At 62.0% G+C, this 108,209-nt stretch carries 112 protein-coding genes, 1 tRNA gene and 1 pseudogene; 54 read left to right on the plus strand and 60 right to left on the minus strand.

What is annotated here, in order from left to right:
- The coding region (locus AC2FM5_RS02875; RefSeq protein WP_496733907.1) for an aldehyde dehydrogenase family protein at positions 1-833 on the minus strand (833 nt) is incomplete at its 3' end.
- Between the two features lie 151 nt (positions 834-984).
- Here AC2FM5_RS02875 and AC2FM5_RS02880 point away from each other — a divergent pair.
- The gene (locus AC2FM5_RS02880; protein WP_496733909.1) at positions 985-1,839 is read left to right on the plus strand and encodes a LysR family transcriptional regulator; all 855 of its coding nucleotides are present in this window, start codon (positions 985-987) and stop codon (positions 1,837-1,839) included.
- 138 nt (positions 1,840-1,977) lie between these two features.
- On the opposite strand, the gene AC2FM5_RS02885 is transcribed toward AC2FM5_RS02880, so the two are convergent.
- A tRNA-Thr gene (locus AC2FM5_RS02885) sits at positions 1,978-2,053 on the minus strand.
- Between the two features lie 434 nt (positions 2,054-2,487).
- Between AC2FM5_RS02885 and AC2FM5_RS02890 the strand changes: the two genes are divergently transcribed.
- Positions 2,488-3,363, plus strand: a complete 876-nt coding sequence (locus AC2FM5_RS02890; RefSeq protein WP_496733800.1) for a hypothetical protein — start codon at positions 2,488-2,490, stop codon at positions 3,361-3,363.
- A 24-nt stretch (positions 3,364-3,387) separates the two neighbouring features.
- Here AC2FM5_RS02890 and AC2FM5_RS02895 read toward each other — a convergent pair whose 3' ends face one another.
- Entirely contained in the window at positions 3,388-3,654 is a 267-nt protein-coding gene (locus AC2FM5_RS02895) for a DUF2312 domain-containing protein (RefSeq protein ID WP_093962669.1), read from the minus strand.
- Between the two features lie 165 nt (positions 3,655-3,819).
- Between AC2FM5_RS02895 and AC2FM5_RS02900 the strand changes: the two genes are divergently transcribed.
- A complete protein-coding gene (locus AC2FM5_RS02900; RefSeq protein ID WP_496733911.1) occupies positions 3,820-4,038 on the plus strand; it encodes a hypothetical protein in 219 nt (72 codons plus the stop codon).
- A gap of 9 nt (positions 4,039-4,047) precedes the next feature.
- Here AC2FM5_RS02900 and AC2FM5_RS02905 read toward each other — a convergent pair whose 3' ends face one another.
- The gene (locus AC2FM5_RS02905) at positions 4,048-4,263 is read right to left on the minus strand and encodes a hypothetical protein (RefSeq protein WP_170337604.1); all 216 of its coding nucleotides are present in this window, start codon (positions 4,261-4,263) and stop codon (positions 4,048-4,050) included.
- Between the two features lie 252 nt (positions 4,264-4,515).
- Between AC2FM5_RS02905 and AC2FM5_RS02910 the strand changes: the two genes are divergently transcribed.
- Entirely contained in the window at positions 4,516-4,947 is a 432-nt protein-coding gene (locus AC2FM5_RS02910) for a protein tyrosine phosphatase family protein (protein ID WP_170338056.1), read from the plus strand.
- Between the two features lie 9 nt (positions 4,948-4,956).
- Here the strand turns inward: AC2FM5_RS02910 and AC2FM5_RS02915 are convergent, their stop codons facing one another.
- The 5 genes from AC2FM5_RS02915 to AC2FM5_RS02935 all read right to left on the minus strand — a co-directional run bounded on the left by AC2FM5_RS02915 (position 4,957) and on the right by AC2FM5_RS02935 (position 10,869).
- Positions 4,957-6,054 (minus strand): FliM/FliN family flagellar motor C-terminal domain-containing protein, encoded by a 1,098-nt coding sequence (locus AC2FM5_RS02915; RefSeq protein ID WP_496733803.1) that lies wholly within the window; start codon positions 6,052-6,054, stop codon positions 4,957-4,959.
- 77 nt (positions 6,055-6,131) lie between these two features.
- A complete protein-coding gene (locus tag AC2FM5_RS02920; RefSeq protein ID WP_170358315.1) occupies positions 6,132-8,810 on the minus strand; it encodes a sensor histidine kinase in 2,679 nt (892 codons plus the stop codon).
- Complete coding sequence (locus AC2FM5_RS02925; protein ID WP_170337599.1) at positions 8,798-9,118, minus strand: hypothetical protein; 321 nt, start codon at positions 9,116-9,118, stop codon at positions 8,798-8,800. The genes AC2FM5_RS02920 and AC2FM5_RS02925 overlap by 13 nt, the downstream gene beginning before the upstream one ends.
- Positions 9,115-9,495, minus strand: coding sequence for a response regulator transcription factor (locus tag AC2FM5_RS02930; protein ID WP_093962675.1), 381 nt, complete (start codon positions 9,493-9,495; stop codon positions 9,115-9,117). The genes AC2FM5_RS02925 and AC2FM5_RS02930 overlap by 4 nt, the downstream gene beginning before the upstream one ends.
- A 78-nt stretch (positions 9,496-9,573) precedes the next feature.
- A complete protein-coding gene (locus AC2FM5_RS02935; RefSeq protein ID WP_496733806.1) occupies positions 9,574-10,869 on the minus strand; it encodes a helix-turn-helix domain-containing protein in 1,296 nt (431 codons plus the stop codon).
- A 220-nt stretch (positions 10,870-11,089) separates the two neighbouring features.
- Here AC2FM5_RS02935 and AC2FM5_RS02940 point away from each other — a divergent pair, with 220 nt between their 5' ends.
- The 4 genes from AC2FM5_RS02940 to aat all read left to right on the plus strand — a co-directional run bounded on the left by AC2FM5_RS02940 (position 11,090) and on the right by aat (position 14,317).
- Positions 11,090-11,626 carry a LuxR C-terminal-related transcriptional regulator gene (locus AC2FM5_RS02940; RefSeq protein ID WP_093962677.1) on the plus strand — a complete coding sequence of 179 codons (537 nt, stop codon included), beginning with the start codon at positions 11,090-11,092 and terminating at the stop codon, positions 11,624-11,626.
- Between the two features lie 149 nt (positions 11,627-11,775).
- Positions 11,776-12,273 (plus strand): acetyl-CoA carboxylase biotin carboxyl carrier protein, encoded by a 498-nt coding sequence (gene accB, locus AC2FM5_RS02945; protein ID WP_496733808.1) that lies wholly within the window; start codon positions 11,776-11,778, stop codon positions 12,271-12,273.
- A 9-nt stretch (positions 12,274-12,282) separates the two neighbouring features.
- The gene (gene accC, locus AC2FM5_RS02950) at positions 12,283-13,629 is read left to right on the plus strand and encodes an acetyl-CoA carboxylase biotin carboxylase subunit (protein WP_170358311.1); all 1,347 of its coding nucleotides are present in this window, start codon (positions 12,283-12,285) and stop codon (positions 13,627-13,629) included.
- Between the two features lie 55 nt (positions 13,630-13,684).
- Entirely contained in the window at positions 13,685-14,317 is a 633-nt protein-coding gene (aat, locus tag AC2FM5_RS02955; RefSeq protein WP_496733810.1) for a leucyl/phenylalanyl-tRNA--protein transferase, read from the plus strand.
- On the opposite strand, the gene AC2FM5_RS02960 is transcribed toward aat, so the two are convergent.
- From AC2FM5_RS02960 to AC2FM5_RS02985, 6 genes are all read right to left on the minus strand, one after another.
- On the minus strand, positions 14,281-14,640 hold the full coding sequence (locus AC2FM5_RS02960; RefSeq protein WP_170358308.1) for a DUF2155 domain-containing protein: 360 nt from the start codon (positions 14,638-14,640) through the stop codon (positions 14,281-14,283). The genes aat and AC2FM5_RS02960 overlap by 37 nt on opposite strands.
- Positions 14,637-15,089, minus strand: a complete 453-nt coding sequence (mlaD, locus tag AC2FM5_RS02965; protein WP_093962682.1) for an outer membrane lipid asymmetry maintenance protein MlaD — start codon at positions 15,087-15,089, stop codon at positions 14,637-14,639. The genes AC2FM5_RS02960 and mlaD overlap by 4 nt, the downstream gene beginning before the upstream one ends.
- A gap of 11 nt (positions 15,090-15,100) precedes the next feature.
- Entirely contained in the window at positions 15,101-15,484 is a 384-nt protein-coding gene (locus tag AC2FM5_RS02970) for an NADH:ubiquinone oxidoreductase subunit NDUFA12 (protein WP_093962683.1), read from the minus strand.
- A gap of 79 nt (positions 15,485-15,563) precedes the next feature.
- Positions 15,564-15,926, minus strand: coding sequence for a RidA family protein (locus AC2FM5_RS02975; RefSeq protein ID WP_496733812.1), 363 nt, complete (start codon positions 15,924-15,926; stop codon positions 15,564-15,566).
- 64 nt (positions 15,927-15,990) lie between these two features.
- Positions 15,991-17,259 (minus strand): ATP-dependent Clp protease ATP-binding subunit ClpX, encoded by a 1,269-nt coding sequence (clpX, locus tag AC2FM5_RS02980; RefSeq protein WP_093962685.1) that lies wholly within the window; start codon positions 17,257-17,259, stop codon positions 15,991-15,993.
- A gap of 136 nt (positions 17,260-17,395) precedes the next feature.
- Positions 17,396-18,028: an ATP-dependent Clp protease proteolytic subunit gene (locus AC2FM5_RS02985; protein WP_093962686.1), complete on the minus strand. Its 633-nt coding sequence runs from the start codon at positions 18,026-18,028 to the stop codon at positions 17,396-17,398.
- A gap of 353 nt (positions 18,029-18,381) precedes the next feature.
- On the opposite strand from AC2FM5_RS02985, the gene AC2FM5_RS02990 reads away from it, so the two are divergent.
- Positions 18,382-18,717: an ArsR/SmtB family transcription factor gene (locus AC2FM5_RS02990; RefSeq protein ID WP_093962687.1), complete on the plus strand. Its 336-nt coding sequence runs from the start codon at positions 18,382-18,384 to the stop codon at positions 18,715-18,717.
- A gap of 56 nt (positions 18,718-18,773) precedes the next feature.
- Here the strand turns inward: AC2FM5_RS02990 and AC2FM5_RS02995 are convergent, their stop codons facing one another.
- The gene (locus AC2FM5_RS02995; protein ID WP_496733813.1) at positions 18,774-19,835 is read right to left on the minus strand and encodes a zinc ABC transporter substrate-binding protein; all 1,062 of its coding nucleotides are present in this window, start codon (positions 19,833-19,835) and stop codon (positions 18,774-18,776) included.
- Between the two features lie 91 nt (positions 19,836-19,926).
- Here AC2FM5_RS02995 and AC2FM5_RS03000 point away from each other — a divergent pair, with 91 nt between their 5' ends.
- From AC2FM5_RS03000 to AC2FM5_RS03015, 4 genes are all read left to right on the plus strand, one after another.
- Positions 19,927-20,406, plus strand: a complete 480-nt coding sequence (locus AC2FM5_RS03000) for a Fur family transcriptional regulator (RefSeq protein WP_170368787.1) — start codon at positions 19,927-19,929, stop codon at positions 20,404-20,406.
- Positions 20,403-21,146 carry a metal ABC transporter ATP-binding protein gene (locus tag AC2FM5_RS03005; RefSeq protein WP_170337588.1) on the plus strand — a complete coding sequence of 248 codons (744 nt, stop codon included), beginning with the start codon at positions 20,403-20,405 and terminating at the stop codon, positions 21,144-21,146. The genes AC2FM5_RS03000 and AC2FM5_RS03005 overlap by 4 nt, the downstream gene beginning before the upstream one ends.
- A complete protein-coding gene (locus tag AC2FM5_RS03010) occupies positions 21,146-21,940 on the plus strand; it encodes an iron chelate uptake ABC transporter family permease subunit (protein ID WP_496733814.1) in 795 nt (264 codons plus the stop codon). Before AC2FM5_RS03005 ends, AC2FM5_RS03010 begins: the two co-directional genes overlap by 1 nt.
- A gap of 73 nt (positions 21,941-22,013) precedes the next feature.
- Positions 22,014-22,151 (plus strand): entericidin A/B family lipoprotein, encoded by a 138-nt coding sequence (locus AC2FM5_RS03015; protein WP_093962692.1) that lies wholly within the window; start codon positions 22,014-22,016, stop codon positions 22,149-22,151.
- A gap of 954 nt (positions 22,152-23,105) precedes the next feature.
- Here AC2FM5_RS03015 and AC2FM5_RS03020 read toward each other — a convergent pair.
- Positions 23,106-23,558 (minus strand): hypothetical protein, encoded by a 453-nt coding sequence (locus AC2FM5_RS03020; protein WP_170358302.1) that lies wholly within the window; start codon positions 23,556-23,558, stop codon positions 23,106-23,108.
- Positions 23,559-23,681: 123 nt separating this feature from the next.
- Positions 23,682-23,996, minus strand: a complete 315-nt coding sequence (locus AC2FM5_RS03025; protein ID WP_110644555.1) for a hypothetical protein — start codon at positions 23,994-23,996, stop codon at positions 23,682-23,684.
- Between the two features lie 323 nt (positions 23,997-24,319).
- Here AC2FM5_RS03025 and AC2FM5_RS03030 point away from each other — a divergent pair, with 323 nt between their 5' ends.
- Positions 24,320-25,033: a class I SAM-dependent methyltransferase gene (locus tag AC2FM5_RS03030; RefSeq protein ID WP_170338030.1), complete on the plus strand. Its 714-nt coding sequence runs from the start codon at positions 24,320-24,322 to the stop codon at positions 25,031-25,033.
- Between the two features lie 67 nt (positions 25,034-25,100).
- Here AC2FM5_RS03030 and lepA read toward each other — a convergent pair whose 3' ends face one another.
- A complete protein-coding gene (gene lepA / locus AC2FM5_RS03035; RefSeq protein ID WP_170443450.1) occupies positions 25,101-26,900 on the minus strand; it encodes a translation elongation factor 4 in 1,800 nt (599 codons plus the stop codon).
- Between the two features lie 345 nt (positions 26,901-27,245).
- Between lepA and AC2FM5_RS03040 the strand changes: the two genes are divergently transcribed.
- Together AC2FM5_RS03040 and AC2FM5_RS03045 are read left to right on the plus strand one after the other, a co-directional pair.
- A complete protein-coding gene (locus AC2FM5_RS03040; protein WP_170358294.1) occupies positions 27,246-27,557 on the plus strand; it encodes a hypothetical protein in 312 nt (103 codons plus the stop codon).
- Positions 27,558-27,624: 67 nt separating this feature from the next.
- Positions 27,625-28,587, plus strand: coding sequence for a LysR family transcriptional regulator (locus AC2FM5_RS03045; protein WP_170362997.1), 963 nt, complete (start codon positions 27,625-27,627; stop codon positions 28,585-28,587).
- On the opposite strand, the gene AC2FM5_RS03050 is transcribed toward AC2FM5_RS03045, so the two are convergent.
- Positions 28,584-29,027 (minus strand): low molecular weight protein-tyrosine-phosphatase, encoded by a 444-nt coding sequence (locus tag AC2FM5_RS03050; protein ID WP_496733817.1) that lies wholly within the window; start codon positions 29,025-29,027, stop codon positions 28,584-28,586. The genes AC2FM5_RS03045 and AC2FM5_RS03050 overlap by 4 nt on opposite strands.
- Before the next feature lie 27 nt (positions 29,028-29,054).
- Between AC2FM5_RS03050 and AC2FM5_RS03055 the strand changes: the two genes are divergently transcribed.
- Together AC2FM5_RS03055 and AC2FM5_RS03060 are read left to right on the plus strand one after the other, a co-directional pair.
- Positions 29,055-29,750 carry an NAD-dependent deacylase gene (locus tag AC2FM5_RS03055; RefSeq protein WP_170358291.1) on the plus strand — a complete coding sequence of 232 codons (696 nt, stop codon included), beginning with the start codon at positions 29,055-29,057 and terminating at the stop codon, positions 29,748-29,750.
- 52 nt (positions 29,751-29,802) lie between these two features.
- A complete protein-coding gene (locus AC2FM5_RS03060; protein WP_496733819.1) occupies positions 29,803-30,411 on the plus strand; it encodes an HdeD family acid-resistance protein in 609 nt (202 codons plus the stop codon).
- 101 nt (positions 30,412-30,512) lie between these two features.
- On the opposite strand, the gene AC2FM5_RS03065 is transcribed toward AC2FM5_RS03060, so the two are convergent.
- Positions 30,513-30,986, minus strand: a complete 474-nt coding sequence (locus AC2FM5_RS03065; RefSeq protein WP_170370850.1) for a copper chaperone PCu(A)C — start codon at positions 30,984-30,986, stop codon at positions 30,513-30,515.
- Positions 30,987-31,029: 43 nt separating this feature from the next.
- Positions 31,030-31,380, minus strand: a complete 351-nt coding sequence (locus AC2FM5_RS03070) for a hypothetical protein (protein WP_496733822.1) — start codon at positions 31,378-31,380, stop codon at positions 31,030-31,032.
- Positions 31,381-31,836: 456 nt separating this feature from the next.
- Here AC2FM5_RS03070 and AC2FM5_RS03075 point away from each other — a divergent pair, with 456 nt between their 5' ends.
- The gene (locus tag AC2FM5_RS03075) at positions 31,837-32,322 is read left to right on the plus strand and encodes a GNAT family N-acetyltransferase (protein WP_170358285.1); all 486 of its coding nucleotides are present in this window, start codon (positions 31,837-31,839) and stop codon (positions 32,320-32,322) included.
- A gap of 69 nt (positions 32,323-32,391) precedes the next feature.
- On the opposite strand, the gene rpmB is transcribed toward AC2FM5_RS03075, so the two are convergent.
- The 3 genes from rpmB to meaB form a co-directional block, all read right to left on the minus strand.
- Positions 32,392-32,679 (minus strand): 50S ribosomal protein L28, encoded by a 288-nt coding sequence (rpmB, locus tag AC2FM5_RS03080; protein ID WP_039532366.1) that lies wholly within the window; start codon positions 32,677-32,679, stop codon positions 32,392-32,394.
- Between the two features lie 218 nt (positions 32,680-32,897).
- Positions 32,898-33,986 (minus strand): Hint domain-containing protein, encoded by a 1,089-nt coding sequence (locus tag AC2FM5_RS03085; protein ID WP_496733825.1) that lies wholly within the window; start codon positions 33,984-33,986, stop codon positions 32,898-32,900.
- A gap of 156 nt (positions 33,987-34,142) precedes the next feature.
- Complete coding sequence (gene meaB / locus AC2FM5_RS03090; RefSeq protein ID WP_170449253.1) at positions 34,143-35,120, minus strand: methylmalonyl Co-A mutase-associated GTPase MeaB; 978 nt, start codon at positions 35,118-35,120, stop codon at positions 34,143-34,145.
- Positions 35,121-35,246: 126 nt separating this feature from the next.
- On the opposite strand from meaB, the gene hrpB reads away from it, so the two are divergent.
- Both hrpB and AC2FM5_RS03100 read left to right on the plus strand, forming a co-directional pair.
- A complete protein-coding gene (gene hrpB / locus AC2FM5_RS03095) occupies positions 35,247-37,697 on the plus strand; it encodes an ATP-dependent helicase HrpB (RefSeq protein WP_496733827.1) in 2,451 nt (816 codons plus the stop codon).
- A gap of 70 nt (positions 37,698-37,767) precedes the next feature.
- On the plus strand, positions 37,768-38,223 hold the full coding sequence (locus AC2FM5_RS03100) for an NUDIX hydrolase (protein WP_496733829.1): 456 nt from the start codon (positions 37,768-37,770) through the stop codon (positions 38,221-38,223).
- Here the strand turns inward: AC2FM5_RS03100 and AC2FM5_RS03105 are convergent.
- The 3 genes from AC2FM5_RS03105 to AC2FM5_RS03115 all read right to left on the minus strand — a co-directional run bounded on the left by AC2FM5_RS03105 (position 38,220) and on the right by AC2FM5_RS03115 (position 41,201).
- Complete coding sequence (locus tag AC2FM5_RS03105) at positions 38,220-39,215, minus strand: 2-dehydropantoate 2-reductase (protein WP_496733831.1); 996 nt, start codon at positions 39,213-39,215, stop codon at positions 38,220-38,222. The two genes, AC2FM5_RS03100 and AC2FM5_RS03105, sit on opposite strands and share 4 nt — an antisense overlap.
- Before the next feature lie 78 nt (positions 39,216-39,293).
- Positions 39,294-40,256 (minus strand): pirin family protein, encoded by a 963-nt coding sequence (locus tag AC2FM5_RS03110; protein ID WP_170599199.1) that lies wholly within the window; start codon positions 40,254-40,256, stop codon positions 39,294-39,296.
- Positions 40,257-40,358: 102 nt separating this feature from the next.
- Positions 40,359-41,201, minus strand: coding sequence for a phytanoyl-CoA dioxygenase family protein (locus tag AC2FM5_RS03115; RefSeq protein ID WP_496733833.1), 843 nt, complete (start codon positions 41,199-41,201; stop codon positions 40,359-40,361).
- A 205-nt stretch (positions 41,202-41,406) separates the two neighbouring features.
- Here AC2FM5_RS03115 and AC2FM5_RS03120 point away from each other — a divergent pair, with 205 nt between their 5' ends.
- Positions 41,407-41,895 carry a peptidase associated/transthyretin-like domain-containing protein gene (locus AC2FM5_RS03120; protein WP_005977668.1) on the plus strand — a complete coding sequence of 163 codons (489 nt, stop codon included), beginning with the start codon at positions 41,407-41,409 and terminating at the stop codon, positions 41,893-41,895.
- A gap of 5 nt (positions 41,896-41,900) precedes the next feature.
- Complete coding sequence (locus AC2FM5_RS03125) at positions 41,901-42,506, plus strand: ferric reductase-like transmembrane domain-containing protein (protein ID WP_496733835.1); 606 nt, start codon at positions 41,901-41,903, stop codon at positions 42,504-42,506.
- Positions 42,507-42,520: 14 nt separating this feature from the next.
- Here AC2FM5_RS03125 and AC2FM5_RS03130 read toward each other — a convergent pair whose 3' ends face one another.
- The 3 genes from AC2FM5_RS03130 to AC2FM5_RS03140 all read right to left on the minus strand — a co-directional run bounded on the left by AC2FM5_RS03130 (position 42,521) and on the right by AC2FM5_RS03140 (position 45,105).
- Positions 42,521-42,865, minus strand: a complete 345-nt coding sequence (locus AC2FM5_RS03130; RefSeq protein WP_480633413.1) for a 5-carboxymethyl-2-hydroxymuconate Delta-isomerase — start codon at positions 42,863-42,865, stop codon at positions 42,521-42,523.
- Positions 42,866-42,922: 57 nt separating this feature from the next.
- The gene (gene argF / locus AC2FM5_RS03135; RefSeq protein ID WP_149775691.1) at positions 42,923-43,849 is read right to left on the minus strand and encodes an ornithine carbamoyltransferase; all 927 of its coding nucleotides are present in this window, start codon (positions 43,847-43,849) and stop codon (positions 42,923-42,925) included.
- 68 nt (positions 43,850-43,917) lie between these two features.
- Complete coding sequence (locus AC2FM5_RS03140; RefSeq protein WP_480633415.1) at positions 43,918-45,105, minus strand: aspartate aminotransferase family protein; 1,188 nt, start codon at positions 45,103-45,105, stop codon at positions 43,918-43,920.
- Positions 45,106-45,411: 306 nt separating this feature from the next.
- Here AC2FM5_RS03140 and AC2FM5_RS03145 point away from each other — a divergent pair, with 306 nt between their 5' ends.
- A complete protein-coding gene (locus tag AC2FM5_RS03145; protein WP_170337989.1) occupies positions 45,412-46,296 on the plus strand; it encodes a DMT family transporter in 885 nt (294 codons plus the stop codon).
- A 106-nt stretch (positions 46,297-46,402) separates the two neighbouring features.
- Complete coding sequence (locus tag AC2FM5_RS03150; RefSeq protein WP_496733839.1) at positions 46,403-47,638, plus strand: MFS transporter; 1,236 nt, start codon at positions 46,403-46,405, stop codon at positions 47,636-47,638.
- On the opposite strand, the gene AC2FM5_RS03155 is transcribed toward AC2FM5_RS03150, so the two are convergent.
- Positions 47,635-48,438, minus strand: coding sequence for an ABC transporter permease (locus AC2FM5_RS03155; protein WP_093962716.1), 804 nt, complete (start codon positions 48,436-48,438; stop codon positions 47,635-47,637). The two genes, AC2FM5_RS03150 and AC2FM5_RS03155, sit on opposite strands and share 4 nt — an antisense overlap.
- 126 nt (positions 48,439-48,564) lie before the next feature.
- Between AC2FM5_RS03155 and AC2FM5_RS03160 the strand changes: the two genes are divergently transcribed.
- The gene (locus AC2FM5_RS03160) at positions 48,565-49,143 is read left to right on the plus strand and encodes a GcrA family cell cycle regulator (protein WP_005977688.1); all 579 of its coding nucleotides are present in this window, start codon (positions 48,565-48,567) and stop codon (positions 49,141-49,143) included.
- A 5-nt stretch (positions 49,144-49,148) separates the two neighbouring features.
- Positions 49,149-49,793, plus strand: coding sequence for an NUDIX hydrolase (locus tag AC2FM5_RS03165; protein ID WP_496733842.1), 645 nt, complete (start codon positions 49,149-49,151; stop codon positions 49,791-49,793).
- Positions 49,794-49,796: 3 nt separating this feature from the next.
- Here the strand turns inward: AC2FM5_RS03165 and AC2FM5_RS03170 are convergent, their stop codons facing one another.
- Together AC2FM5_RS03170 and AC2FM5_RS03175 are read right to left on the minus strand one after the other, a co-directional pair.
- Complete coding sequence (locus AC2FM5_RS03170; protein WP_496733844.1) at positions 49,797-50,876, minus strand: T6SS phospholipase effector Tle1-like catalytic domain-containing protein; 1,080 nt, start codon at positions 50,874-50,876, stop codon at positions 49,797-49,799.
- Positions 50,854-53,145, minus strand: a complete 2,292-nt coding sequence (locus AC2FM5_RS03175) for a xanthine dehydrogenase family protein molybdopterin-binding subunit (protein ID WP_496733846.1) — start codon at positions 53,143-53,145, stop codon at positions 50,854-50,856. The genes AC2FM5_RS03170 and AC2FM5_RS03175 overlap by 23 nt, the downstream gene beginning before the upstream one ends.
- 145 nt (positions 53,146-53,290) lie before the next feature.
- Here AC2FM5_RS03175 and AC2FM5_RS03180 point away from each other — a divergent pair, with 145 nt between their 5' ends.
- Both AC2FM5_RS03180 and AC2FM5_RS03185 read left to right on the plus strand, forming a co-directional pair.
- Positions 53,291-56,452 (plus strand): valine--tRNA ligase, encoded by a 3,162-nt coding sequence (locus tag AC2FM5_RS03180; RefSeq protein ID WP_496733848.1) that lies wholly within the window; start codon positions 53,291-53,293, stop codon positions 56,450-56,452.
- Between the two features lie 125 nt (positions 56,453-56,577).
- Positions 56,578-57,744 (plus strand): benzoate/H(+) symporter BenE family transporter, encoded by a 1,167-nt coding sequence (locus AC2FM5_RS03185; protein ID WP_496733850.1) that lies wholly within the window; start codon positions 56,578-56,580, stop codon positions 57,742-57,744.
- 26 nt (positions 57,745-57,770) lie between these two features.
- Here the strand turns inward: AC2FM5_RS03185 and AC2FM5_RS03190 are convergent, their stop codons facing one another.
- Positions 57,771-58,553, minus strand: coding sequence for a crotonase/enoyl-CoA hydratase family protein (locus AC2FM5_RS03190; RefSeq protein WP_170358246.1), 783 nt, complete (start codon positions 58,551-58,553; stop codon positions 57,771-57,773).
- A 144-nt stretch (positions 58,554-58,697) separates the two neighbouring features.
- Here AC2FM5_RS03190 and AC2FM5_RS03195 point away from each other — a divergent pair, with 144 nt between their 5' ends.
- The gene (locus AC2FM5_RS03195) at positions 58,698-59,807 is read left to right on the plus strand and encodes a pyridoxal phosphate-dependent aminotransferase (protein ID WP_496733852.1); all 1,110 of its coding nucleotides are present in this window, start codon (positions 58,698-58,700) and stop codon (positions 59,805-59,807) included.
- Here AC2FM5_RS03195 and AC2FM5_RS03200 read toward each other — a convergent pair.
- The 6 genes from AC2FM5_RS03200 to AC2FM5_RS03225 all read right to left on the minus strand — a co-directional run bounded on the left by AC2FM5_RS03200 (position 59,804) and on the right by AC2FM5_RS03225 (position 68,614).
- On the minus strand, positions 59,804-60,994 hold the full coding sequence (locus AC2FM5_RS03200; RefSeq protein ID WP_496733854.1) for a pyridoxal-phosphate-dependent aminotransferase family protein: 1,191 nt from the start codon (positions 60,992-60,994) through the stop codon (positions 59,804-59,806). The genes AC2FM5_RS03195 and AC2FM5_RS03200 overlap by 4 nt on opposite strands.
- Positions 60,995-61,046: 52 nt before the next feature.
- Positions 61,047-61,682, minus strand: coding sequence for a bifunctional 4-hydroxy-2-oxoglutarate aldolase/2-dehydro-3-deoxy-phosphogluconate aldolase (eda, locus tag AC2FM5_RS03205; RefSeq protein ID WP_496733856.1), 636 nt, complete (start codon positions 61,680-61,682; stop codon positions 61,047-61,049).
- A 4-nt stretch (positions 61,683-61,686) separates the two neighbouring features.
- Positions 61,687-63,492, minus strand: a complete 1,806-nt coding sequence (edd, locus tag AC2FM5_RS03210) for a phosphogluconate dehydratase (protein ID WP_480753756.1) — start codon at positions 63,490-63,492, stop codon at positions 61,687-61,689.
- A gap of 1 nt (position 63,493) precedes the next feature.
- Positions 63,494-64,939, minus strand: coding sequence for a glucose-6-phosphate dehydrogenase (gene zwf / locus AC2FM5_RS03215; RefSeq protein ID WP_496733859.1), 1,446 nt, complete (start codon positions 64,937-64,939; stop codon positions 63,494-63,496).
- A 146-nt stretch (positions 64,940-65,085) separates the two neighbouring features.
- On the minus strand, positions 65,086-67,329 hold the full coding sequence (gene ptsP, locus AC2FM5_RS03220; RefSeq protein WP_093962727.1) for a phosphoenolpyruvate--protein phosphotransferase: 2,244 nt from the start codon (positions 67,327-67,329) through the stop codon (positions 65,086-65,088).
- A gap of 46 nt (positions 67,330-67,375) precedes the next feature.
- On the minus strand, positions 67,376-68,614 hold the full coding sequence (locus AC2FM5_RS03225; RefSeq protein ID WP_170337962.1) for an aspartate kinase: 1,239 nt from the start codon (positions 68,612-68,614) through the stop codon (positions 67,376-67,378).
- 166 nt (positions 68,615-68,780) lie between these two features.
- Between AC2FM5_RS03225 and AC2FM5_RS03230 the strand changes: the two genes are divergently transcribed.
- On the plus strand, positions 68,781-69,137 hold the full coding sequence (locus tag AC2FM5_RS03230) for a hypothetical protein (protein ID WP_170337960.1): 357 nt from the start codon (positions 68,781-68,783) through the stop codon (positions 69,135-69,137).
- Here AC2FM5_RS03230 and AC2FM5_RS03235 read toward each other — a convergent pair.
- The 5 genes from AC2FM5_RS03235 to AC2FM5_RS03255 form a co-directional block, all read right to left on the minus strand.
- The gene (locus AC2FM5_RS03235) at positions 69,131-69,769 is read right to left on the minus strand and encodes an SDR family oxidoreductase (protein WP_496733862.1); all 639 of its coding nucleotides are present in this window, start codon (positions 69,767-69,769) and stop codon (positions 69,131-69,133) included. The genes AC2FM5_RS03230 and AC2FM5_RS03235 overlap by 7 nt on opposite strands.
- 3 nt (positions 69,770-69,772) lie before the next feature.
- Positions 69,773-70,228, minus strand: a complete 456-nt coding sequence (locus AC2FM5_RS03240) for a DUF1178 family protein (protein ID WP_480635321.1) — start codon at positions 70,226-70,228, stop codon at positions 69,773-69,775.
- Positions 70,229-70,300: 72 nt separating this feature from the next.
- Positions 70,301-70,765 (minus strand): NUDIX hydrolase, encoded by a 465-nt coding sequence (locus tag AC2FM5_RS03245; RefSeq protein ID WP_496733868.1) that lies wholly within the window; start codon positions 70,763-70,765, stop codon positions 70,301-70,303.
- Between the two features lie 113 nt (positions 70,766-70,878).
- A complete protein-coding gene (locus tag AC2FM5_RS03250) occupies positions 70,879-71,628 on the minus strand; it encodes an EcsC family protein (RefSeq protein WP_170337952.1) in 750 nt (249 codons plus the stop codon).
- 54 nt (positions 71,629-71,682) lie between these two features.
- Positions 71,683-72,177: a GNAT family N-acetyltransferase gene (locus tag AC2FM5_RS03255; protein WP_170390634.1), complete on the minus strand. Its 495-nt coding sequence runs from the start codon at positions 72,175-72,177 to the stop codon at positions 71,683-71,685.
- Between the two features lie 72 nt (positions 72,178-72,249).
- Here AC2FM5_RS03255 and AC2FM5_RS03260 point away from each other — a divergent pair, with 72 nt between their 5' ends.
- On the plus strand, positions 72,250-72,855 hold the full coding sequence (locus tag AC2FM5_RS03260) for a flavin reductase family protein (RefSeq protein ID WP_170358218.1): 606 nt from the start codon (positions 72,250-72,252) through the stop codon (positions 72,853-72,855).
- Between the two features lie 57 nt (positions 72,856-72,912).
- Here the strand turns inward: AC2FM5_RS03260 and AC2FM5_RS03265 are convergent, their stop codons facing one another.
- Positions 72,913-74,547, minus strand: a complete 1,635-nt coding sequence (locus tag AC2FM5_RS03265; RefSeq protein ID WP_170358217.1) for a SulP family inorganic anion transporter — start codon at positions 74,545-74,547, stop codon at positions 72,913-72,915.
- A 216-nt stretch (positions 74,548-74,763) separates the two neighbouring features.
- On the opposite strand from AC2FM5_RS03265, the gene AC2FM5_RS03270 reads away from it, so the two are divergent.
- A complete protein-coding gene (locus AC2FM5_RS03270) occupies positions 74,764-75,636 on the plus strand; it encodes an S-methyl-5'-thioadenosine phosphorylase (RefSeq protein WP_496733876.1) in 873 nt (290 codons plus the stop codon).
- A gap of 61 nt (positions 75,637-75,697) precedes the next feature.
- The gene (locus tag AC2FM5_RS03275; protein WP_170362961.1) at positions 75,698-76,327 is read left to right on the plus strand and encodes a LysE family translocator; all 630 of its coding nucleotides are present in this window, start codon (positions 75,698-75,700) and stop codon (positions 76,325-76,327) included.
- A gap of 6 nt (positions 76,328-76,333) precedes the next feature.
- Here the strand turns inward: AC2FM5_RS03275 and AC2FM5_RS03280 are convergent, their stop codons facing one another.
- Positions 76,334-76,507 carry a hypothetical protein gene (locus AC2FM5_RS03280; protein ID WP_222457049.1) on the minus strand — a complete coding sequence of 58 codons (174 nt, stop codon included), beginning with the start codon at positions 76,505-76,507 and terminating at the stop codon, positions 76,334-76,336.
- A 209-nt stretch (positions 76,508-76,716) separates the two neighbouring features.
- On the opposite strand from AC2FM5_RS03280, the gene AC2FM5_RS03285 reads away from it, so the two are divergent.
- Both AC2FM5_RS03285 and AC2FM5_RS03290 read left to right on the plus strand, forming a co-directional pair.
- Positions 76,717-77,256: an adenine phosphoribosyltransferase gene (locus AC2FM5_RS03285; RefSeq protein WP_170337941.1), complete on the plus strand. Its 540-nt coding sequence runs from the start codon at positions 76,717-76,719 to the stop codon at positions 77,254-77,256.
- A 169-nt stretch (positions 77,257-77,425) separates the two neighbouring features.
- Positions 77,426-77,908: a fasciclin domain-containing protein gene (locus AC2FM5_RS03290; RefSeq protein WP_170337939.1), complete on the plus strand. Its 483-nt coding sequence runs from the start codon at positions 77,426-77,428 to the stop codon at positions 77,906-77,908.
- Positions 77,909-77,946: 38 nt separating this feature from the next.
- Here the strand turns inward: AC2FM5_RS03290 and AC2FM5_RS03295 are convergent, their stop codons facing one another.
- The 11 genes from AC2FM5_RS03295 to coxB form a co-directional block, all read right to left on the minus strand.
- The gene (locus tag AC2FM5_RS03295; RefSeq protein ID WP_496733880.1) at positions 77,947-79,365 is read right to left on the minus strand and encodes an FAD-binding oxidoreductase; all 1,419 of its coding nucleotides are present in this window, start codon (positions 79,363-79,365) and stop codon (positions 77,947-77,949) included.
- A gap of 38 nt (positions 79,366-79,403) precedes the next feature.
- Entirely contained in the window at positions 79,404-80,222 is an 819-nt protein-coding gene (locus AC2FM5_RS03300) for an MBL fold metallo-hydrolase (RefSeq protein ID WP_496733883.1), read from the minus strand.
- Positions 80,223-80,314: 92 nt separating this feature from the next.
- Complete coding sequence (locus AC2FM5_RS03305; RefSeq protein ID WP_093962743.1) at positions 80,315-80,899, minus strand: GNAT family N-acetyltransferase; 585 nt, start codon at positions 80,897-80,899, stop codon at positions 80,315-80,317.
- The gene (locus AC2FM5_RS03310; RefSeq protein WP_170599168.1) at positions 80,899-82,161 is read right to left on the minus strand and encodes a M16 family metallopeptidase; all 1,263 of its coding nucleotides are present in this window, start codon (positions 82,159-82,161) and stop codon (positions 80,899-80,901) included. Before AC2FM5_RS03310 ends, AC2FM5_RS03305 begins: the two co-directional genes overlap by 1 nt.
- The gene (thrC, locus tag AC2FM5_RS03315; RefSeq protein WP_496733886.1) at positions 82,158-83,546 is read right to left on the minus strand and encodes a threonine synthase; all 1,389 of its coding nucleotides are present in this window, start codon (positions 83,544-83,546) and stop codon (positions 82,158-82,160) included. Before thrC ends, AC2FM5_RS03310 begins: the two co-directional genes overlap by 4 nt.
- Positions 83,543-84,220, minus strand: a complete 678-nt coding sequence (locus AC2FM5_RS03320) for an SURF1 family protein (protein ID WP_496733913.1) — start codon at positions 84,218-84,220, stop codon at positions 83,543-83,545. The genes thrC and AC2FM5_RS03320 overlap by 4 nt, the downstream gene beginning before the upstream one ends.
- 173 nt (positions 84,221-84,393) lie before the next feature.
- Complete coding sequence (locus AC2FM5_RS03325; RefSeq protein ID WP_093962747.1) at positions 84,394-85,209, minus strand: cytochrome c oxidase subunit 3; 816 nt, start codon at positions 85,207-85,209, stop codon at positions 84,394-84,396.
- Positions 85,210-85,231: 22 nt separating this feature from the next.
- A complete protein-coding gene (locus AC2FM5_RS03330) occupies positions 85,232-85,807 on the minus strand; it encodes a cytochrome c oxidase assembly protein (protein WP_093962748.1) in 576 nt (191 codons plus the stop codon).
- Positions 85,807-85,968, minus strand: a complete 162-nt coding sequence (locus AC2FM5_RS03335) for a cytochrome c oxidase system small membrane protein (protein WP_170337538.1) — start codon at positions 85,966-85,968, stop codon at positions 85,807-85,809. The genes AC2FM5_RS03330 and AC2FM5_RS03335 overlap by 1 nt, the downstream gene beginning before the upstream one ends.
- Positions 85,965-86,921: a heme o synthase gene (gene cyoE, locus AC2FM5_RS03340; RefSeq protein WP_496733890.1), complete on the minus strand. Its 957-nt coding sequence runs from the start codon at positions 86,919-86,921 to the stop codon at positions 85,965-85,967. The genes AC2FM5_RS03335 and cyoE overlap by 4 nt, the downstream gene beginning before the upstream one ends.
- Before the next feature lie 82 nt (positions 86,922-87,003).
- Entirely contained in the window at positions 87,004-87,915 is a 912-nt protein-coding gene (gene coxB, locus AC2FM5_RS03345; protein WP_170358200.1) for a cytochrome c oxidase subunit II, read from the minus strand.
- Positions 87,916-88,091: 176 nt separating this feature from the next.
- Here coxB and tldD point away from each other — a divergent pair, with 176 nt between their 5' ends.
- From tldD to AC2FM5_RS03370, 5 genes are all read left to right on the plus strand, one after another.
- Positions 88,092-89,513 carry a metalloprotease TldD gene (gene tldD / locus AC2FM5_RS03350; RefSeq protein ID WP_170443515.1) on the plus strand — a complete coding sequence of 474 codons (1,422 nt, stop codon included), beginning with the start codon at positions 88,092-88,094 and terminating at the stop codon, positions 89,511-89,513.
- 228 nt (positions 89,514-89,741) lie between these two features.
- The gene (dprA, locus tag AC2FM5_RS03355; RefSeq protein ID WP_496733894.1) at positions 89,742-90,872 is read left to right on the plus strand and encodes a DNA-processing protein DprA; all 1,131 of its coding nucleotides are present in this window, start codon (positions 89,742-89,744) and stop codon (positions 90,870-90,872) included.
- Positions 90,873-91,021: 149 nt separating this feature from the next.
- Positions 91,022-93,637 carry a type I DNA topoisomerase gene (gene topA, locus AC2FM5_RS03360; protein WP_496733896.1) on the plus strand — a complete coding sequence of 872 codons (2,616 nt, stop codon included), beginning with the start codon at positions 91,022-91,024 and terminating at the stop codon, positions 93,635-93,637.
- Between the two features lie 114 nt (positions 93,638-93,751).
- Positions 93,752-94,456, plus strand: coding sequence for a CoA transferase subunit A (locus tag AC2FM5_RS03365; RefSeq protein WP_496733899.1), 705 nt, complete (start codon positions 93,752-93,754; stop codon positions 94,454-94,456).
- On the plus strand, positions 94,456-95,082 hold the full coding sequence (locus AC2FM5_RS03370; RefSeq protein ID WP_170358191.1) for a CoA transferase subunit B: 627 nt from the start codon (positions 94,456-94,458) through the stop codon (positions 95,080-95,082). Before AC2FM5_RS03365 ends, AC2FM5_RS03370 begins: the two co-directional genes overlap by 1 nt.
- 50 nt (positions 95,083-95,132) lie before the next feature.
- On the opposite strand, the gene AC2FM5_RS03375 is transcribed toward AC2FM5_RS03370, so the two are convergent.
- Complete coding sequence (locus AC2FM5_RS03375) at positions 95,133-95,999, minus strand: lytic transglycosylase domain-containing protein (protein ID WP_496733915.1); 867 nt, start codon at positions 95,997-95,999, stop codon at positions 95,133-95,135.
- Positions 96,000-96,352: 353 nt separating this feature from the next.
- On the opposite strand from AC2FM5_RS03375, the gene AC2FM5_RS03380 reads away from it, so the two are divergent.
- The 13 genes and pseudogenes from AC2FM5_RS03380 to AC2FM5_RS03440 form a co-directional block, all read left to right on the plus strand.
- Positions 96,353-96,580, plus strand: coding sequence for a Flp family type IVb pilin (locus tag AC2FM5_RS03380; protein ID WP_170358189.1), 228 nt, complete (start codon positions 96,353-96,355; stop codon positions 96,578-96,580).
- A gap of 244 nt (positions 96,581-96,824) precedes the next feature.
- Positions 96,825-97,076 (plus strand): hypothetical protein, encoded by a 252-nt coding sequence (locus tag AC2FM5_RS03385; RefSeq protein WP_170337531.1) that lies wholly within the window; start codon positions 96,825-96,827, stop codon positions 97,074-97,076.
- Positions 97,077-97,353: 277 nt separating this feature from the next.
- Entirely contained in the window at positions 97,354-98,235 is an 882-nt protein-coding gene (gene cpaB, locus AC2FM5_RS03390) for a Flp pilus assembly protein CpaB (RefSeq protein ID WP_170337530.1), read from the plus strand.
- Between the two features lie 196 nt (positions 98,236-98,431).
- Entirely contained in the window at positions 98,432-99,838 is a 1,407-nt protein-coding gene (locus AC2FM5_RS03395) for a type II and III secretion system protein family protein (RefSeq protein WP_093963039.1), read from the plus strand.
- Between the two features lie 16 nt (positions 99,839-99,854).
- Positions 99,855-100,484: an OmpA family protein gene (locus AC2FM5_RS03400; RefSeq protein WP_170358185.1), complete on the plus strand. Its 630-nt coding sequence runs from the start codon at positions 99,855-99,857 to the stop codon at positions 100,482-100,484.
- Positions 100,485-100,681: 197 nt separating this feature from the next.
- Positions 100,682-101,917 (plus strand): CpaE/TadZ family protein, encoded by a 1,236-nt coding sequence (locus AC2FM5_RS03405; protein ID WP_496733903.1) that lies wholly within the window; start codon positions 100,682-100,684, stop codon positions 101,915-101,917.
- A 27-nt stretch (positions 101,918-101,944) separates the two neighbouring features.
- Positions 101,945-103,396 carry a TadA family conjugal transfer-associated ATPase gene (locus tag AC2FM5_RS03410; RefSeq protein ID WP_170337913.1) on the plus strand — a complete coding sequence of 484 codons (1,452 nt, stop codon included), beginning with the start codon at positions 101,945-101,947 and terminating at the stop codon, positions 103,394-103,396.
- Positions 103,397-103,407: 11 nt separating this feature from the next.
- A complete protein-coding gene (locus AC2FM5_RS03415; RefSeq protein ID WP_170362931.1) occupies positions 103,408-104,376 on the plus strand; it encodes a type II secretion system F family protein in 969 nt (322 codons plus the stop codon).
- A gap of 10 nt (positions 104,377-104,386) precedes the next feature.
- Positions 104,387-105,370 carry a type II secretion system F family protein gene (locus AC2FM5_RS03420; RefSeq protein ID WP_093962760.1) on the plus strand — a complete coding sequence of 328 codons (984 nt, stop codon included), beginning with the start codon at positions 104,387-104,389 and terminating at the stop codon, positions 105,368-105,370.
- A 4-nt stretch (positions 105,371-105,374) separates the two neighbouring features.
- Positions 105,375-105,956, plus strand: a complete 582-nt coding sequence (locus AC2FM5_RS03425) for a tetratricopeptide repeat protein (protein WP_170337528.1) — start codon at positions 105,375-105,377, stop codon at positions 105,954-105,956.
- A 29-nt stretch (positions 105,957-105,985) separates the two neighbouring features.
- Entirely contained in the window at positions 105,986-106,837 is an 852-nt protein-coding gene (locus AC2FM5_RS03430) for a tetratricopeptide repeat protein (RefSeq protein ID WP_170358176.1), read from the plus strand.
- A gap of 3 nt (positions 106,838-106,840) precedes the next feature.
- The gene (locus tag AC2FM5_RS03435) at positions 106,841-107,386 is read left to right on the plus strand and encodes a prepilin peptidase (protein ID WP_170368829.1); all 546 of its coding nucleotides are present in this window, start codon (positions 106,841-106,843) and stop codon (positions 107,384-107,386) included.
- Between the two features lie 117 nt (positions 107,387-107,503).
- A pseudogene (locus tag AC2FM5_RS03440) lies at positions 107,504-108,209 on the plus strand (ATPase); the annotation flags it as partial.

The raw sequence follows: 108,209 nt of genomic DNA on the forward strand, positions 1-108,209 counted from the left end.
TGGACCACCAACCGCGAAGAGGCGGTGCATTTCTGCCCGGTGCCGCCAAAAGCTCCGCCCAGCGCAAGTGACACCGCCAGATCCAGATCCGCGTCATCCATCACGGCCAACGCGTTTTTGGAGCCCATCTCCATCTGCACCTTGGTCAGGTTCTGGATGGCTGCTGCGGCAATGCCCTTGCCGACGGGCACCGATCCGGTGAACGAAATCGCATCCACCTGAGGGCTCTCAACCAGTCTTTGTCCGATTGCGCCGCCTGATCCCATGACCAAACTGAAAAGACCCTTGGGAATGTCCTGACGCTCAATGATCTCAGTCAACGCCACGGCTGAGGCCGGGGTCAGGTTGGCCGGCTTCCACACTACGGCGTTCCCATAACACAAGGCCGGTGCGATCTTCCATGCGGCCGTAGCTGTCGGGAAATTCCAAGGAGAGATTACCGCGACAACCCCGACCGGTTCGCGGCGCACGTCGATTTCGACGCCCTCACGTACGCTGTCCGCGTTTTCACCGATCTGGCGCAGGCATTCCGCCGCATAATACGTAAAGAACTGCCCCGCGCGGTAAACCTCGCCCTTGCCCTCGGCAAACGGCTTCCCCTCTTCTCGCGACAACAACCGCCCCAACTCTTCGGCGCGGGACATCAACTCGGTCCCGATACTCATCAGAACCGCCTGCTTGCGTTCCAACCCATAGGCCGCCCATTCCAGCTGCGCGATACGTGCCCGATCGAGGGTCGCGGACAGCTGATCAGCGCTTGCCTGGGCGAACAGGCCAATCACATCCGTCAGATCAGAAGGGTTGCGGTTCTCGATCGCGGTGTCGCCGGCCATCCACTCGCCGGCAATCAGGTTCAATTTTGTCACAGGGGGCCTCGGGTCCGGTACGTTTCACGAACAGAATAGACCTCTGCCCGGACATCAGGCAAACTCAAACAAATTAAATTAACTTTAGGAAATCTGAAATTTGTCACTGAAACTGGAAATGCTCCGCTGCTATTGCACAGTCGCCCAGTCCGGAAATCTTGCTGAAGCCGCAAGCCGTCTGGGTCGCACTCAGTCTGCAGTCTCGATGACCCTGAAACAGTTTGAAGAACATCTCGGCAAACGCTTGTTCCTGGGTGAGCGAAAGAACCAGCTGTCGCCTCTGGGGGCGGAAGTCTTTGTCCTCGCCCAAAATCAGGTGCGCCAATTTGACGACACGGTCCAAAGCATTGAAGCCCTGGCCAAAGCGTCCCAAGGGCTGATCCGGATCGTTTCCGTCCCTTCGGTGGCAGCACTGCTGTTTCCATCGCTGCTTGACCACCTGTCCAGCGCCTTTCCCGGCCTGAAGATCGAGCTGAGGGACACCGACACCCGACAGGTTTTGGACAGCCTCACCGAAGGGCGGGCGGATGTGGGGATTGCCTCGGGCCATCACCCCTTGAACGGAATACGGGCCGAGCCGCTGTTTCAAGACAGGTTTGGGCTTGTGGCCGCCGCTGATCACGCCCTGATCACTGCGCACGAGCCACCAACGCTGAACCAAGTCGCGGCGAAGGGATTCGTGCACAACTCGCTGTGCCAACTCATTGAAAATCCGGGTTTCGAAGACGTAATCGCAGGGTCCGCGATCACGGTGCACAACACTCACTCGTTGATCGCCATGGTCGCAACCGGGCGGTGGGTGACCATACTGCCTGAAACGGTCGCACGGTTTTTGCCGGAAAACACTGCCTTCCGTCCGATCGAGGATTTGTCGGACGTTCGTGATGTTTATCTGTACACCCGCGAGCGAACACAGTTCCCAAAAGTGGCAGAAGAATGTCGCAGCCATATCCTGAATTGGCCTCGCGATTGAGACCCCAGAGAACAACCCTGCCAAGCGCATCCAAGCGAGCGGGATGCGTTAAATAAATACGATGGATAGAAAACAACGTACCGCACCGCCGGAAAGCCGTTCAGACAAGTACAAACTTTCTTGAGTTTTCGGAGAAGATGGTGCCCCCACACGGACTCGAACCGCGGACCTACTGATTACAAATCAGTTGCTCTACCAGCTGAGCTATAGGGGCAAGCATTACGCTTTCAGATACCTTTGCAGGCAAAGGCAAGAACGGGCAACCACTCCCACCTTTTCAACCCTCTGTGATTACATGCCTATCGAAACACATGTAATTTCATTGAGCCGATGGCGCTGTGATTAGGTGAAAGCCTCAACAAAGGCAAGCGGGTTTGCGACGGAATTGTGCAACAACATGCGGAAAATCAGCGCCACATAAAATCGCCTCGATTATCTGCAACACAGACGCCACAGATGGTTACGCGGCAACGACGGTTGCGAAGCAATTCGACCCAGTCGTTTCTGGCGCTGTCCTGTTGACCACAATCAAGTTTCGACGTTCTCAGGCAATCTTTATCATGGCGAAAGAATGGCAGGTTTGACTGTCTATCGTTCAACCTGTAACCCCGAAACGTATTCAATCGAAGGGCAAGGACAGCGGTCGGCATGCATGTGGCCATTCACTCCGGTGTGGTTTTTTCAGACGGGGGGCTCCTGCTCAAATCGCTTCAGGCGAATGCCAGTGTATTGCAGGAAAACGGCATTGTGCTGTTTGGTCCGCGTCGGTTCCGGAAGGCATTCAAGACGCCGCTGAATGCGCTGGACGAAGGCAAGCTGACCCCAGATGCCTTCGAGCGTTTGAGAGCCCAAATTCCTGATGATCCGGAAACCGGCCGAGTGGTCATGAGCACTGTGGACTTCATCGGAGAACTGAACAGCGCCATAAAGGACGGCCAATTCTATCCCCATGCAGGTCGTCGGCTGGCCTTGCTGGATCAGGCTTTCGAAGGACACGAGGTCGAATTGTTTATCGGGCTGCAAAATCCGGGCAGCTTCATACCCAAGGTATTGATGGCATTGCCGGACGAAACCCGCGAGAGCATTCTGGCGTCAACGGACCTGAGCTGCCTGAGTTGGCTGACCCTTATCGAGGATATTCACGATCTTGCCCCCGCCGTTTCCATTACGGTCTGGGCCAATGAGGAGTGCCCGCTGATCTGGGGGGACATTATCCGCAGCCTGTGCGGTCTGAGCGCCGACATACCGCTGACCGAGGAGTTCTCGCTGCTATCCTCGCTGGTTGACGCAGACGGCAAGCGGGAGATTGAAGCGATCCAACAGCAAGTCGGGCACACGGACCCGGCCCTCCTGCACGACCGCCTCGCTGCCGTTTTTTCGCAGCACGCCTTGCCGGACAGAATCGAGGAGGAACTGGACTTCCCTGGGTGGAGCGCCGAAATCCACGCGGCGTTTTCCGAGCTTTACACACAGGATCTGGAACGACTCAAGAAGTTGCCGGGAGTGCGGTTTCTGAGTCGCTGACCGAAGCCTCCGAAGGCCCGAGGCTTACATGCCCAGGGCTTCCTTGTACATTTCCAACACCGCTTCTTCTTCGGCGATATCGTCTTTGTCACGCTTGCGCAGCGCGATAACCTTGCGCATCACCTTGGTGTCGTAGCCACGTGCCTTGGCCTCAGCCATCACTTCCTTCTGCTGGTCAGCGATGTCTTTCTTTTCGGCCTCCAGACGTTCGAACCGTTCGATGAACTGGCGCAGCTCGCCTGCTGTCACGCGGTAGTTCGCAGCGGCCTGGTCTTCGGTCATGTCTTCCATATGCGTCTCTCCCAAGTGGAATTCTCTATAGCCGGGGTCACGGGCAACATGTCGGATACCGTGCCGGCGGGTCCGCCGCAAGCGAACAATGGGGCTGGTTGCCTTGTGCCGCCGGCAACGATCCGCTAAGCGCATCGGCAGCGAAACAGAACGATGCGGGGCGCAATGTTCGAGGTGTTCATCTGGGGAGGCGCCAGCCTGTCACTGGCCGGGCTGACAGGATTGGTCTGGTGCATTCTGCGCGTGATGAAGGCTCGTCGGTCAGGCTTGACTGACGACGAATTGCGGGCTGCCGTTCAGCGGGTTCTGCCTTGGAACATGGGCGCGCTGTTTTTGTCCGTCATAGGACTGATGCTGGTTATCCTTGGCATATCGTTCGGCTGACCGCCGGTGTCAGATCGGCATGTTGTCGAACTGGGCTTCAACCGCATCTTCGATCAACGCAGCGTCCAGCCGTCGGAAGCGCGATGGCACGCTCATGCCTTGAGCGCGCATGCGTTCAATTACCTTGGTGACGCTGGGCTGCAGTGCCAGCCGGGTCTCGAGATTTGCCCCGTGCAGTTTCCGCTCCAGCCGCTCGGCTTCGAAATAAAGCTCGTTCGTGGTCATGGCCATCCTCCCAAATGCTGCCATCCTGCCTGATATAGGTAACAGGATTGAGACCAACACAGGACCCGCCCAAACCCAGCAAAAAATCGCCCGCGCGCTATCCGGCGGCCGGCGCTGGGCCGCGAGTCGATCGAATATTAACCTGATTTCGACCGAACTGCCTTGACAGACATCAATCCGCAAAAGCCGCAGCGCAAGAACGGTCACGCCGTGGAACTGGACAGGGCTGACTCTGCGACCTAAGAAATCGGCATGGAGATTCGACAGATCACGCCCCGCTATTTCGTCTCGCCGCAGATCACGGTCGAGGATGTGCCCGCCATCGTTGCCGCCGGCTTCGTCAAGGTAATCTGCAACCGTCCGAATGTTGAAGTGCCTGCCACCATGCAATCCGAGGTAATCGGCCAGGCCGTGCGGGATGCGGGTCTCGAGTTTGAGGTGCTTGAACTGACGCACCAAACCATGACGCCCGAGAACGTGGCACGGCAGCGCGACCTTGCCGAGTCTTGCGAAGGCCCGGTTCTTGCCTACTGTGCCTCGGGCACCCGCTGTTCTGTCGTTTGGGCCCTTGGGCAGTGCGACAAGATGAGCCCCGATGAAATTCTCGAAGCCACGGCAAAGGCGGGCTACGCGCTGGACGGTTTGCGCCCGGCATTGCTGCAGATGCGGGCGGCGAACACCTGATTTCATACGTCAGTCGTTGGGTCGTTCCGCAGGAGCAGGTAGACCCGCCAATTCGGATATTTCGGACGCGAGGCGGTCGGTGCTTGCTTGCGCGAAGTCTTCATCCACTGCGGATTGCGCATGCGATCGGTCTTGGGCAACGGCGTCCTGACGCGACAAATCAACATCTGCTGTTTCAGCCGGCGCGTCCCTTCGCTTGTGCTCGACAAAGCTCTGCGCTTCGGGTCGTGTTGGGGCGGGCGGCTGCAGAAACTCGTTGATCCGCACTGCCCGTTGACCGCCACATTGGCCCAGACGTCCCGTAGTGGCCTGGGTCCGATCAATCGCGGCAATGTCGATCCGATCAAGTCGCGCTCCCGCAAGTGGCAGCAGATCCCCGATGCCCAGCTCCGACAGCGTTGTCAGCGGGAGATGCATCCGACAAATCACCGCGTTGAGTTCGGCCCGAACCACGCCTGCGGCTTGCGACAGCGTCTTCAGCGGTTCCAAATCTGCGTGCCCGTCCTGCCCCTCGGCCACTGAAATTTCCGGCAGCAGGATGAGGACCGTTCCCTGCCGTACACCGCCCTCGAGTTCAACCTTGAACTCGAACGCATCATACCCGTCCTCGACCAGTGCCAAAGAAAGCGTCCGCCGATCGACCGCCCGTGAAGCGAACTCATATCCGTTCAGGCGGGCTGCATCGCTTTGATCATCGACCAGTTTCCGGGCCCGTTCCAGCATGTCCTCGACCAACGGGACCACCATTGCCGCATCGGTGTCGGTGAGGGCGCGAGGCTGGGGCAGGTCCGGGAATACTTCGCCCATTGTCTGCTTCTGGATGACCGCCGAGACCAAACCGACGTCCAAGACAACACTGGCTACCCTGCCCTCTTTGGTCGCGAACAGCAGAAACAACTGACCATCTTCCAGCCCGCTCGTGACGACTTCCTGGCATCTTCTGGCCTGTTTCGCGCCAATGACGGATGCTGATAGCTTGAAACGTTCGACCGCGGCGCGGGCAATCGCAAGGCGCAATGCCCGCAGCAGCGCCCGGGATTTGCTACCCGCCCCCTCTTGTCCTGCCGACAATTTGCGCGCCAAGGCCGCGCTGACAGTCTTTGACATCGCAACGGTCCGCCAGTTTCGATTCTGCTCGCTACTGGTCTAGCCCATTGTTCGTTACGAATACCTTTACTTGCCCGCTACTGAGCCGCCTGCCGGTGAGGCAATGGCAGGCTCACGCGGAACGCTGCGCCGCCCTGCCCGGGCAGATAGGTGATTTCTCCCCCAAGCCGGTGCATGATCTCACGGCAAATAGCCAGTCCAAGACCTGCACCGCCCGCCTTGTCAAATCCGACCCGCGCGAATTTCTCAAAGACCATCGACTGGGCGTCCGGCGGGATACCGCTGCCGTTGTCGACAAAGTCGATCACCGCCTGGCCGCCGACATCATGGGCTGAAATCGTCAGGACCGGCTCGGGCGCGTCACAGTACTTCTGTGCGTTCGAAATCAGATTGATGAAGACCTGCCCCAGGCGATCCAGATCGGAATGCAACGCGATGCGCTCGGCAGACAGATTGCGGAGAATGGTCAAAGGGCTGTCTGCCCCTGCCATAGTCGTTGACACGGCCCGATCCAGAACCGTCCGCAAGCTGGCATCACCCATATTCAAGCTGACCTGACCGTTTTCCAGAACGCTCAGGTCCAACAGGTCATCCAGCAGCCGCGTCAGGCGCAGCGCTTCGTCATGGATGATTGTCGCATAACGCCGAGATTCCTCAGCGCTCAGCCCGTCAGTGTCCCGCATGATCTCCGAAAAGGCACGAATGGACGTCATCGGAGTGCGCAACTCGTGGCTGACCTGCCCCAGGAAGGCATCTTTCTGACGCGAGATCTGGGTCAGTTTTTCGTTGGCCTCGCGCAGTTTGCGGGCCGTACGGCTCAGTTCGGCCGACTTCGCCTCAAGCTGGCTGGAGTATTCCAGCAATTGCGCGGATTCGTCGGCCACCGCCAACAGATCCTCGACCGAAACGGACGAACCTCCGACGATCTGCCCGATCATGGCATGAGCCGTGGCCGCACCGACCGAGCCGCTCAATTCGCGTTCCAGCCGTTCCAGAAAACCCGGCGTAGGTTCTGGCCAGCGCCCGCGCACGCCCTGCTTTTCCGCCTCGGCCTGAAAGAAATCCTGAGCGGGACCGGCCCCGAGGATCCGTTGGGTCATGATCATCAGGTCTTCACTCTGGGCAACGGATCCCGTCCACCCCCCGGGCGCGACAGAATGATCAAAGACGTTGACGAACTGCGCCCCCTGCAACCGTTCAAGCGGGCTGGGAAAGCTCAGAAGTGACGCTAGGCAAAAGGCCAACGTGTTCAGTGACAGCGACCAAAGCACCGTGTGGGTCATCGGGTCCAAACCATCAAGGCCGAACAACGCCTGCGGACGCAGCCACCCCAGACCGAAAGGACCGTTTTCAATGACCGAGGCGGACATGACATTACCGCCCATTCCCGGCAGTAACAGCGTGTAGATCCAAAGGAAGAACCCCACGCTCAGCCCAACAAGGGCACCTGTCCGTGTCGCCCCGCGCCAGAACAGGCCGCCAACCAGAGCCGGCAGAATCTGCGACACACCTGCAAACGCCACCAGGCCGATCGAGGCCAGCGCGGCGCCGCCACCGGACATACGATAGTAGAAGAACCCCAAGGCCATGATGGCGGCAATCGAAACCCGGCGCGCCATCAGCACCACGTTTCGCACATCGCCTGACATGGAACTGGCGTTCTCGCGCGTATTCAGCCAGATCGGCATCACGACGTGGTTCGAGACCATGGTCGACAGGGCCATCGCCGTCACGATGACCATCGACGTGGCCGACGAAAAACCGCCGATGAAGGACAGCATCGCCAGCCAGTCATTCCCCTGTGACAGAGGAACCGTCAGCACGAAAAGGTCCGGATTTGACCCGGCCGGCAGCAGATCCAGCCCGACGACCGCAATGGGAACCACGAAAAGGCTCATCAAAAGAAGGTAGAGCGGGAAAGCCCAGGCCGCCGTTCTCAGGTGGCTTTCGTCGTCATTCTCGACGACCATGACCTGAAACATCCGCGGCAAGCACACAAATGCAGCCGCCGACAGGAAGGTAATGGCCATCCAGCGTCCGGTATCGACGTTCCAACGCCCTATTTCCGATGCGTCGATCCGCTCCATCATGGGCGTGACGCCTCCGGCCACCCCCCAGACGACAAAGATGCCCACCGCCAACAAAGCGAACAGTTTGACGACGGATTCCAACGCGATGGCGGTCACCACGCCATGGTGCCGTTCATTGGCATCCAGGTTCCGGGTGCCGAACAGAATGGCAAACACGGCCAGACCCGCGGCCACCCAGAATACGCTGGCGCCCTCGCGGTAAAGGCCCGAAGGGTCGGCTTCGGCGAAAATCGAGAACGACAGCGTTATCGACTGGAGTTGCAGCGCGATATAGGGTGTGCCCCCCAGCACGGCGAGGATCGTAACACAGATGGCCAAGGTGTTCGACTTGCCATAGCGCGATGAGATCAAGTCGGCGACCGAAGTCACCCTCTGGCTACGGCCCACACGCACTAGCTTGCGCAGCCCCCACCACCAGCTGATCATCACCAAGGTCGGCCCGAGGTAGATCGTCACGAATTCCAGACCGGACCGGGCCGCATTGCCAACCGCGCCATAGAAGGTCCAGGCGGTGCAGTAGATCGACAAAGACAGCGTGTAGATCAACGGTGACCGCAGCCATTTGCCTCTCCCCGCGGCGGCCATTCGATCGGCTGCAAACGCAACGCCGAACAAAAGCACGACGTAGCCCAGGCAAACAAGGATCAGGACGTTCAGCGTGGCCATTGCTCACTCTCTGCCGCGGACCCCTCCGAGGACGACATCCGCCGGGCGGCAAAGCCGAACAGGAGGCTGACCACAATCAGGGCGGCCCAGCATGAAAAGACATAAAGAATGGCCGACGACAACGGGACGCCAGAGTTTTCCGGCCCCGGATCCGGCCACAGCAGCGGGATGCAGATCAGACCCGCGCCGACAAAGGGCAGCATTCGGGCCGCATCGGCCAGCCTGCGGCGGCGGTAACTCTGCCGTTCCAAAAACACCGACGGACGCGGGCCTGTCGGGCGGGCTGGCTCGTTTTCCGGTGTGGTCATGACTGTGACGCCTGCGCGTGCAAATCACGCACAGCCGTCAGCACTTCGGTATTCGAGAACGGTTTCGTCATGAACCGGCTGACGCCTGCCTTTTCAGCCATCTCGCGGTCTCGCGACTGACCGCGAGCGGTCAGCATCAGAACAGGCAAGGCGCGCATCTCCTCGTGCTCGCGCAATTCGCGCAGAACATCCATACCGCTCTTGCCGGGCAGCATCACATCCAGAATGACCAGATCAGGCTGCGCAGACAATATCGTTTGAACCGCGTTTTCACCTTCGGCATGGGTTTCGACCTGCCACCCTTCGCGGGTCAGCAGAAACCTGATTGCCTCCGTGATGTTCGGTTCATCCTCGATCAACAGAACCTTGCGGCTCATATGTTCACTTCCTCCCCAAGACCGGTCGCACCTCCAGCCACCTGCCAAGTGCAGATTAATCGCTGTGTCAGGAAACTGTCAAAAACCTTCACTCAAAATCGACGGCTCCCGCCGCGAGTCGCACGGCTTTCGGGGACAGATCCTGCAGCTCGTGCCGACCTGTAGCGGCAAGTCGGTGGCCACGCCGGGCTCTTCGACCGGCAGCACCAGCATCGCCGATCTGTACACAGGTTCCTGACCGAAGGCGCTGACGGGTTGAGGCCAGGCGATTGCAAAGCAGTCGAAATCCGCCGGCGTCCGGCCCAACAGGGTCACGCGTTTTCGGATCGGCACAAGGGGCCGGTTCAGCGCGCTGAAGACCGGCCACAAAGGACAGGCTTCGCCGTGGCGCGGCATTGCGAAACCGGGGACCGGCTTGAACAGCAAAATGCTTCCTGATGAATCGCATATGACCAACCCGGCCGGACGCGGCATGACATCCTCGGGCAGAAACGCAAGCCGTCGCAGGACTGTCGGCAGGTCAACCGAAAACCGCGCGGCAAGACGCAGAGGATCAACGCCTTCGACCTCCAGTGCCTCCGAAACCGCTTCCAGCGGCATGGCCCGGGCATCCGCCGCATAGGCGTCGAGCACCTGACGCGCGACAGATCTTGAGGCGGAAGAGGCCATCTCGGCCTGCGCGAGGGATACCGGGTCCTGTCCTGTCTCAAGTTCCGGCAAATGAAACCCGCGCTTCTCCAGAAATGCCTCGACCTCCTCCATCGGCAACCCGCGCCGTTCGCCGGTGTCCTCGCTTTCGTCCAAAAAGGCGACCAGAGCTTTTGAGCTTTCAGCCAGACGTTCGGCATCCTGGTGCAAGTTTCGGTGGAATCTGTCGCGCCACTCGGCCTCGATCTCGCCCGGTTCGGCCAGGATGGCGGCTGTCGACCGAATCGCTGCTGCGGCGGACAGGACTTCGTGCATGGATGCCGCAAGGTGCGGGTCATGGGTCAGCCGGTCTGACAGGGTTTCCACGGTACGTTCCAGCGAAACCACCCGACGATGCATCTGTGCCAGCACAGCGGCCCAGCCGGGAAACCGGCCGGCGAATTCATCCAGCGCCTCAACTTCGGCCTTTTGGCCGACCGCATCCGCCGCCGCCTCACGAAGAGCCGCGATCAGCGTCGCCTCGACCCCCTGTGTCAAAACCGAAGGCTCAACGGACAAAGCCGAAGCGATATCGACCAGCAGTTTGCCCCCGATGCGCCGCCGATTGTGCTCGATCAAGTTCAGATATGACGCTGAAATGCCGACCTGACGCGCCAGCTGGGCCTGACGCAAGCCCGAGATTTGCCGCCTTTCGCGGATACGGCTGCCCGTCAATGAATCACGCATGATGCCCCCGCCGAAACGTGTTCGAGTTGCCCTCGAAACAACCCCGTATTTTCTGAATACTTCATGTATTTATATGATTTACGCCGCCCTTTTCAAAGCAGTTTTACAACATTGACAATGTCGTGGCTTTCACCGGGCTCTGATCGCTTTCGGACGCCAAAGCAATCCTGTGCTGCAATGCCCTCTTCAATTCCGGCCGAATTGGCGGCACGATAGGCAAATGAGTGATCCGGCCTTCGAATACGCACCTATCGGGCTTGTCGAGCTTGAAAACCGCATCATCCGGCGGTGCAATTTGCAGTTTGCCCGGACATTCGGGGGCAACGAATCCGACTACCGCAACCTGCCTTTGCTGCACCTGTACCCATCCGTTGCCGATTGGGAGAGAATTGGCGCACGAAGTCTTCAGGTCATGCGGGACACCGGCTACTACACGGACGAGCGGGTCATGCGCCGCCGCAACGGCGACTTGTTCTGGTGTCGCGCGCGCGGCCGGTCGCTGACACCCGATGACCCATTCCGCCATGGAATCTGGAGCTTCTCCGACATTTCCGAGGAACGCCCACTGGTCGAATTGACCAAACGCGAACGTGAAGTCGCGATCCTGTCCTGTCGCGGCCTGTCGGCCAAGGAAATAGGCGTCGAACTGGGGCTCAGCTACCGGACCATCGAAGCCTACCGCGCCCGGTTGCTCGAGAAATTCGGAGCGCGCAAGCTGCCGGAACTGGTCGCCAAACTGTCCGGCACGCCGCTCTGACCGTCGTGGACCCTGCCGATAACGCAGAAACCGGGGCAGGACGGCCCCAGTCGGCGCTTTTCATGGCCGCGCGGTTGCCTTATAACGCAGCGTAATTGACCAGAGCCCGCGCAGACAGACGGGCCAAAGGGGAACCTTCGAGGACACTCATGACAGACAACAGACACGAAGCGGATGTGACGTTCATCAAGGCACTGGCCGAACTCTTGCGCGAAAACGACCTGACTGAGTTGCAGGTGAAACGGGAATATGGCGAAGAAGACAGCCTGAACGTCCGGGTCAGCCGAGTAAGCCCGACACCCGCGCCTGTGCAAGTTGCCGTCCCGGCACCCGCTGCCGCACCGGCACCTGTCGCAGCCCCCGCTGCTGCCCCCGCCGAAGCACCCGCTGCCGTCGAGGACCCGGCGAGCCACCCCGGCGCGGTGACCTCACCCATGGTTGGTACCGTCTATATGCAGCCGGAACCCGGCGCGTCTCCGTTCATTGCCGTCGGCGCATCTGTTTCCGAAGGCGATACGCTGCTGATCGTCGAAGCGATGAAGACCATGAACCACATCCACGCCCCCAAATCCGGCACCGTCAAGCGGATCCTGGTCGGGGATGGCGACGCTGTCGAATTCGGCACTCCTCTGGTCATTATCGAGTAAGGCGGGCCCATGTTCGACAAGATCCTGATTGCCAACCGAGGCGAGATCGCCCTGCGTGTGATCCGCGCCGCGCGCGAGATGGGGATTGCGACGGTTGCCGTGCACTCGACCGCTGACAGTGACGCCATGCACGTGCGCATGGCTGACGAGTCCGTGTGTATCGGACCGGCACCCGGCCCCCAGAGCTATCTCTCGATGCCCGCGATCATCTCGGCCTGTGAAATCACCGGCGCCCAGGCGATCCACCCCGGCTATGGCTTTCTGTCCGAAAATGCCGAGTTCGTTCAGATCGTCGAAGACCACGGCATCACGTTCATCGGCCCCACCGCCGAACACATCCGCATCATGGGCGACAAGATCACCGCCAAAGACACCATGAAAGAGCTGGGCGTTCCCTGCGTACCGGGCTCGGACGGCGGCGTTCCGGATCTTGAGTCGGCCAAGCGCATCGGTGAAGAGATCGGCTATCCGGTCATCATCAAGGCCACCGCAGGTGGTGGTGGACGCGGCATGAAAGTCGCGCAGACCGCGGCCGAAATGGAAAGCGCCTTCATGACTGCGCGGGCCGAGGGCAAAGCCGCGTTCGGCAATGACGAAGTCTATATCGAGAAATACCTGACCACGCCCCGCCACATCGAGATTCAGGTCTTCGGCGACGGCAAGGGCAATGCGGTCCACCTGGCTGAGCGCGACTGTTCGCTGCAGCGCCGTCACCAGAAAGTATTCGAAGAGGCTCCGGGCCCCTGCATCACTCCTGAGGAACGCGCCCAAATCGGCAAGGTCTGCGCGGATGCGGTCGCCAAGATCAACTATATCGGCGCGGGCACGATCGAGTTCCTGTATGAAAATGGCGAGTTCTATTTCATTGAGATGAACACCCGCCTGCAGGTCGAACACCCTGTGACCGAAGGCATTTTCGGCGTCGACCTTGTTCGCGAGCAGATCCTCGTTGCGGCCGGAGAACCGATGTCGTTCGGCCAGGATGATCTGGAGATCAACGGCCACGCGATCGAAGTTCGGATCAATGCCGAAAAGCTGCCGAATTTCGCGCCCTGCCCGGGCAAGATCACGGCGTATCACGCACCGGGCGGCCTGGGTGTCCGGATGGATTCGGCGCTGTACAACGGGTATTCGATCCCACCCTACTACGACTCGTTGATCGGCAAGCTGATCGTGCACGGGCGCGACCGCCCCGAAGCGCTGGCGCGGTTGAATCGGGCCTTGGGTGAATTGATCGTGGACGGTGTGGACACGACGGTTCCCCTGTTTCATGCACTTCTGCAGGAACCCGACATCCACAGCGGCGATTACAACATCCACTGGCTGGAGCACTGGCTTGCGGAGAACATGGCCTAGTATCGACCAAGCCGCGAGAGCACGCGCTCTCGGGCTTGTCGCCGCGGTGTGAGCCATGGGCCTGACGCCTGATCTGCTGTTGCACGGCTATTCCATCGGAATCTTCCCGATGGCCGAACACAGGAACGACCCGAATCTTTTCTGGGTCGATCCAAAGCTGCGGGGTGTATTCCCGTTGGACGGGTTTCACATCTCCCGCAGCCTTGCGCGACGCATCCGGAACTGCGGGTTCTCCGTGACCATAAACCGGGATTTTGCAGCCGTCGTGGACGGATGCGCGGACCGGGCGGACACCTGGATCAATGACGAACTGCGCAGACTCTATGCCCAACTGCACCACTCGGGCCGCGCCCATTCACTTGAGGTTTGGGAGGGCGAGGAGCTTGTCGGTGGCGTCTATGGAGTTGCCTTGGGTGCGGCATTTTTCGGGGAAAGCATGTTTTCGCGCCGTACCGATGCGTCAAAAATTGCGCTCGCCTATCTGGTCGACCGATTGCGCCAGACAGGTTTTCAACTGTTCGACACACAATTTCTGACGGCACATTTGGCTTCGTTGGGGGCGATCGAAATCCCCAGACAGCAATACCGCCAACTTCTGGATCAGGCCACTGCTGCCAGCGCAGATTTCACCGCCGAGGTGTGTCAGACCCCTCAGGGGGTGATACAACGGATTACCCAGACATCGTAGCGCGAGTGATCCAGGGCGTTGAGCGCCGGGGACGTGGCGATCATCCAGCCGTCGAACAGCTGGTCGGCCTTTCCCTTTTCCCAAATCGTAAGATAGGCAAACGCGTCACCGGTCGGGTTTTCAGACGGATACCGGCAATCACCCAAGGCGACATCCAAGCCAAAAACTTCGACCGTATCACCGGTCGGCACCTGCACGTCCACCGTCTGACCGCTGACCTTGTCCAGCCCGCGCAGCATGGCCCCCGGTCCCGAGGAAACCTTCTGCTGCGCGCCGGCCGTCGTCGCGGCCAACAGCAGCGCCATCAGGGCGGCACGCATCATTCGCTGCCATCCCCGGCCACAAACTTGACCAGCAACGAGATCAGGCTGACGGCTCCTTGCGTGTCTTCAATCTGATCGCCCGGCTCAAAATAGAACGGAGAGCCGCCGGGCATGACCTCGACGAAGTTGCCCCCCAGAAGGCCTTCGGACGAGATCACGATCGCGCTGTCATCCGGAATCTGGATGTTTTCGGCAACCGAAATCGTCGTATCGGCACGGTAGGTTTCAGGGTTCAACTCGACATCGGTCACGGTGCCGATCTTTACACCCGCGAGGCGCACATCCGTGCCCACCGCCACACCCTCAAGCGACCGAAAGGACGCCTCAAGGTGATAGCCCCCGTTTTCGCGCGACCAGCCCGTGGACTGGCTGGCATACACGCCAAACGCCAATGCACTGGCCAGCACGACACCGCCGACAAGAACTTCGGTCATGTTGTGGGTCGACATGTGGATCTCGCTTATTCCGGGCTCCAGGCTTCGTAGTCCTTGCGCTCGATCGGATCGGGACGGCGCAGGGACCCCGCCGGCACATAGGCCATCGCGGTGCCCGTCAGATTTTCCTGATGCGGCTTTTCCCACGCCTTGTGTGGCAGTGGCTTGTCGGTCGGCGGCTCATCCCAGGTGCGGTGCAACCAGCCGTGCCATTCCGGGTCGATCCGGCTCGCCTCGGCCTCTCCATTGAAAATCACCCACCGTTTACTGTCATCGGCGTTGCGATAAAACACGTTGCCCTGATCGTCCTCGCCCACCTTGATACCTTTGCGCGCAGTGTAGATCTGCGTGTTCAGAGTGGCCCCGTTCCACCAGGTCACGGCCCGCAAAAGAGTGTTCAGGATTCCCATCGGCTGCCTCCGGCATTTCTGTCCATGCAGATATGGACCAAAGCCGAGCAGAGGTCCAGAGCCACAAATACCGCACCCACTACTTGGGCAAGAATGCGGTGACCTCGATTTCGATCCGGTATTTTGGATCAATCAACCCGCATTCGATCATCGTCGCAACAGGCGGGTTGGCACCGAACGTCTCAGCCAGGACCGGCCAGCACGCTTCAAATTCGCGGCGATCGGGCAGCATGTAAGTCACGCGCACCACGTCGGCAAAAGTGGCGCCCGCCTCTGCCAAGGCGTTGCCTATGATCGTCAGCGCCGAGCGGCATTGGTCGACGATGCCTTCGCCCTGCCCGACCGTTCCGGCAACATGGACCCAGCCACCCGCGACAACGGCTCGGCAGTAGCCGACCTTGGCTTCGAACTCACCGCCCGAGGAAATACGTTGGATCGTCATGGCACCCTCATATGAAAACGGCGCGGACTATGCCGCGCCGTATCTGCATTAAATTTCAAACAGTTCAGCCGGCAGATGCCGATTCCGGCGCAGCATCCGCATAGATGATCAGCGGCTGCGCCTCCGACGTCACGGCCTCTTCGTTCACGACCACCTTGGTCACGTTCTTCATGCCCGGCAGTTCGAACATCGTGTCCAAAAGAATGTCTTCCAGGATGGAACGCAGGCCGCGGGCACCGGTCTTGCGTTCGATCGCCTTTTTGGCAATCGCGGCAAGCGCGTCGTCGGTAAAGTCCAGTTCGACGTTCTCCAACTCGAACAAACGCTGGTATTGCTTGACCAGCGCATTCTTGGGCTTGGTCAGGATGGTGACAAGCGCGTCCTCATCCAGGTCCTCAAGCGTTGCCAGCACGGGCAGACGTCCAACGAATTCCGGGATCAGACCGAATTTCAGCAGATCCTCGGGCTCGAGATCCTGGAAGATCTCGCCCACACCGCGTTCGTCATTGTCGCGCACATCGGCGCCAAATCCCATGGCCGAGCCTTTGCCGCGCTGCGCGATGATCTTGTCCAGACCTGCAAAAGCGCCGCCGCAGATGAACAGGATGTTGGTGGTGTCCACCTGCAGGAATTCCTGCTGCGGGTGCTTGCGCCCGCCCTGCGGCGGAACGCTGGCCACGGTTCCTTCCATCAGCTTCAGCAGGGCCTGCTGCACACCCTCGCCCGACACGTCGCGGGTGATCGAGGGGTTTTCGGATTTACGAGTGATCTTGTCGACCTCGTCGATATAGACGATGCCGCGCTGGGCGCGCTCGACATTGTATTCGCTGGCCTGCAACAGCTTGAGGATGATGTTCTCGACATCCTCGCCCACGTAACCGGCTTCGGTCAGCGTGGTCGCGTCAGCCATCGTGAACGGCACGTCCAGAATCCGCGCGAGCGTCTGCGCCAGCAAGGTTTTGCCGCACCCGGTCGGACCAATCAGCAGAATGTTCGACTTGGCCAACTCGATGTCACCACCGGCCTTCTGCGCGTGGTTCAGACGTTTGTAGTGGTTGTGCACGGCAACCGACAGGACACGCTTGGCCCGAGCCTGGCCGATGACATAGTCGTCCAACACCTCGCAGATATCTTTGGGGGTGGGCACACCGTCCGAGGATTTCAGTCCGCTGGCTTTGGTTTCCTCGCGGATGATGTCCATGCACAGTTCGACGCATTCATCACAGATGAACACGGTCGGTCCAGCAATAAGCTTACGCACCTCATGCTGGCTTTTTCCACAGAAACTGCAGTAGAGCGTGTTCTTGCTGTCGCCGCCTGAATTCGTCGCCATGTTCTACCTTTCGGGCTCCATCCCTGCGGCCCGGATCCGGACCGCGCTTGCCGCCTGTCCGTGCAGCTTAGGCCAGCACCGGGGCAGCTACAATGTCAAAATCGCACCCCGCACCCGTGGGTGCGGGGTTTCCGCATCACGCTTCGGTCGGTTCGGATTTGGAGCGGCTTTCGACAATCTCGTCGATATGGCCCCACTCTTTTGCTTCTTCCGGGCTCATGAAATTGTCACGGTCCAAAGCCTTTTCAATGGCCTTTTTCGACTGTCCGGTATGCTTGGCATAGATATCGTACAAACGATCCTTCAGCTTCTGCGTTTCGGCCGCGTGAATCATGATGTCGCTGGCTTGACCCTGGTAACCGCCGCTGGGCTGGTGCACCATGATGCGGCTGTTCGGCAGCGAGAAGCGCATCCCCTTCTCTCCGCCCGCCAGCAGGACCGACCCCATCGAGGCCGCCTGGCCGATCACCAATGTCGAACATTTTGGCTTGATGTACTGCATTGTGTCGTAGATCGACAGACCGCTGGTCACGACACCGCCGGGCGAGTTGATGTAGATCGAGATTTCCTTGTTGGGATTCTCGGCTTCCAGATGCAGAAGCTGCGCTACGATCAGGTGGCTCATCCCGTCATGGATCGGGCCATTGATGAAGATGATCCGCTCCTTCAGCAGGCGCGAGAAGATGTCATAGGCCCTTTCGCCGCGGCTGGTCTGCTCAACGACCATCGGGACGAGCGTATTCATGTAGGTGTCAACTGGATCGAACATTCGGAACCTGCCTGCTTTGGTGTGAACCGGGACCATACCCGATGAGAAGTTACACGAGTCTTAGTGTTGCCTTCGGGGGCCTGCAAGGGGCAGCGGACACGCGACATCGATTGAGAAATACGGGTCAGGCCGCATCATCGGGATGCCGCAAGACAGAGCGAACAACCGCGCAGAACGCAAATACCCGGCTGTTTTTGGGCCTCGCCGCCATTCACAGCGCTTTCATCACGCCATTTTGATCCATGCATATGGAAATATCTGATCATTCTGTATAGAGACCCAATTCGCTCAGGCGAAACTAACAAAGGGAACACCTGCCCCACACTCACCAAGGGGCCAACAAGGACAAGAAGATGGCACTTCCCCAACTTTCCGAAGACATCTCGCGCGACGACATGGACCGGATGGCCGCTAACGCAACCCGCGCTTCGAATTTTCTGAAAGCGATCAGCCACGAGGGCCGGTTGATGATCCTCTGTCATCTGGTATCCGGCGAAAAATCGGTGACCGAACTCGAGTCACTGCTGTCCGCCCGACAGGCCGCCGTTTCACAGCAACTGTCGCGGCTGCGCCTTGAGGGGCTGGTCACGCCCCGGCGCGAAGGCAAGGCGATCTACTATCGCCTTGCAGACGACAGGCCTCGCAAAATGCTGGAAACGGTGTACGAGTTGTTCTGCGACGAGGAATAAGTCAGAAAGCCCATAGAATGGCGAAGGGCGCAACAGATCGTTGCGCCCTTCTTTGTTCACGAGGTGCCGCTGCAGGCCTGAAAACTTGCGGCCATTGCGCGCAACAGGTCCGGATACAGGGTTGGACCCGGCTCGAGCGCAACCCCGATCGGGTCAAGCACGAGGATTTGCACATCCATCCCCTCCGTCGCGGCGGAGATCAGACGGGTATCGTATTGCGGCTCGGAAAAAGCGCAATCAATGCCCTCTTCTTCAATCCGGGCCCTGAGCTCGGCCAGACGGGCCGGTCCGGGGGCAGACGCATCGCCAAGGCTCACTGTGCCCGAAGATGCCAGATCGAACCGGCGTTCGAAATACTGGTAGGCGTCGTGAAAGGTGACAAACCGCAGCTCTGACTGCGCCAGATCCGCCCGGATCTCGGCTTCCAAAGCGCTCAGGCCTTCAACCGCCTTGTCCGCGTTGGCTTGGTACCGCGCAGCGTTATCCGGGTCCTTCTCCGACAGAGTTTCGGCAATTGCCTGCACCCAGACGCGCGCGTTTTCCGGGTCCAGCCAAGCATGCGGGTCTACACCGTCGTGGTCATGCCCGTGGTCATGGTCATGTGCATCGTGACCGGCGTGCTCTTCATGTTTTTCATGTTCATCGTGGTCCGCATGGTCGTCGTGACCTGCATGATCCTCGTGTTCATCGTGTGTCGCATGGTCATCATGGTCCGAATGATCGTCGTGCTCGTCGTGGTCTGCATGCTCCTCTTCTCCCTCATGATGATCGGCCACGTCGCGGAAATCGTGCTGCACAGTCCCTGCCACCTCCAGCAACTCAACCTGCGTCGCTCCCTCGGACAGGGCACCAAGTGGTCCCGTCATCCACGGGGTCAGTTCCGGGCCTACCCAAAAAACCACGTCCGCAGATTGCAACGCTCGCGCCTCGGACGGGCGCATGGCGTGGTCATGAGGTGAGGCTCCGGGCGGGATGATCAGGGAAGGCTCGGCAACACCGTCCATGACTTGGGCAACCAACGCGTGAACCGGTGCGATATCGACGGCAACGTTGGGCGCATCGGCCGCCGCCTTTCCGGCCAGCACGACGCCGGCCAGCAACAAGAATTTTCGGGACATGTCACCTCCTGAAATGATATGTTATTACATTGCTGGTCGGCTTGATATTGCTCACGTTATAACATATCAAGTCAAAAATTTCGGAGCGCACATGAGCACAGTAGGCTTCAGGCACCACAATCATAACCACTGCATGAAAACCGCGCTGAGCAAGGCTGAGGAAAAATGCGCCAACCAAAAGCTTCAGTTCACGGCGGTGCGCCGCCGCGTGTTGGAGATATTGTTGGAGCAGCACAAGGCAATGGGAGCTTATGACATTCTGGCTATTCTGTCGGCCGAAGGCATGGGGTCGCAACCTCCGGTGGCTTATCGTGCACTGGACTTCCTGGTGCAGCATGGGTTCGTGCACCGTATCGAGCAGATGAACGCCTATGCGGCCTGCGCCCACCCCACGCACGACCACGTGCCTGCGTTTCTGATTTGCCGGGCGTGCAAGGCCGTGGCCGAAACCGAAACCGAGCTGACTCAGGGCCGGCTTGGTGCTGCCGCTGACACATCAGGTTTCACCATAGAAAGGATCGTGGTCGAGGCCGAAGGTCTTTGCCCGGATTGCATTGGAACGCAGCCATGACGACCCCCCTCATTTCTCTACAGAACCTGTCGGTGCGCCTGGATGGCCGGCTCATTCTGGACAACGTATCAGCACAGATCGCCGCTGGTGAAATCGTCACCATTGTCGGCCCGAACGGTTCGGGAAAATCGACACTGCTGCGCGCCATGATCGGAGCTGTTCCCGCGGCTCAGGGCACTGTTCGGCGCGCCCCGGGTTTGCGGATCGGCTATGTCCCCCAGAAACTTGCGCTGGACGCCGCCCTGCCGATGACGGTGCAACGATTCCTTGGTCTGCCGAAACGGGTTTCGGCCAGCAAGGCCAAAACCGCGCTTGAACTGGCCGGCGTGCCGGACTTGCGTGACAGACAGATGACCCGACTGTCCGGCGGTCAGTTTCAACGCGTCCTTCTGGCCCGCGCGCTGCTGGAAGAGCCTCAGGTGCTGCTGCTGGACGAAGCAACCCAAGGGCTTGATCAGCCCGGCGCAGCTGCCTTCTATGAACGCATTGAACAGGTTCGCACGGACCTCGGCTGCGCCATAGTCATGGTCAGCCATGACTTGCACGTCGTCATGGCCGCGTCGGATCGGGTTCTGTGCCTGAACGGGCATGTCTGCTGTGAAGGGGCACCCCACATGGTCGCAGACGCGCCGGAATATCGGGCGTTGTTCGGCAGCGGAACGCGGGGCACGATGGCCTTGTACCAACACAAGCACAGTCATACCCACGATCACAATCACGCGCAGGATACGTCACACTGATGCTGGACGATTTCATGGTTCGCGCCGCCCTGGCAGGACTCGGTGTTTCGATCGCCGCGGCACCGCTGGGATGTTTTGTCGTCTGGCGGCGCATGGCCTATCTCGGAGAGGCCACCGCACATGCGGCCGTATTGGGTGTAGCGCTGGCGCTCAGCTTTTCTCTGCCGCTGCTGCCCGCAATCATTGCCGCTGCGCTTGCCATGGGCTTGTCGGTCAGCCTGCTGCGCGGTCGCGGTTACGCCATGGACACGCTTCTGGGTGTGATTGCACACACCGCACTGGCCGCCGGCTTGGTAACCGTGGCGTTGCTGTCCGATGTCCGACTGGACCTGAATGCCTTTTTGTTCGGCGATATCCTTGCCGTAACAAAATCCGATCTGGCCACGATCTGGATCGGTGGCGCCACGATTTTGGCGCTGATGGTCTGGCGCTGGTCAGCCCTTCTGGTTTCGACACTCAACCCGGACCTGGCTCAGGCATCCGGGATCGATCCTAAACGAGAAGAACTATGGCTGACTCTGGCGATGGCACTGGCCGTTGCGGTCGCCATCAAAGTTGTCGGAATTCTTCTGATCGCGGCCCTGCTGGTCATTCCAGCGGCCGGAGCCCGCCCTTTGGCCCGCACCCCAGAAAGCATGGCTTTCACCGCTGCGATTATCGGCTCGACGGCGGCGTTGGGCGGACTGGGCGGTGCATATTGGGCGGATACACCCGCTGGACCAAGCATCGTTTGCGCGGCCGCGTTGATCTTTGTCGCGACGGGCATCCTTGGTCCCATCTTCCGCAAAGGCTGATCACCCAAAAAGGTTTGTCTGCATTGCCTGAATGGTGCTACCGATTGGTAGTCGACCAACCAAGGAGATATCGATGATCCGCACTATTCTGATCGGGCTGAGCCTTTTGGCCCTGACGGCCTGTGAAACCGCAAAAGGCGCGGGCAAAGACATCGAAAAAGCCGGCGACGCCATCCAGGGCGCGGCGACGGACGTTCAGGAAAGCCTCTGACACCCGTCAGCATCTAGCGGACAGCGGCGCAGCACTACCAACATATGGTTGAAAGTTCCGGGCGACCGGATTATTGTCCCTGCCACAGGTGCATAGACGCGGTAATGCATTACTGACACGACTGCGGGGTTCTTGTGCAATTGCGCAAGAACCCCGTTCCCGTTCTGACGGGCGGTGAGTGGAAGCCTGTACGAAACCGAAATCGGCAAAAGGAAAAGGCGCCAGGTGCGCAGACGCGGTCTTTGCATGTGCCCTTGCGGACACCCCTGACGCCTTGCCGGGTCGACACGCCCGAGGGACGCCCCGATCCAGTTGCTTCAGCCCCCGAGGGGACCTCGCTGCCGCAAAGCACCTGATGGCGCTCTGCCGCCCGCTCTGGCCTTCTGAGAAGCTGACCGCTCAAGCCGGGCTTGCGCCCCTCCTGACTGGTCACCTACCGGTAAGCCCTTGCAACCCGACGAAAATCCTAAGATCTGCCTGCGGTGCCAGGACCCCCTGACCTTTGCGTCCCGCCTTGGATCGTGATGAACCTTGGCGATGTCTGAACGATGGCACTCGCCCTCACATCCGGCAAGAAAATAGCACTGCAGCATGAAAATTAGCCGGGGATAAGATGTTGATATCCGACTGGAAGACGATGTGGATAAGTCGGGAAATGATGAAATCCGGCTGGGTTGCGCTGGGAAAAGCCGAAGGCCGATTTCTCTCCGTTCAATTGGGCGATTTCTGCGGGTGCAAAGGGAAAATCTCGGCCCTCATGGCGGACCTGACCTGACGCATACGGGCATATCGCTCGAATCGACATCGATGAGTCGCCACACGCAACGGTGAACGAACGTGCAGCCCACGAATTGAGAAGCGTTCCGACCCGGACGAGGCAACCTACTACTCTCCGTCTCCCGCAAAATCGGGCAACGGCAACTACCCCCTACAACCGCCTGGGCCGGAAACGCTTCAGTTCACCTGTCGTTCCAGAACCGTGCTGTAGGTGGTTCCGGTGCGCAGGCTACGGAAATCCGCATAGATCTTGCCGTCCTCATACCGCGCATCGATCAGCGCATTGACGCCGGAGGTCGGGTCAGCAGCGGTTTCAACAATGCCGATCTTGCCCGAGCCATCCTGGCTGATCGAGCCGGTGGCCTCGTACATCGTCCAGTCATCCATGGCATTGCGCCGCCACATGCTGGGCCCCCAGAACACGTTTTCGTGCTGCGCCTGGATCTCGAGCACCCATTCCGAGGTGTTGAACCGCGGCGCGGTGGCGGTGTTGGCGTTCGAGGGCGACACCGTTGTCTGGCTGGCCGTCCACGTGCCGCGCAGGTCGGGCATGGCATCGGCCAGGGCGGCAGAGCCCATCGTCAATGTCGCGGCCACGGCGGCGGCGCTGGCGGTCATGTATCTGGTCATGGGCTCTCTCCCTGTGATCGGCGGGCCTTGCTGGCCTGCTGAACAGATTGGGAGGGCGCGCGGCCGTTACAACTTACCTAAGGGAAACTTCATGAAGGGTTCATGCGGCGCTCACCGACGGGCTCAGGCCCATGCCAACGCGGTGCCCGCGATGACGAGGGCGATGCCCAGCCCCTCGCGGTAGGAAAAGGACTCGCCGAACAGGAAGAACGAGGCGATGGCGATCAGCACGACCTCGGCCCCCAGAATGCCGGTATAGATGATGCCCAGCCGTTCGTCGCGCAGCGCGGCGAGTTCCAGCGTGGCGGCGGCCAGCAAAGTGGCAACGATCAGCAGACCCAACCCGAGGCCGGGGAGTTTCCACCAGAACTTCATCGAGATCATGGCCACGGAATAGAGACCCGCCGATCCAAGCGCGATGATGGGGATCATGGACATGGGGCCTCCGCCGCTGGTTTCCGTAGGGTCAACCTTAGCAGGTGCGGGTCGGTGGGGCTGTGAAGTGGGTTACTTTACGAGGCGACGCCCGTGTCGGAAGCGGTCCTGTGGAGCGTTTTTGGGCTGAACAGACGGAGCTCCAGTGCGCAACCGCTGCTGCGGCGGTCGTTCAGCGGGGAGGCACGAGGCGACTGGCCCGAAGCTATATCACAGGTTTTTTCGGCCCGGCCTTGCCCCCGAGGGTGACTTGAATTTTTTGAAGTTTCACCAGCTGGCTGGATTGGTTATTTGTCGACGGAGCCACACACACGAGGGTACAGACCATGGACTCCAGCAACCGGGCCGCTGACTACAACGACCTCATCACCTCATCCAGCTGGAAAGACACTCTTCAGGATCTCAACGACTATATCGTGGATAATCTGGCTCGAGCCGGGGAACCTGCAGTTATTAACGGGAATTTGTTTTATAAACACTTGGAAAGGGACTTTCATAACCTGCCGTTGAATACAGAATTCGAATCCAAACGCAGAAACTTCTTCGAACTGGCCCGGCGATCGACTTGCCTGTTCGAAATTGGAGTGAATGCTGGCCACAGCATGTTGCTGGCGCTTATGGCTAACCCCGAGCTGAAATGCGTAGGTTTGGACGTTTGCGAACGTCTGAACCAGCGTTGGGCGCGCGTGGATATTTACGTACCGGCGGCTTTCAACTGGCTCAGGTACAAATTTAGCGATCGGGTCGAACTAATTAAGGGGAACTCTTTGATCGAAACACCCCGGTTCCAGCTTGAGAACCCGGATGCGACTGTTGATTTTCTTCATCTTGACGGCTCAAAGGACACACACCTTCGGGAAGCCATTGCGATTGGCGGACTGATGCCAACCGATGGGTTTGTCGTTCACGACGATTTCCAGATGCGAAATGTTCGGGTGGCCGACCGGCAACTTAGAAGAATCAATTTCTCAAAACCATTGGACTATCAATCCAACGGGTTAGTAGAGTGTGATTTCCATATCATTCGCGCCAAGGTATGAAATCATCTGAACCGCGCCGACCTTCGGGCAACTGATATCTCTTAGGCAACGAAATTCCTGCGAAGCCTCACCCATCCATCTTCAACGCCGAAATAAACGCCTCCTGCGGGATATCCACCTTGCCGAACTGGCGCATCTTCTTTTTGCCGGCTTTCTGCTTTTCCAGCAGCTTCCGCTTCCGCGTGGCATCCCCGCCATAGCATTTCGCGGTCACGTCCTTGCGCAGCGCGGATAGGGTCTCGCGGGCGATGACCTTGCCGCCGATGGCCGCCTGGATCGGGATCTTGAACATGTGGCGCGGGATCAGCTCTTTCAGCTTTTCGCACATGGCGCGGCCGCGGGTCTCGGCGCGGTCGCGGTGGACCATGACCGACAGCGCGTCCACCGGCTCGTCATTCACAAGGATCGACATCTTGACCAGGCTGTCCTCGCGGTAGCCGGTCATCTGGTAGTCGAAGCTGGCATAGCCCTTGGTCACCGATTTCAGGCGGTCGTAGAAGTCGAAGACGACCTCGTTCAGCGGCAGGTCATAGACGACCATCGCGCGGCTGCCCGCATAGGTCAGGTCCATCTGGATGCCGCGGCGGTCCTGACAGAGTTTCAGCACGTCGCCCAGGTATTCATCCGGCACCAGGATGGTGGCCTTGATGCGCGGCTCTTCCAGGTGGTCGACCTTGGACATGTCGGGCATGTCGGCGGGGTTGTGCAGCTCGATCATCTCGCCGTCTTTCATGTAGACGTGATAGATCACCGACGGCGCGGTGGTGATGAGCTCGATATCGTATTCGCGTTCGATGCGGTCGCGGATGACCTCGAGGTGCAGAAGGCCCAGGAAGCCGCAGCGGAAGCCAAAGCCCAGCGCGGCCGAGGTTTCCATCTCGAAAGAGAAGCTGGCGTCGTTCAGGGCCAGTTTCTCGATCGCGTCGCGCAGGTCTTCGAATTCGGCGCTGTCCACGGGGAAGAGGCCGCAGAACACCACCGGCTGCGCGGGTTTGAATCCCGGCAGAGCGGTTTCGGCACCGTTGCGGTCATTGGTGATGGTGTCGCCCACACGGGTGTCGCGCACCTGCTTGATGGATGCGGTGAGGAAGCCGATCTCACCCGGACCCAGCTGGTCGACCATCTGCATCTCGGGGCGGAACACGCCCACGCGGTCGACATGGTGCAGGGTGCCGTTCGACATGAACTTGACCCGCATGCCCTTTTTCAGAACGCCGTCCATGATGCGGACCAGAACGATCACGCCCAGATAGGCGTCGTACCAGCTGTCGACCAGCATCGCCTTGAGCGGCGCGTCGCGCTCGCCCTTGGGCGCGGGCAGCTTGTGCACGATCGCCTCGAGCGTTTCGTGTATGCCCTCTCCCGTCTTGGCCGAGACGCGGATGGCGTCGGTGGCGTCGATACCGATCACGTCTTCGATCTGTTCGGCCACGCGGTCGCAGTCGGAGGCCGGCAGGTCGATCTTGTTCAGCACCGGCACGATCTCGTGGTCGGCGTCGATGGCCTGATAGACATTGGCCAGGGTCTGCGCCTCGACCCCTTGCGTCGAGTCCACCACCAGCAGCGAGCCTTCGACCGCGCGCATGGAGCGCGAGACTTCATAGGCGAAGTCCACGTGGCCGGGGGTGTCGATCAGGTTCAGCACGTACTGCTCGCCATTGTCGGCGGTATAGTCGATGCGGACCGTGTTGGCCTTGATGGTGATGCCGCGTTCGCGCTCGATATCCATGCTGTCGAGCAGCTGTTCCTTCATGTCGCGATCCTGCACCGTTCCGGTCTCTTGGATGAGCCGGTCGGCAAGGGTGGATTTGCCATGGTCGATATGCGCGACGATGGAGAAATTGCGGATATGAGCGAGGTCTGTCATAGCGTCGGGATATGGTTCGAAATCGGGCGCTGGTCAAGGTGAGACAGCACGTCGGACGCCCCATATTTCAGCGCTATGAGGCCACGACGCTGCGGTTGGCTTCGTTCCAAGCCCTCAGCTGCATTCAGGCGACCGTACGTAGACAGAACTCGGCCGTGTTGCACCGTCCAAAACGGGGTTCGAAGGGCATGCCACGGCCGACCATAGTGCCAACCGCGGCACTTTCGACTCAGGTACGGAGTTTCTGAAAGCAAATTGTTGAACAGCAGGAAAACTTGGACGATACTGCGCCGCAAGCCGAGAGGGACACAAGACTCCTCCGGGCAGGCAAAACGAGGCATGAGCATGAAACAGTTCCTCATTATCGCGCTATGCGCCACATCGCTTATCACTTTGGCCCCGGCCATGACCGAAGCGGCACAGATCAAACGTGCATGTTTGGCGTCCGACCGCTCGGCGGCGACACGCGACAGGTGCAAGTGCATCCAGCGGGTGGCCGATCAGGCTTTGACCAACAAAGACCAGAAAACCGTGGCCAAGTGGTTCACCGACCCGCATCAGGCCCAAGAGCTGAAGATGTCGAAATCCGCTCGCGATGACGCGCTGTGGGAGCGGTATCAGAACTTTGGCCGCATGGCGCAGGCGATCTGCAGCTGACGCTGACCGCGATCCTTGACCTGACCCGCCCTGCGCCTCAGTAATGGCGCAGTGAAAGGGAAATCATATGGTGACGAAAGGGTTGACCCTGCGCGGTCTCGAAGTGTTCGAGGCCTTGGCGCGGACCGGTTCGGTGGCACAGGCTGCCGAGATTACCGGACTCAGCCAGCCATCGGTCAGCCAGCAGTTGCGCAATCTCGAGAATGCTCTGGGCACGGACCTGGTGGACCACGGGCGCAGACCCATGCGCCTGACCCAAGCCGGGCGCAGCTTTCTGGCGCGGGCCGAATCCGTACTGGCCGAGTTGCAGATGGCCCAAAGCGAGCTGTCGGTCATGGACCTGGGTCATCTGAGCACACTTTCGATCGGCCTGATCGACGATTTCGACAATGACCTGACCCCGCGTCTTGCCACATTGCTGGCCGACAGCCTGACCCGTTCCAAGTTCAAACTCATAACCCTCCCCAGCCTCGAAATCTTTGAGGCGCTGGCTTCGCAACGTCTGCATCTGGCGGTCTCGGCCCATAGCGGCGAGGTACTGGAAGGCGTGGTGGAGTACCCTTTGGTACAGGATCCTTTCATTCTGGTCGCGCCGAAGGGCGGTGTGCCCAATGGGGGCGTAGAGGCTGCTTTGCAGACCCTGCCCTTTCTGCGCTATGCGCGGGAACAGTTGATCAGCAGGCAAATCGAAAGCCACCTGGCGCGGCAACAGCTGCAGTTCGAAGAGCGGTTCGAGATTGGGTCGCACTTGGCACTGATGGCGATGGTGGCGCGCGGCCTTGGCTGGGCGATCACCACGCCGTTGGGATACATGCGGGCAGCCCGCTTCCACGAAGGCATGGATGTCTACCCGGCTCCGTTCGGAGAGTTCTCGCGCACTATTTCCCTGTTCACGCGGTCTGACTGGTCAGATCAGGTTCCGCGCGAAGTCGCGGGCATGACGCGCCGTTTGATGCAAAGCCAGATGATCGAACCAGCCCTTTCCCGCCTGCCCTGGTTGTCCGGTCAGTTGAAGGTGATCGGCGGCTAGCCGTCCAGATATGCCACCAACCCATCCACGGCGGCTTCGATGAGCTCCAGCGCCCCGTCGAAATCACGGGTATAGTAGGGGTCGGGCACATGATCGGCGCCGGTGTGGGGCGCAAAATCGGTCAACAAGCGTACGGGTGTAGGATTGTCGGCCGGACGCAAAGCCTCGATCTTGGCGATGTTTTCGCTGTCCATACCGATGATTAGGTCAAACCTGTTGAAATCAGACACCGCAAACTGGCGCGCGCGCAGATCGCTCAGCTCCACCCCTCGGTTGCGAGCCGCGTGTTGCATCGGCGCATAGGGTGGATCCCCGACATGCCAGTCGGACGTTCCGGCACTGTCACAGGCATGATGAGGCGCCCTGACACGGAAAACACCTTCGGCAGCAGGGGAACGGCAGATGTTGCCGAGGCAGACAAACAGGATACGCTGTGACATGGCTCGGGTTTAACGTGTGGAGGGCGAATGGAAAAGATCGTGATTTTGACCGGAGCCGGGATTTCGGCGGAAAGCGGATTGGGCACCTTTCGCGATGAAGGCGGATTGTGGGCACAGCACCGGATCGAAGACGTGGCGACACCCGAAGGTTTTGCCCGAAACCCTGCCCTTGTTCATGGCTTCTACAACGCGCGCCGGGTGCAGGCGGGTGGCGCCGACCCAAATGCAGCCCACACAGCACTGGCCCGGCTTCAGCGCGACTGGCCGGGAGAAGTGGTGATCGTAACGCAGAACGTGGACAGCCTGCACGAAGCCGGAGGTGCGACCAGGGTTATCCACATGCACGGCATCCTGTCCGGCGCGCTTTGCGCCTCTTGCGGGCATCGCTGGACTGCGCCAGCGGAAATGTCCGTGGGCGAACCGTGCCCCGCCTGCCGCGCGGCAACCGCCCGACCCGACATCGTGTGGTTCGGCGAAATGCCTTACCACATGGATCAGATTTACGACCATCTGGCACAGGCCGGGATATTCGCCGCCATCGGAACCTCTGGCCAAGTCTACCCGGCTGCGGCCTTCGTGCACGAAGCCATAGCTGCGGGCGCACAGACGGTCGAATTGAACCTCGAGCCTTCGGTTGGTGCATCCAGCTTCGATCAGACGCTGCTTGGCCCCGCCACCCAGATCGTGCCACGCTGGGTCGATGACTTGCTGGGCCGCAGGTGACACGGATCATTCTGCTGGGCTAAGCTGAAAGAACCTGAACCAGGAGAAACAGATGACCGAGCCTGAAGCCCCCCGTGGTGAAATCGTTGAGGACGAAGGCATCGACAGCCGCGAAGCGCTGGGCGACACCCTTGCGGATCTGTGGTGGACGTTCCTGCTGCGCGGATTACTTGCGGGGGCCGTTGGTATTGCCGCGCTGTTCTGGCCGACCGGCAGCATCGCACTGCTGCTGCAGCTGGTAGGGGTGCTGCTGATCCTCGATGGCGGTCTGACCTTGCTTGGCTTCGGTCGGCGCGGACTGATCGGAGGCGCGGGTATCGGGGCGGTCTTGATTGGGCTGGTCCTTTTGATCTGGCCGGAAGGCACAGCACGTCTGACGTTCTTCCTGCTGGGCGCGTGGGCGCTGATCATCGGGATCGGCTCGCTGATTTCGCTGGGCCAGATGCATCAGCTTGACCCAGAACGCGCGACCGTTCGGAACTCGGGCATCGTGGCCCTTATCATCGGGCTGGTGTTGATCTTCTGGCCCGGAAGCGGCGTTGTCGCACTGGGCTGGGCAATCGCGTTCTCCGCCTTGGCCTTTGCGGGCGTCATGCTGTTCATGGCCGCACGTTTTAAACGGGCCGGAGAACGGGTTTCGATGCGCGTGGTCAACAAGTGAAGAACAACGCTGATCGGCAGTTGAAACGCGAACAGGCCGGGGCTTGACCCGGCCTGACGCATGGATGACGGCCGCATCGCGGCCCGAAGACAGGCGTTCTGTTAGTTCGAGTGCTTCATTTGCCCGTGGCCGTCTTTCCGTTCCAGGTCCACGGGAATCTCGACAACGACCTCACCGGCCTGCTCAAAAACCAAAGTGACGGGTATGGTTGCGCCCTGCTCAAACGGCTGCTTGAGCCCCATGAACATCACATGGTCCCCGCCCCGCTGCAGCATATGCGCCTCGCCAGCGGCGATCGAAAAACCTTCCTCGACTTCCATCATCTTGGCCACGCCGTTGTCGTCAATCTTGTGCGTATGCAGCTCGACCCGTGCTGCGATATCGGATTTGACAGCGACGAGTTGATCATCGGTGTCGCCTGAATTGCGGATCATCATGAAGGCCGCACCAGCCTTGGCATTGGCCCCCGAGGATCGGGCGTAGGCATCCTCGACCGAGATCACACTTTCCGCGTGCGCGGCGGTGGACATGATGGCAGCGACGAAAATAGCGGGCAGGATTGATTTGAAGGGCATCTCGCCTCTCCTTTTTGACTGTCTGATTGTGTTACGAAGGGTCTCAGACAGGGGCCGGCGGCGCGCGCGCCGGTCGCTGCGGGATCGGAGCCGCAACGAGGCTGTCGGAACGCAGCGGTATGTCAGACTTTGCCCGCTCGGGCCCTTTCGGTGCCGGCAAAGGGGTATCCAGAACCGCACCCAGCAAGTTGAGCGCATAGTCGGGACAGAAATGAGGTGGTTTGGTGGGCTGGCCGTGCTCGTCCATATAGACAACCACAGGACCGTTCCCGGTGCAAAGCACCATTTGACCGACCGCCGCATTCAATCCCCGTGACGCCACAAAACCCTGGCCTGTCAGAACCAGCATCAGCGACAGTAGCAACGGCAACACGAGGCGATAGGATCGGGTCATCTTGGCAGAGGTTTAGGCCCGATCGGAAACGGACTGCAAGTGCCTTCGTGAACGCTGAGACAGTTTGGCGCGAACCAAGGAAAAAGGGCCGGCCTGACCGGCCGACCCCAGAATTTGCTTTGATCGGGACCGTCAAAGAACTCCGCGATCATCCGGACCGGTGTTGAAACCGGTATGCAGCCGGTTCACCCGCCGCTGCATCCGCGCACAGCTGGAAAATGACCCGACCAGAAGAGTCGAAAGGAAGGAAATAATAATTGAAGTATTCGCAGACATTACCACACTCCGCCGTAGAATAACCGCATACATAAAATAGATTCAAAACCCTGTATGTGAACAAAGTCACGCAGTCGCGTCCTTCTGCGTTCCGCACCGAGACCGCGCACGGCACCAGCCCAACGGCAAAGTGATCCGGACGCTCTGGTTTAGGCAGAAATTCAGGCGTAGATCGTGGTCATGCCACTCAAAGCGCACACAGAAATCCAGTTCCTCAGGCTGCCGCAGATTGAGCCGGCTGAAATCGCACGGCACATGTCTGATCCCCGCGTCGCTCGGCATCTGCCTTTGCTGACGGGGCCCTGGGACATCGCGATGGCGCGGGCCTTCATAGACGCAAAAGAGGCCTGCTGGGAATGCGACGGGCTTGGGCACTGGGCGATCACGTCCGGCGGTTGCTATGTCGGCTGGGGCGGCTTCCAGCGTGAAGGCAGGGAATGGGATTTCGGCCTGGTCCTGACGGCGGATGCCTTCGGTCTGGGCACGCGCATCACCCGCAAGGCCATCGCATTCGCCCGAGCCGATGAACGCATTCCATATGTCACTTTTCTGCTTCCACCGTCCCGCCGCAATCTCTCTGCGCTACGGCGTATCGGCGCGCATTATGTCGGTCCGGAAACCTATTCCGGCGCGCAGTTCCTGAAATACAGGCTTGAGACTGGTTGAAGATCCAAAGACAAACGAAAAGCCCCTGCACCAACGGGTACAGGGGCCACGAAACAGTCTTTGGGAAAATCAGGCCGAGGCTTGCGCCTTGGCGATTTCCTTTTTCACTTTCAGCGCGTTGGCGGACAGCTCTTCGTCCTTGGCTTTTGCCAGGAACGCGTCCAGACCACCACGGTGATCGACCGAGCGCAGCGCGGCGGCCGAGATGCGCAGCTTGACGCCACGACCCAGGGTTTCCGACTGCAGGGTCACGTCGTTCAGGTTGGGCAGAAAACGACGACGAGTTCTGTTTTTGGCGTGGCTGACATTGTTGCCAGTCATCGGGCCTTTTCCGGTCAGTTCGCAACGGCGCGACATGGTTTCTTCCTTTGTTTCTGGAGGCCGGGCATAAATCCGCAGCCAAATCACAAGGGGCACAACCCGAAGTCGCGCCCGAAAACTGGTTGGATGCGTTTAGTGGGAATCGCCGGAAGGGTCAAGACAGCAGCTGCGAATTCTTTCCTGGCCAAAAAATGGTCCTGAAACGGCTCAGGCATCAACAAGCAAAGGCCTGTGATTTTTGAGGTGACGAGCAATCAGACGGGCCTGTGTTTGCTTATCGGGATCAACCTAGCGGGTTCGGATTCGTGGTTCTCATCAGCCAGTTCCGGAAAAATCGCAAGGATTTCAGTCCTTGCCGCGGGTCCCAGAGACTTCAGCGCCTCGGGGCCGGTATACAGGCTTTCGGTCGGCGCGGATTCGGCAAACAGGATCTCGTGCCGGTCGAACAGCAGATGGAAGTACTCGATGCTGTCGACCGTACAATCTACGAAGATCCCCGGCAGCGCCGTCAGCTTGATCGCGGGAATCAGAACTTGATACTGACCGAACATGCGTTGCGCGATGCGAGAACCGACCATCATGCGGTGCTGGCGGGAAACCAACAGGTCCCGCGTGGGCAGCCCTGCACCCAAAGCCCCGGCGCAAATACGGACGGGGCGCAGTTTCGGATTGGCCCTCAGATCAACCGCATCAAACCTGCACCGACCGATCCAGCGGATGGATTGGTTGCCGCTCTCGGCCGTACAGATCAGGTCACCGGTGCGCAGGTCTTGCACCTGTACCGGGCCGCGGTCAGTCAGAATGCTCGTGCCAGCGGTAAAGCAGGGAACACCGGATCCGTTTTCAAATGCGGAATAGGTGACTGTAATACCCGACGGCAGGGTGAAACTGCCGCTGGTCAACGAATAGCTGGTGCCGGCAGACACGGTAAATGTCCCGAATGAGCTGCCGTTGACCACGGTTCCAGCAGGCAGGTTCAGCGTGTCGGTACCACTGCCACCGCGCACGTCGCCGGACACGCTGGTGCTGCGGAAGTTCAGAACATCATTTCCACCGCCCAAACGGATATTGCCAATGACCGAGCCTTGCAGCGTGACCGTGTCGTCATCTGATCCGGCCCTTACCTGACCGCCGATCGTGCTGCCGTTCACCGTGATCGTATCGATCCCGGCATTTCCACGGACACTGCCAGAGATGGTACTGTTGGTGACAGTGATGATGTCGTTGCCTCCGCGCGCGCGGATATCATCAATCGGCGTACCCTGAGGAGTGCCATTCAGCGTACCGTTGTCATTGGTGACATCGATATCGTCGTCGCCGTTTGTCCCAAAGATATCGGGCATAAGAGGCGAGTCCTGTTTCTCCGCTTGGTCACGGCCAGCCAGTTGCGCCCCGGTTTTTCTATGTGCTGGGCGCCACAACCAAGGATTTCACCTGCACTCAGGCTACAGAACTCCTCGGCGTTGCGCCAAGTTTTCCTGTCCGCGCGGGCAACGGTGTTACCCGGATGCAAGAGTCCTCAGCATCCGCTCGGCCGCCACCGAGGGGCTGAGCCGCCCCGACCCGACCTCGGCGCCCAGCCGGTCCATCTCGGACCGGGCCAGCGGGGTCTCCAGCTTGGCGAGCAGCGCATGACGCACTTCCTGGTCGAACCAGTAGCGGGCCTGTTCGGCGCGGTTGGCGTCCCAATGACCGTTCTGTTTGCGCCAGTCGGCCAGGGCCTGCATCTCGGCCCAGGCCTGGTCCAGGCCGTGCTCCTCGACCGCTGAAACGGTCATCGCCTTTGGAAAGCCCTCGGGGTCCTGCGGACGTTTGCGCAGCAGGCGCAGCGCCCCGGCATAGTCGGCGCAGGTTCGGGTGGCGGTGGCTTTCAGGTCGCCGTCGGCCTTGTTCACAAGGATCATGTCGGCCATCTCCATGATGCCGCGCTTGACGCCCTGCAATTCATCCCCGCCGGCCGGGGCCAGCAGCAGCAGGAACAGGTCGGACATTTCCGACACCACGGTTTCCGACTGACCCACGCCCACCGTTTCGATCAGCACCACGTCGAACCCGGCCGCCTCGCACAGGGCGATGGCCTCGCGCGTGCGGCGGGCGACGCCGCCCAGATGGCTCTGGCTGGGCGAGGGGCGGATGAAGGCGTTCGGCTCGCGGCTGAGACGTTCCATCCGGGTCTTGTCGCCCAGGATCGAGCCGCCCGACCGGGCCGAGCTGGGATCGACCGCCAGAACCGCCACCCGCAACCCCTGCCCGATCAGCATCATGCCGAAACTTTCGATGAAGGTGGATTTGCCCACCCCCGGCGTTCCCGACAGGCCGATGCGTAGCGCCTGCCGCCCGGCGCCGGACAGCGCCTCCAGCAGTTGCGCCGTCTGGGCGCGGTGATCGGCGCGGGTGCTTTCGACAAGGGTGATCGCGCGGGCCAGCGCCCGGCGGTCGCCCTTGAGGATCCTGTCGGCAAGCTCGGCTGTGGTCATGGGTGGGGTCCTTCGTCGAAATCTGCCCTAGATGACGGGGATGGGCCGGGTTTGTCCAGTACCGCCGGTCGCGGGATTTGACGCAGGCGTTCTGGACCTTGGCCGAGGCTTTGGCGATAAGGCGGCATGACCCGCCTACCGATCGACGATGCCCTGCCCGACCTGATCGCAGCGCTGCGCACGCGTGGCCGCGCCGTGCTGCAGGCTCCGCCCGGCGCCGGCAAGACCACGCGCGTGCCGCTCGCGATGCGCGACGCCGGCTTGTGCGACGGACGCATCGTGATGCTGGAGCCGCGGCGGCTGGCCGCCCGCGCCGCCGCCGAACGCATGGCCGAGACACTGAGCGAACGCGCGGGCCAGACCGTCGGCTATCGCGTGCGGGGCGAGGCGAAAGTGTCGAAAGCCACCCGGATCGAGGTGGTGACCGAAGGCATCCTGACCCGGATGCTGCAATCCGAACCCGACCTGCCCGGTGTTGGGGCGGTGATCTTCGACGAATTCCACGAACGCTCTTTGAACGCCGATCTGGGGCTGGCCCTGTGCCTCGAGGTCGCCGGTGCGCTGCGCGACGATCTGATCCTGCTGGCAATGTCGGCCACGCTGGATGCCGATCCGGTGGCGCGGTTGATGGACGCGCCGCTGGTGACATCCGAGGGCCGCAGCTTCCCGGTCCGGACCCGCTGGCTGGACCGCCCGCTGGGCCCGCAGGCGCGGCGGCTGGACGCGTTGGTCGATCTGGTGGGTCAGGCCGAGCGCGAGACCCGCGCCACCGGCGGCGGCATTCTGGTGTTCCTGCCCGGCGAGGGTGAGATCCGCCGCGCCGAGGCCGCGCTGGCCGGGCGGCTGCCCGGCGATTGCGCAATCCGGCCCTTGTTCGGCGCCCTGCCCTTTGCCGCCCAGCGCGCCGCCCTTGCGCCGGCCGAGACCGGGCGCAAGGTGGTGCTGGCCACCTCGATCGCCGAGACCTCGCTGACCATTCCGGATATCCAGGTGGTGGTGGACATGGGCCAGGCCCGCCGCGCGCGGTTCGATCCGGGCTCGGGCATGTCGCGGCTGGTGACCGAGCGCGTCACCCGCGCCGAGGCGACCCAACGCGCGGGCCGCGCGGGCCGCGTGGCCGAAGGGTTGTGCTATCGCCTGTGGTCAAAGGGTGAGGACGGCGCCCTGCCCGCCTTTCCGCCCGCCGAGATCGAGGCCGCCGACCTGACCGGCCTTGCGCTGGAACTGGCGCTGTGGGGGGCCGAGCCGCAGGATCTGGCCTTTCTGACACCCCCGCCCGAGGGGGCGCTGGCCGAGGCGCGCGCGCTGCTGCGGATGCTGGGCGCGCTGGACGGCAAGGGCCGGATCACCGAACATGGCCGCGCACTGGCTGGTCTGCCGCTGCATCCGCGGCTGGGGCACATGCTGGTCACGGCAGGCGCGCAGGCCGCCCCGCTTGCCGCCCTGATGGCCGAGCGCGACCCGTTGAAGGGCGCGCCGGTGGACCTGTCGCTGCGGCTCGAGGCGCTGCGCGATCCGCGCGCCTATCAGCGCAACCGGGTCTGGCCCGCCAATCCTGGCGTTCTGGACCGGATCCGGTCCGAGGCGAAACGGCTACGCGGCCAGATCAAGACCGAAGGCGACCCGCTGAGCCCGGCGGCGATGGCCGCGCTGGCCTATCCCGACCGGGTCGGACAGCGGCGAAAGGGCGACGCGCCGCGCTATGTGCTGTCGGGCGGCAAGGGTGTGGTGATGGACCCCGGCGACCCGCTGGCCGCGGCGCCGTATCTGGTGGCCATCGACACGGACGGCAACCCGCGCGAGGCCCGGCTTCGCATGGCCGCGCAGATCTCAGAGGCCGAGATCAGCGCGCTGTTCGCCGACCAGATCGAATGGGTCGAGACCTGCGCCTGGTCGAAACGGGACCGCCGGGTGGTGGCCCGGCGGCAGGAACGGTTCGGGGTGCTGGTGCTGGATGACCGCATCTGGAAGGACGTGCCCGACGAGTCCGTGGCCCACGCGATGCTGGACGGCGTGCGCGATCTGGGCCTGCGGCTGGACGGCAAGGCCGCGCGATTTGCCGCGCGGGTCGAGCTGATGCGGGCGGCGGGCGTCGACCTGCCCGATTTCTCGGAAAACGGGCTGATGGACACGCTTGAGGACTGGCTGCTGCCGATGCTGACCGGCGTGCGCAGTGCAGAGGATTGGAAGCGGTTCGACCTGCTGCCCGCCCTTCAGGCGCGGCTGAGTTGGGACCAGATGCAGGAACTGGACCGACGCGCGCCCCCGGCCTTCGTCACGCCACTGGGGCGCAAGGTTCCGATCGACTATGGCAAGGCGGTGCCCGAGATCGCGGTTCGCCTGCAGGAGATGTTCGGGGTCACCCAGCACCCGATGGTGGGCGGCGAGCCGCTGAAGATCACCCTTCTGTCCCCTGCGCAACACCCGATCCAGATCACCCGCGACTTGCCGGGGTTCTGGGCCGGGTCCTATGCCGATGTGCGCAAGGACATGCGCGCGCAATACCCCAAGCACCCCTGGCCCGAGGACCCGACCCAGGCCGACCCGACCCTGCGGGCCAAACGCAGGGGTGCTTGAATACCGTCTGTCAGATTGATATCTCTCGCCGTCTGGAAGGCAGAACAACAAAAAACGGCAGGCACCCGCAATGACATGGCTGCACAAATTATGGGAGGGGGTTCTGAAACCCCTGTTTCAGCGTCCGCGCCTCTTGCAGTTCGCGGCGTTGTGTACCCGTGGCGATGGCCCCGATACGCAGGTGCTGCTGGTTACCAGCCGCGACACCGGGCGATGGATCATCCCCAAGGGCTGGCCGATTGACGGACTGAACGGGGCCGAGGCGGCGGCGCAGGAGGCCTGGGAAGAGGCCGGCGTGCGCACCGCCGAGGTCGATCCAGAGCCGGTCGGCAGCTACTGCTACGGCAAGGTCCGCAAAAGCGGCGCGATCGATCCGGTCTGCACCACGGTCTACCGGCTGCGAGTCACCGACCTGGCCGACGAATTTCCCGAAATGCAGGAACGCACCCGCGAGTGGGTCTCGCCGCAAGAGGCGTCTGAACGCGTCCACGAACCAGAGCTGAAAAAGCTGCTGTTGCGGATCTAACCGCCGGCACCGCTCAGCCCTGCCCGGATCTGATCCGGGGTCAGCGGACCGGTCTCGCCCTGCGTGATCAGCCTGGCCACCCGGTCGCAGATCGGGGTCGGTGTGCCGGTTTCGCGGCCCAGCCGGATGATCTCGCCCTGCAGGCTGTCGATTTCGGTTGGGCGACCGGCATCCAGATCATAGGCCATCGAGGTGCGCGCGGCGGGGTCGATCGTCAGCATCCGCGCCGCGATGCGCGAAAACAGCGGCGTGGGCAGGCGCAGGATATGCGGCGTCATCCAGACCGGCAGCGGCGTGGTCGAGGCTACGGGGCGCCCGGAATCCGCCAAAACCGCCAGCGCCTCGGCCATTTGATCGGCCATCAGACGGCGCCAGTCGCGGTTCAAAAGCTGGTCGCGCAGGGTCAGGCCCGACAGCGCGTTCAGCGCGTTGTTGAGGTTGATGACCAGCTTGCCCCATTGCACCGCCTCGATCCCATCGGTTTCGGTGACGGGCAGATCGGGCGAGGACAGGCGGCGGGCCAGCGCGCCGGGGCCGGACTGGATCACGATGTCGCCGGATGTCGCGCGATGCCAGGTGGCCGGACCGGCAGGCACCACGTTGAACGGCACCATCCCGGCGCGCACGTCCCGCCCGGGCAGCGCGGTGCGCAGGGTGCGGGCGTTTTCCATCCCGTTCTGCCACGAAATGACCGGGGCCGCGGCCGGGGCGTGCGCGGCGATCAGGCGGGCCATCTCGGCGGTGGCGCCGGTTTTCACCGTGACCAGAACCAGATCGGCGTCGGACAGGCAGGCAGGGTCATCGGACAGGGTCAGACGGTCGGCGGGGATCGTTTTGCGCAGGCCCGAATAGTCGGTCGCGGTCAGCCCATTCTGCCGGATCGGATCCAGCACCCGCGCCCGGCCCAGCAGCGTAACGTCATGCCCGGCATCGGCCAGCAGGCCCCCGCAATAGCATCCGATGCTGCCCGCGCCCGCGATCACAAGTTTCATGCCGTCCCCTTCCCGTTTGCCGCCAAGGATCGCCGGGATCCCTCGGGCAGGCAAGCCGGGCGAGCGCTGACGTGACGTTCAGCGCGCGCGCCGGGGTTTGGTGCGTTCCAGTTCCGGGGTGATCGGAATGAACTCGTCTTCGTCCCCTGGCGGCAGGTGGAAGGCGCCGTTGGCCCAATCGGCGGATTTCCATTCGCGGATCGCCGTTTCGATCTTGTCCTTCGAAGACGAGACGAAGTTCCACCAGATATACCGATCCTCATTCATCGTGGCCCCGCCCAGCAGCATCAGCCGCGCCCCCGCCGGCCCGGCCGTCACCGACAGCCGATCACCCGGGCGGAAGACCATCATGCGGCCTTCGTCGAACCGGTCACCCGCGATCTCGACCGAGCCCTGGGTGACGTAGACGCCCCGATCCTCGTGATCGTCGGGCAGCGGAAAGGCAGCGCCGGGGTCCAGCTGCACGTCCAGATAGAAGGTTTCCGACAGCATCGTGACCGGGCTGGTTTCCCCATAGGCCGAGCCAAGTATCAGCCGCGCGCTGACACCGGCATCCTGAATATGCGGCAACGCGGCCTGCTTGTGATGTTCGAAATCGGGGGCCATGTCTTCGTGCGCTTCGGGCAGCGCGATCCAGGTCTGGATGCCGAACAGGCTGTGCCGTTTGGCACGGGTTTCGGCGCTGGTGCGCTCAGAATGGGTAACGCCACGGCCCGCGACCATCCAGTTGACCTCGCCGGGATAGATCATCTGATGGGTTCCGAGGCTGTCGCGATGCTCAAATTCGCCCTGGTACAGGTAGGTGACCGTGCCCAGCCCGATATGCGGATGCGGGCGTACGTCGATGCCGCCATCGGTGATGAACTCGGCCGGTCCCATCTGGTCGAAGAAGATGAAGGGCCCCACCAACTGGCGCTTGACCGAGGGCAGCGCGCGGCGCACCTCGAACCCGCCCAGATCGCGGGCGCGCGGGATGATCAGGGTTTCCAGCGCCGAACCCTCGCTGACGCATTCGGGGCTGTGGGTGGGGTTCCAGCTCATGTCGGCCTCCAATCCGGTGCGGCGGGATGTTCATGCTTGTCAATCTAGCGCAAAATACCAGCGGACAAAGTGCATCTGCGCACAGACAGGCTGCGCCCCGGATCAGTCCTGTGCGCGGGGCCAGAGCTGCGGGAAAAACGGGCCGGCGATCCGGTCGCCCTCGGCATAGCCGGCGGCTTCAAATTGCGCCCGCTCCTCCTTGGCCCAATCGCCGCGATACCGGATCACCCCGTCGGGCCCGGTCATGCGCAGGGTGAAACGGCGCACGGTTTCCGTGGGCGTGACCGAGGACAGCCCCCCGTGCAGCGTGCGCATGTCAAAATAGATGCAATCGCCCAACTCCATGTCCCATTGCAGCAGGTCATAGGCGCCGGGGTCGGCGTTCACGTCCGGCGGCGGGTGATAGGTGCGGCCTGCAACCTGCGTGGGTTCATAGCTGGGGTGCCCGTCGGCGAAACGCACCCGCATGAACAGCTTGTCCCACAGGTGCGAGCCGCGCACGAAGGCGATCCCGTTGTCCTTGCTGACCGGTTCAAGCGGTAGCCATAGCACGCACATCGAGCCTTCGAAATCGAAATAGGACAGGTCCTGATGGAATGGCGGGCGCGAGGTCGATCCGGCCTCGCGCAGGAACCAGTTGTCCATCACCAGATTAATCGGCACGGCGCCCAGCAACTCGGACGCGATTGACGCACAGGGCGAGTTGCGGACGAATTTCTCGAACTGGGGGATCTTGCTCCAGGCCCAGTAATCCTCGAGATAGGCGGGCGCATCCGGGTCCTTGGTGTGGCGGGTGAAGTTCTCGGTCGGGGTCTGCAGATCGGCGTCGATGCCCGCGCGCAGCAACTCCAGCCAGTCCGCGCTGAATTTCTGGCGCAGCACCACCGCGCCATCGCGGCGGAAGGCGGTGATTTCATCCTTGGTCAGCAGGTTGGCATCTGTCATCGGCTTCCCCCTTGGTGACGCAAGGAAAAGGATCGCACCCGAATGGCGCAGGCGTCAAAGATTATTGCCGTCTCGGTCCATTCCACGCGCTTTTGTCTGCAGGTCGACCGGATTTTGCCCGGAACGCTCGGAATGAGTCGTGATCGTGCTATTCTTCCACTGTGGCGGTTGGAACAGCTGCCGGGTCAGCACAGGAGAGGTTTCGATGCCCGGAGATTCACTGAACCGAAGAACCATGCTAGTTGCCGGCACGGCTTTGGTTGCCACGGCCGGCAGCGGGCTGATCCTGCCTGCGCGGGCCAGTGGGTTGGCGCCGACCCCGTCGATGCGGGGCGGATCGAACAACTACCGCCCGGGCGCGCCAATCGTCGACCGGATCGGCGGCGGCGGTTTCTGGATGACCGGCACAGTACGGCGGGCCGGCGACGGCGCGCCCCTGCCCGGTCAGCGCATCCAGGTCTGGGCGCATACCACAGAAGGCCACGAGCGCGACCCGCAAAGCCACGGTGCCACCCTGACCGATGCGAACGGAGAATTCCGGCTGGAGATGCCGCAGATCGTGCCGGCCTTTGGTCAGCCGCATGGACATCTGGCCTATGACAGCGGCGAATTCGAGACCGTCTTCCTGCGCCCGATCATGTCCAGTGCGCGCGACAAGACTCTCGCCGCGCATTTCGTTCTGCAACCGGTCTGAACCACGTGCCGCGCACGGGCGTCCTTGCTGTCTGGCTGGCGCTGATCGCTGCCGTGGCGGTGCCTGTGGTGGTGGCGGGGTTCAGCCCGTATCTGGCCTGGCGCAGCTCGATCTATATCGCTGCGGGCTTTGCCGGGGTCATCGGGTTGGGATTGCTTCTGGTGCAGCCGCTGCTGGCTGCGCGCATGTTGCCGGGGCTGACCGCGATGAACAGCCGAATGGTGCACCGCTGGGTCGGCATCGCCCTGATCGCCATGATTGCCCTGCATGTGGGCGGGTTGTGGATCACCAGCCCCCCGGACGTGGTGGATGCCCTGCTGTTCCGGTCCCCCACCCCGTTCTCGGCTTGGGGCGTGGCGGCCATGTGGGCAGCGTTCGCCGCCGTTGTGTTGGCCGCGTTGCGCAGCCGGCTGGGATGGCGGTTCCGCCTTTGGCGGTTGGCCCATGCCAGTCTTGCGCTTGTGACCATCCTAGGCACGGTCGTTCATGCCCTGCTGATCGAGGGCGCAATGGAAACCGTCACCAAGGCCACATTGTGCGGGCTTGTATTATTCGCCTGCGTCCGAGCGTTGATCAGATTGCAGGTCTGGGACGTGAAACCGCGGGGTTAAGCGACGGGCGCACGTCAGGTCGCCAGGCGCTTGGCGTAGGTGGCGCGGTTCATCTCTACATCCCGCACCGTGATGCTGCCCACCGTCGGCGCAGCGGCGGTCAAAACATCCAGAATGATCGCGTTCAATTCGGCTCGTGTCTGTTCATCCCGTCCCTGCATCAGCAACAGAGAGGCATGGATGAAGGTCTGCGGCTCGGTCCCGATGAAGGAATACGGGATCGGCATCGCGCGAATTTTCAGCGTTGGTGCGTCAAACTCCTGATGCGCGGCGAGGACCGTATAGAGTTCTTCGCATATGGCTTGAAAATCATGCGATTGCTCAAGTCCGGCTGAAAATTCCAAGACGACGTGCGGCATGAGAGCCTCCGGGATTGAAAGAGAACCAGAGGCTCCCGTTGGATTTCTGAGGGGGCTTCAGACGCCCAAACACCAGCGCATCACCGCCTTCTGCGCGTGCAGGCGGTTTTCGGCCTCGTCAAAGATCACCGAGTTCGGCCCGTCCATCACCTCGGAGGTCGCTTCCTCTTCGCGGTGGGCGGGCAGGCAGTGCATGAACAGGGCGTCGGGCTTGGCATGGGACATGAGTTCTGCGTTGACCTGATAGGGCCGCAGCAGGTTGTGCCGACGTTCCTTCGCGGATTGGGAATCGTGCATTGAAACCCAGGTGTCGGCCACAACCAGATCGGCGCCTTCGACGGCCTTGTACGGATCACGCTCGATCACGATCTTCGAGCCCTTCTGGCGGGCGAAGCCCATGAACTCTTCCTCGGGGTCGAACTGGGCCGGGCCGGTAAAGGTCAGGTCAAACCCGAACTGGCCCGCCGCGTGCAGGAACGAGGCGCAGACATTGTTGCCGTCACCCGTCCAAACCACCTTTTTCCCGGCGATGGGGCCGCGGTGTTCTTCATAGGTCAGCACGTCGGCCATGATCTGGCAGGGATGGGTGCGGTCGGTCAGGCCGTTGATCACCGGCACGTCCGAGTATTCGGCCATCTCGGTCAGGATGGTTTCGTCGAAGGTGCGGATCATGATCATGTCGACATAGCGCGACAGAACACGGGCGGTGTCGGCGATGGTCTCGCCATGGCCCAGTTGCATGTCCTTGCCCGACAGCACCATGGTCTGACCGCCCATCTGGCGCACGCCCACGTCGAACGAAACGCGGGTCCGGGTCGAGGGCTTTTCGAAGATCAGCGCCACCATGCGGCCGGCAAGTGGCTGTTCGTCGTCGGGTGCGGCCTTTGGGCGGCCCAACCGGGCCTGTTTCATGGCACCGGCCTGGTCGATCATCGACCGCAGCGCGGCGGCGTCGGTTTTGTGGATATCAAGGAAGTGGTTCATGTCGGTTCGCTTTTTCACTGTCGGTTGCCGGGGGGCGTCGCCCCCGGCGCATTCGGGAATAGGGTGCGTCAGGCCGAGGCGAGTTGGCCTTGAACCTGCCGGGCGGCTTTCTCGAGGCGTATCTGGGCCTGGGCAATGTCATCCTCGGTCAGGGTCAGCGGCGGCAGCAGGCGGATCACGTTGTCGGCCGCGGGCACGGTGATGACTTCGTTGTCATAACCGGCCGCGACAACATCGGTGTTGGGCGCTTTGCATTTCAGGCCCAGCATCAGGCCGGATCCCCGGACCTCTTCGAACACGTCGGGGTGATCGGCGACTAGGCCCTCGAGCTTTTGGCGTAGCAGACCCGCCTTTCGGTTGACGCCGTCCAGGAAGGCCGGGGTTGCCACGTGGTCCAGAACCGCGCAGCCCACAGCGCAGCCCAGCGGGTTTCCGCCATAGGTCGACCCATGGGTGCCCGCGGTCATGCCGCTGGCGGCCGCTTCGGTAGCCAGCACCGCACCTAACGGGAAGCCGCCACCGATACCCTTGGCCGCCATCATGATGTCGGGCGTGATGCCCGCCCATTCATGGGCAAAGAGTTTCCCGGTCCGGCCGACGCCGCACTGCACCTCGTCGAGGATCAGCAGCAGGCCGTTGTCGTCGCAGATCTGGCGCAGGGCCTTGAGTTCGACATCGGGGACGGGGCGGATGCCGCCCTCGCCCTGGATCGGCTCGATCATGATCGCGGCGGTCTTGTCGCTGATCGCGTTGGTCACACCGTCCAGATCGCCGAAGGCGACATGCACGAACCCCGGCAGAAGCGGGCCGAACCCCTTGGTCATTTTCTCGGACCCGGCAGCGGCGATGCCCGCTGAAGAACGCCCATGGAAAGACCCATCAAACGTGATGATCTCCACCCGCTCGGGTTGCCCCTGATCGTAGAAGTATTTGCGGGCCATCTTGACCGCCAATTCGCAGGACTCGGTGCCCGAATTGGTGAAGAACACCGTGTCGGCAAAGGTCAGATCCACCAGCTTGTCGGCCAGCGCCTGCTGCTGCGGGATCTGGTACAGGTTCGACACGTGCCACAGCGCGTGCGCCTGTTCAGTCAAGGCCCCGACCAGTGCCGGGTGGGCATGGCCCAGCGCATTCACCGCAATCCCCGCGCCTAGATCAAGGAAACGTCGGCCGTCCGCCTCGGTCAGCCAGGCGCCTTCGCCCTTAACGAAGGTCAGCGGAGCACGATTGTAGGTCGGCAGAACGGACGGGATCATCGGATCATCCTTTTTGGAAAACTTGAACCCAGTGACTGAAACACTGAGACCGGGTTCGTCAACAGATTTGGTGAGAGATGCGCGGATTTGGGTCGCGCGCGCAGGATCAAACGGGCCGGTTACGCGGTGATGCGTCGGCGTCGGAGCGGCAGGATATGCGCGAGTTTGATCATGGGTGCCCGTATAGCGGGGCCAACCCAGTGTGGAAAGGCAAAATGTATCCGCCCATGGATTTTTTGCAGGCGCGGGTCGGGCGCCTTGCAATTCGGGCTTGTCATTTCTCTTACGCTGGCGCACCGATGGCCCATGTTCTCACCACAAGCCCACAACCCTGCCCTGGCAGCCGTACTTATCTTCTGCGCCAGCGCTTTCATCGCGGGCACGACATTGCTGGCCAAAGCTCTGGGCACCGAGACACTGGGCCCGCCCCTGCACCCGATGCAGATCAGCCATGGCCGGTTCCTGTTCGCATTTGTGGTCATCGTGGCAGCGGTTGGCGTTCTGCGTCCCCAACTACGGCGTCCCCACTGGGGCCTGCATGTCGGACGCACCAGCTTCGGGTGGACTGGCATTACTCTGATGTTCGCGTCGGTCGCCTATATCCCCATAGCCGATGCCACGGCGATATCGTTTCTGAACCCTGTTTTCGCGATGGTTCTGGCCATTCCTCTGCTGAAAGAGACCGTGGGGCCTTGGCGCTGGTTGGCGGCGGCGGTGGCTTTGACGGGGGCCATCATCCTGCTGCGCCCGACCCCCGACAGCTTTCAACCCGCGGCTCTGCTGGCCTTGGCGGCGGCGGCAGTGATCGGGATGGAACTGATCTTCATCAAAAAGCTGTCTGGCCGCGAGAGCCCCATCCAGATCCTGCTCATCAACAATGCCATGGGCTTGACGATTGCCAGCATCGCGGTCGCAACCGTCTGGCAGCCACCATCGCCCGCTCAGTGGGCGGCTTTGGCCGGCATTGGTTTTCTGATGGCTTGCGCGCAGGCCTGCTTCGTCAATGGAATGGCCCGGGCAGATGCCTCGTTCGTAGCGCCGATCAGCTATGCAACGCTGATATTCGCCGCGCTTTATGACTTTGCGGTGTTCCGGGTCGTTCCGGATTGGGTCAGTTTGCTGGGCTCAGGGGTCATTTTGACCGGAGCGCTGATCCTTGTCTGGCGCGAGGCCCGAGCCAGACGCCGCTAGAATTTTTTCTACGGCCTTGTCCGCAGGCGACCCCGATGTCGCAAACTCTCATGAAACCGACACCGCATGACGCACCCTGAATGCGGTTGGTTAGAGAGATTGCCCGATGCACGAACGCCGAATCCCGGAATGGGTCCGTCATGCGCCCGCGCCCTCCGTTCGCAAGTTCGGCCTACTTGCCGGGTTCGAGGCCGTGGTTCGCGGCATCCTGATTTCCGTATTCCCCTTGGTGATGTACCGGGCCATGGGCGACGCCGGGTCCGTCTCGCTCGTTTACTTTCTGGTAGGCCTCGTTTCGTTACTGGCCGGACTGATGGTGCCGTTCCTGATCCGTTATGTCCCGCGACGATGGGCCTACACAGCCGGCTGCGTTATGTTCATCACCGGCGCTCTGCTGGCCATCGACGGCAGCCCCGAGGCCGTGATCGGGGCACTTGCGCTGAACACCGTGGCCGCGGTGGTTACTTTCATCTGCTTCAACGCCTACGTTTTGGACTACATCAGCAAGATCGAGCTCGGCCGCTGCGAAACAAGCCGGATGTTCTACAGCGCGCTGGGTTGGACAGCGGGGCCGATGGCAGGTGTGATGTTGATGGAATTATGGGCGCCGGCCCCTTTCGTCATCAGCGCGGCCGCCGCCATTGGTATGCTGATCATGTTCTGGGCCATGCGCCTGGGGAACGGCAAACTGATTACCAAGGCCAGGAGGGCAACGAAAAATCCGCTGTCTTTTCTACCACGGTTCTTTGCCCAACCACGGCTGGTGGCCGGGTATCTGTTTGCCATGATCCGGTCCTGTGGCTGGTGGATCTATGTGGTCTACCTTCCGATTTTCGCCATCGAAAACGGGTTGGGTGAGCAATTGGGCGGCACGCTTTTGTCAGCCACGAACGCCATGCTGTTTGCTGCCCCCCTGATTCTGCGCTGGGTCCAGAGCCGGTCTCTGCGCAGCGCCGTGCGAACGGGCTTTGCCGCCTGCGCCACATGTTTTCTGTTGGCTGCATTTCTCTCGGGCTGGCCGGTGGCATCGGTCGTCGCACTGGTCATGGGGTCAATCTGGTTGATCGTGCTGGACATTTGTGCCGGTCTGCCATTCCTGATGGCGGTGAAGCCGTCCGAGCGGACAGAGATGTCCGCAATCTATTCCAGCTATCGCGACGTTTCGGGAATTCTGACACCGGGCGTTGCCGCCTTGGTGTTGCTGGCGACACCGGTGGCTGGTGTTTTTGCGGCAGGTGGGTTTGCACTGCTGGGCGCCTGGTCCGTGGCCGCGCGACTGCATCCGCGGCTGGGACGCCCCCGCGTGCCGCTACAGCCCGGTTCGTTGTCCGAAGCTGCCTAGGCCTTCAAACGGTAACCGGTCCGCAGCATTTGCCAGATGACGGCGCAGATCAGCAGGGTCGACAGCAAACAGACGGCCATCCCCAACATCGGGTTGCTGTCCGACACTCCGATCATGCCATATCGCAATCCGTCGATCAGGTAGAAAACGGGGTTCACGTGGCTGATCCTGTTCAGCAACGGCGGCAACGCGTCGACCGAGTAGAAGGTGCCAGACAGAAACGCCAACGGAGTAACGATGAAGTTGGTGATGGCGGCCATCTGATCGAACTTGTTGGCGAAGACCCCTGCCAGTAGGCCCAGCGCGCCCATGAACGCACCCCCAAGAATGACGAAAACCAAGGCCAGCGCGGGATGCTGCGGCATCAGCCCCAAGCCAAGCGCCAGCGCAGCGGCCAGCATCAACGCGATCAGCACACCCCGTGCGATGCCGCCCGCCAGATAGCCCAGCAAAATCTCGAGCGGGGACAGCGGCGGCATCAGGGTATCGACGATGTTGCCCTGCACTTTCGAGATCACCATCGAGGACGAAGTGTTGGCGAAGGCGTTCTGAATCACCGTCATCATCATGATCCCGGGCGCCAGGAATGTCAGGAAGGGCACGCCCATGACATCCGGTCGCCCCGGGCCGACGGCAATGTTGAAGATCAGCAGGAACAGCCCCGCTGTGACCAGAGGCGCCAGCAGGGTCTGCGTCCAGACCGCCAGGAAGCGCAGGGTTTCGCGCTGGGCCAGTGTCCACAACCCCATCCAGTTGACCGCTCCGAAACGGCGCATGTCCTGATCCGCGAGATTCTGCATTCCTGCCCCCAATCTGATTCGATGACCGCTTGTAACTCGGCCCGCAGTGATTAGAATAGGGCGCTGAGACGAATTCCGAAGGCGGCCCGTGACCGAGGCCGCTTTCCCGCTTTTGAAAGGCTACCCATGTCCTGGACAGACGAGCGCGTTGAACTGCTCAAGAAAATGTGGGGCGAAGGCCAGTCGGCCAGCCAGATCGCCAAGGAACTGGGCGGGGTCACCCGCAATGCGGTGATCGGCAAGGTCCATCGCCTGGGCCTGTCGAACCGGACCGCCGGCGCCGCACCGGCCAAGGCCGAGCCCAAGGAAAAACCGGCCCCCGCACCCAAGGCCGAGGCCAAGCCCAAACCCGCCCCCAAGACCGAACCGGCCCGCCCTGCAGCAGCCGCGCCGGCCGCCGAGGCAAAGCCGGCCACGCCGCCGCGCCGCCAGATCATTCCGGCCGGCCAGCCGCTGCCGCCGCAGCCTTCGGCCAATGAAATCAGCCCCGAGGCACTGGCCAAGGTCAACGAGGTCGAGAAGAAGGCCAAGAAGCTGACCCTGATGGAACTGACCGAAAAGACCTGCAAATGGCCCGTGGGCGATCCGGCCACGGATGATTTCTGGTTCTGCGGTCTGCCGGCCGAGCCGGGCAAACCCTATTGCGAGGCACATGTGGGCGTCGCCTTCCAACCCATGAGCTCGCGCCGCGACCGGCGGCGCTGAGGCCCATGCGCCAGGATCCGACAGCGATGGAGGATACCTGGCTGGCCCGGGCCAAACGGCTTTTAGCGCTGGCCGAAACCGGCCAGCATTTCACCACCGATCCGTTCGACCGCGAACGTTATGACGAGATCGCCGGAATGGCCCACGCGATGCTGGCCGACCTGGGTCGGGTGCCTTTGTCACAGATCGAAATGGCGATGCCTGCCCACTCGGGCGGATACTCAACACCCAGCATCGACATCCGCGCCGCCGTAATTCGCAAAGGCGGTATCCTGCTGGTACGGGAACGCAGCGACGGGTTGTGGGCGATGCCTGGCGGTTTTGCCGATATCGGCAGCTCTCCGTCGGAGAACATCGAACGCGAAGTCTTGGAAGAAGCCGGTCTGCGTGTCACGGCGCAGACACTCTATGCCGTACGCCACAAGGCACGGCATCCCTACCCGGCAGATCCACGGGATTTCTACAAACTGTTCTTCCTGTGTAGCCCTTTCGATGCCGCCACCCCGATACCGGGCCCCGAAACCAGCGAAGCGGCGTTTTTCGCCCCGGATGCGTTGCCGGACCTGTCCCTGACACGCAATCTGGAAAAAGACATCCACGATGCGTTTCAAGCGAACGGCAAGTCATCCAGCCCGGCGACGTTTGACTGACCGTTACTGCGCCGGGTGCGAATGTGGTCCTGCCGGCAGGTGCACCCATTTGGGCAGTTCGTCGGGCGAAACCGAGACATGCAGGCGTTCGGACGGGTCCTGACCTACGGTGCGATGCTTGCGCAGCAGGAAGATCTTGCCCCACCCCCGCCACGTCCCGACCGACGGTGCATGCGGATCAGTGGGAAAGCGGGTGCGCCAATCTTCTGGCAGCGGCAGACCATGCAACTCGGCCTTGTCGAGTATCCACACCAACGAAATGTTGGCCAGCGGACGCGCGGGCTCGAACCCGCTGAGTTGCCCCCCGACGTCACCATGCGTGCCGCGGAACCAGACCTGTTCGCAGTGGCCGCGGAAATCCGGCGCGGTCCCCCAAAGAACTGGCGTGAAGACCTCTCGCGTTTCATCCAACGCCAGCGCATGATACCCGTGCCGGGTGGACGGCCCGAGGTGGTGGTTGTGAAATGAATGCCGCTCTTCGGCCATGCGCCACAGCAGCGGCAGGCGCAGTCCCAATGCCTTGACCGTGTCCCAGACGCCGATCATCTCAATTTCGACGCCGTCGTGGCAGAAATTCCGGCGAAAGTCCTGCGCGGCCTGCCCGCCCGGGTTGCACTCATAATGCCGGTAGGCCTGCTTGATGTTGCGCTCGGTCGCATGCTCGGCCTGCAGCAGCCCGATCATATCGATGACGCCGGCAAGGCTGCGCACACCATAGGCGCCGCGGGAATAGCCGATGAAGTAGATCCGATCGCCGGTCTTGTACCGCGAGGCAAGATAGCCGTAAGCCCTGCGGATCTGGCGATTGATCCCCCGCCCCATCATCACGTCCAGCGTGGATTTCCAGCTCTCCCATTGCACGCCCGCTTCATAGAAGACCGAGACCTGATTGCCCATTTCACAGCACAGCCGAAAGGTCTGGCCGGCATGGGTCTCGAAGCCGGGCTCCAGGGTAGACATCGTTCCGTCCAGGATGATGACATGACTGATGGGTTCGCGGTGGCGCGTTTCGGCGGAATGCTCGGACCGCAGGGGGCGGCCGAGCCATCCAAGTATCTTCTTACCGAACCGCGACAGTACCATTCGACAACAATTCCCAAACCTTGACCGGAGTGAACGGCATGTCTGCCTGCCGCACCCCATGCTCCCAGAGCGCATCCTGCACCGCATTTGCAACCGCGGCCAATGCGCCAACGGTGCCTGCCTCGCCGCATCCTTTCATTCCCATGGGGTTGGCCGTTGACGGAACCGGCGCCGAGGTAAACCTAATCATGGGTATGTCAGCGGCGCGCGGCAAGGCGTAATCCATGAACGTTGCCGTGAGCAACTGCCCCTCACCATCATGCACCACGTGCTCGCACAGCGCCTGGCCGATGCCCTGGGCCACCCCTCCGTGCACCTGCCCTTCGGCCAGCATGGGGTTGATGAGATTGCCGAAATCATCGACGACCGTATAGCGGTCGACCGTCGTCGTGCCGGTTTCCGGGTCGATCACGATCTCGGCAACATGGGCGCCGTTAGGATAGCTGCGCGCCTCGAGCCGCGTGCGGGCCTCGTGCTGCAGCAGGTCGGTGCGGCCGTCAGCGCAGGCCATCTCGGCCGCTTCGATCAGCGTCGGCGTCAGGTTCGACCCCGGCGCGCGAAAGGTTTCATGGTCGAAGGTCACATCACTTTCCTCGACCCCCATTTTATCCGCCAGATAGGGCGTGAATGCGGCGATCATCTGGTCAATCGTGACCAGCGTCGCCGCGCTTTGCACCGTGACCGAGCGCGACCCGCCGGTGCCGCCGCCCTGCGCCATGCGGTCGCTGTCACCTTGCACGACCCGGATCCGGTCGGCCGGAATCCCCGTCTGATCCGACAGGAACTGGGCATAGACCGTCTCATGGCCCTGCCCGTTCGATTGCGTCCCGACATACAGGTTCACTGTTCCGTCCTGACAAAATTCGACTTTTGCGCCTTCGGAAGGGTCACCCAGAATGCTTTCGATATAGTAACAAAGCCCCTGCCCCCGGATCAGACCACGTTCGGCGTCGGCGGCCTTGCGCGCGGCGAAACCGGCGGTCTGTTCGGCGGCGCGGGACAGAACCAATCCGAAATCGCCCACATCATAGGTTTCACCGGTGGCCGAGACATAGGGAAAAGCCTCGGGCCGGATGAAGTTACGGCGGCGCAGTTCCCACGGGTCGACGCCCAGTTCCCGCGCGGCGCGGTCCATCGCGCGTTCCAGCACATAGATCGCCTCGGGTCGGCCGGCACCGCGATAGGCATCGACCTGAGTGGTGTTGGTATAAAACCCCTCGACCCGCAGATAGGTTTTCTGCACGTCATAGACGCCGGGCAGCACGCATTTGAACAGGTTGGTCTGGATCGCCTGACCGAAATGGCTGTTGCAGGCGCCCAGGTTGCAGCGGCTGTGGACCCGGTAGGCGGTGATGCGAAGATCCTCGTCAAAGGCCAGCTCGGCCAGCGAGGTCAGGTCGCGCCCGTGGTGGTCGGACAACATCGCCTCGGTCCGGTCCGACATCCAGTGCACGGGCTGGCCCAGTTGCATCGCCGCCACCGCGACCGAGAAATACTCGGGATACGGCATCGCCTTCATGCCGAACCCGCCGCCGACGTCTGGCGTGGTGACATGGACCGCCTGAGGGTCCAGCCGCAGCTTGTCGGCCAGCTGCGCCTTCATCCCCCAGACACCCTGCCCGCCATAGCTGAAATGCAGCCGCCCGTCGGACCAGACCGCATTGCAGCCGCGCGGCTCGATCGAGTTCACGATCACCCGGTTGTCGGCCACCTGCAGCGACACGACATGGGCGGCGGCGTCAAAGGCGGCCTGGGTCGCGGCCTCGTCGCCCACCGCCCAGTCAAAGGCGCGGTTGTCGGGGGCCTCGGGGTGCAGCGGCTCACCGCCCGGCGCAAGGTCCAGCTTGGCGGGGCGGTCGGCGGTATCCATCCAGATCAGCTCGGCGGCGTCGCGGGCCTGTGCGGGCGTATCAGCCACGACCATCGCCACCGGCTCGCCGACGAAGCGCACCCGGTCGCGGGCCAGCATGTGGCGCGGGGGATTGGCGGCACGGCTGCCGTCGCGGTTGACAAGGATCGTGGCGCTCAGCACCGGGTCGATTCCGGCGGCGATCAAGTCATCGATGGTCAGCACCAGCCGCACGCCGGGCGCGGCGCGGGCGGCGTCGAGGTCCAGCCCGGTGATGTCGCCATGCGCCACCGGGCTGCGAAAGAACACCGCGTGCAGCGCGCCGGGTGGCACCGTATCGTCCATGTAGCGCCCCTGCCCGGTCAGGAACCGCTGATCCTCGGTCCGGGTGACCGGTTGGCTCTTGCCGAACTTTTCCATGACGCGCCCCTTTCACTGCCTCAGACCGCGACCCTAGCCTTGATGCGGCGGATGTCCAGTGCGCGAGGTGCTTGGCCCTTTCCCTTCCCTCCACCATTCGCTATTGCAGGCGCTGACCCAAGATCGATGACGCAGGACGCACCCGATGGCGATGGACAAGACATTCAACGCGGCCGAGGCCGAGGCCCGGATCTACAAGGCCTGGGAACAGGCCGGAGCCTTTAAGGCAGGCGCGAACAAGTCGCGCGACGAAAGCTTTTGCATCATGATCCCGCCGCCGAACGTGACCGGTGCGCTGCATGTGGGCCATGCGTTCAACAACACCCTGCAGGACATCCTGATCCGCTGGCACCGGATGCGCGGGTTCGACACGCTGTGGCAGCCCGGCCAGGACCACGCCGGCATCGCCACGCAGATGCAGGTCGAGAAGATGCTCGCCGCCACGCAACAACCCAGCCGGAACGAACTGGGCCGTGAGAAGTTCCTTGAGAAAGTCTGGGAGTGGAAGGGCGAATACGGCGGCACCATCATCGAGCAGCTGAAACGCCTCGGCTCTTCGTGCGACTGGTCGCGCAACGCCTTCACCATGGCCGGCGCGGCCGGCGACCCGCGCACGGGCCACGAAAACAGCCCCAATTTCCATGACGCGGTCATCAAGGTCTTTGTCGACATGTACGACAAGGGCCTGATCTACCGCGGCAAGCGGCTGGTCAACTGGGACCCGCATTTCGAGACCGCGATCTCGGACCTCGAGGTCGAGAATATCGAGGTCGCCGGCCACATGTGGCACTTCAAGTACCCGCTGGCCGGGGGCGAGACCTATACCTACGTCGAAAAGGACGAGGACGGGAACATCGTGCTCGAGGAAGAGCGCGACTACATCTCGATCGCCACGACCCGCCCCGAGACCATGCTGGGCGACGGCGCGGTTGCGGTGCACCCGTCGGACGAACGCTATGCGCCGATCGTCGGCAAGCTGTGCGAAATCCCGGTGGGCCCGAAAGAGCACCGCCGCCAGATCCCGATCATCACCGACGAATACCCCGACCCGAATTTCGGCTCTGGCGCGGTGAAGATCACCGGCGCGCATGATTTCAACGACTATCAGGTGGCCAAGCGCGGCAAGATCCCGATGTACCGCCTGATGGACACGCGCGGCCACATGCGGGCCGACGGCGCGCCCTATGCGGACGAAGCCGCCAAGGCCCAGGAATATGCCCGCGGGCGCGAATTCACCGAGAACGAGATCGACGCGATCAACCTGGTGCCCGACCATCTGCGTGGCCTGGACCGGTTCGAGGCGCGCGCCAAGGTGGTCGAAGAGATCACCGCCGAAGGTCTGGCCGTGATGACCCGTGCGGATGATCCGCGACTCGGATCGACCGCGCTGAAACCCGATGCCGAAGGCGCCGACGCGCTGGTGCCGCTGGTCGAGAGCAAACCGATTATGCAGCCCTTCGGCGACCGCTCGAAGGTGGTGATCGAACCGATGCTGACCGACCAGTGGTTCGTCGAGACGTCAAAGATCGTGGGGCCCGCGCTGGACGCGGTGCGCGACGGCCGGGTCAAGATCATCCCTGAATCGGGCGAAAAGACCTATTACCACTGGCTCGAGAACATCGAACCCTGGTGCATCAGCCGCCAGCTGTGGTGGGGGCATCAGATTCCGGTCTGGTACGGGCTGGACCTGTCGGCCGAGGATTTCAAGGATGACGAAAACGACGGCGAGCTGGACCTGGTCGAACTGGGCCGGCTGCTGAACGAAGGCGGCATGCTGCACCGGGGCGCGGTCATGGAGTGCGCCGCCAGCTTCGAGGACGTCACCGGGAAATTCCTGGATGACAATGCCGACATTCCCAGCCCGCTCAGCCACGCCACGGTGATCGAGGTGGCCGACAAGCACGAGGCGATCCACCGGTTCGCCGAAAGCCTGGCGCAATACGCGATCGACCGCGATCCGACCAAGCTGGTCTATCCGGTCTGGCGTGACCCGGATGTGCTGGACACCTGGTTCTCGTCCGGCCTGTGGCCCATCGGCACGCTGGGCTGGCCCGAACAGACCGAGGAGTTGCAGCGCTACTTCCCCACCGATGTCCTGATCACCGGGTTCGACATCCTGTTCTTCTGGGTCGCCCGGATGATGATGATGCAGCTGGCCGTGGTGAACGAAATTCCGTTCCACACCGTCTATCTGCACCAGCTCGTCCGCGACGAGAAGGGCAAGAAGATGTCCAAGACCACCGGCAACGTCATCGACCCGCTGGAAATCGTGGACGAGTTCGGCGCCGACGCGCTGCGCTTTACCAACGCGTCGATGGCGGCCATCGGCGGCGTGCTGAAACTGTCGCGCGAGCGCATCACCGGCTATCGCAACTTTGGCACCAAGCTGTGGAACGCCGTCCGCTTTGCCGAGATGAACGAGGTCTTTACCGACGCCGTCCCGCAACTGGACGTGGCCGAGTTGCAGCCCAAGGCCGCCGTAAACCGCTGGATCATCGGCGAAACCGCCCGCGTGCGCGAAGAGGTCGACTCGGCGCTGGAGAGCTATCGCTTCAATGACGCGGCCAATGCGCTTTATGCCTTTGTCTGGGGCAAGGTCTGTGACTGGTACGTGGAACTGTCCAAACCGCTGCTGCAGGGCGACGATGCCGAGGCCCAGGCCGAGACCCGCGCCACCATGCGCTGGGTTCTGGATCAGTGCCTGGTCCTGCTGCACCCGATCATGCCCTTCATCACCGAAGAGCTGTGGGGCCTGACCGGCGCGCGGCCCAAGATGCTGGTGCATGCCGACTGGCCCAGCTATGCCGCCGCCTATCTGGTCGATGCCGACGCGGATCGCGAGATGAACTGGGTGATCTCGGTGATCGAGAACACCCGCTCGGCCCGCGCCCAGATGCGCGTCCCGGCGGGCCTGTACGTGCCGATGCTGGTGACCGAGATCGACGCCCACGGCCAGGCCGCCTGGGAGCGGAACGAGGCGCTGATCAAACGGCTGGCCCGGATCGACAGCCTGACCAAGGCCGATACGCTGCCCAAGGGCACGATCTCGATCGCCGCGCCCGGCGCGTCCTTTGGTCTGCCGCTGGCCGACATCATCGACATCGGCGCCGAAAAGGAACGGCTGGAAAAAGCCAAGGGCAAACTGGCCAAGGAACTGGGCGGTCTGCGCGGGCGTCTCAACAACCCTAAATTCGTGGCCTCGGCCCCGGAAGAGGTGGTGGAAGAGGCCAAGGCCAACCTCGCCGCCCGCGAAGAGGAAGAGGCCCGCATAAACGAGGCGCTGGCCCGACTGGCCGAGATCGCCTGATCCGTCAGCCCTCCGCAGCTTGACGAAACCCCGCCGCGCACGCCCGGCGGGGTTTTTTGCACCCGCCCCTGTTCACCGGGCCAAACGGTTGCTAGCAATCTCGGGACCAATCCACCGAGGCCTCCATGTCCAGACCCTTTCCGCCGATGCAGACCATTTCAACCGGGCTGGTCGTGGCCGTAGTCGGCTTTTTCAGTTCCTTTCCGATTGTCCTGCAAGGGCTCGATGCCATGGGCGCCTCGGGGCCGCAGGCGGCATCGGGGCTGATGATGGCCGCCCTTGCCATGGGGCTGGCGGCGATCGCGCTCAGCCTGTGGTACCGCCAACCGATCAGCGTGGCCTGGTCCACGCCCGGTGCGGCGCTGCTGGCGGTTTCGGCCGCGCCGGCCGCGGGTTTCTCGGGTGCCATCGGCGCGTTCCTGTTTGCGGGTGCGCTGACCGTGCTGGCCGGAATGTGGCGCCCGCTGGGACGGTTGGCGGCGGCGATTCCCACCTCCTTGGCGCAGGCGATGCTGGGCGGAGTGCTGCTGCCGCTGTGCATCGTCCCGTTTCAGGCCGCGGTCGAGATCCCCTGGCAGGCCCTGCCGGTGATCCTGACCTGGTTCATCGCCGGACGTGTGCACAGACTGCTGGCGGTCCCCGCCGCCGTGCTGGCCGCCGCGCTGGTCGTAGTTCTGTTCTCTGACGGACCGTCGGTCCGCCCCGACCACCTGCTGGCCGCGCCGGTCTGGACCACGCCCACATTCTCGGTGGCGTCGATGATCGGCATCGGGGTGCCGCTGTTCGTGGTCACGATGGCCACGCAGAACATTCCCGGCATCGCGGTCATGCGCAGCTTTGGTTATGCCCCGGTGGCAGGGCGGCTATTCTCGGCCGTGGGCGGGGCCAGCATCCTGTCGGCCCCCTTCGGCGCGCCGGCGACCTGCCTTGCGGCCATCACCGCCGCCATGTGCTCGAACGAGGACAGCCACCCCGACCGGGATCAGCGCTATTGGTCCGCGGTCATGGCCGGAGTGTTCTATTGCCTGTTCGGGGTATTCGCCGTGGCCATCACCGGATTTGCCGCCCATGCCGATCCGATGCTGATGGGCACGTTGACCGGCGTCGCACTGATCGGGGTCATGGCCAATGCCACCTTCGCCGCGCTCGAGGTTCCGGCCGAGCGCGAAGCCGCGATCCTGACCTTTGCCATCACCGCCTCGGGCATCACCGTGTTTGGCCTGGGCGCGGCGGTCTGGGGTCTGCTGGCAGGCGGCATCGCCTATGGGGTGACGACGCGCCTGCGGGGCTGAGACCCACCTGGCCGCGGCCCGCGAGTTTACTTGAACTCGGGCTTGCGGCCCTGCATCTGGGCCATCACCACTTCCATCTGGTCGGGTTTGCCGATCAGCTCGACCTGTTCGGCGGATTCGGCCAGCAGAACCTCGGCGCGCGACTTGGTTTCGGCCACCTCGATCAGGCGTTTCGCGGCGCGGATGGCCGAGGGGCTCTTGCCCGCGATATCCTCAGCCAGCGCGATGGCTTCGGTCAGCGGATCATCCGACAGGCTGGTGACCAACCCCCAGTCGGCGGCCTGAGCGGCACCGATGGGCCGCGCGGTATAGGTCAGCATGCGCAGCACGTCGGACCGTACCAGTTTCGGCAACAGGACCATGCCGCCCATATCGGGGATGATGCCCCATTTCATCTCCATCACCGCCAGCTTGGCGTCGGGATGGGCGATCCGGATATCGGCGCCCAGCGCGATCTGCAGACCACCGCCATAGGCCACGCCCTGAATGGCGCAGATCACCGGCACCGGCACGCGGCGCCAGATCAGCGCCAGTTCCTGCATCTCGTTGGCGTCGTCATGGCTGCGGGTCATCAACCACTCGGTCGGGTCCTTGTGCGCCATGGCCGCAAAACTGGCCATGTCGAGCCCCGCGCAGAAGCTTTTGCCCTCGCCCGACAGCACCACGGCACGGGCGTCCGAGGCGGCAACCTCTTGCCCCGCTGCCAGGATCGCCTTGACCATCGCATCATCCAGCGCGTTCATCTTGTCGCCGCGGGTCAGGGTGACATGGGCGATGTGGTTCCTGTATTCGACTGATACGCGCGCCATCTGGGCCTCCGGGTTTGATGTTCCGGGCAAACCATGCCCCGAAACCCACAGCCGACGCCAGCCCGACGTGAGGGCAGATCGGTGCGGACGCCCCGGCCCCATGCAAGGCTTGCCCCGGCCATGCCCTTGGGATTATCTGCGCCCATGACCGGACCCAGATACACCCCGCTTGCCCAATCCCTGCCCACAACCGTGCCCTTCGTCGGCCCCGAGACGCAGGAGCGCCAGCGCAGCGCCCCCTTCGTGGCCCGGCTGGGCGCGAACGAGAGCGTGTTCGGCCCCTCGCCCCGCGCGATCGAGGCGATGCGGCAGGCCGCTGACGGCATCTGGATGTATGGCGACCCCGAGAACCACGATCTGCGCCATGCGCTGGCCGATCATCACGGGATCAGCCCCGACAACATCGTGGTCGGCGAAGGCATCGACGGGCTGCTGGGCTATCTGGTGCGCCTGATGGTCGGTCCGGGCGATGCGGTCGTGACCTCGGACGGGGCCTATCCCACCTTCAACTACCACGTCGCGGGCTATGGCGGGACGATCCACAAGGTGCCTTATGCCAACGATCACGAGGACCCGGCCGCCTTGTTCGCCAAGGCAGCCGAGGTCGGCGCCAAGCTGGTTTATCTGGCCAACCCGGACAACCCGATGGGCAGTTGGCATCGCGGCACGGACATCGTCGCGGCGATGGACGCTCTGCCGGACGGCTGTCTGCTGGTTTTGGACGAGGCTTACGTGGAATGCGCGCCCGTCGGCACCGCCGCGCCGGTCGCGGCGGATGATCCGCGCGTGATCCGGATGCGCACCTTTTCCAAGGTCTACGGCATGGCCGGCGCACGGGTCGGCTATGCGATCGGAGCGCCCGGGTTGATCTCGGCCTTCAACAAAGTGCGCAACCATTTCGGCATGAACCGCATGGCGCAGACCGGGGCGCTGGCCGCCCTGCACGATCAGGACTGGCTGACGCAGGTACAAGCACAGATCGCCTCGGCCTGCGACCGGATCGGCGCGATCGCGCGTGACAACGGGTTGGCCCCGCTGCCCTCGGCCACCAATTTCGTGGCGATCGACTGCGGGCGCGACGGAGCATTTGCCAAGGCGGTGCTGGATGCGCTGGTGGCGCAGGGGATCTTCGTGCGGATGCCATTTGCGGCCCCGCAGAACCGCTGCATCCGCGTCAGTTGCGGCACCGAAGCCGACCTGAACGCCTTTGCCGCCGCCCTGCCGCAGGCGCTGGCGGCGGCGCGCAACGCCTAGCCCGCCAGAACCGCCGCCGCAGCCTCGAGCGCGCCGGACCCGCGTGGGATCTCCAACGCGGCCATGGCGGTTTCGATGCCGCCCAGCAGACCCATGACCATGTGCCCGTTCAGATGGCCCATGTGGCCCAGCCGGAAACATGACTCCTCGTCCGCCATGCCCAGCCCGATGCCAAGGGTCAAGCCCAGGTGCCGCTCGGTATAGCTGCGCAGGGGCGTGCCGCGACCCTCGGTCAAGCGTAGAGCGGTGACGGCATGGCTGCGATGCGTGCGATCGCCGACGTTCAGGTGCAGCGCCCCGGCCTCGGCCCACTTCTCGCAGGCGGCCCAGACGGCATGGGCCAGTTGCGCATGGCGGGCCCAGACCTGCTCAATCCCCTCGGCATGGATCAGATCAAGGGCGGCGCGCAGGCCGTACAGGTGGTGCGTCGGCGCGGTGCCGCCGAAATATTGATAGAACCAGTCGGGCTCTGATCGCGGCTGCCAGTCCCAATAGCCCGAAACGCGCGGCATCGCGGCCCGTTTGGCCTTGGCCCGGTCGTTGAAGAACACGAAGGACATGCCCGCAGGGGTCATCAGCCCCTTCTGGCAGGCGGTGACCATGACATCGACGCCCCAGTCATCCATTTCGAACCGGTCGCAGCCCAGAGAAGCGATGCAATCCGCCATCAGCAATGCCGGGTGGTTCAGGTCGTCCAATAGCGCCCGCAGCGCCGGAATGTCGTTGCGGATCGAGCTGGACGTGTCCACATGCACCGCAAGAACCGCCTTGATCCGGTGGTCGGCATCAGCCCGCAGGGCCTGCGCGATCCGGTCCAAGTCCCAAGGGTCGGACGGACCGAAATCGATCAGCTCGACCTTGACGCCCAGACGCTCGGCCATTTCCGCCCAGCCATGGGTGAACCGCCCCGAAGCCGGAGCCAGCACGGTTTCCCCCGGCGTCAGAACGTTGGACAGCGCCGCCTCCCACGCGCCGTGGCCGTTGGCGATGTAGATCGCCACCTCGTGCCGGGTACGGGCCACGCGGCGCAGGTCGGCCGTCAGGTCGGGCATCATCTCGACCAGTTCACCGGCATAGATATTGGGCGACGGGCGGTGCATCGCCTGCAGCACCGCGTCCGGAATCACGGAAGGGCCCGGAATGGCCAGATAATTTCGCCCTTGGGCGAAGGAAATACTGTCTGTCATGTGGATCAACCTGCCTGTAATGGCGCCCACCCTAGCGCCCGGCCCGGCAAGGTCAATCCATCAGGGCGGCCGCCTCACGCGCAAGGGCTTCGATCCCCGCCCAGTCGCCCTGCGCCACCATCTGTTTCGGCGCAACCCAGCTGCCGCCCGCGCAGATCACGTTGGGCAGGGACAGGTAATCGCGGGCGTTGGCGGGCGACACGCCGCCCGTCGGGCAGAAGGTGATCTGCGGCAGCGGCGCGCCGATCGCCTTGAGCGCAGGCGCCCCGCCCGAGGCTTCGGCCGGGAAGAACTTCAGCATGTCATAGCCCTGCTCGAGCAGACGCATCGCCTCGGTCGCGGTGGCCGCGCCGGGCAGCAGCGGCAGGCCCTCGGCCTCGCAGGCGGCGATCAGGGCATCGGTGGCCCCGGGCGATACGCCGAACTGCGCACCCGCCTCTTTTGCGGCGCGGACATCGTCTGGCGTGACCAGCGTGCCGGCCCCCACGACCCCGCCGGGCACCTGCACCATAGCGCGGATCGCGTCCAGCGCCGCGGGCGTGCGCAAGGTTACTTCGAGCGCAGGCAGGCCACCGGCCACCAGTGCCTCGGCCAGCGGGCGGGCATGGGCGGCGTTATCGACGACCAGAACCGGGACGATGGGCGCCAATGCGCAGATCTCGCGGGTACGTTGGGTTTTTGCGGACATAGGTTCAGGCTCCGAAAATGCTGGCACCGGCATCGGCCGAGCCGACGGCGTTGCGGAACGTGGTGAACAGGTCGCGGCCCACCCCGTATTGATGCGCCGAAAGATCGGCGGTGGCGACGGGGCGCTCCAGCACGCCGGGGGTCAGGATTTCAAGCTGGCCCCGCACCGCATCGACCCGCAGCAGGTCGCCATCGCGCAGCTTGGCGACCGGGCCACCATCCAGCGCCTCGGGGCAGACATGGATCGCCGCGGGCACTTTGCCCGAGGCCCCAGACATGCGGCCATCGGTCACCAGCGCAACCTTCTGCCCGCGCCCCTGCAGGATCGACAGGATCGGGGTCAGCGAGTGCAGTTCGGGCATACCATTGGCCTTGGGCCCCTGAAAGCGGACCACGACGATGACATCATCGGTGAACTCGCCCGCCTTGAACGCGGCCTTGACCTCGTCCTGGTCGTGGAAGACGCGAACCGGGGCCTCGACCACCTGGTGTTCGGGGGCCACGGCCGAGACCTTCATCACTCCGGTGCCCAGATTTCCGCTCAGGCGCGACAGGCCGCCGGTGGGCTGGAACGGGTCATTGGCCGGGCGCAGGATCTTTTCGTTCAGGCTGTGGCCTGCGCCGTCCTGCCAGACCAGCGCGCCATCGATCAGCTTGGGTTCCTGCGTGTAATGATGCAGCCCCTGCCCCGCCACGGTCAGCGTGTCGGGATGCAACAGCCCTTCGTCCAGCAGCGTGCCGATGGTGTACCCCAGCCCGCCTGCGGCGTGGAAATGGTTCACGTCCGCCAACCCGTTGGGATAGACCCGCGCGACCAGGGGCACGACGCCCGAGATGTCCGAGAAATCCTGCCAGTCCAGCACGATGCCCCCGGCACGGGCCATGGCGATCAGGTGGATCAGCAGGTTGGTCGACCCACCCGTGGCCATCAGCCCCACGATACCGTTCACGAAGGCGCGTTCGTCGAGGATCTGGCACACTGGCGTGTAATTGTTGCCCAGCGCGCTGAGCGACAGGGCACGGCGGGCGCCTTCCTCTGTCAACGCATCGCGCAGCGGCGTGTTGGGGTTGACGAAGCTGGAGCCCGGCAGGTGCAGGCCCATGAACTCCATCAACATCTGGTTGGTGTTGGCGGTGCCGTAAAAGGTGCAGGTGCCCGGCCCGTGATAGGCGGCCATCTCGGCGGCCATCAGTTCTTCGCGCGTGGCTTCGCCGGCGGCGAATTTCTGGCGCACCTTGGCCTTTTCGTCGTTGGACAGGCCGCTGGTCATCGGGCCGGCGGGCAGGAATACCGCCGGCAGGTGGCCAAAGCTTTGCGCCGCGATCACCAGCCCCGGCACGATCTTGTCGCAGACCCCCAGAAACACCGCCGCGTCAAAGGTATTGTGGCTGAGCGCCACCGCCGCCGCCAGCGCGATCACGTCGCGCGAGAACAGCGACAGCTCCATCCCGGCCTCGCCTTGCGTGACCCCGTCGCACATGGCCGGAACCCCGCCCGCGACCTGCGCGGTGCCGCCCGCGGCACGGGCCGCGCGGCGGATCAGTTCGGGATAGCGCTCGAACGGCTGATGCGCCGACAGCATGTCGTTATAGGCGGTGACGATGCCGAGATTGCCCACGCTGGTCGTGGCCATCGTCTGCTGATCGGCCCCTGCCCCGGCATAGGCATGGGCCTGTCCGCTGCACGACAGATGCGCGCGCGCCGGCCCTTCGGACCGGGCCTGCTCCATCCGCTGCAGATAGGTGCGGCGGGGATCGGCGCTGCGCTCGATTATTCTTTGGGTGACATCGGTGATGACGTTGTGAACCATCTCAACCTCCGATCTGGCGCCAGCGGCGCCCGTCGCGATGCATCAGCATCAATGCGTCTTCCGGGCCGGAACTGCCCTGATCATAGCGCGAGGGACGGTCGCCGCGCTCTTCCCAGCCCTTGATGATGGGATCGACCCAGGCCCAGGCGGCCTCGACCTCGTCGCCGCGCATGAACAGGGTCTGGTCGCCGCGGATCACGTCCATCACCAGCCGCTCATAGGCGTCCTGCGCGCGCACATCGGCACCCAGCGCCTCGGCAAAGCTCATGTCCAGCGCCACGTCCGTCAGGCGGAATCCGCCCGGGCCGGGATCCTTGATCGTGGTGCGCAGGGTGATGCCCTCGTCAGGCTGCAGGCGGATCACCAGAACGTTGCCGTGCAGTGGGCCGACATTAGGAAAGATCGTGTGCGGCGGGTCGCGGAAAAACACCGCGATTTCGGATTCACGCGCGCGCAGACGCTTGCCCGTACGCAGATAGAACGGAACCCCCGCCCAGCGCCAGTTGCCCACGCGCACCTTCAGCGCGATATAGCTTTCGGTCAGGCTGTCGGGATTGCCCACATGATCGACATAGCCGTCTCCGCCCTTGTCCGCCCGGTACTGGCCGCGGGCGATGTCGGTCGGGGCGACAGGTTCCAGTGCCTCGATCACCTTGACCTTTTCACTGCGCACCGAGTTGGGCGAAAAAGTCGAGGGCGGCTCCATCGCAGTCAGGCACAAAAGCTGCACCAGGTGATTCTGCACCATGTCCCGCATCGCGCCAGACTGGTCGTAATAGGCACCACGCCCTTCGACCCCGACGGTTTCGGCCACGGTGATCTGGACATGATCCACATGGGTCGCATTCCACAGCGGTTCGAACAGCGAGTTGGCAAAGCGCAGCGCCATCAGGTTCTGCACCGTTTCCTTACCCAGGTAATGGTCGATCCGATAGATCTGATGCTCTTCGAAACAGGCGCGCAGACCTTCGTTCAGCGCCTTGGCCGAGGCCAGATCATGGCCAAAGGGTTTCTCGACCACGATGCGGCTGTCGGGCGTGGCAAGCCCGTGATCATGCAGGCGCTGTGCGATGCCGGGGAACAGTTTCGGACCGACCGACAGATAAAAGGCGCGCACCACGTCGGGGCGCAGCGATTTGGCCAGCTTGTCCCAGCCGTTTTCGCCCAGCGCATCCACGGGCACGTATTCGACCCGGGCCAGAAACCGGTCCAGCACGTCCTTTTTGAAGGACGGAGCGAATTCCTTCATCGACTTGCGCACCTGCGCGCGGAACCCGTCATCGTCCATATCCGATCGCGCGGTCCCGATGATGCGCGCATCTTCGGGCATCTGCCCCACTTCGAAGCGATGGTAGAGGCCCGGCAGGATCTTGCGCTGGGCCAGATCTCCGGTCGCGCCGAACAGGACCAGGTCGAACGGATCTACCGGGATTACGCGTGAAACCATGGCTGGCTCCCTTCTTCGGACAATCCGGCGCGGTCTGCAGCCAGACTCCCTGTTACCGCTAACATTCGTGGCTTGGATAGAAAGACCAAGCCCAAAAAGCAAGCCCGGATTTCGCAATCGGGCCTTTTTTCGCGGTCATCATGGCCTCAGCCGTTGTCGCGCAGATACTCCATGATCGCCGGGCGCACCGATTGTTCGCCGCGATGGCGCGCGTCGGCGATGATCTTGCGGACATCCTGCAGGTTGGACCGCAACAGCAGGCTTTTGACCGGGCCGATCGAGGCCGGGCGCATCGACAGGGTGCGGATACCCATCGCCGCCAGGCACAGTGCCTCGATCGGGCGGCCGGCATCCTCGCCGCAGAAACTCAGCGGCGTGTCGGAAATTCCGCACCGTTCGACGATGCGCTCGATCAGGCTGAGGAAGCTGACATTCAGCGTGTCATAGCGGCGGCGCACCAGCTCGTTTTCACGGTCGGCGGCGAAGAAGAACTGTTTCAGGTCGTTGCCGCCGATCGAGATGAAATCGACCTCGTCAAAGAACTTCTGGGGGGCGAAGGCCAATGATGGTGTTTCCAGCATCGCCCCAACTTCCAGCGTTTCCGGCAGCACATGACCCAAGCGCTTTTCGCGCTCCAGCGTCTTGTTCACTTCCCAACGGGCCTCGCGGTATTCGTCGGCCTGGGCGACAAACGGGAACATGACCGTCAGAGGACGGCCATCCGCCGCGCGCAACAGGGCCTGCAGCTGCATCCGCATCACGCCGCGCTTGTCCAGGCCCACGCGAATGGCGCGCCAACCCAGCGCCGGGTTGGGCTCGGCGACATGTTTCATGTAGGGCAGCACCTTGTCCGACCCGATATCCAGCGTGCGGAATACCACGCGCTTGCCATCGGCCGAATCCAGAACGCGCTTGTACTGCGCCACCAGTTCCGACCGTTTGGGCATCTGGTTGCGGATCAGGAACTGCAATTCGGTGCGGAACAGGCCTACGCCCTCGGCCCCGGACGTCTTGAGCGACGGCAAGTCGGCCATCAGGCCGGCATTCATCACCAGATTGATCCGCTCGCCATCCTTTGTCACGGTCGGGGTTTCGCGGATCGAGGCATAGCGTTTCTGCGCCTCGGCCTGCATGGCCATCTTGTCGCGGAAGGCGCTGACGACGGTATCCTCGGGGCGCAGATGCACGACGCCCTCATCCCCGTCGACCAGAATATGGTCGCCGTTCAAAGCCTCGGTCGTGATCCGGCCCACATGTACCACCAGCGGGATGGCCAGAGCGCGGGCGACGATGGTGGCATGACTACCGACCGAGCCCTCCTCGAGCACGACACCTTTCAGCGAACGGCCATATTCCAGCAGGTCACCCGGGCCGATATTCCTCGCCACCAGGATCGGATCGGGCGGCAGTTCTTTACCGTTCGACCCGCCCTGCCCTGTCAGAATGCGCAGCAGACGGTTGGACAGATCGTCCAGATCCGCCAGACGCTCGCGCAGATAAGGGTCGGTGACCTGGCTCATCCGGGCGCGGGCCTGCGACTGCTCCTTTTCCACCGCCGCCTCGGCGCTGAGACCGCGGGCGATGTCCTCTTCCATCCGGCGCATCCAGCCCTTGGAATTGGCGAACATCCGGTAGGCTTCCAGAACCTGCAGCTGTTCCGTGTCGCCGCCCCGCGAGATTTCAAGCATCTTGTCGACGCCCACGCGCAGCTCTTCGACCGCCTCGTTCAGCCGCTCCAGCTCGCGATGTGGATCGTCGGCGATCGGGTTGGTGACGACGACACGCGGCTCATGCAGCCAGACATGCCCCTCGGCCGAGCCTTCCTGTGCCGGGCCACCGCGCAGCAATATGGATTGCTGATGCAACGGTGAAAGGGCGGCACCTTCGCCCACAAACGCACCCAATTCGGCCATTTCCGCAAGGACCATTGCCACGACTTCAAGCGCATAGACCTCATCCGCGGAAAATTCGCGTTGAGCGCGGGACTGGACCACAAGAACCCCAAGCTTCTGCCCCAGCCGCTGAATGGGCACGCCCAGGAACGACGAAAAACGCTCCTCGCCTGTTTCCGGCATGTACCGGAAACCTTTCTCGGAGGGCGCATCGGCGGCGTTGACGACCTTGCCGAACTTGGCCACCCGGCCAACGAGACCTTCCCCCAGACGCATGCGGGTCTGGTGCACGGCCTCGGGGGCAAGACCTTCGGTGGCACACAGCTCCAGGGTTTCGTCGTCGCGGAACAGATAGATCGAGCACACCTCGCACCGCATGCTGTCGGCGATCAGGTGAGTGATCCGGTCAAGACGCTCCTGACCGGCAGCCTCGCTTGCCATCTCCTCGCGCAGCCGCCCCAGCAGCTTGCGGGATTCTGTTTCCATTCCGTCTGCCATCGCCCGATCTACTCTGCGGTGTCAGGCGGGACCTTGGCCGAGATGCTCAGGCCGCCTTTTCCAGTTCAAAGGCATCATGCAGCGCCTGAACGGCAAGTTCCATGTATTTCCGGTCGACGAGGACGGAAATTTTGATCTCGGAGGTTGTAATGACCTTGATGTTGATCCCCTCATCCGAGAGTACCTTGAACATCTTGGCCGCCACGCCCGACTGCGAGCGCATGCCGATGCCCACCACCGAAACCTTGGCCACATCAGTATCAGCGACCAGCTCGGCATAGTTCAACTCGCCACGCTCCTTGACTGCCAACAGCGCCTTTTCGGCGCGCGCCACCTGGTTGGTGGGGCAGGAAAAGGTCATGTCCGTGCGCCCCTCGTCCGAGATGTTTTGCACGATCATGTCGACGTTGATCCCCTCATCGCTGAGCGCGTTGAAGATGATCGCGGCGATGCCGGGGCGGTCGGCGACCGACACGACGGTCATCTTGGCCTCGTCCCGCGAATAGGCCACACCCGAGACTACATTGGATTCCATGATTTCCTCCTCGTCGACGACCAGGGTTCCGGCCTCGTCGGACTGTTCCTCGAAGCTTGAGAGAACACGCAGTTTCACCTTGTACCGCATCGCCAGCTCGACCGAGCGGGTCTGCAGCACCTTGGCCCCCAACGAGGCCAGTTCGAGCATTTCCTCGAACGAGATCTTGTCCAGCTTGCGCGCCTTCTCGCAGATGCGCGGATCGGTGGTATAGACGCCGTCCACATCCGTGTAGATGTCGCAGCGTTCGGCGTCGAAGGCGGCGGCAAAAGCCACGGCAGTGGTGTCCGAACCGCCCCGGCCCAACGTGGTGATCCGCCCCTCGGGGCTGAGACCCTGAAAGCCTGCCACCACCGCGACCTTCATGCCCTCGCCGAACTTCTGGTTGATGTTGTCGGTCGGAATATCAAGGATCCGCGCCGCCGAATGGGCGCCATCGGTCAGCAGCGGCACCTGCCAGCCCTGCCAGCTGCGGGCGGGGATCTCCATTTCCTGCAGCGTCAGCGCCATCAGACCGGCGGTGACATTCTCGCCCGAGGATACCACGGCATCATATTCGCGCGCGTCATAAAGCGGCGAGATCTCGTCGACCCAGCCCACCAATTCGTTGGTCTTGCCCGACATGGCCGACACGATGACGATGACGTCATAGCCCTTGGCCACTTCGACGCCGATGCGCTTGGCCGCGCGGCGGATGCGGTCGAGGTTGGCGACGGATGTGCCGCCGAATTTCATCACGAGTACGGGCATGGGGGCAAATGTCTCCGCGCCTTGGATTTCCGGTCCCGAGCGTCTTATGCGAGGCAACACACAAGAGCAAGGGCACATAGAACGGCAGGACACTGCAGCGCAACGCTTTACAAGGACCGGCAGCAATGTCAGCGTATCGTCAAGGATTTAAACCATGAGGAATACCATGCTGCGTTTTGTTTTCGCCTGTGCTCTGATGTCCAGCCCGGCTCTGGCCCAGGTGGCTTCACTGTCCGGAACGGACGGCCAGAACGCGTTGGGAACGGTCCCCTGCGCCGCGTTGGCAGGTCAGCCATTGAAAAATTGCCCTGCAGAGTTGCGGCGCAAGGATGATGGCACTGCAACCCTGGCGGTTCAGTTGGATACTGGGGAAGTACGCCGCATCTATTTCACCGATGGAAAGCCGGATTCCAGCAGCTCGACGTCGAAGATCACTTCGGAAACGCGGGGCGAAATTCTGGTGATCTTCATCGATCCCGGTGAAGTCTACGAGATCCCCAAGGCAGCGCTGGCCGCTCAGTAAGGATGTGCCTGCCCGTCCCAGGTTTCAAAGCAGCCGGTGGAGTCCAAACTCAGCGCATCGAAACGCTCGGTCAACCCGGCAACGGCCTGTGACACGGTGATGTCGGCGGCCTGACCGCCCATGTCCGTCTGCACCCATCCCGGGTGATAAATGCCGACGGCGATGCCATCGTCCTTGATATCCACCGCCAGGTTGCGCCCAAGGTTCAGCACAGCCGCCTTGGAGGCCCGATAGATATAGCTGCCCCCGGGCGCCCGCGTGTGCGAGGCCATCTGCGACGAGATGATCGCGATCTTGCCGCGCGCCGCACGCAGATTGGGCAACAAGGACTGAATGGTCAGAAACACCCCGGTGACGTTGGCCGCAAAGGTCTGGCCCCACATCTCGGCCGGGTAGCCGTCGATTGTCTGGCCTTTGTCCAGATAGACACCTGCATTGCAGATCAACAGATCTACGGGCTGGCCATCCAACTTGCGCGCCATCTGCGCCTGTTGCGCCGGGTCGGTAACGTCCAGACGAATATCGGCGGAATCGTCCCGTGCGGTGCCGGTGACAGTATCGCCGCGGCCACGATAGAATTCAGCAAGAGCACGCCCAATGCCGCGATTGGCGCCGGTGATAACAAGATGCACGGTTCAGTTCGTCTTTCGGCTTGGAATGAACGGCAGAGGGGCCACCGGAACCCCATCTTCGATCAGGGCCTTGGCCTCTTCCGGCTTGGCCTCGCCATAGATGGCGCGCTCCGGGGCCTCGCCCAGATGTATCTTGCGGGCCTCGCGCGCAAATTCGCGGCCGACATAATCGGAATTCGCCTCGACCTTGGCGCGCAGGGCGTTCAGAACACGCTCTATCTCGGCCTTGGTCGGTTGGCGCTGGGCTTCGGGTTGATCACTGTTCTCCGCGCGCGGCATTGCAGCAGACGAGCGCGCAGACTGGACCCGCGGCGTCATGATCGCCTTTTCGACCTGGGTGCTGCCGCAAGTCGCGCAAGAGACCATTCCAGCCTTGGACAGCTTGTCGTAAGCGTCCGCAGACTGGAACCAACTGTCAAACGCGTGACCATTGCAGCATTTCAGTGAATATTGAATCATCTGTCGCCCAAAATGTCGGTGGGCCAATAGATACTGACAGACATGGCAATATCAAGTCTTTACAGAGGCGGTTCAATGAGGATTGAGCGCATTTGACAGCAACAGCCCGGAAAGCCCGCCGATCGAAACCGCTTGTGCTGCTTTTTCCGGCAGCATCCATCTACGCCGCCGCTCGGCGACTTCGGGGAACCGATCCGCCGTCTTGGCAACAAGCAACGGGTAGACATCAACGACGCATGTCACCCGCCCCAGATCCCGGTGGTGTTTGTCGAAAGAGAACTGTCCGATACTGCGCGTCTTACAACGGCCTGTCACACCGGCCTCTTCCCAGGCCTCCTGCGCTGCGGTCTCAGACCCGCTTAGGCCGTCGATCATGCGGCCTTTGGGGATGATCCACCGCCCCGACCCCCGGGTCGTGATCAACAATATCTCAGGCACCCCGCGCCGAAGCCGGTAGCATAGAGCCGCAGACTGCGGCAGAACCGGAAATGCCCCGGTTTCGGACAGAATGTCTGGTGACAGCCCTGCGCTTTTCACGCTGCCCCGCCTCTTGTTTTGTTCTTCTTGCCTGTTTTCGGCCACTTATATTGCGGGCCGATTGGGTGCAGGATACCACATCCTGCGGTTCTGTCCAATTTTGAAACTGAGGATCAGGCCAACATGCGACGTTGCAGACGCTGCACAAGCTCGTCATGCGGAATATCGGCATCGATCGCCAGACGCCGCAGGCCGAAATGCACACGGGCAATCTGCTGATAGTACCGGGCGTAGAGGTAGTTCGCGCCACCTCCGGCCAAGGCCCCCAATACCGGAACGGTCTGTGCCGCCAGTTTCTGCCCCAAAACGACCGACAACCTCGGAGCGACGGCGGCAATGATCTTTTGCAGAGCGGGGCCCGTCACGGTCAGTCGGACTGAAAAGAACCCCATGTCTGCGCCGTCGTCATGCGCCAAGGGACCTGCCGCCGACAAAACGCGGATGCAATCGAACTGCACGTTCCTTGCCGAGGGGTCAAAACCTTCACGCGATGCGGCCCCCTGTATTGAGCGCAACAACATGGCCGTGGTCGCCGGAAGCTCGATCAACGCCGTCGTCAGGCCGCCAGCCCCACCCGCGGCGCCCATCGTGGTCGATATGGCGGTGTTGACCCACGGCTTCTGGTCGGGAACCGCGCGGCGCGATCCGTCAGCGGCACGAACTGCAAGCCACAAGGCCTGCTCGGTTGCACCGGTCAGCCCATCGCGCACCGAACCGGGCAGCTGTTCCAGCAGCGACTCAGCCGATCCGCCCAGACGATTGAGCAACCTGATACCGCTGCCGCCCGCGCTGCGGTAGTGGCTTGCCAGCCGGTCCAACTCAGCGTCGGGGTCGATTTCTCCGACGAGAACGACGTCATTCATTCGGTGTCCTCCTGACCCTGAAACATTGGCATTTCACAACGCCGTTTCAATAGATCAGCGCGTCCAGCGGGTCACCGAACCACTCACTCCGTGCCATGCGCCGGTGGTCAAATCCAGCCCGAGAACCCGATCCGGGTTGGTTGGTGGGGGCATCTCAACACCCTCGAGCCGGGCAAACCCAAAGCGTGAATAATAGGGCGCGTCACCGACCAGCATGACCCGGTCCCACCCTTTGGCCCGCCCGGCTTCGATACCTTCGTGGATCAGAAAACCACCCAAACCTTCCCCCTGGTGGGTCGGGTGGACGGCAACGGGCCCCAGCAAAAGCGCGTCGTGTGCGCCAACATGAACCGGCCAGAATCGGATGGCCCCAGCCAAGATGCCCTGCCCGTCACGGGCAATCATCGACAGGCCCGGCACTGGCGGAACATCGTCGCGCAAGCGGTAAGACGACAGCGCCTCGCGCCCCGGCGCAAAACACAGGTCGTAGAGGGCTTCGACTTCCCACCAATCCTCCGGCTCTTCCGGCCTGATCCCGAACTGCTGCACCGCGGCCCTCTTTTCGACTCTGGCAATCGCCCTAGCACTTCGCTAGGCCTTGAGCAAACGCTTGGAGATCAGATGTTCTATCGCCCCGAAGACGGTCACGGTTTGCCGCACAACCCGTTCAACGCCATCATCACGCCGCGCCCGATCGGATGGATCTCGACCCGCAGCGCCGATGGGATCAACAATCTGGCGCCCTATTCATTCTTCAACGGGGTCGCCTATACGCCGCCGCAGGTGATGTTTGCCTCCACCGGCACGAAACACGACCAGGACCGCGGAAAGGACAGCATCGCCAATATCGAGGCAACCGGCGTCTTTTGCGTCAACGTGGTGGCCCACGCCCATCGGGATGCGATGAACGCAAGCTCGGCCAGCCTTCCGAAAGAGGTGGACGAGTTCGCCCACGCCGGCCTGACACCTGTGGAATGCGAAACCATCCCATGCGCTCGCATCGAGGGCGCCCCTGCCGCGCTGGAATGCAAACTGACCCAGATCGTCACGCTGCCCGGCCAGGCCAACCGGGTGGTTTTCGGAGAAGTCGTCGGCGTGCACCTGCGCGATGACTGCCTGAAGGACGGCAAGTTCGACGTCACCACCTTTCAACCCTTGTCGCGGCTTGGGTATCGCGACTACTCGGTGGTGACGGAGTTGTTTTCCCTCAATCGTCCAGACGATTGAGCCGGGTTTGGGGGCTCTGCCCCCGCCGCGCGGTGCGAGGCACAGCCTCGCATTTCCTCAGTGGCCGCCCAGAACGCCGGTCCGAACAGAATAGTCGACCGCAAGGCCGTAATCCGGGTCATCGTCGCTGTCGACCATCAGGTGACCTGCTTTCTTGAGCAGCTTGTGGCAATCCCGGCTGAGATGGCGCAGCATGACGCGCTTTCCTGCCGCCTCGTATTTCGCGGCGATGTTTTCGATGGCCTGCAGGGCCGATTGGTCGACCACACGGCTGTCGGCGAAGTCCACGATCACCGTTTCCGGGTCGTTTTGGACATCGAACAGTTCGACAAACCCCTCAGACGAGCCGAAGAACAGCGGCCCCTTGATCTCGTAGACCTTGGCGCCTTTCTCGGTTTCCGAGTCGCGGGTGACCGCGTGGATGCGCTTGGCGTTGTTCCAGGCATAGGCCAGCGCCGAAACGATCACGCCGACCACGACGGCCACAGCGAGGTCTTCCATCACGGTGACGACGGTGACCAGAACGATGACGAAGGCATCCGTCAGCGGCACCTTGCGCAGGATGTTGAACGAATTCCAGGCGAACGTGCCGATCACCACCATGAACATCACGCCAACCAGCGCGGCCAGCGGAATCTGTTCGATCAGGGGTGAGCCGACAAGGATGAACACCAGCAGGAACAGCGCGGCAGCGATCCCCGCGATGCGCGTGCGACCGCCGGACTTCACGTTGATCATCGACTGCCCGATCATCGCACAGCCGCCCATGCCGCCAAAGAACCCGGTCACGACGTTGGCGGTGCCCTGCGCGATGCATTCCTGCGACGCACCACCGCGCTTGCCGGTGATCTCGCCCACCAGGTTCAGCGTAAGCAGAGATTCGATCAGGCCGATGGCGGCCAGGATGACGGCGTAGGGCAGAATGATCTCAAACGTCTCCCAGGTCAGCGGAACCATGGGGATGTGGAATTTCGGCAGGCCGCCCTCGATTGAGGCCAGGTCTCCGACGCGCGGGACATCCAGCCCCATGCCGATCACCAGCGCAGCCACCACGACGATGCCCGCCAGCGGCGCTGGCACAATGCGCGTGATGCGCGGCATCACCCAGATCACCGCCATGGTCAGCGCGACCAGCCCCAGCATCGTATAGAGTTGCATCCCGGACAGCCATTCACCACCGCTCATGCCGTGGCCGGTGTTTTCCATGGTGCCCGGCACCTTGAACTGGCCCAGTTGAGCCAGAAAGATCACGATCGCCAGGCCGTTGACAAAGCCCAGCATCACCGGATGCGGCACCAGGCGGATGAACCGGCCCCAATGCATGGCCCCCGCGATAATCTGCAGGATGCCCATCAAAACCACTGTGGCGAACAGGTATTCGACCCCGTGCTGCGCCACCAGCGCCACCATGACGACCGCCAGCGCACCGGTTGCGCCCGAGATCATACCCGGACGACCCCCGATCAGCGCGGTGATCAGCCCCACGAGGAACGCCGCATACAGGCCTACCAGCGGGTGAACCCCGGCGACGAAAGCAAAGGCCACCGCTTCGGGCACCAGGGCCAGGGCGACGGTCAGGCCCGACAAAAGCTCGATCCGCAGGCGGGCGGGGGTCAGCTTTTCGTCCGGCATCCAGCTCAGATCGGGAATGGCGAGGCGATTGGCAAAGCTTGCCAGCAAGGCTCGGGGCATGAATTGGTCCTGTGGGTCAGAATGTTCGCGCGAAGGCGGTCGTATACCCGCCTTCGGCGCTGTCTGCTAGCCCATCGATGGCAGGCTGTCATGCAAAAACTGCAAGGCGACGCCCCTTGTGGCGCCTGTGCGGCGCAATAACACCGGCAAGCCTTGCCAAATGCCCGACAAGCCCGCAGAAATTCCCTCAGGCAGGTATCGCAGCGGAGAACGAACGTGGCCCAGACAAAAATTGCCGTCATCGGCGGATCGGGAATTTATGACATCGACGGGCTGGAAACGCCGCAATGGGTTACCGTGGAAACGCCTTGGGGCGCGCCGTCCGACCAGATCCTGACCGGGACACTGGACGGCATCGAGATGGCCTTTCTGCCCCGCCACGGGCGCGGGCATGTGCATTCGCCGACCGAGGTGCCCTATCGTGCCAATATCGACGCGCTGAAACGGCTGGGGGTGACCGATGTGATCTCGGTTTCGGCCTGCGGCTCCTTCCGCGAACACATGGCGCCGGGCGATTTCGTGGTCGTCGATCAGTTCATCGATCGCACCTTCGCCCGCGAGAAAAGCTTTTTCGGCACCGGCTGCGTCGCCCATGTCAGCGTGGCCCATCCGACCTGCCCGCGCGTGGGCGATGCCTGTGAATCCGCCGCCCGGGCGGCCGGCATCACCGTGCACCGTGGCGGCACCTATCTGGCGATGGAAGGGCCGCAATTCTCGACGCTGGCGGAATCGAAGATGTACCGCGAGCAGTGGGGCTGCGACGTGATCGGCATGACCAACATGCCCGAGGCCAAACTGGCCCGCGAGGCCGAGCTTTGCTATGCCTCGGTGGCGATGGTCACCGACTATGACAGCTGGCACCCCGATCACGGCGAAGTGGACGTGACCGCGATCATCGCGACGCTGACCGGCAATGCCGAGAAGGCGCGCGCCTTGGTCAAAGGTCTGCCCGCCCTGCTGGGGGCGGACCGCGCGCCCTGCCCGCATGGCTGCGACCGGGCATTGGACCACGCGATTTTGACGGCCCCGGAAAAGCGCGACCTGCAAGTGCTGGCCAAGCTGGATGCGGTGGCGGGCCGGGTATTGTAGGCGGCCTTGACGGCCACGTGTTTTCTTAGGCTAGCTGCTGCGGATTTGACGGAGTTGGATGATGGATTTTGAACTTTGGCTGGCCTTTGTCGCCGCCTCGACCGCCCTTCTGCTGATCCCGGGCCCGACGGTCCTGCTGGTGCTCAGCTATGCGCTGTCCAAAGGGCGCAGCGTGGCCGTGGCCTCGGCCACGGGGGTTGCGCTGGGGGACCTGATTGCCATGACCGCTTCGCTGCTGGGGCTTGGGGCGCTGGTGCTGGCGTCGGCCACGTTGTTTTCGGTGCTGAAATGGGTGGGCGCCGCCTATCTGGTCTGGCTGGGCATCAAGCTGCTGCGCAGTGCGCCGTCCGGCGGGATGCAGGCGGTGGCCACCGCGCGCGACGTTACCGCCCGCGGCGTATTCGGCCATGCGGCCGCTGTCACTGCGCTGAACCCGAAATCCATCGCCTTCTTCATCGCCTTCGTGCCGCAATTTCTGCGCCCGGCCGAGCCGCTGGGCCCGCAGTTCGCGATCCTGATTGCGACTTTCGTGGGATTGGCCGGGCTGAACGCGCTGGCCTATGCGCTGCTGGCCGACCGGCTGCGCCGCGTAATCGGCCGCCCCGGCATCATCACCGGCATGACCCGTTTCGGAGGGTTGACCCTGATCGGAATGGGCGTGGCCACGGCGGTACTGCGTCGCCCGGCCTGAAGGCAGTCAGGTCCCGGCGTTCTCAGCCATGAATGCGCGAATGAACTTGCGGATCTCGCGCGCGGCCGAGGTGTCGAGATCGCGGCACAGCGCAACGAACGCGTCGCGTTCGTCCTTGTCCAGGCGCAGAACCAGCTGGCTGTTCTTTTTGGTGGATCCCTTGAGGTCGGCCTTGGCCACGGCTGTCATCCTTATTCTGGGCCTGCATCAGCGCGTGGCACCTTGTATAGACAAAGCGCATCGCTTGTCGATACCCGCAGCCCCCCAAGGGCGGGTTGTCCGGGCGCATCTGTTCCGCAGCAAATACGCGCAGGAAGGCAGCCGTGGCTTGCATGACTGGCCGTGATACGCCAAACACCGCCGTGTTTTGACGCAAGAAGGGTTGCCCCATGTCCAGAAGCAAAACGGTCAAGGATTACATTCGGACCATCGTCGATTTTCCCCACGAAGGGATCATGTTCCGCGACGTGACGACCCTGTTTGCCGATCCCCGCGGGTTTCGCATGGCCATCGACCAGATGCTGCACCCCTATGCCGGCGAGCGCATCGACAAGGTCGTTGGGCTCGAGGCGCGCGGTTTCATTCTGGGCGGCGCAATCGCGCACCAGCTGAGCGTGGGCTTTGTCCCGATCCGCAAGAAGGGCAAGCTGCCGGGCACCACGATCAGCGAGGAATACAAGCTGGAATATGGCGAGGCCATCGTCGAGATCCACGATGACGCGATCCAGCCCGGTGAAAAGGTTCTGGTCGTCGATGACCTGCTGGCCACCGGCGGCACTGCCGCGGCAGGCATCAAGCTGATCGAACGTCTGGGCGGCGAGATCGTCAGCTGCGCCTTCATCATCGACCTGCCCGAGCTGGGTGGCCGGAAGGTGCTGGAGGAGATGGGCATGGACGTCCATGTCTTGTGCGAATTCGAAGGGCTGTGAACAGACAGCGGTCACGATTTCGTGACTTGCCGCTGGAAACGCCGCGCGCTTAGCGCGGCGTCGTTCGTTTTCCAGTCGGTTTTTTGCCCCTGACGCCTGATCTCCTTTCGGCATGTCGCCGTATAGACCGTGATGTCGCCGATGACATCCTCAACAAGGGAAGTAGATCATGTTTCGCAAATTCGCTGTTGCCGGTGTCGCCAGTATCCTGTTTTCGACCGCTGCCATGGCCGACGGCCACGGCAAGGACATTGTGGACACCGCTGTCGGGGCTGGCAGCTTCAACACTCTGGTCGCAGCCGTGCAGGCCGCCGAGTTGGTTGACACGCTGAAGGGCGAAGGCCCATTCACCGTTTTCGCGCCCACGGATGAAGCCTTTGCCGCGCTGCCCGAAGGCACCGTGGAAACGCTGCTGAAGCCCGAGAACAAGGATCAGCTTGTTGCGATCCTCACCTATCACGTGGTTCCGGGCAAAGTGATGTCGGGTGATCTGTCCGACGACATGACCGCCGCCACTGTTCAGGGTGGAGAGATCACAATCGATCTCGACAATGGTGTCATGGTCAATGACGCAAATGTCGTTCAGGCAGATATCGAAACCAGTAATGGCGTGATCCACGTCATCGACAAGGTTATCCTGCCGGCGTCGTAAACGACGCGCAGCTGCGGCCCGGAGCGTCCGGGCCGCACTCACTCACCTGACAGGACGGCGCCCGGGTTCATGATCCCGAGCGGGTCCAAGGCAGACTTGATGGCGCGCATGGCCGTCAGTTTGGCCGAATCACCGTAGCGTTCCAGATCACCGGTCTTGAGACGGCCCACCCCATGCTCGGCACTGACCGATCCTTCAAATTCATGCACCAGGTCATGAACCGCGCGCTTGATCTCGCCGCGTCGGTCGTCGAACTCGCCCCGGTCGTGGCCTTTGGGCGGAAAGACGTTGTAGTGCAGGTTGCCGTCCCCCAGATGACCAAAGCAGTTCACCCGGAATGGCCCAAGGGCCGCAATCGCCTCGCCGCCTTGCCGGATGAAATCGGGGATACGCGAAATCGGAACCGAGATATCGTGGCTGGACACTGAACCGATCAGCCGGTTCGCCTCGGGGATGCGTTCGCGCACTGACCACAGCCCGTCGCGCTGCGCGGCGCTTTGGGCGATGACGCCGTCCGACACCTGACCACGGGCTTCGGCAGCGACGAACAAGGACTCCAGCGCCGCCTCGGGCTCGTGCCCGGCCGGCAATCCCAGCTCGATCAGGACCGACCAGTCCGGCGGTGTGTCAAAGGGTTGCCGCACGTCCGGCAAGACCTCGGCCAGAAAATCCAGCCCCTGCTTGTGGATCAGTTCGAACGCGCTGACGGTTTCGCCCAAATGGTCGCGGGCCAGGGCCAGCAGGTCGATCGCCGCTTCGGGGCTGGTGACCTGAAAGATCGCCGTGCCCAGCCCGGCAGGACGGGGGAACAGCTTGAGCGAGGCGGCGGTGATGACCCCCAGCGTGCCCTCGGACCCGATCAGCAGGTTGCGCAGATCATAGCCGGTATTGTCCTTGCGCAACCGCCCCAGCCCGTGCCAGATCTCCCCGTTGGGCAGAACCGCCTCAAGCCCCAGGCACAGATCCCGTGCATTGCCATAACGCAGGACGTTCACGCCCCCGGCATTGGTAGCGAGGTTCCCCCCGATCCGGCAGGACCCCTGCGCCGCGAGCGACAGCGGAAACAGCCGGTTGGCCGTCTCGGCCGAGGCCTGAATGTCGGCCAGCACAGCACCGGCCTCGGCGATCAGGATGTTTTCGGTCGGGTAGACGGCCCGGATCGCGCGCATCCGCTCAAGCGACAGGATCAGGGGCGCGGGGCCATTGGCCATGACCTGTCCGCCCACAAGACCGGTGCCGCCGCCGTATGGCACCACCGGCACACGGGCCTCGGACGCCAAACGCACCAAGGCTGCGACCTCCTCAACCGTGCGGGGCAAGGCCAGCAGACCCGCCTGCCCGGCGAAGCGGCGGCGCGGCTCTTCCAGATAGCGCGGCTCGACCGGGCGCAGAATATCGTCACCCAGGCGGGCGCGGATGGTTTCGGCAAAGGTTTCGTCGGCAGGGTTCAAATGCATGCCCTCTGCATGCCCAAGCCCGCGGCGCACGGCAAGTCTTATTCCAGTTCCATTAGGTAGCGCGGCTCGAGCACCACCACCGTCGGGCGGTCCGGCAGGGTCCGCAGCGATACTTCAATTTCCGAAACCCCGTCCCGGCGCACTGGGAAATCGGATCGGATATCGGCCAGAAACCGGTCCAGAGAATAGCCCGAGAACCAGTGCATCGGAATGATGACCGAGCTTTTCAGCCGCTGCAGCACCGAGATCATCTCGGGCAAGGGCATGGTCGTGCCCCCGTCCACCGCCGCCATGACCACGTCCAGCCGCCCAAGGGCCGCGAACTGTTCGTCGGACGGCACATGGTGCAGATGCCCCAGATGGCCGATGCACAGGCCTTCGACCTCGAACACGAAGATCGAGTTTCCGCGCTCTTCCACCCCGCCATACGCGGACCGGATATCGGTCGATACGTTGCGCACCAGCAATTCGCCCAGATCGAGGTGGTGTTCGATGCCCAGCCCGAACTCACCCCAACCCGGCAGCACATGCGGGATGGCCGGGTCGGGATAGGCGGTCCAATGGGTGTCATGGGCGTGGTTCATCGTCACGATGTCGGGAATCAGATCCGCGCCGCCGATGAAGCCGGTATAGTCGGTCACGGCATTCAGCCCGCCGGGTGTCTGGATCAGAAAGGACGCATGCGCGACATAGCTGATCCGCACCGAGAATTCGGGCACCGGATCCTGCCACGCCGCCTTGTGCAGATATTCGATGCCGGGGGTGTTCTGAGCGATGGCGATGCAATGGCTCGGCCGACGCTCCTGCGCCGCCGCCGTCCCTGCCAGCAAGATCAGACCCGCCAAAACACTCCGCATGATCGGAAGTCTAGCGCATCGGCGCCTCGAGTCACGTCACTGGGCCCAAATTTCGGAAACAGTCCCGCCCACATCAGGTCCGAACGGGCGCCCTAGCCCGCGTCCGTGCGCCCGCGCCGGTCCGAGCGCAGCGACGCATAGAGCACATGCGTCCGCCACCGCCCGTTGATCTGCAGATAGGATTGCGCCACGCCCTCGTATTTGAACCCCGAGCTTTCCAACAGCCCGCGAGAGGCGGCGTTTTCCGGCAGGCAGGCGGCCTCGATCCGGCTCAGGTCCAGTCGGGTAAAGGCGTAATGCACCACGGCGCCGATGGCCTCGCGCATGTAACCCTGCCGGGCAAAGGCCTGCCCGGTCCAATAGCCCAGCGTTCCGGCCTGCGCCGGCCCCCGGCGGATGTTGTCCAGCGTAATGGCGCCCACCAGCATGTCATCCGTTCTGCGGAAGAGGAACAGCGGAACCGCCGTGCCATTGGCCACCGAGCGTTGCGCCCAGTAGACACGGTTGGTGAACGATTTGCGGGTCAGATGATCCTTGGCCCAGATCGGCTCCCACGGGGTCAGATACTCGCGCGAGGCCAGCCGCAGCGCGGCCCAGTCGTTGAAGTCGGAATGCACGGGCGGGCGCAAGCTCAACCGCTCGGTCTCGAGTTTCAGCCTGCGTCTGCCCAACAGCATCACGCCGCGCGCCTCTCCTGCAGCCTCTCCAGTGTCGGCGCACCACCCACAGGTCCGTAGAGCGCCAGTGCTGCCGGGGCCTGAACCGCCATCTTTTCGGCAAAGGCCCGGACGTCGGCGGTGCTGACCGCGTCGATCTTGGCCACGGTTTCCTCGAGCGGCGGAACACGGCCCCATATCTGCACCAGCCGGGCCAGACGTTCGGCCCGGTTCGAAGGGCTTTCCAGCCCCATCAGCATCCCGGCCTTCATCTGTGCGCGGGCGCGGGCAACCTCCTCGGGGCTCATGTCCTCGGCGGCGCGCTTCATCTCGTCGATGGTGATGGTGGCCAGCTCGCCCACCTGATCGGCCGAAGTGCCGGCATAGATCGTGGTCGTTCCCGTGTCGGCATAGGCGCCGGTCTGGGCAAAGATCGTATAGCACAGCCCGCGGGTCTCACGCACCTCCTGAAACAGGCGCGAGGACATGCCGCCGCCCAGCGCGGTCGAATAGATCTGCGCGGTATAGATCTCGTCATTACGATAGCCCGGGCTTTCCAGCGCCAGCGCGAAATGCGCTTGTTCCAGCGCCTTGTCCCGCCGCGCCTCACCGCCGGTGAACCGCGCGGGATCCGGTAGCAGCCCCTTGCGGGGTTGCAGATGGCCGAACATCTCTTCGGCCAGTTTCATCAACTGGTCATGATCGACCGCGCCCGCCGCCGACAGGATCATCTGATCGGGCGCATAGTGCTCGGCCACGAAGGCCGACAGGTCGTCGCGCGAAAAGGCGCTGACCCGTTCGGTCGGCCCCAGAATGGTGCGGCCCAGCGGCTGGTCGCGATAGCTCTGTTCCTGCAGCCAGTCAAAGATCACATCGTCGGGCGTGTCATGCGCCTGTCCGATTTCCTGCAGGATCACGCCGCGCTCAACCTCGATCTCGCGCGGGTCGAAGACGGGGTTCAGGACAATGTCGCCGATCACGTCCATCGCCAGCGCCACGTCATCCTTCAGCACCCGGGCGTAATAGGCCGTCACCTCGCGCGAGGTATAGGCGTTGATATAGCCGCCCACATCCTCGATCGCCTCGGCGATCTGCAAAGCAGAGCGCCGCTCGGTGCCCTTGAAGGCCATATGCTCGAGGAAATGCGCGATGCCGTTCTGTTCGATCCGCTCGTGCCGCCCGCCGGCGGTCACCCAGATGCCGATGGCGGCCGATTGCAGCCCCGGCATCTGTTCGCTGACGATCCGAAAGCCGTTTGTTAGTTGGTCCAGTCTGACAGTCACTCAGCAATATGCCTTTTGATATGATCCTCGATGGCGCCCAGATCGTTGGCGATGCGGGTCACCCGTTCCGGACGTTCATACAGATCGGACATGCGCGAGGGAAGAGGCGGATGCACACCGCTGGCCTGCTCGACCGCGGCGGGGAATTTCGCCGGGTGCGCGGTGGCCAGAGTAACCATGGGCACATCGGCGGCGCGGGTGTCTTCGGCCACCTTGATGCCCACGGCGGTATGCGGGCAGACCAGCTCGGCGCTGTGTTCCAGCGTGGATTTGATCGTGGCCAGCGTTTCCTCTTCTGACACACGGCCCGAGTCGAAGCTTTCGCGCAGGGCCTCCATCGCGCCCTGGCTGACGTGGAAGCCGCCCTGTTTCAGCTCGTCCATCAACTGCGCCACGGCCCGCCCGTCCTCGCCATAGGCATAGTACAGCGCGCGCTCAAAGTTCGAGCTGACCTGAATATCCATCGATGGGCTTATCGAGGGGATGGTGTCGCCCTTGAAATAGCCCTGCCCCGACAGGCAGCGATGCAGGATGTCGTTCTGGTTGGTCGCCACCACCAGACGGTCGATGGGCAGACCCATCCGTTTGGCGATGTAGCCGGCGAAGATGTCGCCGAAATTGCCGGTGGGCACCGTGAAGCTGACCTTGCGATGCGGCGCGCCCAGGCTGGTCGCGGCCGAGAAATAATAAACCACTTGCGCCAGCACGCGGGCAAAGTTAATCGAGTTCACCCCCGCCAGCTTGACCCCGTCGCGGAAATCGAAATCGTTGAACATGTCCTTTACGGCGGCCTGACAGTCGTCGAAATCGCCATCGACGGCCAGCGCGTGCACGTTGCTGTCGGCGGGTGTGGTCATCTGACGGCGCTGCACCTCGGAGACGCGGCCATGCGGGAACAGGATGAACACATCGACCGCGTCCAGCCCCCGGAACGCCTCGATCGCGGCCGATCCTGTGTCGCCGCTGGTGGCGCCGACGATGGTAACACGTTCGCCCCGCCTCTTCAGCGCCACCTGGAACAGCTGGCCGATAAGCTGCATGGCGAAATCCTTGAAGGCCAGCGTGGGCCCGTGGAACAGCTCCAGCAGAAAGTGGTTCTCGTTCAGCTGCTTCAAAGGCGCGCGGGCATCATGGCCGAACCCGGCATAGGCGCGGGCGATGATCTCTTTGAATTCGCCCCCGGCGAACGAGCCGCTGACATACGGCCACATGACGCGGAACGCGATCTCTTCATAGGGCAGCCCGGCAAGCGCGGCGATCTCGTCCTGACTCAGAACCGGAATCTCGGCAGGCAGGTACAGGCCGCCGTCGCGGGCCAGACCGGTCAGCATCGCCTCTTCAAAGCTCAGTTCGGGCGCCTGCCCGCGGGTCGAGATATATTTCATTGCGCGTCACTTTCTGATGGGGCGCGGCCGCGCCACAGGAAATATCCGGTCATTGCGGCCCAGACCAGCGCCAGGCCGAACCATGTCACCGCGTATTGCAGATGGTCGTTGGGAATACCCGCCGTATCCACCGGCAGCGGCGTGATGGCGGGATCGGTCTGGCTGCGGGCAACCAGTAGGATCGGTTCGGCCCCAAGCGCATCGGCCAGCGCGGGCACGTCGCGGGCAAACCAGATGTTGCCCGCCCGGTCCGGATCGGGGGTATAGCCGTCGATCTCGTCCGGCCAATGCAGATTGCCGACAACCTTCATGGGGCCGATCTGGCGTTCGGCCTGTTTGGCCGTTGTGGGCACAAAGCCCCGATCCACCTGGATCATGCGATCACCGGTTCGGAACGGCGCGATGATCCGATAGCCCGGCCCGACCTGCTTGACCGAAACCAGCACATGGATTTCGCCGGGCAGCATCTCGCCCGATACTTCGACGGGCAGATAACGGTCGGCTTCAGGGTCGACCGCCTCGGGCAGCGGCACTGGATCGGCGGCGATCCGGGCTTCGATGTCGGCCAGAATGCCCTCTTTCCACGCCAGACGCTGAACCTGCCAAGTGCCCAGAGACACAAGAACCGCCAGCCCGGCGAGTCCAAAAATCAGCAGAAACGGGATGCGGCGCATGTCTGGCCCTTGTTGCGTGTCATGGCGGCTCGGGGTCAAGCCGGCGTCTTGTTACGGTCTGTGCGCAAGGAAATGCAACCTTGCAATTGTACGGGGCGCAATCCCTTGCGCCCCTGATCGAGAAAAAGCCGCCCCAAGGGGCGGCTTTTGCAATTCGACAGCCTCGCGGGGCGTTACATCAGCGGTGCCTGACCCCAGATGTAGACGGCGAAGAACAGGAACAGCCAGACAACGTCGACAAAGTGCCAGTACCATGCGGCCGCCTCGAACCCGACGTGTTTCTCCGGGGTAAAGTCGCCCCGCAGCGCGCGGATCAGACAGACCGTCAGGAAGATGGTGCCGATGATCACATGTGCGCCGTGGAAGCCGGTTGCCATGAAGAAGTTCGAGTAGAACTGATCACCGCCGAACTCCCAGCCTTCGTGGGCCAGCAGTTCATAGTATTCGAAGGCCTGCAGGAAGGTGAAGGCGATACCCAGGACGATACCGATCGCGAGACCCTGAATCAGCGCCTTGCGGTCGTTGTCGTGGACCAGCGCGTGGTGCGCCCAAGTGATCGCACAGCCCGACAGCAACAGAACCAGAGTGTTGATCAGCGGCAGGTGGAACGGGTCCACCGCGTGGATGTCAGGCTGGATGTATTCGGTGCCGGCATAGTCGTACATCGGATACATGCGATGTTTGAAGAACGACCAGAACCAGGCGAAGAAGAACATCACCTCGGACATGACGAACAGGATGAACCCGTAGCGCAGCCCGATCCGGACGACCGGAGTGTGATCACCCGCGCGGCTTTCGGCCACGACCTCGGACCACCAGGCAAACATCGTGTAGAGAACTGCCACAAGACCACCCCAGAACACGAAGGAGGTCATGCCGTGCATCCACAAGACGGCTCCGAACAGCATGACGAAGCCACCGATCGCGCCGATCAGCGGCCAGATCGAAGGTGCCAGAATGTGGTAATCGTGGTTTTTTGCGTGTGCCATCAGCGTCCCTCACCTACAGGCGTTAGTTCGTGTTTGTTTCTGCCTGCGCATCCAGGGCGGCATAGCCCTCGGGCAGGTCTATTTCATAGAATGTATACGACAGCGTGATCGTATGAACATACTGTGCTTCGGGGTCTTCCACCATTTCGGGGTCGACGAAGAAAGTTACGGGCATCTCGACGCGTTCGCCGGGCTCCAGAACCTGCTCCTCAAAACAGAAACATGCGATCTTCTGGAAGTATCCGCCGGCGGAATAGGGCGTCACGTTGTACGATGCCTGTCCCGCAACCGGCTTGTCGGTCGGATTGTATGCTTCGTAAAAGGCCAGACCGGTCTCACCGATACGCACCTTCATCTCTCGCTCGACGGGTTTGAATTCCCACGGCATGTCCTTGGCCTTGGAGGCGTCGAAGCGAACGGTCACCACCCGGTCGAGGATATCGTCGGGCGTGGCCTCGGCAACGCCGGTGGTGCCCCCGAACCCGGTGACCCGACAGAACCAGTCGTAGAACGGCACGGCCGCCCAGGCCAGGCTGCCCATCAGAACAACCAGACCAACGGTCTGTGCAACGGTCTTCTGCGGTCCGCTCAAAGCCATCAGTTCTGAACCTCCTCGCTGGGCACGCCGAAATCGCTGCCCGAGACCTTGACGATGGTCAGGCCGAAGATGATCACGATGAACGCCGCCAACGTCAGCCCGACACCCAGGTTGCGGCCGAAGCGACGCTGGTGCAGCTCATGGCTTTTGCGCAGGCTCATGACCAGCCTCCCAACCCGTAGGGTTTCAGCAGCGCCTCGGCGAGGATCGCGCCGAAATGCAGGAACAGGTACAGCAGCGACAGCTTGAAAAAGCTGCGCTCGACCTTGAAATTGTCCGCCTCCGCGTCGTCTTCGGTGCGGCGCGAGATGGCCCATGCCCCCCGCAGGAACAGAGCGTTCAACACCACGGCAACAGCGAGGTAAATCGGCCCACCGATGCCCGAGAACGCCGTGCCCACGGCCAGCAGAGCCAGCAATGCGCTATAGACCAGAATATGGGTCCGCGTGGCGCGGCGTCCATGCGTTACGGTCAGCATCGGCACGCCGGCGTCGTCATAATCCGAGCGCATGAACAGCGCCAGCGCCCAGAAATGCGGCGGGGTCCACATGAAGGTCAGGGCAAACATCAGCCACGGCTCGAGCGTCATCGAACCCGTCGCTGCAACCCAGCCGATTACCGGCGGGAAAGCGCCCGCGGCGCCTCCGATCACGATGTTCTGCGGCGTCAGGCGCTTGAGCCACATCGTGTAGATCACGACATAGAAAAAGATGGTAAAGGCCAGAAACGCGCCCGCGAACCAGTTGGTCGCCAAGCCCAGCATGATCACCGACAGACCCGACAGGGCCAGGCCCAGTGCCATCGCCTCGCCGGGCTCGACCTTGCCCGACGGGATCGGACGGCCCTTGGTGCGCTTCATAACCTTGTCGATATCCGCGTCCCACCACATGTTCAACGCGCCCGAGGCGCCGCCACCTATGGCGATGAACAGGATGGCGCAAAAGCCGACGAACGGATGTACCGGCACAGGGGCGGCCAGCAGACCCACCAACGCGGTGAATACGACAAGCGACATCACCCGCGGCTTGAGCAGGGCGAAATAGTCGCCAAAGCCGGCCTCGTCCGCACGGGATTGTGCGGCAAGTGTGCTGGCATTGATGCTCGCGTCGGTCATGTCAGGTCCTTGTGGTGCGAAAGCTGCGCGAAACCCGCGCAGCCTGTCCCTGGTTTCGATCGGGCCTCAGGCCCCGGGATCGTCAGTTCGAGGCGATCTGGAACGACGCCGGCTGGCCGGCGTATTCGTCCAACGCGCCCTGCAGCCATTCCTGATAGGCTTCTTCGCTGACGACTTTGACGGTAATCGGCATGTAGGCGTGGTCCTTGCCGCACAGCTCGGAGCACTGCCCGAAGTAGATGCCTTCCTTGTCGGCCTGGAACCACAGCTCGGCCAGACGGCCCGGAACGCCGTCCTGTTTGACGCCAAACGCGGGGATCGTCCACGAGTGGATCACGTCGGCCGCGGTGACCTGCATCACAACCACCTTGTTGACGGGAACCACGACGGCGGTGTCGGTGGCCAGCAGCCACTCATCCTCGCTGTAGCCGGCATCGGCCAGCTTGGCGCGCATCGCATCGTCCAGAACGAACGGGGTCACATCCGCATCGGCGGGGCGTGCACCTTCGTCCAGGGTGGCCGGGTGACCCAGCAGGTAGCTGTCGAACGCAAAGTTGTGATCGACATACTCATAGGTCCAGTACCACTGGTTGCCGGTCACCTTGATGACGACATCACCCTCGGGGATTTCCTGCTGTTTGAACAGCACCGGCAGCGAGAACGCACCGATGAAGACCAGGATCAGGATCGGGCCGATGGTCCAGGCAATTTCGACCGGGGTGTAGTGCGAGAACCGCGCCGGGGTCGGGTTTACACGCTGGTTGTAGCGCACGATGCAGTATACCAGCAGGCCTGCGACCAGCAGACAGATCGCAGTGATGATAACCAGAATCATACCATCAAGGCGGTGAATCCCTTCGGCCAGGCTGGTGGCCGCCGGCTGGAAGCCCATGCCGCCGTCGACCGGCTTGCCGATGATCTCAAGATCCTGAGCCATGGCGGGAAGGCTGGAGAGGGCTGCGAACACCCCCGAAAGCATCAAAGCATTCTTCATTTTCTGTCCTGATCGTTTGATCTTTGCGTCTCTGGCGAACAGGTGTGAATCGGTCACACCTCTCCCGTTGTCTTTGGCCGCGTTAAAAACCATATTCCGGGAGGTAGATAAAGCAAAATGCTTGCGTCAAACAGACGCTATTTTTGATCTGGATCAAACGCGAAAGGCCGCAACCCATGACTCAAGCCCCGTTTCGCCCGTTCGAGACCGCATTGCCGCATGACGAGGCACTGGCCGTACTGCGCTCGGCCACCGCCGGGGCCGAAGACGGCGAGCTGTTTGTAGAGCGTCGGAAATCCGAAACACTTGCATTTGACGATGGACGCCTGCGCACCGCATCTTACGATGCGTCCGAGGGATTCGGGCTGCGTGCCGTGCAGGGTGATGTGGCCGGTTATGCCCACTCGACAGATGTATCAATGCCCTCGCTGAAACGTGCTGCGGAAACCGCCCGGCTGGCGGTTGGTGACGGAGGAGGCACTTTGGCCGACGCGCCAAGGCGCACAAACAAACAGCTTTATACGGATGCAGACCCGATCGAATCCGCCAGCTTTCCGGTCAAGGTCGAGACTCTGCGCGAAATCGACGGATTTGCGCGCGATCTGGACCCCAGGGTGGTTCAAGTCAGCGCCGTGATCGCCGCGTCCGTGCAAGAGGTCGAGATACTCCGCCCCGATGGCACCATGGTACGCGACGTTCGTCCGATGACCCGCCTGAACGTGTCGGTCATCGTCGAACAGAACGGCCGGCGCGAAAGCGGATCGGCCGGAGGTGGTGGCCGCGTTGGTCTGGACGGCCTGATTGACCCGTCCGATTGGCAGGACAAGGTCCGAGAGGCGCTGCGCATTGCTTTGGTCAACCTTGACGCCGTTGCCGCTCCGGCCGGCGTGATGGAAGTCGCACTGGGCCCCGGCTGGCCCGGCATCCTGCTGCACGAGGCCATCGGGCATGGGTTGGAAGGAGACTTTAACCGCAAGGGGAGTTCGGCCTTTGCCGGGCTGATGGGGCAGCGGATCGCCTCCAAGGGCGTGACCGTGGTGGATGACGGGACGATCCCGGATCGTCGCGGATCGATCACCGTGGATGACGAGGGGACACCGAGCTCGCGCACCGTGCTGATCGAAGACGGCATCCTGACTGGCTACATGCAGGACCGGCAGAATGCGCGCCTGATGGGCGTGTCCCCCACCGGCAACGGGCGCCGGCAAAGCTATGCGCACAAACCGATGCCACGCATGACCAACACGATCATGCTGGGCGGCGATGCCAACCCGGCGGATCTGGTGGCCGAGATCAAGGACGGTATCTGGGCCGTGGGTTTCGGCGGCGGCCAGGTCGACATCACCAACGGCAAATTCGTGTTCAGCTGTACCGAGGCCTACCGGGTCGTGAACGGCAAAATCGGCGCGCCGGTCAAGGGCGCAACGCTGATCGGCGACGGTCCTTCAGCGTTGAAACGTATCCGGGGTCTGGGCAACGACATGGCCCTGGATCCCGGCCTGGGAACCTGCGGCAAGGACGGTCAGTGGGTGCCCGTGGGTGTGGGTCAACCCACAGTGCTGATGGAGGGGCTGACGGTCGGAGGATCGGCCGCCTGATGCGAATCGCGCGCCTTCGGCCGGCATCATGGTTAATCCGTGCTGCCGGCCACAAAAGGAATGAACCGTAGCGCATCGAAATAGGCGGCCTGAGAAAAGTTATTACTTTCAAATATTTGCGCGCCCGTTCCGCGAAACCCACACTGGAACACGCTAAAATTTTCTGCGATTCACAAGCTGTTAACCCGTCACGCCGTAAACCAGTTCTGCAATCAGGCGGAGCGACGGATGACCGAAGAGCAGCTTTCTTCCAATCACCCCCCACTCCCACCCACCACGGAAGAGGACCGGTTTTCCTGGCTTCGCCTGTTGCGCTCGCGCAAGGTTGGCCCGGCAACGTTCCGGCGCCTGATGCACGAACATGGCTCGGCGCAGAATGCGCTGGCCGCGTTGCCGGAATTGGCACGCGCTGCCGGAATTGAAGGGTATGAAATATGCCCGCCCGGCGTCATCGAGGCGGAACTCAAGGCCGCAAAAACCGCCAAAGCGCGGCTTTTGTGCCTTGGGGCCGCCGACTATCCAATGGCACTGACCGATCTGAACGATGCCCCTCCTATGCTTTGGGCAATAGGCGACGTTTCGATGCTTCAGCGCCCTATGATCTCGCTTGTTGGTGCCCGCAACTGTTCGTCCTTGGGAACCAGGATGGCGCGGGCTCTGGCAGGGGGGTTGGGTGAGAGTGGATATGTAGTCGTCTCCGGCATGGCCCGCGGTGTCGACACTGCCGCGCATCTGGCCACGCTGCAAACGGGAACCGTTGCGGTCATGGCAGGTGGCGTCGACATCGTCTATCCGGCGGAAAACAAGGAACTGGCGCGCGACATCGCGACCAGAGGATTGCGCATCTCCGAACAACCACTGGGCGTGACCCCGCAGGCCCGCCACTTTCCTCGCCGCAACCGGATCATATCGGGTCTGTCTCAGGCCGTCGTCGTCGTCGAGGCTGCCGCCAAGTCCGGCAGCCTCATCACGGCGCGCGACGCACTGGACCAGGGACGCGAGGTTCTTGCCGTGCCCGGCCATCCGTTCGACGCCCGCGCCGCCGGCTGCAATCTTCTGATCCGCGAAGGCGCCACACTTGTCCGCTGCGTGCAGGATGTAATCGACGCCCTGCCACCGCAGCCGCGCAGAGCGCCCGAACCTGCCCCCGACACGGCGCCCGTCGCGCAGACAATCACTCATCCCGAGACGCTCCACGCCCGAATCCTGGAACGATTGGGGCCTTCGCCCTTGGCCGAGGACCAGTTGATCCGGGATGTCGATGCGCCTGCCAGTGTGATCGGCCCCGCTTTGACCGATCTGGAGCTGGATGGATTGATCCGTCGCCAGCCGGGCGGGTTGCTGAGCCTCGCCGTCTGATCTGCCGAGGTGGTTCCAACCCGGGCAAACGGTCTCAATTAGGCCGGATTTCGGGCCTTTCAGACTGTGCATTGACAAATCCATCTTGCCCTACACATTTTGCACGGCCATAGAAGGCGCCCAATCCGTCGAGCGAGGTTTTTAACTAAATGCCTGTAGTTGTTGTAGAATCCCCGGCCAAAGCAAAAACGATCAATAAATACCTTGGCCCCGACTACACGGTCCTGGCCTCGTACGGCCATGTTCGCGACCTTCCTCCGAAGGATGGATCGGTGGATCCCGACCACGAGTTTTCGATGACTTGGGAGGTCGGCACGGACAGCCGCAAACACGTCAAGGCCATCGCCGACGCACTCAAGGACGACAACGCGCTGATCCTTGCCACCGACCCCGACCGCGAGGGCGAGGCGATCAGTTGGCACCTGCAGGAGGCGCTGACCAAACGCCGCTCGATCAAGAAGGACACGGCCGTCAGCCGCGTGACGTTCAACGCCATCACCAAGGATGCGGTGACCAAGGCCATGCAGAACCCGCGCGAGGTGGACATGCCGCTGGTCGAGGCGTATCTGGCCCGGCGCGCATTGGATTACCTGGTCGGCTTCAACCTGTCGCCGGTTCTGTGGCGCAAGCTGCCCGGCGCGAAATCGGCCGGCCGCGTGCAATCGGTCTGCCTGCGCCTGATCGTCGAGCGCGAGATGGAGATCGAGGCGTTCAAACCCGTCGAATACTGGTCGGTAAAGGCGCTGTTCGAAACGCCGCGCGGCCAGACCTATGAGGCGCGGCTGGTCACGCTGGCCGGCAAGAAGCTGGACAAGCATGACATCGCCAACGCCACCCAGGCCGAACTGGCGGTGCAGGCCATCACCAGCCGCGCGCTGAGCGTGACCTCGGTCGAAGCGAAGCCAGCCGCGCGCAATCCCAGCGCCCCGTTCATGACCTCGACCCTGCAGCAGGAAGCCAGCCGCAAATTCGGCATGGGCGCCCGCCACGCGATGCAGGTGGCGCAGCGTTTGTATGAGGCCGGGCACATAACATACATGCGAACCGACGGCATCGACATGGCCCCCGAGGCCGTCGCCGCCACGCGGGACGCGATCAAGGACCGGTTCGGTACCGAATACGTGCCGGACAGCCCGCGCATGTACAAGAACAAGGCCAAGAATGCGCAGGAAGCGCACGAATGCATCCGGCCCACGGACATGACCAAGGATGCGGCCGCCCTGAAACTGTCGGATGACGATCAGCGCAAGCTGTACGATCTGATCTGGAAACGTACGATCGCCTGCCAGATGGCCGCTGCGCGGCTGGAACGCACGACCGTCGAAATCGGCAGCGATGACGGTCAGGTGGGGCTGCGCGCCACCGGTCAGGTCGTGCTGTTCGACGGATTCATGCGCGTCTACGAGGAAGGCCGCGACGATGTCGAGGACGAAGATGACAAGCGCCTGCCCCAGATCATGCAGGGTGATCCGGCGCGCTTTGCCAAGACCACGCTGAAGGATCAGTTTGACAAGGCCACCGCCGACGGCGCGGACAAGAAGGCCATCCTGTCGGAAAACCAGGCGGTTCTGGCGCTGCAACACCACACCCAGCCGCCGCCGCGCTATACCGAGGCGACCCTGGTCAAACGGATGGAGGAGTTGGGCATCGGGCGACCCTCGACCTATGCCTCGATCGTCACCACGATTCAGGACCGCGGTTACGTCCGCAAGGACAAGAACCGCCTGATCCCCGAGGAAAAGGGCCGGATCGTCACGATCTTCTTGCTGAATTTCTTCCGCCAGTATGTGGGATACGAATTCACTGCCAACCTCGAAGAGCAGCTGGACGAGGTGAGCGCCGGCGCCCGCGACTACAAGGACCTGCTTTCCAAGTTCTGGCGCGATTTCTCGGCCGTGATCGCCGAGACGTCAGAGCTGCGGATTTCGGAAGTGCTCGACAAGCTGGACGAGGCACTGGCCCCGCAGTTGTACCCCCCGCGCGAGGATGGCTCGGATCCGCGCATCTGCCCCAAATGCGGGGTCGGACGGCTGCACCTGAAAACCTCGCGGACCGGCGGATTCGTGGGCTGCGGGAACTATCCCGAATGCACCTATACCCGCCCCATCGCCGGTGAAGGCGCCGAGGGCGAGGAACGCATGCTGGGCATGGATGGCGAGGATGAGATCTGGCTGAAATCCGGACGCTTCGGCCCCTATGTCCAGCGCGGCGAAGCCACGCCCGAGAACAAGAAACCGCCGCGCGCCTCTTTGCCCAAGGGTTGGAGCAAGGATGACATGGACCTTGAGAAGGCGCTGACCCTTCTGAGTCTGCCGCGCGAGATTGGCGAACACCCCGAGGGCGGTATGATCAGCGCCAATTTCGGGCGCTTCGGTCCCTATATCATGCATCAGCCGCCGGATGAGGCAAAGCCGGTCTATGCCAACCTCAAGGATCCCAACGACGTGTTCGAGATCGGCATGAACCGCGCCGTCGAACTGTTGGCGGAAAAACGCGCCAATCCCGGGCGGCGCGGACGGACTGCGGCCAAACCGCTGAAGGAACTGGGCGAGCATCCCGACGGCGGCGCGATCCAGGTTCTGGACGGGCGCTATGGGCCTTATGTGAAGTGGGAAAAGATCAACGCGACCCTGCCCAAGGACATCAAGCCCGAGGACGTGACGCCCGAAATGGCGGTGGAACTTGTCAATGAGAAGGCGGCCAAGAAAGGCACCCGCAAAAAGGCCGCGCCCAAGAAGAAAGCCACCAAGAAGAAAGCCGGCTGATCCCGGCCCCCGCGGGCGGTTAGGTAGAAATACCACCCGCCCGCAGGTTTCATTGACTTCCCAATGACGTGGCGGCACAACCTGCCCATCACCATGTCATTGGGGGAGTTTTCCATGAAGAAAGTCTATGCCAATGCCACCGAGGCCCTCGATGGGATACTTCGGGATGGCATGCTGATCGCGGCCGGCGGGTTCGGCCTGTGCGGCATTCCCGAATTGCTGCTGCAGGCGATCAAGGAATCTGACGTGAAGGATCTGACCTTTGCCTCGAACAACGCAGGCGTCGACGACTTCGGCATCGGCATCCTGCTGCAGACGCGGCAGGTCAAGAAGATGATCAGCTCGTATGTCGGCGAGAACGCCGAGTTCATGCGCCAGTACCTGTCGGGCGAGCTTGAGCTGGAATTCACCCCGCAAGGCACCCTGGCCGAGCGCATGCGCGCCGGCGGCGCGGGCATCCCGGGCTTCTACACCAAGACCGGCGTCGGCACCGTGATCGCCGAGGGCAAAGAGCACAAGGAGTTCAACGGCGAGACCTACATCCTCGAGGAAGGGATCTTTGCCGATCTGGCCATCGTCAAGGCATGGAAGGCCGACGACACCGGCAACCTGGTGTTCCGCAAGACCGCCCGCAACTTCAACGTGCCGGCCGCGACCTGCGGTAAGATCTGTGTGGCCGAGGTCGAAGAGATCGTGCCGCGCGGTTCGCTGGACCCCGACTGCATCCACCTGCCCGGCATCTATGTGCACCGGGTCATTCAAGGTCAGCACGAGAAGCGCATCGAACAGCGCACCACCCGCAAGAAGGAGGAAGCGTAATGCCCTGGGACCGCAATCAGATGGCCGCGCGTGCGGCCGAGGAACTGGAAGACGGCATGTATGTGAACCTCGGCATCGGGATTCCGACGCTGGTGGCGAACTATGTGGGCGACAAGGACATCACCCTGCAATCGGAAAACGGCATGCTGGGCATGGGCCCCTTCCCCTATGAGGGCGAAGAGGACCCCGACCTGATCAACGCCGGCAAGCAGACCATCACCGAACTGCCCCGCACCGCCTATTTCGACAGCGCCACGTCCTTTGCCATGATCCGCGGCGGCAAGATTGCGGCGGCGATCCTTGGCGCGATGGAGGTCGACGAGAAAGGCGATCTGGCCAACTGGATGATTCCGGGCAAGCTGGTCAAGGGCATGGGCGGCGCCATGGACCTGGTGGCCGGGGTCGGACGGGTCATCGTGGTGATGGACCACACCAACAAGCACGGCGACAGCAAGGTGCTGAAGGAATGCACCCTGCCGCTGACCGGCAAGGGCGTGGTTGACCGCATCATCACCAACCTGGGCGTGCTGGACGTGGTCGAAGGCGGGTTGAAGATCGTCGAACTGGCCGATGGCGTCAGCGAAGAAGAGATGCGCGCGGCGACTGAGGCGACCATCGCCGGCTGACTTCTGAGCAAACAGAGAAACCGAAAGGCCCGCCAATCGGCGGGCCTTTTTTAATTCATGGACTGAAAGACGCACCCGTCGGAAATCAGCATAGGCGGAGTGGCACACAACGCTCGGGCCACCTGGAAGGCGGCAAGAACCTTGGGGACATAGTCGCGCGTTTCAGCATAAGGCGGAACGCCATTGTGCTTTCGCACCGCGCCTTCACCGGCGTTGTATCCCGCCAGGACGAGAATCGGGTCGTCGTTGAACTCACCCATCAGCCAGTCCAGGTATTTCACGCCGCCGGCGATATTCTGTTCCGGCAACATGCTGTCGGTCACGCCGAACCGCTTGGCCGTGGCAGGCATCAGTTGCATCAAACCCTGTGCTCCAGCGGAGCTGACGGCAGTGGGGCGACCACCTGATTCAACGGACATGACCGCAAGGACCAGCGCTGGCGACACTTTTGTTCCTACAGTCGTACGGAGAATATCGACCCCGCGCTGCTCGACGATCTTCTGAAGGTTCTGCAGCCGCGGAGATGAAATCTGGGTCGTCGCCAAAGCCTGCAGGGCTTCGTCAAGGCGGCCTGGGCCGGCTCGGGTCATATCTGGCGATACCTTGTCCCAGAACGCCTTGTACGCGCCCACGGGGGTCTTTTTCTTCATTATGTCCGGAAAGGCCGCCGGAGGGACTTTGGTCCGGGCTATGATATCGGGCACGACCAAATCGGGACCCGTGCTGGGCGCTGAAGGTGTTGATGCGTGTTCTTGCGGACTGATCTGTACCGTCACTCGCGGGCGTTCCCCCGCTTTGGGAGCCTTGATCCGTTTGTAAACGCCGCGTGGCTCGATATCCGCAGCAGGTGCCGGAGCCGCCACGGCAACCAGCAACGCCAAAACGCCGGCGCATGTCAGTGCGTCCCGGAAAATCATTTCTGCCTGCCTCATCTGTTCTTTTGAGTTGATTTGATACGCGAATCTTCCCGCAAGGCCAGAAAAACAAAGCGAATTGGGGCGGTTTTGCCTCATTTGGCGCAATTTTGCACCGCCGAAACAGCGTGGCGGGTTGGTGTGGAAAATTTTTTATTATTTATTTCAATGAGTTAACATATTTGTGACCAAAAAGTTAAGCCTGAGGCAAAAAATTCGTTGTTTGGCCCAATTCCTGCCACGCACGAGGGGCAAACATAGTGCCATACCGAGACGGTCATGAGCCGACTGAGAGATGAAGCTCTGAAAGACCCCGAGGTTTTATTGACTTTTTGATCCTTTAGGAGGGACGTAACATGATCAAGTTCATCAAGAACTTCCGCAAAGACGAAGACGGCGCCGTAACTGTTGACTGGGTCGTTCTGACCGCAGCCGTTGTTGGCCTGGCAGCCGTTGCTTACCAGCAGATCGAAGGCGGCGCGACCGGCCTGGCAACCGACGTTTCCAGCGCCCTGACCAGCGCAACGATCAGCACCGGTTCGAACACGGCAGCTGGTGGTATCACCACCGCTGGCAGCAACTAAGCTGACTTCATCCCAATCGGGATACAAGGCCGCGCCTGAGGGCGCGGCCTTTTCCTTTTAAGCAAGACAGACGCTGCGCATCGGATTTCGGGTGCCGGGCCAAGCATGGCCCACGTTTGGCCCAATTTCCGCCACGGAGACCGCGTTTAAGTCTTTGATAACTAGTATTTAGGTGCCCGCGAGAATTCTGGTCGCCATCAGAAACCGGAACTGGGCGGAATCACTCTGTCAGGAGGGACGCGAAATGATCAAGTTCATCAGGAACTTCAAAAAAGATGATAGCGGTGCGATCACCGTCGACTGGGTGGTCCTGACCGCAGCCGTCACCGGCCTGGCAGCGATTGCCTACGCTTTGATCCAAGGTGGGACCGAGGGCTTGGCTGACGATGTTGAGGCGGCCCTTTCCGACTCGGCAATCAGCATCAGCACCGGCGACAGCAACACGGCCGTTGGTGGGATCATCACCGGTGGATCGAACGGATCCGGCGGCAACTGATTTTCGGGAACTTGGCCGACCGGCCACATGACAACCGCGCCAGCCGGGCGCGGTTGTTCACGTTTGCCCCCTGCCTTCTCCGCACCGCGCAACCCATGCTGGGATACAGCAGACGCCACGTCACGAGATGCTCGTTCGCAACGTTCTGTGCCAATAAAACAACGAAAAATATCCATTTGTCCCACATTTCGACACAATTCCGATTTAGGAAATATGCTGTTTCAATGTCCTGCCCGGACCGATACAGGTCCGGCCAGAGCAATAAAGAGGTATACGCATGCGAGCTGTATTTGGTCTTGTCCTGATCGTCGGGGTCGCCCTGGCTGGCGGTGCGGTCTATATGGCCCGCAACTATATTGCCGAGTATCAGAACGCCCTGGCGCGTGAACGGCAGATGGCCGAAGAGGCCCTTGCCAACGCCAAGGTCGACGTCGTTCCGACCGTCGGCGTGATCGTATCTGAACGTCCGCTGAAATACGGCGAGCGCCTGACCCAAGAAGATGTGCGCGTCGTGGAATGGCCTGAGAATGCGGTTCCGGAAGGTTCGTTCACCGATATGACGGCTCTGTTCCCGGAAACCGGCAACAATGAACGCTTCGTTCTACGCACCATGGAAAAGGACGAGGCCATCATGGAGGTCAAGATCACCCGGCCGGGTGAGCTGGCCGGCCTGACCTCGCGTCTTGAAAAAGGTATGCGCGCTTTCGCCATCAGTGTTGATGTTGCCTCGGGCGTTTCGGGCTTTCTTCGCCCCGGCGACGTTGTTGATGTGTACTGGACCGGATCGCTGCGCAGCGCGGTCGAAGGGGCAAACGGGGAAATCACCCGCTTGATCCAGACCAATATCGAGTTGATCGCCGTCGATCAGACGGCAGGATCGGATGTCACCGGCACGACCATTGCACGGACCGTCACCGTTGCCGCCACGCCGGAACAGATCGCGGCCCTGGCGCAGGCGCAAAACACCGGACGCCTGTCTCTGGCCTTGGTCGGGGTTCAGGATGAAACCATCGCAAGTGCGATCGAAGTTGACCAACGCAAACTGTTGGGAATCGAAGAAGCAGCCCCCGCACCGAAGAAAGAGGCAGAGAAGGTCTGCACCATCCGGACTCGCCGCGGCGACCAGATCGTCGAGACCCCGATCCCCTGCACAAACTGACGCCCATTCAGAGCGTTACCATGCCCGAGCCGCGCATAATGCGCGGCTCGTTTCGTTTGGGTTGTTGCGCATTGTCCACATAAGGAAAATTCCAGAAACCCTTGATTATTGCAATAAATCCGGAATTCGCGCAGAGTTCGTCACCATAGGGCATAAGACCCAAAAAAATAGAGTGGTGATCGGAGAGGCAGGTCACATGACAATACGTTCCTTGATTGGTTCGACCCTTTTGGGGTTGGCCCTAGTTCTGAGCCCGGTCGGCGATTCCGCCTGGGCCCAAAATCTTCGCGTGGTCAAAAAAGGCACGGCGGAAACGCTGGATGTGCCCATGAACCGCGCCATCGTGGTTGAAAGCGAACAGCCGTTTGCAGAGCTCAGCATCGCGAATGCCGGCATTGCGGACATCTCGTCGCTTTCGGACCGCACAATCTACGTCTTGGGCAAGGCACCAGGCATGACGACGCTGACATTGTTTGACGGCGCCGGAAACCTGATCACGAACGTCCGCGTTCGCGTTGCGCCCGATGTGACCGAATTCAAAGAGCGCCTGCGCCAGATTCTGCCAAATGAGCGAATCGAAGTGCGTACCGCCAATGACGGCATCGTTCTCTCGGGCACGGTCTCCAGCGCAGCCAAACTGGCACGTGCTCTGGAACTGGCCGAGCGCTATGCTCCCGAGCGTGTGTCGAACCTTATGAATGTCGGCGGCGTACAGCAGGTCATGCTGAAAGTCCGCTTTGCCGAGATGAACCGGTCGGTCGCCAAGAACCTGTCCGCCTCGCTTGGTTTTTCCGGCGGTGACGCGACCGGTGGTATCAACACGCTGAACAACCAGTTGTCCCTGAGCAACGCGTTGGCCAACAACATCCCGGCGGTTCAGTCGAATACTGGCGCGATTCTGTTCGGCTTTGGCGCAGGCTCCACCCAGGTCCGGCTGCTGCTGGAAGCGCTGGAAGCCAAGGGCCTGGCCCGTAGCCTGGCCGAGCCCAACTTGTCGGCATTGTCCGGGCAGGAGGCAACCTTCCTCGCCGGTGGTGAAGTGCCGATTCCGGTTCCTCAGGATGACGGTGTGGTTGCCATTGAATACAAGGCTTTCGGTGTCGAAATCGACTTCGTTCCGCGCGTCGTCGACGGTGACCTGATCAACCTTGAGATGGCGGCAGCGGTGTCCAGCATCGACACCAGCTCGAACTTCACCATCAACGGTGACACGGTCCCCAGCTTCATCACGCGCCAGACCAGCACAACGGTCGAACTGCGAGATGGTGAGAGCTTTGCGATCGCCGGCCTGATTCAGGACGACTTTACCGACCTGAGCAACCAAATCCCGTGGTTGGGTGACGTACCTGTTCTGGGTGCATTGTTCCGCAGCGCGGAGTACCAGCGCGAGCAGAGCGAACTGGTGATCATCATCACCGCGCATCTGGTTTCCCCGACCCGGGGCGAAGCCCTGGCGCTGCCGACCGACCGCGTGAAGCCGCCCAGCGAATTCGACCTGTTCATGAACGGCAGAACTGCCCGGACGGAACGGGTTGGTAATGGAGCCGCATCGGAAGTCGCCAAGCAGGACTTTGGCAATTCCTACGGCTACGTCCTGGATTGATAGGGAGGACAGACCAATGCAGAAGTGGATCATCACACTGGGTCTTACAGTCGCTGTCGCCAGCTGTACCCGTGAGGCCGGCTATGAAGTGGACCAGGGCGCATTCGGCAACGCAACGCTGAACAATATCCAAGTCATGAACGGCGAGTTGACCTATGGCCAGATCCTGGCGCAGCGATTCGCTGCCGAGGTTCCAACCCAGATCAACTTTGCGTTTGACAGCGCGCAGCTGGACTCGGCAGCACGCCAGATTCTGCTGTATCAGGCGAACTGGATCAAACAGTTCCCCGAAGCGCGTTTCCGCGTGTACGGCCACACCGACGCCGTCGGATCCCAGTCCTACAACAACAGTCTGGGTCTGCGCCGCGCGCAAGCGGTCGTCAACTTCTTCGCGCAACAGGGTATTTCCCGCTCGCGTCTGGAAGCTGTTGTTTCGTATGGAAAAACGCAGCCACTGGTGGCCACGCCAAATCGGGATCGCCGCAACCGCCGCACCGTTACCGAGGTGTCGGGTCTGGTCGATCGCCATCCCAACATCTTGGACGGCAAGTATGCTGACTTCGTTTATCGCGAGTACATCGAAAGCGCGACATTCAAGAGCCAGCTGCGCCGCGAAACGGCCATCGGCGAAACCAGCGAACAATAATCAGAGATTGGGCGGCATCGTCGCCCAATTCCCTACAATTGGTTTTTTTGCGCCCAATTCTTGCCCCACTTCCACGCAACATTGTGAACAATTGGGTGACCTGCGGCCAGAATTGACCGCTTAGGGCGACAGCAAGCTGAAACACGGACTGGTATTGTATCGACGTTTGCTGCGCTCTCACGACGAGGATTGTGTTAATGACGAGCGCAACGCCGCAAAACGACGACACCGGCATTCTGGCCTGTACCATCAGCCGAGATGTCCAGAACTTCGACCTGCTGATCGAGGACATGGAAGCCGCTTTGGGCGAGCGCTGGGGTGACCTTGGCTTTGCCGAGGCCCTTGCCTTTTTCAGCCAGCCTGAAGCTGAGTCTCTTCAATTCGTGGCCCTCGCGATCGACGGTGAGGACGAGGACAATCTGACCTTGATGGGTGAGATCATCACCCAGGCCAAGGAAAAGAAGATCAAAGTCGTCCTGATTGCCGAGGACGTGACCCCCGCCGCTCTTCATCAGTTGCTGCGAAAGGGTGCCGATGAATTCGTCCCCTACCCTCTTCCCGAGAACGAACTGCAGGAAGCGATCGACCGCATGAATGCGCCAGAACCTGTCGTGACTCCGCAACAGGTTTCCGTCCCGCTGGCCGCAGGAGCTTCGAAAGAAGGCGCTTTGTTTGTTGTTCAGGGCTTGGCCGGTGGTGTCGGTGCAACGACTCTGGCCGTGAACCTGGCCTGGGAATTGGCCACCGTATCGCAAAAGGATGCACCCAAGGTCTGCCTGATCGACCTGGATTTGCAATACGGAACCATCTCGACCTATCTGGACCTGCCCCGCCGTGAAACCGTGTTCGAAATGCTGTCGGACACCGTGGCCATGGATGACGAAGTGTTTGGGCAAGCACTGCAGACATTCGACGAGAAGCTGGATGTTCTGACGGCCCCTACCGACATGGTGCCTCTGGATATTCTCACGCACGAAGACATCCAGCGGGTGATCGACATGGCCCGCAAGCACTACGACTATGTCGTGGTCGACATGCCGAAAACGCTGGTGCACTGGTCCGAGACCGTTTTGCAGGCTGCGCATGTCTATTTTGCTCTGATCGAACTGGATATGCGGTCCGCTCAGAACGCGTTGCGTCTGAAACGTGCCCTTCAAGCCGAGGAATTGCCGTTCAACAAACTTCGCTTTGCTTTGAACCGCGCACCCAAGTTCACGGATCTGAGCGGTAAAAGCCGCGTCAAGCGCATGGGTGAAAGCCTGGGAATCTCGATCGACCTGCAACTGCCGGACGGCGGCAAGCCGGTCATGCAAAGCGGCGACCATGGTCTGCCTTTGGCCAGCTCGGCCGGCAAGAACCCTCTTCGCCGCGAAATCGCAAAGCTGGCGCAATCCTTGCACAGCCTCGGCAGCAACAGCGCTGAAGCGGCATAACAAAGGCTATTAGGGGGAGAAACCGCCGTGTTCTCACGTTACAAGAAACCATCAGGTGCGCAGCCGGTTACGACCCCTGCACAAGCCCCCAAGGCCGCCGAAGCCCCGGCTGCTCCGGCAGCTGCCCCCTCGCCGTCCACCGCGATTGCCCGCAAACCGGTGGCCAAAACCGCCGCGGAAGCCAAGGGCAACGACCGCGAACGCAAGCGCAAGGAACGGCTGAGTGAAATCAAGATCGAGCTGCATCGGGAACTTCTGGAAAACCTGAACCTGGCGGCTCTGGAAAACGCAGCCGAAGCCGAACTGCGCACCGAAATCAGCGCGATTGCGAGCGAGGTTCTGGAAGCTAAGAACATCGTTCTGAATCGCGAAGACCGGACCCAGTTGAACAAGGAATTGTACGACGAAGTCACCGGTCTGGGTCCGCTTGAAACACTGCTTCAAGACGACTCGGTCAGCGATATTCTGGTCAACGGCCCGCATCAGATCTTTGTTGAACGCTTCGGCAAGCTCGAATTGAGCGACGTATCGTTCAAAGACGAAAAGCACCTGATGCGGATCATCGACAAGATCGTGTCCGCCGTTGGTCGCCGGGTCGATGAATCCAACCCCTATGTTGACGCCCGTCTGCGCGACGGGTCACGTTTCAACGCCATGGTTCCGCCGATCGCGGTGGACGGGTCCCTGGTTTCCATCCGGAAATTCAAAAAAGACAAGCTTGGCATCGACGACCTGGTCAATTTCGGCGCGTTTACCGAGGAAATGGCCGCGTATCTTCAGGCCGCCGTCTCCACTCGTCTGAACATCATCGTGTCTGGTGGTACGGGTTCGGGTAAGACGACCACGCTCAACGCGCTGTCCAGCTTCATCGATGACGCAGAACGCATTCTGACCATCGAGGACACGGCGGAACTGCAGCTGCAGCAAACCCATGTGGGTCGGATGGAAAGCCGCCCGCCCAACGTGGAAGGCAAAGGCGAAGTCAGCCCGCGCGACTGTCTGAAGAACGCTCTGCGGATGCGCCCTGACCGCATCATCGTGGGCGAAACGCGCGGCGCCGAGGTGATCGACATGCTGCAGGCCATGAACACTGGCCATGACGGCTCGATGACCACGATCCACGCCAACTCGGCCCGCGACGGTATTTCGCGTCTTGAAAACATGATCGCGATGGCCGGGATCGAAATGCCGATCAAGGCCGTGCGCAGCCAGATCGCAAGCGCTGTGAACCTGATCGTCCAGGCCAGCCGCCTGCAGGATGGTTCGCGCCGCATGACCTCGATCACCGAGATCACGGGAATGGAAGGTGACGTAATCTCGATGCAGGAAATCTTTAAATTCCAACGAGTTGGCCTGACGCCCGACAATAAGATCATTGGTCATTTCACGGCCACCGGCGTTCGCAGCCACTATTCCGAACGGTTCCGTCTGTGGGGGTATGACCTGCCCGCATCGATCTACGAACCGACGACAATGTAGGAGATCAGGGCATGCAACTGCCAACCGAGGCGCTCATCTATGTCGCGATCTTCGTCGGGGTTCTGGCGCTGGTCGAAGGTATCTATCTGGTGGCTTTTGGCAAATCCATCAGCCTGAACAGCCGCGTCAATCGCCGTCTGGACATGATCGACAAAGGCGTCGGGCGCGAACAGGTTCTGGAGCAGCTGCGCAAGGAAATGCAGCAGCACATGAAGTCGCAGAGCATTCCGCTCTACTCGCTGTTGGCCGACAAGGCCCAGAAGGCGGCGATTGCCTTCAGCCCGCGGCAACTGGTCATGATCATGGCGCTGGTGTCCATGGTCGCGTTCATGGGCCTGAGCATCGGCACCAGAACCGACACCATCCTGCGTGCGGCTCTGTCGATCGCAATCGGTGTCGGCGCTGTCTATGCCTGGGTCAATCACAAGGCCAAGAAGCGGATGGGCATGCTTGAGGAGCAGTTGCCCGATGCAGTGGAACTGATGGTGCGCTCACTTCGGGTCGGCAACCCTTTCGTTTCGACGATCCAGATCGTCGCGAACGAGGTGCAGGATCCGCTTGCGACCGAATTCGGCGTGATTGCCGACGAATGCGCCTATGGCCGTGACGTGGGCGAGGCGTTGAAGGACATGGCCGAACGTCTGGACATGCAGGATTTGCGCTTTCTCGCGGTCGCCGTTGGCATCCAGCAGCAGTCGGGCGGCAACTTGGCCGAGATCCTTGATGGGCTTGCCAAGGTGATCCGTGCACGGTTCCGTCTGTTCCGCAGGGTCAAGGCGATCACGGCCGAGGCGCAGTGGTCGGGCAAGTTCCTGTCGGGGTTCCCACTGTTTTGCCTGGTTTTCATTCTGGTCAAGGACCCCGGGTATTATGACTCGGTTCTGGACCACAAATGGTTCATTCCTGCCTGTTTTGTCGTGGGGATCATGCTGACGCTGAACCTGATCGTCATGCGCATTCTCACCAACATCAAGGTCTGAGGGCACGACCATGGAATTTCTGACCCAAATCAACGATATGCTGACGGATCAATTGGGCGAGTTCGGCCCGCTGATCGTCGTCGGCGTGCTGGGATTGTTCATGGTTCTGGTGACCATTCCGATCCTCTTGAACCAGCCGGAAGATCCCTTGAAAAAGCTGCAGCGTGCAAATGCTGCACCCAAAAAGGAAAAGCGCGGCAAGAAGGATCAGCTGCGCAACTCCGGCCGGAACGAACAGCTTGAAAAGTTCGCGACCTTCCTCGAGCCGAAAGATGAAGAAGAATACTCGGCCATGGAGCTCAAGCTGCGCCAGGCCGGTTACCGCTCGAAAGACTCTGTTCGGTTCTTCCACTTTGCGCAATTTGCGTTGGGGATCACCGGGATCGTTTTGGGTGTTCTCCTGGTGACCGTGTTTTCAAACGGGCAGGAATTCACCGGCCAGCAAATGATGATCCGCGTTCTGGTACCGGGTGCCATTGGATACTACATCCCCAAATACTGGATCACGCGCCGGATCGAAGAGCGCAAGGAGAACATTATCGCGGGCTTTCCCGACACGCTTGACCTGATGCTGGTCTGTGTGGAAGCCGGTCAGTCTCTGGACCAGGCGATCGTGCGTGTGGCCGGCGAGATGAAAGCCTCCTACCCCGATATTGCCCAGGAATTCGAGATCGTCGCCTATGAGATGAAGGCCGGCAAAGAGAAGGATCAAGTTCTGCGCGATTTCGGGACGCGGTGCGGCGTCCAGGATGTGAGCTCTTTCGTGACGGTGATGATCCAATCGGCCACATTCGGTACGTCGATTGCCGACGCCCTGCGGGTTTATGCCGGCGAGATGCGCGACAAACGCGTCATGCGCGCCGAAGAAGCCGCGAACAAGTTGCCAACGAAAATGACCCTTGCCACAATGATGCTGACGGTGCCGCCGCTGCTGATCATTCTGGTCGGTCCCTCGGCAAAAGGCATCATGGAGTTCGGTAACAGAGGCCAATAAGCCCATGCCCTCACGCAACCGGTGCGCCCGCTTCGGGCTCCACCGCCTGATGATAGCCACCGCGGTTCTTGCCGTGGTGGCTTCTTGTACGGACCCAAGTCTTTCGAACGGGCCTTTCGCCCCCGGCGTCGACCCCAAAGGTGGGCCGATTGACGAAATTGCTGTCGGGAACCGATTGATGGCAGCCGGTGAATACGAACTGGCCATGGAATCGTTCACCCGCGCGGCCCTGACGGAAGGGATGACCCCGGAAATCCTGACCTCGATCGGAACCGCCAATCTCGGCCTCAGGCGGCTGGGACAAGCCGAACCCCTCTTGCGACAAGCGGTCGAGGAAGACCCGGATTGGTCGGTTGCGTGGAACAATCTCGGCGTTCTGCTGATGGAAAAAGGTGAGTATGCCGAGGCCGCGCAGGTCTTCCAAAGGGCCTATGCGCTGGACAATGGCGAAAGTGACGCAATCCGTGACAATCTTCGCTTAGCGCTCGCAAAAATGGAAAATCCTGTTAATAATACACCACAAGAACAAGAATATACGCTGGAGCAGCAAGGGAACGGAGCTTTCCTGCTGCGGAAGAACCAGTAACAGAGGCAAGAGCAGTAAGGGACGCAAAAATGCGCCAACAATTCCTGATTCCGACAGTCGTCGTGTGCGGGCTGATCCTGTCTGCATGCGCAAAAGAAACCGAAGAGGAAAAGGTCGAACGCACGTTCCAGGAAGTGAACGTCATCGATGAGACGAACCTCAACGACGTGATGCTCAATGCGGCTGACCCGAACGAGGCAGTGACCTATTTCCGTGGAGCAGCCGGCAAGAATCCAGATCGAATCGATTTGCAGCGCGGCCTTGCCATTTCGCTGACTCGCGCCAAGCGCAGCACCGAAGCATCGGCTGCCTGGAAGCGCGTGACCGCGATGTCCGGTGCAACGAACGCGGATCGCGTCGATTATGCGGACTCGTTGGTCCGCAGTGGTGATTGGAAGGCGGCAAAGGCAGCGCTGGACCAGATCCCCCCGACCTACGAGACGTTCAAACGCTATCGGCTTGAAGCCTTGGTGGCAGATGCCAGCAAGGATTGGAAGCGTGCGGACCAGTTCTATGAAACCGCAATCGGGCTGACCACACGACCGGCCGGCGTGATGAACAACTGGGGGTATTCCAAGTTGACCCGTGGCCAATACTCTGAGGCCGAACGCCTGTTCACCGAAGCCATCCGACAGGACAGTTCACTGTTCACGGCAAAGAACAATCTGGTTCTTGCCCGCTCGGCCCAGGGGAATTATTCCATGCCGGTGATCCCGATGTCCCAGACCGAACGTGCGGAACTCTTGAACACGATGGGCATCTCGGCCGTGAAGCGCGGTGACATCAACACTGCCAAGAACCTGTTCCGAGAAGCTATCGCCACCCATCCGCAGCATTTCGACGAAGCGGTCCGGTCGCTCCGCGCGCTCGAGGAAGCATAAGGCATGGCAATTCCTGCAGTGGCAGCCCTGTGGTTTCTACCATTTGTGCTGCCCATCTGTTTCTATGTCGCGTTCACCGACATGCGGGAAATGAAGATCAAGAACCATGCGGTCACAGCTCTGGCGCTGGTTTTTGTGGTGGTCGGGCTGATTGTGCTGCCACCTTGGTCGGGCGAATGGGTTGGGGCCAGCATCGGGCCCTTGCAGTTTTCTCTGCCGGTCTATGCCTGGCAGCTGTTCCATCTGGTGGTCGTGCTGTTTTTTGGCATTCTTCTCAATGCCGCAGGCGCCATGGGTGCGGGCGACGCCAAGTTCTGCGCGGCTGCGGCTCCGTTCGTATGGGTTGGTGATTTCTTGCTGGTGATGGTGATTCTGATGGTCACGACGCTGGCCGCGTTTGCCACCCATCGGCTGGCCAAATACTCTCGCCTGCGCCAGATCGCTCCGAACTGGGAAAGCTGGGATCAGGGCAAGAAATTCCCCATGGGGCTGGCCTTGGGTGCGAGTCTTGGCATCTATTTGATTTTGGGCGCAATTAACGGCTCGTAAACCATCATGTCTGCGCCTTGCCCGCGCCTTGGTCCTGCCACAAAGCTGCGCCAGATTTTCCGCAAGTGGTCCCTTTCGGGACACAAGGATTGACAACTGGATATACGAGCCGCGCTCATGAACATGCAGACCTCATCCGTTATGGCTCCTCCTGCCCCGAAGGGTCTGGGGGAAATGCAGCTTCCGCTTGTTATGATGCGGGACATCCTTCTGAAGACCGTTTTCCGCAAGAATGTGGACACGGTGAGCGAGATCGCCGCCTCGATCTGTCTGCCGAGTTCGGTGACGCAGGAATTGGTCGACATCGCCCGCGAACAGAAGCTGCTTGAGGCGACTGGGACATTGAACGCCAACAGCGGCAACGAAATGGGCTATCAACTGACCGACGCCGGCAAGGCACGGGCGTTGGACGCGCTGAGCCAATCCGAATACTTTGGCGCCATGCCCGTTCCGCTGGAAGTCTACCGCGAGCAGGTCAAACGACAGTCGATCCGGAACATCCAAGTCACGCGCGATCAGCTGACCGGCGCCATGGGGCACCTTGTCCTGCCGGACAGCCTGCTTGACCACCTGGGCCCTGCGGTCAGCGCCGGTCGCTCGATCCTAATGTACGGCCCGCCGGGTAACGGTAAGTCTTCGATTTCAAACGGAATTCGGGATGCGTTGGGTGACAACGTCTTTGTTCCGTATGCCATCGAATATGCCGGTCAGGTGATTACCGTGTACGACCCGATCGTGCACACAGCGATCGAGCAAGAGGCTGACGACCCGAACAGCCTGCGCCGCCGCAAGCGGTTCGACACGCGGTACGTCCAGTGTGAAC

The sequence above is a fragment of the Ruegeria sp. BHSA162 genome, assembly GCF_059613385.1.

Coding starts and splice junctions, on each gene's coding strand:
- eda (WP_496733856.1), bottom strand. CDS start 61,682: ATGTCCGCAAAAACCCAACGTACCCGCGAGATCTGCGCATTGGCGCCC.
- AC2FM5_RS02925 (WP_170337599.1), bottom strand. CDS start 9,118: ATGACCACACCGGAAAACGAGCCAGCCCGCCCGACAGGCCCGCGTCCG.
- AC2FM5_RS02915 (WP_496733803.1), bottom strand. CDS start 6,054: ATGTCAAAGACTGTCAGCGCGGCCTTGGCGCGCAAATTGTCGGCAGGA.
- AC2FM5_RS02935 (WP_496733806.1), bottom strand. CDS start 10,869: ATGCGTGATTCATTGACGGGCAGCCGTATCCGCGAAAGGCGGCAAATC.
- AC2FM5_RS02900 (WP_496733911.1), top strand. CDS start 3,820: ATGTTCGAGGTGTTCATCTGGGGAGGCGCCAGCCTGTCACTGGCCGGG.
- AC2FM5_RS03265 (WP_170358217.1), bottom strand. CDS start 74,547: ATGCCCCGAGCCTTGCTGGCAAGCTTTGCCAATCGCCTCGCCATTCCC.
- AC2FM5_RS03335 (WP_170337538.1), bottom strand. CDS start 85,968: ATGAGCCTGCGCAAAAGCCATGAGCTGCACCAGCGTCGCTTCGGCCGC.
- AC2FM5_RS03395 (WP_093963039.1), top strand. CDS start 98,432: ATGACAATACGTTCCTTGATTGGTTCGACCCTTTTGGGGTTGGCCCTA.
- cpaB (WP_170337530.1), top strand. CDS start 97,354: ATGCGAGCTGTATTTGGTCTTGTCCTGATCGTCGGGGTCGCCCTGGCT.
- AC2FM5_RS03415 (WP_170362931.1), top strand. CDS start 103,408: ATGCAACTGCCAACCGAGGCGCTCATCTATGTCGCGATCTTCGTCGGG.
- AC2FM5_RS03365 (WP_496733899.1), top strand. CDS start 93,752: ATGAAGAAAGTCTATGCCAATGCCACCGAGGCCCTCGATGGGATACTT.
- edd (WP_480753756.1), bottom strand. CDS start 63,492: ATGGTTCACAACGTCATCACCGATGTCACCCAAAGAATAATCGAGCGC.
- AC2FM5_RS03045 (WP_170362997.1), top strand. CDS start 27,625: ATGGTGACGAAAGGGTTGACCCTGCGCGGTCTCGAAGTGTTCGAGGCC.
- AC2FM5_RS03140 (WP_480633415.1), bottom strand. CDS start 45,105: ATGATCCCGTCCGTTCTGCCGACCTACAATCGTGCTCCGCTGACCTTC.
- hrpB (WP_496733827.1), top strand. CDS start 35,247: ATGACCCGCCTACCGATCGACGATGCCCTGCCCGACCTGATCGCAGCG.
- AC2FM5_RS03020 (WP_170358302.1), bottom strand. CDS start 23,558: ATGACCAGATACATGACCGCCAGCGCCGCCGCCGTGGCCGCGACATTG.
- AC2FM5_RS02880 (WP_496733909.1), top strand. CDS start 985: ATGCTCCGCTGCTATTGCACAGTCGCCCAGTCCGGAAATCTTGCTGAA.
- lepA (WP_170443450.1), bottom strand. CDS start 26,900: ATGACAGACCTCGCTCATATCCGCAATTTCTCCATCGTCGCGCATATC.
- AC2FM5_RS03110 (WP_170599199.1), bottom strand. CDS start 40,256: ATGAGCTGGAACCCCACCCACAGCCCCGAATGCGTCAGCGAGGGTTCG.
- AC2FM5_RS02940 (WP_093962677.1), top strand. CDS start 11,090: ATGAGTGATCCGGCCTTCGAATACGCACCTATCGGGCTTGTCGAGCTT.
- AC2FM5_RS03425 (WP_170337528.1), top strand. CDS start 105,375: ATGCCCTCACGCAACCGGTGCGCCCGCTTCGGGCTCCACCGCCTGATG.
- AC2FM5_RS02995 (WP_496733813.1), bottom strand. CDS start 19,835: ATGTCCCGAAAATTCTTGTTGCTGGCCGGCGTCGTGCTGGCCGGAAAG.
- AC2FM5_RS03120 (WP_005977668.1), top strand. CDS start 41,407: ATGCCCGGAGATTCACTGAACCGAAGAACCATGCTAGTTGCCGGCACG.
- accC (WP_170358311.1), top strand. CDS start 12,283: ATGTTCGACAAGATCCTGATTGCCAACCGAGGCGAGATCGCCCTGCGT.
- AC2FM5_RS03225 (WP_170337962.1), bottom strand. CDS start 68,614: ATGCCCGTACTCGTGATGAAATTCGGCGGCACATCCGTCGCCAACCTC.
- AC2FM5_RS03010 (WP_496733814.1), top strand. CDS start 21,146: ATGCTGGACGATTTCATGGTTCGCGCCGCCCTGGCAGGACTCGGTGTT.
- AC2FM5_RS03290 (WP_170337939.1), top strand. CDS start 77,426: ATGTTTCGCAAATTCGCTGTTGCCGGTGTCGCCAGTATCCTGTTTTCG.
- AC2FM5_RS03405 (WP_496733903.1), top strand. CDS start 100,682: ATGACGAGCGCAACGCCGCAAAACGACGACACCGGCATTCTGGCCTGT.
- AC2FM5_RS03320 (WP_496733913.1), bottom strand. CDS start 84,220: ATGCGCCGCATCCCGTTTCTGCTGATTTTTGGACTCGCCGGGCTGGCG.
- AC2FM5_RS03105 (WP_496733831.1), bottom strand. CDS start 39,215: ATGAAACTTGTGATCGCGGGCGCGGGCAGCATCGGATGCTATTGCGGG.
- AC2FM5_RS03260 (WP_170358218.1), top strand. CDS start 72,250: ATGTTCTATCGCCCCGAAGACGGTCACGGTTTGCCGCACAACCCGTTC.
- AC2FM5_RS03175 (WP_496733846.1), bottom strand. CDS start 53,145: ATGGAAAAGTTCGGCAAGAGCCAACCGGTCACCCGGACCGAGGATCAG.
- AC2FM5_RS03050 (WP_496733817.1), bottom strand. CDS start 29,027: ATGTCACAGCGTATCCTGTTTGTCTGCCTCGGCAACATCTGCCGTTCC.
- AC2FM5_RS03130 (WP_480633413.1), bottom strand. CDS start 42,865: ATGCCGCACGTCGTCTTGGAATTTTCAGCCGGACTTGAGCAATCGCAT.
- AC2FM5_RS03005 (WP_170337588.1), top strand. CDS start 20,403: ATGACGACCCCCCTCATTTCTCTACAGAACCTGTCGGTGCGCCTGGAT.
- AC2FM5_RS03185 (WP_496733850.1), top strand. CDS start 56,578: ATGTCCAGACCCTTTCCGCCGATGCAGACCATTTCAACCGGGCTGGTC.
- AC2FM5_RS02970 (WP_093962683.1), bottom strand. CDS start 15,484: ATGGGAATCCTGAACACTCTTTTGCGGGCCGTGACCTGGTGGAACGGG.
- AC2FM5_RS03285 (WP_170337941.1), top strand. CDS start 76,717: ATGTCCAGAAGCAAAACGGTCAAGGATTACATTCGGACCATCGTCGAT.
- AC2FM5_RS02910 (WP_170338056.1), top strand. CDS start 4,516: ATGGAGATTCGACAGATCACGCCCCGCTATTTCGTCTCGCCGCAGATC.
- AC2FM5_RS02895 (WP_093962669.1), bottom strand. CDS start 3,654: ATGGAAGACATGACCGAAGACCAGGCCGCTGCGAACTACCGCGTGACA.
- AC2FM5_RS03195 (WP_496733852.1), top strand. CDS start 58,698: ATGACCGGACCCAGATACACCCCGCTTGCCCAATCCCTGCCCACAACC.
- coxB (WP_170358200.1), bottom strand. CDS start 87,915: ATGAAGAATGCTTTGATGCTTTCGGGGGTGTTCGCAGCCCTCTCCAGC.
- AC2FM5_RS03420 (WP_093962760.1), top strand. CDS start 104,387: ATGGAATTTCTGACCCAAATCAACGATATGCTGACGGATCAATTGGGC.
- AC2FM5_RS02985 (WP_093962686.1), bottom strand. CDS start 18,028: ATGTTCGATCCAGTTGACACCTACATGAATACGCTCGTCCCGATGGTC.
- AC2FM5_RS03030 (WP_170338030.1), top strand. CDS start 24,320: ATGGACTCCAGCAACCGGGCCGCTGACTACAACGACCTCATCACCTCA.
- aat (WP_496733810.1), top strand. CDS start 13,685: ATGGGCCTGACGCCTGATCTGCTGTTGCACGGCTATTCCATCGGAATC.
- AC2FM5_RS02905 (WP_170337604.1), bottom strand. CDS start 4,263: ATGACCACGAACGAGCTTTATTTCGAAGCCGAGCGGCTGGAGCGGAAA.
- AC2FM5_RS03040 (WP_170358294.1), top strand. CDS start 27,246: ATGAAACAGTTCCTCATTATCGCGCTATGCGCCACATCGCTTATCACT.
- thrC (WP_496733886.1), bottom strand. CDS start 83,546: ATGAAATATATCTCGACCCGCGGGCAGGCGCCCGAACTGAGCTTTGAA.
- AC2FM5_RS02920 (WP_170358315.1), bottom strand. CDS start 8,810: ATGGCCACGCTGAACGTCCTGATCCTTGTTTGCCTGGGCTACGTCGTG.
- AC2FM5_RS03305 (WP_093962743.1), bottom strand. CDS start 80,899: ATGCTGTTGGGCAGACGCAGGCTGAAACTCGAGACCGAGCGGTTGAGC.
- ptsP (WP_093962727.1), bottom strand. CDS start 67,329: ATGGCAGACGGAATGGAAACAGAATCCCGCAAGCTGCTGGGGCGGCTG.
- AC2FM5_RS03385 (WP_170337531.1), top strand. CDS start 96,825: ATGATCAAGTTCATCAGGAACTTCAAAAAAGATGATAGCGGTGCGATC.
- AC2FM5_RS03295 (WP_496733880.1), bottom strand. CDS start 79,365: ATGCATTTGAACCCTGCCGACGAAACCTTTGCCGAAACCATCCGCGCC.
- AC2FM5_RS03170 (WP_496733844.1), bottom strand. CDS start 50,876: ATGGTACTGTCGCGGTTCGGTAAGAAGATACTTGGATGGCTCGGCCGC.
- AC2FM5_RS03330 (WP_093962748.1), bottom strand. CDS start 85,807: ATGGCTTTGAGCGGACCGCAGAAGACCGTTGCACAGACCGTTGGTCTG.
- AC2FM5_RS03075 (WP_170358285.1), top strand. CDS start 31,837: ATGCCACTCAAAGCGCACACAGAAATCCAGTTCCTCAGGCTGCCGCAG.
- AC2FM5_RS03435 (WP_170368829.1), top strand. CDS start 106,841: ATGGCAATTCCTGCAGTGGCAGCCCTGTGGTTTCTACCATTTGTGCTG.
- AC2FM5_RS02890 (WP_496733800.1), top strand. CDS start 2,488: ATGCATGTGGCCATTCACTCCGGTGTGGTTTTTTCAGACGGGGGGCTC.
- meaB (WP_170449253.1), bottom strand. CDS start 35,120: ATGACCACAGCCGAGCTTGCCGACAGGATCCTCAAGGGCGACCGCCGG.
- AC2FM5_RS03155 (WP_093962716.1), bottom strand. CDS start 48,438: ATGCAGAATCTCGCGGATCAGGACATGCGCCGTTTCGGAGCGGTCAAC.
- AC2FM5_RS03375 (WP_496733915.1), bottom strand. CDS start 95,999: ATGATTTTCCGGGACGCACTGACATGCGCCGGCGTTTTGGCGTTGCTG.
- tldD (WP_170443515.1), top strand. CDS start 88,092: ATGACTCAAGCCCCGTTTCGCCCGTTCGAGACCGCATTGCCGCATGAC.
- AC2FM5_RS03070 (WP_496733822.1), bottom strand. CDS start 31,380: ATGACCCGATCCTATCGCCTCGTGTTGCCGTTGCTACTGTCGCTGATG.
- rpmB (WP_039532366.1), bottom strand. CDS start 32,679: ATGTCGCGCCGTTGCGAACTGACCGGAAAAGGCCCGATGACTGGCAAC.
- AC2FM5_RS03145 (WP_170337989.1), top strand. CDS start 45,412: ATGTTCTCACCACAAGCCCACAACCCTGCCCTGGCAGCCGTACTTATC.
- AC2FM5_RS02975 (WP_496733812.1), bottom strand. CDS start 15,926: ATGACGATCCAACGTATTTCCTCGGGCGGTGAGTTCGAAGCCAAGGTC.
- AC2FM5_RS03400 (WP_170358185.1), top strand. CDS start 99,855: ATGCAGAAGTGGATCATCACACTGGGTCTTACAGTCGCTGTCGCCAGC.
- dprA (WP_496733894.1), top strand. CDS start 89,742: ATGACCGAAGAGCAGCTTTCTTCCAATCACCCCCCACTCCCACCCACC.
- AC2FM5_RS03085 (WP_496733825.1), bottom strand. CDS start 33,986: ATGCCCGATATCTTTGGGACAAACGGCGACGACGATATCGATGTCACC.
- AC2FM5_RS03430 (WP_170358176.1), top strand. CDS start 105,986: ATGCGCCAACAATTCCTGATTCCGACAGTCGTCGTGTGCGGGCTGATC.
- AC2FM5_RS03100 (WP_496733829.1), top strand. CDS start 37,768: ATGACATGGCTGCACAAATTATGGGAGGGGGTTCTGAAACCCCTGTTT.
- AC2FM5_RS02930 (WP_093962675.1), bottom strand. CDS start 9,495: ATGAGCCGCAAGGTTCTGTTGATCGAGGATGAACCGAACATCACGGAG.
- AC2FM5_RS03160 (WP_005977688.1), top strand. CDS start 48,565: ATGTCCTGGACAGACGAGCGCGTTGAACTGCTCAAGAAAATGTGGGGC.
- AC2FM5_RS03200 (WP_496733854.1), bottom strand. CDS start 60,994: ATGACAGACAGTATTTCCTTCGCCCAAGGGCGAAATTATCTGGCCATT.
- AC2FM5_RS03055 (WP_170358291.1), top strand. CDS start 29,055: ATGGAAAAGATCGTGATTTTGACCGGAGCCGGGATTTCGGCGGAAAGC.
- AC2FM5_RS03275 (WP_170362961.1), top strand. CDS start 75,698: ATGGATTTTGAACTTTGGCTGGCCTTTGTCGCCGCCTCGACCGCCCTT.
- AC2FM5_RS03370 (WP_170358191.1), top strand. CDS start 94,456: ATGCCCTGGGACCGCAATCAGATGGCCGCGCGTGCGGCCGAGGAACTG.
- AC2FM5_RS03240 (WP_480635321.1), bottom strand. CDS start 70,228: ATGATTCAATATTCACTGAAATGCTGCAATGGTCACGCGTTTGACAGT.
- mlaD (WP_093962682.1), bottom strand. CDS start 15,089: ATGTCGACCCACAACATGACCGAAGTTCTTGTCGGCGGTGTCGTGCTG.
- AC2FM5_RS03060 (WP_496733819.1), top strand. CDS start 29,803: ATGACCGAGCCTGAAGCCCCCCGTGGTGAAATCGTTGAGGACGAAGGC.
- accB (WP_496733808.1), top strand. CDS start 11,776: ATGACAGACAACAGACACGAAGCGGATGTGACGTTCATCAAGGCACTG.
- topA (WP_496733896.1), top strand. CDS start 91,022: ATGCCTGTAGTTGTTGTAGAATCCCCGGCCAAAGCAAAAACGATCAAT.
- AC2FM5_RS03065 (WP_170370850.1), bottom strand. CDS start 30,986: ATGCCCTTCAAATCAATCCTGCCCGCTATTTTCGTCGCTGCCATCATG.
- AC2FM5_RS03000 (WP_170368787.1), top strand. CDS start 19,927: ATGAGCACAGTAGGCTTCAGGCACCACAATCATAACCACTGCATGAAA.
- zwf (WP_496733859.1), bottom strand. CDS start 64,939: ATGGTTTCACGCGTAATCCCGGTAGATCCGTTCGACCTGGTCCTGTTC.
- clpX (WP_093962685.1), bottom strand. CDS start 17,259: ATGGCGACGAATTCAGGCGGCGACAGCAAGAACACGCTCTACTGCAGT.
- AC2FM5_RS03015 (WP_093962692.1), top strand. CDS start 22,014: ATGATCCGCACTATTCTGATCGGGCTGAGCCTTTTGGCCCTGACGGCC.
- AC2FM5_RS02960 (WP_170358308.1), bottom strand. CDS start 14,640: ATGATGCGTGCCGCCCTGATGGCGCTGCTGTTGGCCGCGACGACGGCC.
- AC2FM5_RS03165 (WP_496733842.1), top strand. CDS start 49,149: ATGCGCCAGGATCCGACAGCGATGGAGGATACCTGGCTGGCCCGGGCC.
- AC2FM5_RS03380 (WP_170358189.1), top strand. CDS start 96,353: ATGATCAAGTTCATCAAGAACTTCCGCAAAGACGAAGACGGCGCCGTA.
- AC2FM5_RS02990 (WP_093962687.1), top strand. CDS start 18,382: ATGGCACTTCCCCAACTTTCCGAAGACATCTCGCGCGACGACATGGAC.
- AC2FM5_RS03150 (WP_496733839.1), top strand. CDS start 46,403: ATGCACGAACGCCGAATCCCGGAATGGGTCCGTCATGCGCCCGCGCCC.
- AC2FM5_RS03325 (WP_093962747.1), bottom strand. CDS start 85,209: ATGGCACACGCAAAAAACCACGATTACCACATTCTGGCACCTTCGATC.
- AC2FM5_RS03300 (WP_496733883.1), bottom strand. CDS start 80,222: ATGCGGAGTGTTTTGGCGGGTCTGATCTTGCTGGCAGGGACGGCGGCG.
- AC2FM5_RS03025 (WP_110644555.1), bottom strand. CDS start 23,996: ATGTCCATGATCCCCATCATCGCGCTTGGATCGGCGGGTCTCTATTCC.
- AC2FM5_RS03180 (WP_496733848.1), top strand. CDS start 53,291: ATGGCGATGGACAAGACATTCAACGCGGCCGAGGCCGAGGCCCGGATC.
- AC2FM5_RS03230 (WP_170337960.1), top strand. CDS start 68,781: ATGCTGCGTTTTGTTTTCGCCTGTGCTCTGATGTCCAGCCCGGCTCTG.
- AC2FM5_RS03115 (WP_496733833.1), bottom strand. CDS start 41,201: ATGACAGATGCCAACCTGCTGACCAAGGATGAAATCACCGCCTTCCGC.
- AC2FM5_RS03250 (WP_170337952.1), bottom strand. CDS start 71,628: ATGAATGACGTCGTTCTCGTCGGAGAAATCGACCCCGACGCTGAGTTG.
- AC2FM5_RS03190 (WP_170358246.1), bottom strand. CDS start 58,553: ATGGCGCGCGTATCAGTCGAATACAGGAACCACATCGCCCATGTCACC.
- argF (WP_149775691.1), bottom strand. CDS start 43,849: ATGAACCACTTCCTTGATATCCACAAAACCGACGCCGCCGCGCTGCGG.
- cyoE (WP_496733890.1), bottom strand. CDS start 86,921: ATGACCGACGCGAGCATCAATGCCAGCACACTTGCCGCACAATCCCGT.